Below are 113,438 nucleotides of genomic sequence, written 5' to 3'. Positions count from 1 at the left end.
TGGGGGAAGGCATGGAGGAAATGGGCGAGAAGATGCAGGAGGCCACAGAAGACGCGCAGTACTGATCTCTCGCCTCCGGGGCATAAAGGTAAAGAAAAGGCCGGGCATGTTGCCCGGCCTTTTGCGTCACGGTCTGATGCTCAGTGACGAAGGCGCCGCTGCTCATCGGGGGAAGGAAACAAGAAAGAGTCGGAAGCGCCCATACTAATGGCTATGCTGGTCTGCCACGACATCCAAGCATGATAACCAAGCACGACAACCCAGAACGGAGGTACGCCGATGCGCCTGTCGAGAGAGAAGAGCCTGATGCTGATCGTCGACCTGCAGGCCGGCCTGGTGCCGGTGATCGAGCACGGTGAGCAGGCGGTGACCGAGGCGGCCTGGCTGGGGGAACTGGCCACCTCCCTGGAGGTGCCGGTCTGGGTGACCGAGCAGTATCCACAGGGACTGGGGCACAGCGAGCCCCGGTTGCTGGAGGCGCTGCCGGGACATCGTGTCTGGCAGAAGCTGCATTTCGGCGCACATGACGAGCCGGCCTTCGCCGAGGCGCTGGCGGAGACCGGAAAGCGTCAGGTGGTGCTTTGCGGTACCGAGGCGCATATCTGCGTGATGCAGACGGGCCTTGGCCTGCTCGAGGCGGGCTACGAGGTATACTGGCTGGTCGAGGCGACGGCCAGCCGGCGGGAGGCCGAGGCGCGCCTGGCCAGGGAGCGGATGACCCATGCCGGCGCGGTGGCGGTGAGTTGCGACATGGTGGCCTACGAGTGGCTGCACCGCTGCGACGACGAGGGCTTCAAGCAGGCCCATCGCCGTTTCCTGAAGGAGCGCTCGGGGCGCTCCCTCGTCTTTTCTTGAGCGACCTCAGGCGGCCCCCTCGGGGCGAGTGAACACCAGGGTGTCTCCCTCGGAGAGGGCAGCATTGAAGGCGTAGCCGGCCACGTCGAAGTGCTTCAGGCCCTCGGGGTCGTCCAGGCGCTGGCGGATCATCCAGGCCGCCATCAGTCCACGGGCCTTCTTGGCATAGAAGCTGATGATCTTCAGCTTGCCGTTCTTCTCGTCCTTGAACACCGGGGTGATCACCCGTGACGTGAGCCGCTTCGTGTCGATCGCCTTGAAGTACTCGTTGGAGGCCAGGTTGACCAACACCGGGCTGCCGCTGGCGGCCAAGGCGCGATCGAGCTCTGCGGTCAGCGTCGCCTTCCAGAAGGCATAGAGGTCCTTTCCTGCCGGGTTCTCGAGCCGGGTGCCCATCTCCAGGCGGTAGGGCTGGATCAGGTCGAGGGGGCGCAGCAGGCCGTAGAGGCCGGAGAGGATGCGCAGGTGCTCCTGGGCGAAGGCGTTGTCGTCGTCATCGAAGGTGCCAGCCTCGAGCCCCACATAGACATCCCCCTGGAAGGCCTGGGCGGCGGGCTTGGCGTTCTCCGGTGAGAAGGGGGTGTGCCACTCGGCGAAGCGAGCGGCATTGAGCCCCGCGAGCTTGTCGCTGATGCCCATCAGCTCGCTGAGCCGCTGGGGCGAGTAGTCCCTCAGGATCTCGATCAGTTCCCGACTGCGGTCGAGGTGATCCGGCTGTGTGTGCCGGGTCGTGGTGGCGGGGGTCTCGAAGTCCAGCGTCTTGGCGGGCGAGATCACGCTCAGCATGGGGCGCTCCTGTACCTGAAGGGGTGGCCTGACGGTCGTTCCGGCCAGTATACCAAGCCGCCCGAGGGCCATGGACTATCGGGCAGATAGCCCATGGCCAGGGCCGCTTCAGGGCGCTGGGTTGGGGATGCGCTGGTGGACCGCCTCGATGGCCTCCAGCACCTCCCGGTCGAGCCTCAGGGATTCGCTTGCGAGGTTGCTTTCCAGCTGCTCCATGGTGGTGGCGCCGATGATATTGCTGGTCAGGAAACTCCTCGAATTGACGTAGGCCAGCGCCATCTGTGCCGGGTCCAGGTCGTGCTCGCGTGCGATCCGCACATAGGCGGCGGTCGCCTCCTCGGCCAGCGGCGCGGTGTAGCGCTGAAAACGCTCGAACAACGTCAGGCGGGCACCGGCCGGCCGGGCACCATCGAGGTACTTGCCGGAAAGGGCGCCAAAGGCCAGCGGGGAGTAGGCCAGCAGGCCGACCCGCTCGCGATGACTGATCTCGGCCAGGCCCACCTCGAAGCTACGATTGAGCAGGCTGTAGGGATTCTGGATGCTCGCCACTCGCGGCAGGCCCAGAGCCTCGGCCAGGTGAAGGGCGCGCATCACCCCCCAGGGGGTGTCGTTGGACAGTCCGATGGCCCGCACCTTGCCGGCGTCCACCAGTTCCTTGAGTGCCGCGAGGGTCTCCTCCAGTGCGGTGGCATCCTCTTTTTCGTCATGAACATAGCCGAGCTTGCCGAAGAAGTTGGCCTTCCGGTCCGGCCAGTGCAGCTGGTAGAGGTCGACATGGTCGGTCTGCAGGCGTGCGAGGCTATCGTCGATGGCCTGGTGGAGGTGGGCGCGAGTCAATCGCGGGCCACCACGGAGGTAGTCCAGCCCCGGGCCGGCTGCCTTGGTGGCAATGACCAGGTCATCGCGGCTGCCGCGACGCTTCAGCCAGTTGCCGATGTAGGCCTCGGTGCGCCCCTGAGTCTCGGCCTTCGGGGGCACCGGATACATCTCGGCGGTATCGATGAAGTTGATACCGAAAGCCGTGGCACGGTCTAGCTGCTCGTGGGCCTCGGCTTCACTGTTCTGCTCGCCGAAGGTCATGGTGCCCAGGCAGAGGCGGCTGACCTCGATGCCGGTATCGCCTAGCGGTCGCATCTGCATCCGTCGCTCCTTGCAGGGTGGCTGATGGGAGGTGATCCGGCATGTTAGCGAGGCTCCGGCGGGGCGGCAAATTACGGGGGTTGAGTCACTGACGGGGGGCGCGTATGCTTGCCAACCCATAGCCCCGGCGGAGTCCGCAGGGCCACCGTTTACTAGAGGGAGGGGTGCCGGACACAGGGCGTGGCCGGCATCCCTTCCGCTCAATTGGACGCAGGGTAGTTGCCATGCCAGAGGCATCCTCACTGTTCACCCGGCTCGAATACCGGCTTGCGCAGCAGTTGTTTCATACTCGCTGGCTGCCTCGTTCGCCGCGCACTCAGCGCCTGACCATGCGCCTCTTTCAGCGCTGTGCCGATGCCGGGCACCGGGCTGCGTTGTCGCAGTATGGGCACATGCTCTTCCACCGTGGCGTCAGTCCTCAGGACAAGGCCCGCGGGGCACGCTATGTGCTCGAGGCCGCGCACGCCGGTGATGCCAAGGCCCAGCACCAGGCAGGCCAGATCTACGAGTACGGTTGCGCCCAGTATCCGCGGCGCGACGACCATGCCGTGACCTGGTATGCACGCGCCGGCGAGGCAGGCCATCCCTTGGCGGCTACCCGCCTGGCTCGGGCCTACCGCCACGGCGAGCTGAGCCTGTCGGTGGATGCCGAGAAGGCCAGGCACTGGCAGGCCCTGGCCGACGGCCTGGCAGGGTTTTCCGGTTCGCTTGAGGCGGGTTCGCCGGGCTCTGGTTCCCCGGGCCCTGACTTACTGGACAGGACCGAAGGCGAGACAAGACACTAGGCCTTCGATGCGACGGCATCGGCTATTTCGACCAAGGACTCCCCCGCCCGTGACGCTACCCACACTGCTGGATATCGAGGCGTCCGGCTTCGGGCGCGGCAGCTACCCTATCGAGGTGGGCCTGGCCCGCCCCGATGGGAGTACCTGCTCCTTCCTCATCCAGCCGCTGGACGAGTGGACGCACTGGGACCCCAAGGCAGAGCTGCTGCACGGTATCAGCCGTGGGCGACTGGAGCGCGAGGGCTATCCGGTTCGCCAGGTGGCGCGCTGGCTCAACGATGAGCTGGGGGACGTCGGCATCGCCTACAGCGACAGCTGGGGCTATGACAACACCTGGCTGTCGCTGCTCTTTCATCATGCCGGCATGTTGCCGGCCTTCCGGCTGGAGGCCTTGCGCATCTTGCTGAGCGAGCAGCAGCAGGCTCTGTGGAGCCGCACCAAGGAAGCGTTGATCCGCGAGCAGGGCATCCATCGGCATCGCGCCGGAGAAGATGCCCGCCTGCTTCAGCTGACCTACCAGCGCACCCTCGAGCTCACCGCCGACGCCTGAACCGGCATGCTCCCGTCAGGAGCGCACGTCTTCTCCTCAGTCCTCGCCGCTGGCCAGTCGAGCCTCCAGGGCATCCAGCAGGTCGGCGGGCTCGGCGACATCGATCAGCTCGGCCCGGGTGCGGCCATCGAGGAAGCCTTGTTCCACCGTGTTGTCGAGGAAGCTCAGCAGCGGGGCATAGAACCCGGCGGTATCGAGCACGCCGATGGGCTTGTCGTGGATACCCAGGTAGTGCCATGTCCAGGCCTCGAAGAACTCCTCCAGGGTCCCGATGCCTCCGGGCAGCACGATGAAGGCATCGGCATGGGCGGCCATGCTGGCCTTGCGCTCGTGCATGTTGCGGACCCGGACCAGCTCGGTCAGGCCCTGATGGGCCTGCTCGCGCTCGACCAGGTGGTCGGGCATCACGCCGATGGCCTCTCCGCCGGCGGCCATCACGGCATCGGCCAGTCGGCCCATCAGGCCGACGCGGGCGCCGCCATAGACCAGCCCATGGCCACGCCGGGCCAGTTCGTCCCCGAGTCGTTGCGCGGCCTCGAGGAAGTGCGGGTCACGGCCCTCCCGGGACCCCAGGTAGACGCAGAATCTCGACATGCTTTCCTCCTTGGCAGGCCCTCATCCTAGCGGCTCGGGCCAAGGTGCCGGAAGTCCCAACCCGAAAACGCGAAGGGCGCCCCGAGGGCGCCCTTCGCGGTCGTGATGGCCGGCTCAGCGAGTGCCTGGCCATCACATGGGTATCCAGGTAGATCCAGGGAACTCCTTATGTTGTCGGGATTAGTGTCGGGATATGATGCTGAGATCACGGCAGGCAATCGGCGACCCCGTAGTGCTCGTCGAGCCACTGGCCGATGACGTTCTCGCCGCACAGGTGGTGGGCATACTGGGTATGCAGGCAGCGGACCTGGTCACGGTTGGCGATGCCGCCGATGCCGCGTGCGGTGAGCACCCCCTCGTACCCGAGTTGGGTGACCTCCGTCCTCTGGGCCTCGCTCATGTAGCCCCAGCGAGCCGCCACGTAGGCGTCGTGGCTGCGGTGATAGGCGGCCAGGAAGTCGGCGTCTTCCTGCAGAAGGGTCTCCAACTGCTTGATCACCCCGGCGGCCTCGATGTGCGAGATCTCGATCTTGAGACGCTCCGAGCAGAGCCAGTAGAGCGTCGGGAAGGGCTTGCCGTCGACGATGGGGGCCATGCGCAGCACCAGCGGGGTGCCCTCGCCGTCGGTGGCGGCCAGGGCCTCGATGCCGCGGGGCGCGCGGCCGAGCTGCTCGGCGATGATGGCCAGCTGGTGCTCGTCAGGGGCCTGATCGGTTCGGATCACCATCGTCGTCGTCCCGTACAAACTTGGTCGAGTGCCCCACGGCCAGGAAGAAGGCGCGGTTGAGCTGCTCGGGAGTGGGCACGTAGCGCCATTCCCGCTCGCAGTACTCGCCGGCCCTTGCCATCAGCACGTCATGGAGGCGATTGAACGGCGCATCATAATCGTAAGGGTCGGCGCCGAACAAGCGGATGTGCGGATAGTCGGCGAAGCGCTCGAGGAAGTAGCGCTTCAGGTCAGCCTCGACGGCACGGTGCCGGGGGATGTCGTCCGGATCCAGCCAGAGGGTATAGCGGATGGCCATGGGGGCTCCCGTCGGTGAGGACTGTCCTGCTGGGACAGCGTTGTGCTGGGTTCGGCTCAGGGCTGACTCGAGTGGGGCTCAGCGGCGAAGCGGGGCCTCGCGTGCGCCGATGAGCCGGGCCAGGTCGCCCGGGGCGAGGCGGATCTCCAGCCCCCGCCGGCCGCCGCTGACGTGGATCGCCTCGAGGCTCAGGGCGCTGGCATCGAGGAAGGTGGGCAGGCGCTTTCGCTGGCCCAGCGGGCTGATGCCGCCCACCACGTAGCCGGTGGTTCGCTCGGCGTCGGCGGGGTCAGCCAGGCTGGCCCTGCGGGCCCCGGCGGCTCGGGCCAGAGCCTTGAGGTCGAGCTGGCCGGAGACCGGTACGATGGCCACCACCAGGCGGCCATCGTCCAGCCGGGCGAGCAGGGTCTTGTACACCTCGTCGGCCGAGAGGCCCAGGGCCCGGGCGGCCTCCTCGCCGAAGGCGGGGGTGCGCGGGTCGTGCTCGTAGCTTTCCAGGTGGAAGGCCACGCCGGCCTTCTCAAGTACCTTCACTGCCGGGGTCATGCGTCTGCCGGCTCCTCCTGGCGGTGGGCCTCCAGGGCCTCGCGCAATTCGCCCTCGATGGGGATGGCCTGCTTGGTCTCGTGGTCGAAATGCACCATCACGGCGTGACCGAGGTTGGTCAGCTTCCCATCCTGGCGAGCCTCCTGGCTTACCGTGAAGGAGCTGTTGCCGAGCCGCGAGACATAGGTACGGATCTCGATCTCGCGCCCATACTGCAGCTCGGCCCGATAGTCGACCTCCATGCGTGCCATGATCAGTCGCCACTTGCGCGGGTCCAGGTCAGGCGTGAAGAGGCGGAAGAGGTCATTGCGGGCCAGCTCGAACCAGGCCGGCAGCCGGGTGTTGTTGACGTGGCCCAGGGCATCGGTGTCGTAGAAGGCGGGCTCGACGGTGCATACGAACATCGGCGGGTTCCTAGTGGTCGTCTCTGGAGGGACAGCTTTGCCCCGAGCAAGCGCTCGGTCAAGTGCCTGGTCACGGGCTCCCGGCCAGACGTCGGGTCCGCCATGCCTGCAGGCGGGTCCAGGCCAGCAGCCAGGCGGTGGCAACGACGAAGCCGGCCAGGGTGCCGATCAGCAGCCCGAGGCGCTCATAGGTGAGCGAGATGCTCAGGGCATAGCAGAGCAGGGCGCCGAGCCCGGCCGGGTAGTGCTTGATCACCGTGGCCACCGGCGCCGCGCCGTGGGTCAGGTGCAGTATCACCAGGAAGGGGTACATGGTCACCGGGAAGGCGGCCATGACCCCGGCCCAGGCGGCCGGCATCACGTGGGCGAGTCCGGTGATCAGGAAGATGATGCCGGCGGCCAGGGCGGCTCGAAGGCCCAGCGCGGCCCAACTGAAGCCGCCCCTTGGGCCGGCCACGGTATCCGGTACCCGCCGATAGAGCCGCAGGAAGACGATGATGGCTGCCAGGGTGGTAAGGGTGCCGGTCAGCCTTGTGAACTCCAGCTGGGTCAACAACAGGCTCACCGCCAGCCAGGCGATGAAGCCGCCCGCGCTACCGGCGAGCACGCCGGTCAGGCCGTCGCGGCGGGCGCACAGCAGGTATCCGCCGCCCAGCGCCAGGGTGGCGCTGAAGCCTGCCAGGGTGTGCACGGCGCTCTCGGTGGCGAAGGTCGGGGATATCTCCAGGCCGATGAAGAACAGCGCGATGGCGGTGCCCAGGGGGTAGCCGGAGAGCAGGCCGGCTACGCGCGGGTTGACCCGCTCGGCGATCATCGAGAGGCCGAGCACCGCGGCGATGGAGACCAGCAGCTTGGCCAGCTGCCAGCTCAGGGGAACATCCATGCTGTTTGCCTTATCCTTATCGGGTTCTTCGCAGACTGGCGTGAAGGCATCGACTGTACCCTTTCAGTCCAGTTTGCCCGTGTAATGGGCGCCGGGAGGCCTGGTGACTAGACCAGGCGCAGACCCTTGAGGTCGGTCCAGGCGGCCCTCAGTGCGACGGCCAGCGGCTCGCGCAGGTGCTCTGGCAGCGCCTGCTCGGCGGCGCCGACGCCATCGAATTCGCGATTGCGCAGCCAGCAGTAGGCCCAGGCGCAGGCCTCGTCATCGCTGGCCGGCAGGGGGCGGGCGGGCATCTGCACCAGCAGGAAGGTGGCGGTGCGCGCCGCCCACAGCGGCGGTTCCTCGCCACCGGCTTCGCTCCAGGCGACGAGGCTCTCGCCGTCCGGGGTCTCCTCCGGGAGGCCGATTCGGGTCACCCGGGCGGTCTCGGCGAGCAGCAGCGCCAGGCGGTCTGGATCGCCCTGGCCCAGGGTGAGCCACTGCCCGACCAGGTCGGGCAGGCCGCGGCGCACCTTGGCATAGAAGCCGTCATGGGGCATGGTCTCTGTCATCTTGCTGGCCTTCTGAAAGCGGGAACTACACATGGAATTCGATTTTGCCACGCCCGTCGAGCGTCGCCACCCGTCGGGCGGCCCTTGGCCCTCGCAGAAGTGGCATCGCTATGGGGAGGAGGTGCTGCCGCTGTGGGTCGCCGACATGGACTTCGCATCGCCGCCGGCGGTCATCGAGGCGCTGCAGGCGCGGGTCGCGCACGGCGTCTTCGGCTACGGCCTGGTCCCCGACTCGCTGCGCGAGACCCTCTGCGCCTGGAGTGTCGAGCATTATGGCTGGACCATCGACCCGGGCTGGCAGGTGTGGCTGCCGGGGGTGGTGCCGGCCCTGCACCTGGCCTGCCTGGCGCTCACCGAGCCGGGAGACGGTGTGCTGACAGTCACGCCGATCTATCCGCCCTTCCTGCGCGTCGCCGAGCGCACCGGGCGCCTTGCCCAGCAGGCAGCCCTGAAGGCCCCGGCCTCCCCAGAGGACCCTTGGCGGCTCGACCTGGACGCCCTGGAGGCGGCGATCACCCCGGCAACCCGGCTGCTGCTCTGGTGCCAGCCCCACAATCCCACCGGACGGGTCTGGACGCGGGAAGAAATGGCGGGGCTGGCCGAACTGGTGCAGCGCCACGACCTGCTGGTGGTCTCCGATGAGCTTCACTGCGACCTTCTGCTCGACGAGGGCGCCCGCCACGTGCCGCTGGCCGTCGCCTTTCCCGAGCTTGCCTCGCGCACCCTGACCCTCTGGGCGCCCTCCAAGACCTTCAACCTGGCGGGGCTCACCACGGCCTGCGCGTTGATTCCCGATGCGGGCTTGCGACGGCGCTTCGCCGCGATGGCAAAGGGCCTTCAGCCGGACGGCAACATACTCGGGCTGGTGGCCGCAGAAGCGGCCCATACCCATGGCGAACCCTGGCGGCAGGCGCTTCTGGAGGTGCTGCGTGGCCATCGTCGGACCCTGGTGGACCGGGTGGCTGGCTGGCCGGGTGTGGCAATGAGCTACCCCGAATCCACCTACCTGACCTGGCTGGACCTTCGTGAGGCGCCTGCCCTCCAGGGCCTGGAGGGGTCTCCTCAGCGCCAGCTGCTGGAACGGACGGGGGTCGCGCTCTCCGACGGGGCCGACTTCGGCTGGCCGGGTTTTGCTCGCCTCAACTTCGGTACCACGGCGATCCAGCTGGATGCCGCCCTGGCCCGGCTGGACGGCATACTGCGAGGCTGAACCCCACGCATGAAGCCCCGTGCCTCAGGCAGCGACCGCCCTTGGCGGCGGCCGTCTGTGGCTGGGGGAAGGTCATGGGTCGTGGCTCAGTAGAGCAGGGCGAAGAGCTTTCGGCGATAGGTGACCGTCAGCGGGTGACCAGCCCCCAGGGCGTCGAAGGCCTGCAGCAGGGTGCGGCGGGCGGCATCGTCGCCGTAGGTCCGGTCGCGCTTCATCAGACCGAGCAGGGCCTCCAGGCCGGCCTCGTAGTGGCCATCGGCCAGCTGACGAAGGGCGCGCTTGAACTGGGCCTCGCTATCGTCGCGGTCGCCCAGGGCGGCCAGTTCCTCGGGGGAGGGAGCCTGCTCGCCGAACTCTATGCTGGCGCGCACGCCGCGGGCCGGGGCGGCATCCCGATCTTCCGGGGGCAGGTTGTCGAGCATTTCGCGGGCCTGCTCGGCCTCGCCTTCGGCCACCAGGGCGCGAGCCAGTTCCACCTGATAGGGGATGTGCTGTGGATACTGCTGCACCAGCTCCTGATAGAGGGTCCGGGCGGTGGCGGCGTCCCCGGCGGCCAGGGCCTCGGCGGCCTGATCCTCGGGCGTCTGCGGTGCCTCCTCCGGGGCCGGGAAATAGCGGCCCAGCCATTCTCGGATCTGCTTCTCCGGCAGGGCGCCCTGGAAGTGGTCGACCAGTCCACCCTGGCTGATCAGCTTGACGTCCGGTCCCGAGCGCACGCCTAGCTGTCCGGCGATCTCCTGGTTCTCGTCGATGTTGAGACGGCCCAGCAGGAAGGTACCGTTGTATTCCCGCGCCAGCTTTTCCAGCACCTGGCTGAGCTGCTGGCTCGCCTCATCGGTCGGACTTCGGCAGTCGAGCAGTACCGGGATCTGCATCGAGGTCTCGAGCAACTGCTGAATGTTGCCGGCATCGACGTCGATGATCATCTCGGCGCTCTGGTTACCGGCAGGTGCGGCATGGGGCTCGCCGGCGGGGATGTCGTCGGTGAGCGGTTCACCGGTGCGTGGGTCGACGATGGGCATGATCGGTAGCCTTGCGTGAAGATGAATTTGCTGTACAGATGCGGGTGATCGTCCGTGACTTCAAGGGGAGCCTGCCTGTGGTGCGACGAATTTTGCGTGTTATCTCTGGATTGGCGGTGGTGATCGCCCTGCTGCTGGCCGGCCCGGTGTGGATGCTGGCCACCGAGAGAGTGGAAGGCCATGACCACTGGTCCACGGCCGATCGCACCTCGGTCGGCCTGGCTCCGAGCCCCGCGGAGGCACCCGAGGCGATGGTTCATGTCTATGCGGCAAGGGCCTGGGGGTGGCGAGGGGCCTTCGGGGTGCATACCTGGATCGCGACCCGGGAGGCCGGGGCCGAGGCCTGGCGCATGCACCATGTGCTGAGCTGGCGACGCCCGTCCCTGGTGTCCCAGTCGACCACCACGCCGGATCGGGCCTGGTACGGCAGCGAGCCCGTGCTGCTTGCCGACTACCGCGGCGAAGCGGCGGCGGCGATGATCGGCGCGGTAGAGACGGCGGTGGCGGTCTATCCGGCTCCCTCGGCCTATCGTGCCTGGCCGGGCCCTAACAGCAACACCTTCACTGCCTGGCTGGTCCGTGAGGTGGATGGGCTCGAGGCGACGCTGCCGGTGACGGCGGTGGGCAAGGACTATCTGCTCGATGGTCCGCTGGCTCAGGCGCCGGGTGGGCTCGGCTTTACCGCTTCTCTGGGCGGCCTGCTGGGTCTGACCCTAGGTCGCGATGAGGGGCTCGAGCTCAACCTGCTGGGCCTCTCACTGGGAATCGACCCGCGGCGCCCGGCCCTCAAGCTGCCGGGTATCGGCAGGCTGGGCATGGCCCAGGACATCAAGGGGCGTGGGAAGGGATGAAGGAGACGAGCCCGATGGGCTGTTCAGCGATGCCCAAGCATGACATGAACAGGCATGAAAAAGGCCAGAATCATTCGATCCTGGCCTTCTTGGGTATTTGGTAGCGGGGACCGCTGAATCTGAAACGAGGGGGAACCGATGACCTTCGCGGAGGCATGAAAAAGGCCAGAATCATTCGATCCTGGCCTTCTTCGGTATTTGGTAGCGGGGACCGCTGAATCTGAAACGAGGGGGAACCGATGACCTTCGCGGGGGCATGAAAAAGGCCAGAATCATTCGATCCTGGCCTTCTTCTGTATTTGGTAGCGGGGACCGGATTTGAACCGATGACCTTCGGGTTATGAGCCCGACGAGCTACCAGACTGCTCCACCCCGCATCAACGTGGGGCGCATTCTACAGCGCCTTCTCCTTTAGTCAAGGATCGATTTCAAACGCTCGTCCCCAGGCCATTTTCTGGTCCATACTCATTCGTGCATCATCAAGATGACAGCCCAACAACTCATAATGGTCATGCTGGTGTTGGCCTAGCTGGTCGCACCAGAGAAGAAGTCATGCACGTCACGGAGATAGTCAATGACAACTCAAGCACCCGTCGCCTGGGTCACCGGTGGCACCGGAGGTATCGGCAGTGCCATCTGCCGTTCGCTGGCCTCGCAGGGCTACATGGTGGTCGCCGGGTATCATAATCCGGAAAAAGCGAAGACCTGGCTGGAGACTCAGAAGGCCGAGGGCTATGACAACATCGACATCATCGGGGTCGACCTGGTCGATTACGATGCCTGCGCGAAAGGGGTCAAGGAGATCGAGGAGAAGCATGGTCCGGTTGCCGTTCTGGTCAACTGTGCCGGGATCACTCGGGACGGCACCCTGAAGAAGATGTCGCCGGACCAGTGGAGCGAGGTCATCGACACCAACCTCAACAGCGTCTTCAACACCTGTCGCAGCGTGATCGAGAGCATGCTCGACAAGGGCTACGGCCGGATCATCAACATCTCCTCCATCAACGGCCGCAAGGGCCAGTTTGGCCAGGTCAACTACGCGGCGGCCAAGGCGGGCATGCACGGCCTGACCATGTCGCTGGCCCAGGAAACCGCCACCAAGGGCATTACCGTGAACACGGTTTCTCCCGGTTACATCGCCACCGACATGATCATGAATATTCCCGAGAAGGTGCGCGAGGCCATCCGTGAGACCATTCCGGTCAAGCGCTACGGCACCCCGGAAGAGATCGGTCGCCTGGTCACTTTCCTGGCGGACAAGGAGCAGGGCTTCATCACCGGCGCCAACATCGACATCAATGGTGGCCAGTTCATGGGCTGATCGCTCGACTGCCGCAGTACGCTTGCCGCCGGTCTCCCCGGCGGCAGACACGACCGCGCGAGGCCTCGGCCTCGCGCGTTCGTGTCTGGAGGTGATCTGAACTCACAGGCCTTTCAGGGCGGTGGCAGTTCGGCCAGGGTCTCGAGCATGCGGTCGAGTTCGCCGACCTCACGCTGCCATAGCCCTTCGGGCATCGGACCGTTGGCGAGCAGTTCGCCGAGTATCTGGTGGAGCTCTTCGGTGCGGCTGATCTCCTGGCCCATGTTCTCGTTGAGGCGCTCGACCTGGATCGCCAGGCGCAGCGGATCGTCACGATGATGGACGTGGCCGCCGGCCAGCAGGGAGAGGTGGGCCCGCAGGCGGGCGAGCTTCTCTTCCGCCTCGCCCGTCGTTCCGGAATGGCGGACGGCATTGCGGGCTTCATGGGCGTGACGCAGTTCGGGTGGCAGGTTGAGGCCCGGGGGCAGGGGGACCTCCTGCGCGGGAGTCCCGGCCAGCCGCTGGGCATCCGCCTCCAGATGCGCGTTGAGCAGGGGTCGGATGGCCTGCCAGCGATTGGCTTCCTCGGCAAGTGCCAGGCGGTCCAGACGCTCCCGGCGAGCCCGCACGATGCCGTTCCAGCGCCGACGCATGCCCTCAGTGCGCCGACCGGAAGGCAGGGGCTCCAGCGCCGAGGCCTCGCGGATGGCCTCGTCCAGAACGTCGTTCTCGCGGCTCCGGGAGGGGTGCCAGGCGTCCACTCGCTCGATCAGTGCCTGCATGGCCTCCAGCCGCGCGCGGTTGCGCTGGGCCTGATCATCACGGGCGGCTTCGCGGCGGGCGAAGATGTCGTCGCACAGGGCGCGGAACTCCCGCCACAGGGCCTGCTCTTCGCCCTTCGGCGCGCGCCCCAGGGCCCGCCAGCGATGCTGCAGGGACTTGGCCTGGTCGGCCTGCTTGCCGGGCGGCAGGTCGCGATCCCGCAGCTCGCGGGTCTGCTCGATCAACTCGCGCTTGGCCTCGGCGATTTCCAGGGCCCGCCGATCGATCAGCGCCTGCAGCTCATGGCGAATGCGCCCGAAGCGCCGGCCGATGGCCTCGGACTGCTCGCGGGGCACGGGGGCGAAGCCTCGCCATTGCTCCCGCGAGCGGTCGCGGATCTCGCGCAGTGCATCTGGGTCGGCCTCATGGGCGGGCTGTTCTAGCAGCGTCTCGAGCTGCTCGCAGAGTGCCTCCCGGGCCTCCAGGTTGCGCTGTCGCTCGGCCTGCTGGCGTTCTCGCCAGGGGGCCAGGCGCGCCTTGATGCGGTCGGAGGCGGCGCGGAATCGAGCGGACTGCTCACGGTTGACGGCAGCGTCCCCCAGCGTCTTCCACTCCTTGACCAGCTGGCGGTGACGGCGGTCGAGTTCGGCCTCGGTCAAGGCGGTACTCTCGGCCAGCTCCTCGATGGCCTGGCATAGCTGGTCGCGCTTGGGTCCGGCGACGAAGCCGCGCCAGTCACGGAGTTCGGCAAGCCGCGCCGCCAGGCGCTTGAGTCGGGCCTGATCGGCATGCGAAGGAGACCCTAACTGTCCGGCCTCCTGACGCAGGCGCTGGTGGAGCCGACTGGCTCCCTTGAAGGCGCCGTTATCCAGCAGGCCTTCCAGCTCGTCCAGCTCCTCGACGAAACGCGCAAGCCTGGCGTCCAAGTCCCCGTCGTCCCGGGTAGTCTCCGGGGTCAGCTGCTGCCGGGCACGCTCAAGAAGTGGCGCCGGTGCCAGTCGCTCCGGCCATGCACAGGCTTCGATAAGGGCCGTCAGGCGATCATCATCGCCCTCTGCCAGGGCCCGCTCGATGGCGCCTTCGCGTTCATCCAGTCGCTCTCTGGCCTGGACGATCCGTTCGTATTCGGCGAGTGCCTCGTCATAGCGGCCTCGTAACGCCTCATCGGCCAGGTGATGGTCGGAGAGCGCCTGCCAGCGGCTGGCCAGAAGTCGCTTCTGGGCGCGCAGGCTGTCGATGTCCTGGTCGGTGAGCTGCCTGTCCTGGTGCAGGGCATCGAGGCTTTCCTCCAGCGCTTCCACGAGGGATTCCCGGGTCTGGTCGGCATTCTCGCGGCGACGATGGTCGGCATCTCGGGCATGTTCCTGGGCCTCGTGGTCGCCGATGACCTTGCGGCAGCGCTGGCAGGCATCCTGGTAGCGCCGTTCCTGCCGGGCATCCGCCAGGTCCCGGAGCCTGGCCCATTCTCGCGTCAGGTGGCGGAACCGGCCGGCATAGAGTGGCTCCCAGGGGCCATTGGCATGTTGCTCGAGCTTTTCGAGAAGCTCCTCGCGCTCCGCCTGGCTCGCCGCCAGAGAGGCGGCGTCGGCGCGCAGTCGGTTGAGTCGTTCCCGCGCTCCACGGGCCACCTGGCGGTCACGGCGGGACTCATGGGCCAGCCGGGAGAGTCCCGCCTCGCTCTCGACCCGGGCAGCGGCGGCATGGCGCACGGCGGCGATGCCGTTGTCACAGGCCTGGTGGATCAGGTCTTCCTCCGCCTGGAGGCGTGCCAGGGCCGCCAGGCGCAGTTGCTGGTTGTCACCCTGCAGGGCCAGCTCGTTCAGCAGTTTTCGGTCCTCGATCCGTTCCACCAGCGCGATGCGCGCCGGCAGATCGTGATGGCCGCGGCGGCCGGACAGAAGGGCGATCAGGTGCCGTTCGAGTTCGGGATAAGAGTTTCCTTCTCGGCACAGCGTCAGCAGGCGTTCGGGATCCTCCATGGTCGCCAGCGCAGCCTCGCGGACACCGTGGTCGGGATCCAGGGCAAGCTGCTCAAGGATGTGGCGCTGGTCATCCATGGACGGGTCGAGACGTGATACAGCCTGGCGGCGAACCTCGGGATCCGAGTGCTTCCAGCGCGGGGCGAACAGGCGACGAAGGAGTCCTGACATGGTGCATCCTGACGAGAAGAGCGCTCCCGAGCGGGGCGCAAGAAGATCATTCTTATAGGTAAAGGCGGCGCGAAGCCTAGGCCAATAGTATCTAAGCACGTGACGCGCCAGCAGAAAAGTCCGGACGGGAGCAGGGCGTGGCCGCATGGAGACACTGACAATGCGCCTCAATGACCTTATGATCAGTTGCAGGGTTGCAGTCACTCGCTTAGCTTTGATGCAGTACCCTCACCATAACCCGACGTGGAGTTCGGCAATGAGTCTCAATGTGGACAGGGACGGTATGGCCTTCACCTTCAAGGGTGGGATGCTGCCGATGACGGTCATGGAACTGACCAGTGCCGACCCAGAGCGCATCCGCGAGCAATTGGCGGGCAAGCTCAGCCAGTCGCCGGCCTTCTTCCAGCATACCCCGGTCGTTCTCAACGTAGAGAAACTCGATGAGCCGCATCTGGCCCTCGAGCGGATCTGTGCGGTCTGCCGTGCCCACAAGCTGTTACCCGTGGCGGTGCGTGGCGGGCCGGATCCGGTCAAGCAGTCGGCCTGGGCCCTGGGGCTGGGCTGGTTCCCCCCTCAGGAGGCCTCTCGTCCGCGCCCCCTGGAAAGCGTTGCCGAGGATGCCGAGGTGGCCGAGCCGTTGGAGGCCCAAGCGTCTCCCGGCGCCCTTCCCGGCACTACGACGGGTGGGCGCATCTACCGTGGCACGGTGCGTTCCGGCCAGCAGGTGACTGCCCCCGAAGGCGACCTGGTGGTGGTGGGGGCGGTCAACGCCGGGGCCGAAGTGCTCGCCGCCGGCAACGTGCATGTCTACGGCGCCCTGCGCGGGCGGGCCCTGGCCGGCATCCATGGTGACGACAAGGCCGGTATCTTCTGCCGCGAATTGCATGCCGAGCTGCTTTCGGTGGCCGGCAACTACAAGCGTCTCGAGGACATCGACCCGCGCCTGCTGGGCACTACCGTTCAGGTTCAATTGTTCGACGGCCAGCTGGGCATCAAGCCGCTGGATTGATGCCGGCCAACCAGAGTGGCGGCAGCGTTCACGCCACCATTCCTTTTCATCATGACAAGACAGGATGTGACACTTGGCCAAGATCATCGTTGTGACCTCCGGCAAGGGCGGGGTCGGCAAGACAACCAGTGCAGCAGCCATCTCCACGGGACTGGCGCTGCGCGGCAAGAAGACCGTGGTCATCGATTTCGACGTGGGGCTGCGCAACCTCGACCTGATCATGGGGTGCGAGCGCCGAGTGGTCTATGACCTGGTCAACGTGATCCAGGGCGAGGCGGGACTGAACCAGGCCCTGATTCGTGACAAGCGGGTCGACAACCTGCATATCCTGCCGGCCTCCCAGACCCGCGACAAGGATGCCCTGACCCAGGAAGGCGTCGAGAAGGTGCTCGAGACCCTGGGCAAGGACTTCGATTTCATCATCTGTGACTCCCCGGCTGGCATCGAGCGAGGCGCTCAGCTGGCCATGTACTTCGCCGACGAGGCGATCGTGGTCACCAATCCCGAGGTCTCCTCGGTGCGCGACTCCGACCGCATGCTCGGTCTGCTGGCGTCCAAGACCCGGCGTGCCGAACGCGGTGAGGACGCGATCCGGGAGCACCTGCTGATCACCCGCTACAACCCGGGGCGTGTCGACCTGGGGGACATGCTGAACCTGGAGGACATCCGGGAGATCCTGGCCATCGACCTGCTCGGCCTGATTCCCGAGTCCGAGGCGGTGCTGCGGGCCTCCAACCAGGGGGTGCCGGTGACCCACGATGACGACAGCGATGCCGGCCAGGCCTATGCCGATACGGTGGCACGCTTGCTGGGCGAAGATATCCCGCTGCGCTTCCACGAGTACCAGAAGAAGGGCCTGTTGAGCCGCATGTTTGGAGGAACCCGCCGGTGAAGTTGCTCGATTTCCTCAAGCGAGAGCGCAAGAATTCTGCGTCGGTCGCCAAGGAGCGGCTGCAGATCATCGTGGCCCATCAGCGCACCCAGCGGGGACAGCCCGACTATATGCCGCTGCTGGAAAGGGAACTGCTGGAGGTGATCCGCCGCTACGTGCAGATCGATGACGACGCGATCAACATCACCCTCGACAGCGAGGACAACTGCTCGGTGCTGGAACTCAACGTGACCCTGCCCAAGGCCTGAGCGGACAGCCTTGAGCGGCTGCCTGGTAGACAGCCCTGAGCGGGTCTCTGGTAGAGCGAGTCATCGTCGAAAGCCCAGCGGCTGAGCCGCCCGAAGGGCTGTGGTAGGCTGGGCCCGTCAACCCACGCCCTTCGGAGAGCTCCCGCCCATGGCGCAGTCGAAAGCCGCCCCGCAGACCTTTCTGTGGCACGACTACGAGACCTTCGGTGCCGACCCTCGTCGCGACCGTCCCTCTCAGTTCGCGGCCATCCGTACCGATGCCGAGTTCAACGAGATCGGCGAGCCGCTCGAGCTTTTCTGCAAGCCCGCCGATGACTTCCTTCCCCATCCCCAGGCCTGCCTGATTACCGGGATCACGCCGCAGCAGGCCCGCCGCCGCGGGCTGCCGGAAGCCGAATTCGCCGGCCGGATCGAGGCCGCCATGGGCGAGCAGGGCACCTGTGCCCTGGGCTACAACAGCCTGCGCTTCGACGATGAGGTGAGCCGTCACCTCTTCTACCGCAATCTGCTCGACCCCTACGCCCGGGAGTGGCAGAACGGCAACTCGCGGTGGGACATGATCGATGTCGTTCGCGCCTTTCACGCCTTGCGCCCCGACGGCATCGTGTGGCCGACGCGGGATGACGGTTCGCCGAGTTTCAAGCTGGAGCACCTGACCGCTGCCAATGGTATCGCCCATGCCGGGGCCCACGATGCCCTGGCAGACGTCCGCGCCACCATTGCCCTGGCGCGCCTGCTGCGTGACTGCAACGCCAAGCTGTTCGACTACCTGCTGGGCCTGCGCGGCAAGCGTGCCGTCTCGCGGCAGCTGGACCTCCCCGGCCGCAAGCCGGTGCTGCACATCTCGCGGCGCTACCCGGCCAGCCGAGGCTGCAGCGCCCTGGTGATGCCGCTTGCCGAGCACCCCTCCAACCCCAATGGGGTGATCGTCTTCGACCTCTCGATGGACCCCACACCCCTGATGGAGCTGACCCCGGCAGAGATCCGCGAGCGGGTCTTCGTCAGCAACGATGACCTCGCCGAGGGCGCCGAGCGCATTCCGCTCAAGGTCATCCATATCAACAAGTGCCCGGTGCTCTTCCCGGCCAGCGCGCTCAAGGATGTCACCGGGCCCCGCCAGGGTGACTATGGCGAGATCGTCGAGCGCCTGGGGCTCGACCTGGCCGCGTGCCGCGAACACTGGAAGCAGCTCGCCGCCCGCCCCGATGTGGCCTCCCGGGTCGCTGAGGTATTCGCCGCGTCGCACCCCGAGCCGCCCCATGACCCGGACCTGATGCTCTATTCCGGTGGCTTCTTCTCGCCGGCGGACCGCCAGCAGATGCAGCGGGTGCGCGACATCGACCCCTGGGATCTGGTGGGAGCTCACTTCGCCTTCCAGGATCCACGCCTCGAGGAGATGCTGTTCCGCTATCGGGCTCGCAGCTATCCGGAAACCCTTGAGAGCGAAGAACAGGCGCGCTGGGAGACCTTCCGCTGGGAGCGGATGAACGATCCGGCCATCGCTAGCCTCACGCTTAAGGATTTCGCCCGGGAGATCGAGCGGCTCAACGCCGTCTCGCTGTCCGACCGTGACCGGCAGATCCTCGAGGAACTGGTCATGCATGTCGAGGCGATGATGCCGCCCCAGGCCTTCGGCTGACAGGCAAGAGCCTCCCGATCCTGTCTGCCAACGACAGCGCCCGGCCATATCGGCCGGGCGCTGTCGTGTCGGGGGCTGTGTGGGGACGGGAGCCCGTTCAGCTTTCATCCCTGGGCAGCGGCGTCAGATGCCGGCTCAGGGCCAGCACGTCGCTGGGCTCGTCGCCCGGGTCGAAGCTGACCCGGGCAACGGCCGTGTCGCGCAGTGCCGGCCAGGTCTCGCGCAGCTCATCGGCCGTCACCGCCAGGGCGCGTTTGGCGAGGCGACGATGGCGGTCGAAGTCGGTGTCGCCATAGGCAAGCGCACGCCACAGGCGGTTGGTGCGTCCGGAGAGACTGGTATCGCGCTGCATCAGCGCGTCATGCACGGCCTGGCGGTAGGGTGCCAGGTCATCATCGCCGAGCGCCGCGAGTCGTTGTCTGAAGTCATCCAGGAAGGTGTCGATGCGGGCCTGGATCGCCTCGCTTGGCGTGTCGGGGGACTGCACCAGCAGGCTGATGCCGGGGGCGTCCAGCATGGGCGAGTAGCCGGCGTTGACCACGTAGCCCAACTGCGCCTCGGTGCGCAGCCGCTGGTAGAAGGGGGTTTCCAGCAGTTGGCCCAGCACCGCCAGGCGGGCCTGGCTTGCCAGCGAGCGATCCGGTCCCTGCAGGTAGCGCAGCGCCAGCGAGTCCTCCCGAGTGGTTGAAGGGGTGAGATCTGGGAGGTCATTCGCCTGCAGCGGGGTGAGCTCCGCAATGGCCTCGGTGGTGAGAGCCGGGGAGAGTGCATCGGCCACCTGCCGAGCCTCGCGCTCGGCGAGTTCGGTCCCCAGGTTCCCTACCGCCATGGCCTCCAGGTGAAGGTCGGCGAGGAAACGCTCGCGGAAGTCGCGTAGATCCTCGACGCCAAGGTCACGGCTAGCCTCAAGCAGGGCGTCGGTGGGCCACACCGGGCGCACCAGCGCCTCGGACAGGGTGCGACTGGCCTGAAGGTAGAGGGCATCCTGGGGCGCATTGCGCCACTCGCGCTGCAGGCCGTAGTGAACCCGGTCGAAGGTCGCCGCGTCGATCTTCCCCTCCTGCAACTGCGTGATGACCCGTCCAATCAGCCGGTCCTGGCGGTCCCGCCAGCCCGAGAACGACAGGGTGATGCCACGGGCGTGGGCATAGGCCTCGAAGTGGTGGCCAGCCAGGCGCGCCGGATAGAGGGTCTCGTTGAGGCTGTCGACGAGCCAGCCGGCGAGCAGCCGTGAGAGCGCCGCCTCGCGGGCCTCGCGGCTGGCGGCGGGGTGCTGGAGGCTGAAGCGCCACTCCGCCTTGGGCGTGTTGAAGGTGGCGTCCGCCATGTGCCAGAACTCGAATCCCTTCTCGTCGATGCGCAGACCGGGAGCCTCGTCCTGGTGGTCGAGCAGTTCGAGATTCGAGGCAATGTAGTGGTTGGGGGCGGGCAGGGCGATGCCGGCAAGCGGCTCGGCATCACTTGCCGCTGTGACCTCACGCCAGGGGGCATCGAACCAGGGCGAGACCGCATCGCCCTCGACTTCCGGGCCGCTGTAGAGGCGCAGCAGCCTGTCGGGGCGAAGGCCGTCGAGCCAGTGCCCGATCAACTCGCGGTCGAAGCCATCCATGCGGTAGGGCGCATAGTTGACGTCCTCCAGGGGGTAACGCGACAGGTTCATGGCCAGGCGTATGGCGTCGCTCTGCGGCGAGCCGTGTTGCTGGAAGCGGAACTGCTGTTCGGCCAGGCGGGCCTCCTCGTCATGGCGCCACTCCTGGAGGCCCGATTCGCGGATCCGGTCGATGTTGGCGAACAGGCTGGCCTGGATGCGCTCCAGTTGTTCGGCTCCCTCCGGGGTCAGGCTGATGTCCACGGCGAACAGCGCCTGGTGGCCGTCACCACGGGTCACCCCGGCGGAGAGGCCATCGGCCCATCCCGCCTTTCGCAGCACCGCAAGCAGGCTGCCCTCGCCCTCGTGACCGAGCAGGTGTGCCAGGTAGTCGGCCGGCTTGTGGGGATAGGCGGTCTCCGGGTCGGGTACCGGGAACAGGAAACTGACCCGTTGGCTATCTCGCACCGACTGCATCCGCGCTCCGCGCGGCAGACTCTGTTCCTCGATCAGCGGGACCTTGATGGTTGGTCGGGAAAGGCCGCGGTCGGGGACCTCGTCGAAGCGCTCGGTGACTAGGGCCTCCAGTTCGTCGAGGGGCTGAGGGGCGACCACGGCCAGGTGCATGACGTTGGCATCGTAGTGCGACTCGTAGAAGTCGATCACGCGCTCTCTCAGGCTCGGTTCCCCCTCCGGCCGGTCGGCGAGGGTCTCGCGACTGCCCACCGAGAAACCGGTAGCGGGGTGGGCGGGATTGAGCAACTGGTCGAGCACATCATTGGAGCGGCGACCATCGTCCTGGATACGGGCCTGATACTCCGAGTGGACCACGTTGCGCTCGCTCTCCAGACGGTCGGCATTGAACAGCGGGGCGACGAAGAAGCGGCTGAATCGATCCAGGGTGCCGGCCAGGGCGTCGGGCTCGATGTCGAAGAAGTAGTTGGTGTCCAGTGGCGCGGTGAAGGCGTTGTGGTTGCCCCCATGGCGGGTCAGATAGCCCTGGTAGGCATCTGACTCGGGATAGGTATCGGTGCCCAGGAACAGCATGTGCTCGAGGAAATGGGCGAGGCCGGCGAGGTCTTCAGGGTCATGGGCGCTTCCTACGTCCACGTTCAGCGAGGCGGCGGCCTTGTCTGCCTCAGGGTCGCTGACCAACAGCACGCTCAGGCCGTTGTCGAGGGTCAGGGCGCGGTAGTCGCGGTCATCATGGGGACTGACCCGCGGCGAGACGACCTCATCGACGGTTACTGCCGGCTCGGGCGTCTCGGCCCGGGCGGTCAGGCCCGTCAGCAGGGCCGCGGCGACGACCAGCCAGGCAAGCAGGTGGCCTGGCTGGCGGCAAGGGGCAGGCAAGGGCTTGGTCATCATCGCTCCTGTGGAAGATGCTGGCGCAGCATGGGGCCGGTGGGGTGGGCGCAGGTCGGATCCTGATTGGCGGGATCATTGACCCCCCTTGATACCGTAAAAGCGCCCAGGAGTTCCCCGGGGGCGGGGGCGAGCAGGGCCTGAGCCTCGGCAATCGGCGTCTGCGGATCGAGCCAGCGTGTGGCCTCCCGGGGCTCGATTACCGCCGGCAGGCGGTCGGTGAGTGGCGCCATCAGGTTATTGGTGGGCACCGTGATCAGTGCCATGGAATCGTTGTACTCACTCAGACCGGTATGGAAGCGACACCAGAGCCCCGCCAGCAGCAGCGGGCCGCGATCGACGCGGGTGACCAGGAAGGGTTGCTTGAAGCGCGGCTGAGGCTTCCATGCGTAGACGCCGGTGACCGGAACCAGGCATCGCCGGGCGCCGAAGGCCTCGCGGAACATGGGGCGAGTCTGGAGTGCCTCGGCCCGGGCGCAGTGGGGGGCATGATCGAGCACCTTGAGCCAGGGGGGGGTCAGCCCCCAGAAGGCCGTCGCAAGCCTGGGCCTGCCCGCCTCCAGGCGGACGATCGACAGGGGGCGGCGTGGAGCCAGGTTGGTGCCGGTGATCAGCTCTGTCTCGGCGACAAGGTCGGGAAGCAGGCGCTCGAGGTCAATGGGGGCGATATGCAGTCGGCCGGCCATGGGGTCTCCGGGTAGGTGGAGCGTCAGGGTAACCAAGTCGACCTGCGGAGAAAAGCCGCGAACGCGCCGCGATCCTGCCGATGACTTGCATCATCACCGGTGTCGGATATCCTGTCGAAAACAGTGTTCGATGAGCGTATGCTTGTTGCCCGACTCGCGATGGCCGCCACTACCCTGTGAGGAACCCGATGGCTCGTCCCAGACAGCATGCCCCCGAGGCACTCCATGCCCATGTCATGGACGCCTGTGATGCCTGGTTGCAGCAGCATCCAGCTCACACGCTGTCGCTGCGAGCCCTGGCGCGCGAGGTGGGCTGCGCGCCCAGCACGCTGCTCAAGCTCTATGGCAGCTTCAGCAACCTGCTGCAGCACGTCAATGTCGAGACCCTGGCGCAACTTCGCGGGGTGATCGAACCTCTGCTCGCCGATGCCACACCCGAGGAGCGCCTCAAGGCACTGGCCCGGGCCTACTGGCAGTTCGCCCGCCAGGATGCCCACCGCTGGCAGCTGCTCTTCGATTACCCCCTGGCCCAGGAGGGTGAGCTGGACCAGCGCCAGAACGAGATGATCGAGGGCCTGTTCCTGAGGGTGGGGGCGACCCTCAAGGAATACCAGCCGGCACTGGACGACCTGGAGGCCTGGCGACTGAGCCGCACGCTTTGGGGCAGTGTCCACGGCCTTGTCCAGTTGGGCCTCAACGAGCGCCTTGGTTACTGGCAGGGCGAACCGCTGGAAGTGGGCGAACTGCTCGATCAGCTGCTCTCGACCATCCTGGCCGGCCTCAGGCAGGCGCCTGACGCACCGTGATGACCCCGCTGATGTGGGCGACAACGGGGCTGGCGATGGCAGCGGGAGGGTGGCAGCTGGCCAGTGCTCCGCGGCCCCTCCTGCGGCGGCTGCTCTTCCTGATGCTCCATCTTATTTATCGGCTGCGCTTCCGCGGCCGTCTGCACATTCCCCCGCGCGGCCCGGCCATCATCGTCTGCAACCATGTCAGCTTCATGGATGCCCTGGTGGTGGGTGTGGCAAGCCCCCGGCCGCTGCGCTTCCTGATGGACAAGCCTATCTATGACTCGCCCTGGCTCAACTGGCTGTTCCGCCGAGTGGGGGCCATCCCCGTGGATGCCGACCGGCGTGATCCGGGGAGCGTGCGCCAGGCGCTTGCCGAGGTCAGCCGTGCGTTGCGCCAGGGGGAGGTGGTGATGGTGTTTCCCGAGGGCCGCCTGACGCCGGACGGCGAGGTACAGCCCTTTCGCCGCGGCCTCGAGCTGATCCTGGCCAGGGATGCCGTGCCGGTGATCCCCGCCGGGCTGGCCGGTCTCTGGGGATCCTGGACCTCGCACCATGGCGGCAAGGCACTGACCAAGCGGCCCCGGCGTTTCCGGGCGCGGGTAGCGCTCTATTTCGGTGAAGTGATGCCGCCCGCCGAGGCCAGCCGGAGCAGGGTCGCGGCCCGGGTGCACGCACTCAAGGCCGAGGCCGATGGCTGGGCAGGTGCCGGTCGCCGCCGAGAGTAGGCCTCAGTTGCGAAGCGGAGCGCGTCGTATCGGCTGCCAGCAGCGTGCCGCCGTGATAAGGTTATCCCGCACCTCGAGGATCTCCATGCGCACGCTGTCGATCTGCAGGCAGGCCGGGCCGTCGGGGAAGGACTCCAGGTGCTCCAGGATCACGCCGTTGAGGGTCTTCGGGCCATCCGTGGGCAGCTGCCAGCCTAGCGCCTTGTTGATGTCGCGGATGTTGGCGGTGCCGTCGATCACGTGGCTACCGTCGTCCTGCAGGTGGATCTCCTGGTCGAGCCCCGCCACATCGGTGGTGAACTCGCCGACGATCTCCTCGAGGATGTCCTCCAGGGTCACCAGACCCTCCACGTCACCATACTCGTCCACCACGATCCCGATGCGTCGTTTCTGCTTTTGGAAGTTGAGCAGTTGGGTATGCAGAGGGGTGGACTCGGGAATGAAGTAGGGCTCCCGGGCCTCCTGGACGATGGCGGCCTTGGTCACTTCGCCGCGCGAGAGGAAACGCGCGGCGTTGCGCAGGTGGAGCATGCCGATGATGTTGTTGATGTCGCCCTTGTAGACCGGAACCCTGGTGTGCTGGCTGGTGCGGATCTGCGCCAGGATATCCTCCAGGTCGTCGTCCAGGTCGAGGCCCACCACCTCATGGCGCGGCACCATGATGTCGTTCACGGTGACGTTCTCCAGGTCGAGGATCGACAGCAGCATCGACTGGTGGCGACGGGGGATCAGTGTGCCGGCCTCGTGCACCACGGTGCGCAGCTCGTCACGGGTCAGGTTGTCGGCGCCGCCGTCGATGCTCTTCACGCCCAGCAGGCGCAGCAGGCCGTTCGAGATGGCATTGACCAGCCATACCAGCGGATAGAGCAGCTTGAGCAGCGGCTCCAGGGCCAGTGAGGCGGGGTAGGCGATGCGCTCGGGCTTGATCGCCGCATAGGTCTTGGGCGTGACCTCGGCGAAGATCAGGATGGTGATGGTCAGCAGTGCCGTGGCGACGGCCGGGCCAGTGACGTCGCCGAAGAAGTGGATGGCGATGATGGTGGCGATGGATGCCGCCAGGTTGTTGACGAAGTTGTTGCCGATCAGGATGACGCCGATCAGACGGTCCGGCCGCGACAGCAGGCGCAGGACCCGCTGGGCGCGCGAATCGCCGCTGCTCGCCTGATGGCTCAGGCGGTAGCGGTTGATCGACATCATCCCGGTCTCGGAGCTGGAGAAGAGGGCGGAAAGGCAGACGAGCAGGAACAGCAGGCCGAACAGCAGTCCCAGCGGGAAGTCGTCACTCAAGGTCGAAGGATCCTCAAAGGCGTGTCAGGCTCGAGTTGTAGGGGCTCGGTCATCCAGTGTCAAGGCGGGTGCCGGCCTCAGGCTCGGTTGAGCAGGATCTCCAGCACGAACTTGCTGCCGAAGTAGGCCAGCAGCAGCACGAGGCAGCCGCCGAGGGTCCAGCGAACCGCCCGCATGCCCCGCCAGCCCAGCCGGTGGTGGCTGAACAGCAGCGTGGCGAAGATCACCCAGGCGGCCAGCGAAAGGATCGACTTGTGGGCCAGATGCTGGGCAAACATGTTGTCGAGGAACAGGAAACCGCTGGCAATCGACAGGGTCAGCAGGATCATGCCGGCCCAGATCAGCTCGAACAGGATTCGCTCCATGGTGGTCAGCGGTGGCAGTGACTGGACCACGCCGCGGATGTGATGGTGGCGCAGTGCCTGGTTCTGGATGCCCAGCAGCACCGCCTGGATGGCGGCGATCGCCAGCAGGGCGAAGGCCAGCGCGCTGCTCAGGGCGTGGAGGGCGATGCCTGGCGTCATGCCGGCGCCGCGTTCTGGGCTCGGCAGGCCGGTCGCCAGCAGCAGGGTCAGGCCGGCCAAGGGCAGCAGCCCGGTGGCGATGTTGAGCACCGGCTTGAAGAGGCTGACCAGCAGCAGCAGCAGGACGGCCAGTGCGCTGACCAGCACCGCACTGGTGGAGAGGCCGGGCAGCAGGGAGTCGCCCCGGGCCAGCAGCGTGGCGGCCAGAGGCACGTGGCCGAACAGCCCGAACAGGACCAGGGCGCGCACCAACATGTCGCGCGGAGGTGCCCGACGGGCCAGGGCCAGGCCCTGCCAGGAGGCGGCCCCCATGTAAAACAGGAAGGCCATGACGGCAAGTGATAGCGGCTGCATCGATCGCTGTCCGTGCGCCTTCGCCAGCGCCTGAGCTTGTGGAATGAAGGCGCCACTATACCGAATCCGTGCGGCGGCGCACAGCACGGCGGCGAACCCCTCGAGATAGCGAATGCCCGTCATGCATGGAGACTGACGGCCACTGCGCGTATAATTTCCGACCATTGCAGGGAGCCCCTGGCCGATGTCGGGCCGGTCTCCCCGGCCATCGTGATTGGAGAGGCCCATGTTCCAGAATCTCAGCGAGCGTCTGTCCCAGACGCTCAAGTCCGTCAAGGGTCAGGCACGCCTGACCGAGGACAACGTCAAGGACACTCTGCGCGAGGTGCGTCGGGCATTGCTCGAGGCGGACGTTGCGCTGCCGGTGGTCAAGGAATTCATCGACCGTGTGCGCGAACGTGCCGTGGGGCAGGAGGTCTCCCAGAGCCTTTCCCCAGGGCAGCAGTTTGTCAAGATCGTCCAGCAGGAGCTCGAGGCGATCATGGGCGAGGCCAACGAGGGGCTGATCCTCAAGGGCTCGCCCGCGGTGGTGCTGATGGCGGGCCTGCAGGGCGCGGGCAAGACCACCTCGGTGGCCAAGCTGGCGCGCTACCTGCGCGAGCGCGAGAAGAAGAAGGTGCTGGTGGTCTCTGCCGACGTCTACCGGCCGGCGGCCATCGACCAGCTCGAGACCCTGGCCCGCGAGGTAGAGGTCGACTTCTTCCCGTCGCGTTCCGACCAGCAGCCGGTGGCCATCGCCGAGGCGGCCATCAAGCACGCGAAGATCCAGTTCCATGACGTGGTGCTCATCGATACCGCCGGTCGCCTGGCCATCGACGAGGCGATGATGGCGGAGATCCAGGCGCTGCATAAGGCGGTGGTGCCTGACGAGACGCTGTTCGTCGTCGATGCCATGACGGGCCAGGATGCTGCCAACACGGCCAAGGCCTTCCACGAAGCGCTGCCGCTGACCGGGGTGATCCTGACCAAGGCCGACGGCGATGCCCGCGGTGGCGCGGCGCTCTCGGTGCGCCATATCACTGGCCAGCCGATCAAGTTCATGGGCGTGGGCGAGAAGGTCGACGCCCTGGAGCCCTTCCACCCGGACCGGGTGGCCTCGCGCATCCTCGGCATGGGCGATGTGCTCTCGCTGATCGAGGAAGCCGAGAGAACGGTCGACAAGAAGAAGGCCGATCAGCTGGCCAAGAAGGTCAAGAAGGGCCAGGGGTTCGACCTTGAGGACTTCCGTGACCAGCTTCAGCAGCTCAAGAAGATGGGCGGCATGGGCGGCCTGATGGGCAAGCTGCCGGGCATGGGCCAGATGGCCGAGATGGCCCAGGGGCCCGGCCCCGAGAAGGAGATGGGCAAGCTCGAGGCGCTGATCAACTCCATGACGCCCCAGGAGCGTCGCAAGCCCGAGATCATCAACGGCTCGCGCAAGCGCCGCATCGCCGCCGGGGCCGGCCTGCAGGTGCCCGACCTCAATCGCCTGCTCAAGCAGCACAAGCAGATGCAGAAGATGATGAAGAAGGCGGGCCAGAAGGGCGGCATGCAGAAGATGATGCGCGGCATGTCCGGCATGATGGGTGGCGGTGGCCCGGGCGGGCCCGGCGGCATGGGCGGCCCCGGCGGGATGCCGTGGCGCTGAGCCGGGCCGCGGCAGGCCGGCATCCGCAAAAAGGTTTCCAAGTCGGGCGGTTTTCCGTAGAATGTCGCGTCTTCACAGGCAGGACCGCGAACAGCGCGGTCATCGTCGTGACCGAATGACCCGAAGCCGGGCCGTCGGCCCGCTTCCCTGAGCAGATTGTCGAGGGCCAGCAGGGTATCGGCGCCTCGGCCGAAACATCCGCAACTTCAACCGAAGGATAGTCAACGCATGGTTACCATTCGTCTGGCACGTGGTGGCGCCAAGAAGCGTCCCTTCTACCACCTCACCGTGACCGATTCCCGCAAGTCCCGTGATGGCCGCTTCATCGAGCGCCTGGGTTTCTTCAACCCCGTGGCGCGTGGCCAGGAAGAACGCCTGCGCGTCGACCTGGAGCGCATCACCCACTGGCAGAGCCAGGGTGCCCAGCTCTCCGACCGCGTCGCCGAGCTGGTCAAGGAAGCCCGCAAGCAGGCCTGAAGGGTCTGACTTGCCTGCTGCAAGAGGCCAGGGGTCGTCGATGAGCGAACACGCGCAAGCGCAGCCAGCCGACGATCATGTGGTGCTGGGTAAGCTGACCAGCCCTTACGGCGTCAAGGGTTGGTTGAAGGTGTATTCGTACACCAGCCCCATGGAAGGCATCCTCGACTACGAGACGTGGGTGCTGCGCCAGGGGTCCCGGCTGACCCGGATGGGCCTCGCCCAAGGGCGACGCCAGGGCAAGGGCCTTGTGGCGAGTCTCGAGGGTGTCGACAGTCGCGAGGCGGCCGAGGCCCTGGCGGGTGCCGAGGTCCTGCTGCCCAAGGCTGAACTGCCCGAGCTCGACGGGGATGACTACTACTGGTATCAGTTGGAAGGGCTGAAGGTGGTGACCCGTGAGGGCGTGGCGCTGGGGCACGTCGATCACCTCTTCGAGACCGGCGCCAACGACGTCATGGTCGTGAAGGGCGAAGTTGACGAGGGCATCGAGGCCCGGGAGCGGCTGTTGCCCTTCCTGCCCGGCGAGGTCGTACTGGAAGTAGATCTCGAGGGTGGCGTGATGACCGTCGACTGGGATCCCGAATTTTGAGTTCCGGTATGACCCCGGAGTTGCCGTCCATGTGGATCGGGGTGGTGTCGCTGTTTCCCGAGATGTTCGAGGCGATCACACGCCACGGCGTCACGGGGAGGGCGGTGGAGAAGGGGCGCATTGCGCTCGAGTTCTGGAACCCCCGGGACTACGCCACCGACCGGCATCGCACCGTGGATGACCGCCCCTATGGCGGCGGCCCGGGCATGCTGATGAAGGTCGATACCCTGCGCGCGGCCATCCATGCCTCGCGTGAGCGTGCAGAGGCTGCCACCGGCGAGCGGGCGAAGGTGATCTACCTTTCCCCCCAGGGTCGGCGCCTGGATCAGCATGGCGTGCAGGAACTGGCGTCGGGCCCTCCCCTGGTGGTGGTGGCTGGACGCTATGAAGGCATCGATGAACGGGTGGTGGAAGCCGACATCGATGAGGAGTGGTCGATCGGCGACTATGTGCTCAGCGGCGGAGAGCTGCCGGCCATGGTGTTGATCGACGCCGCGGCCAGGCTGGTGCCCGGGGTGCTGGGCCATCAGGATTCCGCGGTCGAGGACTCCTTCAACGACGGGCTGCTGGACTGTCCGCACTTTACGCGCCCCGAGGAAATCGACGGGCGTCGAGTGCCGGAGGTCCTGCTCAGCGGCCACCATGGCGCCATCCGGCGCTGGCGGCTGAAGCAGTCCCTGGGGCGAACCTGGCTCAGGCGTCCCGACCTGCTGGAAGGTAGGGCGTTGAGTGCCGAGCAGCATGAGCTGCTCGAGGAGTTCATCGAGGACTACGCGCTGTCCACTAGATAGGCCCGCTGGACGGGCCTGCTAGATGGGTCAGGGCGGAGGTGCAGGACGTCACGAGCCCCTGAGCGGGCATGGCGGACCTGTGTCACCAACGGGATTCCCGCGCCCTCGAGCCCGACTCGAGCGCCGGGATCACGACCCGCCGGCAACGAACCGCATCCGGCGCGTCACGAGACATTATCGAGGAGTTGTTGTCATGAGTAGCAAGAACAAGGTGATCCAGGCGCTTGAGACCGAGCAGATGAGCAAGGAAGTCCCGGCCTTCGCCCCCGGCGATACCGTGGTCGTCCAGGTCAAGGTCAAGGAAGGCAGCCGCGAGCGCCTCCAGGCCTTCGAAGGCGTCGTCATCGGCAAGCGCAACCGCGGCCTGAACTCCGCCTTCACCGTGCGCAAGATCTCTCACGGTGTCGGCGTCGAGCGTACCTTCCAGACCTACAGCCCGCTGGTCGATTCCATCGAGGTCAAGCGTCGCGGCGATGTGCGTCAGGCCAAGCTGTACTATCTCCGCGAGCGCAGCGGCCGCTCTGCCCGCATCAAGGAAAAGCTGGCCTGAGGCGACCGCCTCTGTCCGCGCGAGGTGTCGGGGCCCCAGGCCTCGCACCCGCTTTCGAAACCCCGTCACCGCTGCCGCGGGGCGGGGTTTCGTTCTGATGGGACATGTCCGGGAGCCGTATGGGAACCAACATGGAGGCCGCTGAGCTGGTCGATGCCTTCCTCGACGGCCTCTGGCTGGAGCAGGGTGCGAGCGACAATACCCTGACCGCCTATCGCCATGATCTGACCCGCTGGCAGGCACGCCTGGAGAATGCCGGCGAATCGCTGCTGTCACCGGCGAGCGGGATCCTTCCGACCTGGCTCGACGAGCGTCGCGAGGCCGGCTACAGCCTGCGCAGCAATGCCAGGCTGCTCGCGAGCCTCAGAAGCTTCTATCGCTGGGCCCTGGGCGAGCGGCTCATCGACCACGACCCGCTGGTCGAGGTGCGCCTGCCCAGGGTGCGCCCCTCGCTCCCCGACACTCTGGAGGAGGACGAGGTGGAGCGCCTGCTCGCGGCGCCGGACCTCGCCACCGATCTGGGCGTGCGCGACCGGGCCATGCTGGAGGTGCTCTACGGGGCCGGGCTGCGGGTCACCGAGCTGGTGGGGTTGACCACCGATGCGGTCAATCTTCGCCAGGGCGTGGTCAGGGTGCGCGGCAAGGGCGACAAGGATCGCCTGGTGCCGCTGGGTGAGGAGGCCGTGGCCTGGCTCGAACGCTACCTGCGCAGTGCCCGTGGCGCCCTGATGGCCGACATCACCCGGCCGGCCCTGTTTCCCGGGCGTGCTGACCGATGCCTGACGCGTCAGGCCTTCTGGTACCGTATCAAGGCTCATGCGCGGGCCGCCGGAATCGATCGGCCGCTTTCGCCCCATACCCTTCGCCACGCCTTTGCGACCCACCTGTTGAATCATGGGGCCAATCTGCGTGTCGTACAGCTGCTGCTCGGTCACAGCGATCTCTCGACCACGCAGATCTATACCCATGTGGCGCAGGTACGACTGGAAGTCCTGCACGCCAACCATCACCCTCGAGGCTGAATCATGAGATTATCGATCCTTACCTTCGGCGGCGGCGGCCTGCTTGCCGCCTCCCTGGCCCTGATGCCCGTTGCCCAGGCGGGCCCGGCCGAGCAGCTGGCCGAGACCCTGTCGGTCAACGGCCAGTCGATGCCGGTGGAGCACGTTCGCGAGACGCCGCTGGACGGCTTCTTTGAAGTGAAGCTGGAGAGCGGCGAGACCTTCTACAGCAACGCCGCGGGTAGCCACTTCCTGGTGGGCGACCTCTTCGAGAACGCCGAGGATGGCCTGGTCAACCTCACCGAACAGAGGCGCAACGCGGAACGCCGTGACCGCCTCACCGCGGTGCCTGAGAGTGAGCAGGTGGTCTTCCGCGGCCCCGGCGAGAGTCGCGCCGAGCTGATGGTCTTCACCGACACCACCTGCCCGTATTGTCGCCAGCTCCACCAGGAGGTGCCGCGTCTCAACAAGATGGGCATCGAGGTCCACTACCTGGCCTTCCCGCGCAGCGGCATGGGCTCGCCGGGAGGACGACAGCTGCAGCAGGTGTGGTGTGCCGACAATCCGGCCGAGGCCCTGTCGGCGGCCAAGCGCGAGGAGACGCTGATGGGGGCTGCCGACTGCGACAATCCGGTCGAGGAACAGTATCATCTGGGCATGGAGCTCGGCGTGCAGGGCACGCCGGCGATCGTGCTGCCCGACGGCCGCCTGGTGCCCGGCTATGTGCCGGCGGAGCGTCTGGCCGCCATGCTCGGCCTGACCGAATGATGAACGAGTGATGACCGACGTCGACGAACGTCGGCACAAGGGCCCGGAATGGCCCCATACATGCTGAGACACACGCCAGAACAAGGGGAAAGACATTGAAACCGGTGAGAGTGGGAATCTGTGGCCTGGGGACCGTCGGTGGCGGAACCTTCAACGTGCTGACACGCAATGCTGACGACATCGCCCGGCGGGCGGGTCGTCCGATCGTCATCGAGCAGGTCGCCTTCCGCAGCCTCAATCCCGAGTGTGACACCACCGGCATCCGGACCACCTCGGACGTCTTCGAGGTGGCCACCAACCCCGACATCGACGTGATGGTAGAGCTGATTGGCGGCTATGACTTGGCGCGCGAACTGGTGCTGACGGCCATCGAGAATGGCAAGCATGTGGTCACCGCCAACAAGGCGCTGATCGCCGTGCATGGCAACGAGATCTTCAAGGCCGCCCACGAGAAGGGCGTGATCGTCGCCTTCGAGGCCGCGGTGGCCGGGGGCATCCCGGTGATCAAGTCGCTGCGTGAGGGGCTCGGCGCCAACCGCATCGAGTGGGTGGCCGGCATCATCAACGGCACCGGCAACTACATCCTTACCCACATGCGTGACGAGGGGCGCGCCTTCGAGGACGTGCTCGCCGAGGCGCAGGCGCTGGGCTATGCCGAGGCCGACCCGACCTTCGATGTCGAGGGCATCGACGCCGCTCACAAGCTGACCATCCTCGCCTCCATCGCCTACGGCGTGCCGCTGCAGTTCGACAGGGCCTTCACCGAGGGGATCTCGCGCATCACCGCCGAGGACGTGGAGCAGGCCGACAACCTGGGCTACGTGATCAAGCACCTGGGGATCTCCAAGCGCACCGAGGCGGGGCTCGAGCTGCGCGTGCACCCGACCCTGATCCCCAAGGAGCGTCTTCTCGCCAACGTCCACGGGGTCAAGAATGCCATCGCCGTGATGGGAGACGCCGTGGGGCCGACCCTCTACTACGGGGCCGGTGCCGGCGCCGAGCCCACCGCCTCGGCCGTGGTCGCGGACCTGCTGGATGTTGCCCGCGATATCTCCACCGCCCACCGCTATCGAGTGCCCTACCTGGCCTTCAGCGGCATCGGCGACGACGTCAACAAGCTGCCGATCATGCCCATGGAGGACATCATCACCGCCTATTACCTGAGGCTGCTGGCGGTGGACCGCCCCGGCGTGCTGGCCCGGGTAGCGACCATCCTCTCCGAGCAGGGCATCTCCATCGAGGCGCTGATCCAGAAGGAGGCCACCGAGGGCGAACTGGTGCCAATCATCCTGCTGACCCACCGCACCCGCGAGAAGCAGATGAACGAGGCCATCCGCCTGATCGAGTCACTGGCCGACATCGCCGGCCCGGTGACGCGGATCCGCGTCGAGTCGCTGGACGAGCAGGAGTAAGCCATGCGCTACATCAGCACCCGCGGGCAGGCGCCCGCGCTTTCCTTCGAGGAAGTCGTGCTCACCGGCATGGCCAGCGACGGCGGGCTCTACGTGCCCGAGACGATCCCCGCCCTTGGCCATGACGACCTGGTCGCCATGGCCGGGCTCTCCTATGCGGAGATCGCCTTCCGGGTCATGAAGCCCTACGTCAACGGCGAGATCGACGACGCGACCTTCCGCGGCATCGTGGAGGAGGCCTATGCCACCTTCAGCCACGATGCCGTTGTGCCGCTCAACCAGCTCGACGCCAACCACTTCCTGCTCGAGCTCTTCCATGGCCCGACGCTGGCCTTCAAGGACGTGGCGCTGCAGCTGCTCGGCCGGATCCTTGACCATTTCCTGAAGAAGCGCGGCGAGCGGGCGGTGATCATGGGGGCGACCTCCGGGGACACCGGCTCCGCCGCCATCGAGGGTTGCCGGCACTGCGACAACCTCGACATCTTCATCCTCCATCCCTACCAGCGGGTCTCGGAGGTGCAGCGCCGCCAGATGACCACGGTGCTGGCCGACAACGTCTTCAATGTCGCCATCGAGGGCAACTTCGACGACGCCCAGGCCATGGTCAAGGCGAGCTTCGCGGACCAGTCGTTCCTCGACGGCACCCGGCTGGTGGCGGTGAACTCCATCAACTGGGCGCGCATCATGGCCCAGGTCGTCTACTACGTTGCCTCCGCCGTGGCCCTCGGCGCCCCCCATCGGGCGGTGAGCTTCTGCGTGCCCTCGGCCAACTTCGGTAACGTCTTCGCAGGTTACATCGCCAAGCGTATGGGGCTGCCGGTGAAGCAGTTCATCATCGCCACCAATGCCAACGACATCCTGCACCGGACGCTTTCCGACAACGACTTCTCCAGGCAGGAACTCAAGGCCACCCTGGCCCCGTCCATGGACATCGTCGTGTCGTCCAACTTCGAGCGCCTGCTGTTCGAGGCTTACGGCCGCGACGGGGCCGCGGTGAAGGCCCTGCTCGAGCGCTTCCAGGCCGAGCCCACGGCGCTGGCCGATGCGCCCCTGGCCCGACTGCGCGAGAGCTTCGCCAGCCACAGTGTGGACGACGCCACCATCCTGGAGGTGATCCGCGAGGCGCATCATCGCACCCAGGAGATCCTCGACCCGCACACCGCCACCGGCTACCGGGCGGCCGAGCGGGCGCGCGCCGACGCCGAGACCCCGGTGATCACCCTGGCCACGGCCCATCCGGCCAAGTTTGCCGAGGCGGTGGTCAAGGCCGGCTTCCCCGGCGTGCCGCTGCCGCCGCACATGGACGACCTGCTCGAACGTGAGGAGCGCTACACCGTGCTGCCCGCGGAGCTCTCGGCCGTGCAGCGGTTCGTGGTCGAGAACCGTCGGTAGCCTTTCCCCTTGGGGCTGACCCGGCGACAGGCCCGCGAGGAGGCGCTGTAACCCCATCGCTGGGCGTTACCGATGCCATCCCTGGCATAGGACCTCCTCTTCGGCCTGTCCCCGGCGCCTCAGCTTGGGCATGGCGGTCATGCATCGCCGTGCCGGTGAGCGCGAATCACAGGAGCCTGGTTTGGACGCCGTTACCGATCCCATCGACCTGAATGAACGGCTGCGCCCACGCATCGAGCCGCGCCCCCGCGACGAGGCGCTCTATGCCCGTGCCCGCGAGGAGGGGCTGACCGAGCTACAGGCGCGGGTGCTGGCCGGGCGGATCAAGGGCTACGACGGGGAACTCGCGCCGCTGGTCTCGCCGAGCCTGCGCCACCTGGCCCACCCCGAGCGGCTCAAGGATGCACGGCGGGCCGCTGAGCGCATCGCCCAGGCGGTGGTGGACGGAGAGCACATCGGCATCCTCACCGACTACGACGTGGACGGCATCACCTCCCATGTGGTGATCCGGCGCACCCTGGTGGAGCTGTTCGGTGTGCCCGAGGCACACCTGCACAGCCTGATCGGCCACCGCATCCATGACGGCTATGGCATCAGCCTGCCGCTGGTGGAGCGCACCCTCTCACTCTCCCCGCGGCCGAGCCTGGTGATCACCGCCGACTGCGGCAGCTCTGATGAGCCGCGGATCGCGCGACTCAAGGCCGCCGGCGTCGAGGTGGTGGTCAGCGACCACCATGCGCTGCCCCTTGAGGGGCCGCCGGCCTCGGCCTACGCCACCGTGAATCCGACCCGCGAGGACTGCGACTACCCGGATCCGACCATCGCCGGCTGCATGGTGGCCTGGCTCGTGATGTCGCTGGCCCGGCAGGTGCTGGTCGAGTGGGGCGTGCTGGCGCCGGCCACCCCGAAGCTGTCGTCCTGGCTCTCCTACGTGGCACTGGGCACCGTGGCCGACTGCGTGTCACTGGGCGACAGCGCGGCCAACCGCGCCGTGGTCACCCACGGCCTCAGCCTGATCAACCGGATGGAGGCGGCCTGCTGGCGCGCCATGGCGGCCCGGTTAGGGGCCGACAGCGTGCCCTTCGACGCCGAGACCCTGGGTTTCCAGATGGGGCCACGCATCAATGCCCGCTCGCGGCTCGACGATCCCTATGCGGCCCTGCACTTCATGCTCGCCGCGGACGATTCGGTGGCCCAGCGGCACCTCGAGACGCTGGACCAGGACAACCAGTCCCGCAAGGCGATCGAGGCCGAGATGGCCCAGCAGGCCAAGGCCCTGGCCCTGCCGGCCCTGACCGCCGACGAACCCGCCATCGTGGTCTTTCTGGAGGACGGCCACCCCGGGGTGCAGGGCATCGTGGCCTCCCGGCTGGTCCAGGCCTTCGGCCGGCCCGCCCTGGTCCTGACACCGGCGGCGGCGCCCGGCATGCTGACCGGCTCCGGGCGCTCCATCGAGGGACTGCACCTGCGCGATGCCCTGCAGCGTACCTTCGAGGTGGCACCTGAGACGCTTCCGCGCTTCGGCGGCCACCGCGGCGCCGCCGGGGTGGGGGTGCCGGCCGAGCATCTGGACGCCTTCCGTGCCGCCTTCCTGCAGGCCGTGGGCGAGCAGTTGGGCGATACCGAGCTTGGTCCGCGGATATTCACCGATGGAGAACTTGCGCCCCGCCAGCTCAGCCTCGCCACCCTGTACGAGCTCGAGTGGCTTGGACCCTATGGCCGCGAGTTCGATGCCCCGCTCTTCGAGGGCGAGTTTCTGGTCGAGGCGCTGCGCCCGGTGGGTGCCGACGGCAGCCACCTGATGCTCGAGCTCTCGGCCGGGCCCGCGAGCCTGAAGGCGATCTGGTTCCGTGCCCTCACCCCCGGCGAGGTGCCGGCCTTCGGCGTTGGCGCCACGCTTCACTGCGCGTTCAAGCTCAACCGCAATCGCTGGCGAGGGCGCGAGTCCCTGCAGCTGATGCTCGAGCACGCCGAGCCTCGATAAGGAAGGAAAGATGGAACCCCAGGACCTGCCCACAGACCCCCATCACCTACACGAAGACGTGATGGCCATGCTGGTGGGCACGCTCTTCGTCGCCCTCGGCGTCAGCTTCTACACCCAGGCCATGCTGCTTACCGGCAGTACCGCCGGCCTGGCCTTCCTGCTGCAGTACGCCACCGGCTGGCGCTTCGGGGTCGGGTTCTTCCTGATCAACCTGCCGTTCTATTGGCTGGCGATCAGGCGCATGGGCTGGAGCTTCACCCTGCGCACCTTCGTGGCCATCGCCCTGGTCTCGGTATTCTCGGAGCTGACCGCTGGCTGGATCCGCATCGAGTGGATGCAGCCGCTCTACGCCTCGCTGATGGGCGGAAGCCTGATCGGCATCGGCATGCTGGTGCTCTTCCGTCACCGCACGAGCCTCGGGGGCATCAACATCCTCTCGCTCTTCCTCCAGGACCGCTACGGCTGGCGCGCAGGCTACGTGCAGCTGGGCATTGACGGGCTGATCATGCTGGGCGCCCTGCTGATGCTGCCGCTGGAGCGGGTGGGGCTCTCCGTGCTGGGCGCCGTGGCGCTCAACCTGATCATCGCCCTGAACCACAAGCCGGGCCGCTACATGGGCGTCAGCTGAGGCCTGGCGCCTCAGCGGTCGGGTGCCCCCTAGGCGGGCCCCCAGAACCACCAGGCAATCAGGGCGATCAATGCCAGGCCGGCGAGATTGACGATCCAGCTCATCGTTCGTCCTCCCTTTTCTGGTGGCTGGCCGTGTCATTGCCCCCGGTCTCGCCGGAGGGGCGGAACAGGCGCAGCCGGTTGGCGTTGCTCACCACGGTGATCGAGGAGAGCGACATGGCGGCGCCGGCGATCATCGGCGAGAGCAGGGTGCCGGTGACGGGGTAGAGAACCCCGGCGGCGATGGGGATGCCCAGGATGTTGTAGCCGAAGGCGCCCACCAGGTTCTGCTTGATGTTGGTGAGGGTGGCCCGGCTGATCTCGATGGCGGCAGCCACGCCGTGCAGCGAGCCGCGCACCAGGGTGATACCAGCGCTCTCGATGGCCACGTCGGTGCCCTGGCCGATGGCGAACCCCACGTCGGCCCGGGCGAGTGCCGGGGCGTCGTTGATGCCGTCGCCCACCATGCCGACCACCTCGCCTTCGCCCTGCAGCCGCTCGATCTCGGCGTGCTTGTCCTCGGGCAGCAGTCCGGCGTGGAAGTCGTCGATGCCGACCTCCCGGGCGATGGCGGCGGCGGTGTGTTCGTTGTCGCCGGTCAGCATCACGACCCTGAGGCCGTCGGCCTGCAGGCGCTTCACGGCGGCGATGGTGTCATGTCGCAGTGGGTCGCTGATCCCGAACAGGGCGGTCAGTCGTCCATCCACGGCGAGGTACACCACGGTACGTGCCTTCTCTTCCAGTCCGGCGGCGACCTCGCGGCCGCTGGCCAGGTCGACGCCGGCCTCCTCCAGCAGGCGAGCATTGCCCAGCAGCAGCGCTCGGCCGTCGGCGCTCGTCGCCTTGACCCCGCCGCCGGTGACGGTGTCGAAGTCTCGAATCTCGCCGGGCTCGGCATGATGTGCCTCTGCGTGGGCCATCAGTGCGGCCGCAATAGGATGCTCGGAGCCACGCTCCAGGGCCGAAACCAGGCCCAGCACTGCCTGTTCTTCGTCCTGGAGTACCTTCGCCTCGGTGACCCGGGGCCTGCCCTCGGTGAGGGTGCCGGTCTTGTCCACCACCAGGGTGGAGAGCTTGCTGGCGGTCTGCAGGGCGTCGCCATTGCGGACCAGCACGCCGTGTTCGGCGGCCTTGCCGACCCCGATCATGGTGGAGATCGGCGTGGCCAGACCCAGGGCGCACGGGCAAGCGATGATCAGTACCGTGGTGGCGGTGACCAGCATATGGATCATCCGCGGCTCGGCGCCGATGTTGAACCAGACCAGTGCGGTGATCACGGCGATGATCATCACCGACGGCACGAAGATGCTCGACACTCGATCGGCCAGAGCCCCGATAGGAGGGCGGGAATTCTGGGCGCTGGCCACCTGCTCGGTGATCTGGCCCAGGCGAGTGTTCGCCCCGACGCGTGTGGCGCGGTAGACGAGGCCCCCCTTGCCGTTGACGGTGCCGGCGCTCACCTCGTCGCCCAGGCCCTTGGACACGGGGACAGGCTCGCCGGTGAGCATCGACTCGTCGATATGGCTCGTGCCTTCCGTCACCTCTCCGTCTACCGGCAGGCGCTCGCCGGGGCGTACGCGGATGTGGTCACCCTCACGCACCTCGTCGATGTCGACCTCGCGCTCCTCGCCGTCGCGGATCACCCGGGCGGTGCGGCTCTGCAGGTCCAGCAGCCGCTTCAGGGCCTCGCTGGTCCTGCCTCGGGCGCGCAGCTCCAGTGCATTGCCCAGCAGCACCAGACCGATGACCATCGCCGAGGCCTCGAAGTAGATGCCTCGAGCCACCTCGGGCAGCCAGGGACCCAAGGCCACCACCGCCATGGAGTAGAGCCAGGCGGTGCCGGTGCCCATGGCGATGAGGGTGTCCATGTTGGCCTGGTGGTGGCGGAAATTCTTCCAGGCGCTGACGAAGAAGTGGCGGCCCGGGAACACCATCACCGCGAGCGTGAGCAGGCCGATCACCAGCCAGTAGAGGCGACCCCCACCCACCGGCTGGGGGTGGTAGACGAACATGCTGGCCATCAACGGCACGGCGAGCGCGAGCGACAGCAGGCTCCCCCTGAGGCGCTCGCGATAGGTCTGCTCGTCCTTGCGCGTCCGGGTCTCTTCCGCCTCGCGCATGTCGACGATGGGTTCGGCACCATAGCCCACATCCTGGACGGCGCGGACCAGAGCGTCCGGGTCGGCGCTGCCGCGCACCTGGGCGGTGTGGGTGCCGAAGTTGACCTCCGCGCTGACCACACCGGGCGTGCGTTCCAGAGCCTGCTGGACGCTCTTCACGCAGCTGGCGCAGGTCATGCCGTCGATGGAGAGGCGTCGAGCGTTGGCGCGCGCTTCCGGCTCTTGCGTCTTCCGTGCTTCCGTCTTCGCGTCATGGCCCTGGTCATCAGCCTGTGCGGACGCCGCCTCCACGGTGGGGCGCTCGGGGGCCGGCTCGGTCGGTGCCTCTGCGCCGGCGGTGTCCTTGGGCTGAGCGGCTGGGTAGCCTGCCTGTTCCAGCAGCCGGTCCAGGGTGGTGACTCCCAGGATAGTGTCCACCTCGAGGCGCTTCTCGTCCGGGGAACCGATCACCTCGGCCTCCGCGTCCTCGGCCTGGATCGCCTTGCGCATCTTGGTCACACAGCCCTGGCAGTTCATGCCCGTCACGGTGCGCTCGTAGCGCTGTCGACTGGCTGCCGGATAACCGGCCCCGGCGAGAACCTCATCCAGGTCGTCATCGACCAGGGTGGTGGTGACCTCCAGGCGTTTCTCGGCCGGGGTGCCGGTGACCCTGGCCTGTTCGTCCCGGGCCTGGATGGCCTTGCGCATCGTGGCCACGCAGCCCTGGCAGTTCATGCCGGGGACCTGGCGCTCGAGGGTGAGTCTGGCGTTCATCGTGTCTCCTTGCCGGCGTCAACTTCGGCATTGAGCGGTTCGGGAAAACTCTCGATCAGGCGGCAGAGGCTGTGGCCGTCGGGAGTGCCGTCGGGCATCTTTTCCCAGGCGGTCAGGGCCTGTTCCATGCGTGAGGCCAGCGACTCCAGTTCGACGATCCGGGCACGAATCTGTGGCAGACGACTGGCCAGCAGGTCGCGCACCATCGGGCAGGGCGAGTCGCCATGGTCGGCATGGTCGAGGATGTCGCGTATCTCGGCCACGCCGAACCCCAGGGTGCGGGCGCGCTGGATGAAGCGCAGCCGGTCCAGATCGCCTTGCCCGTACAGCTGGTAGCCGTTCTCGGGATGGCGCTCGGGATGCAGCAGTCCCTCGCGGGTATAGTGGCGCACGGTCTCCGCGGTGACGCCGGCCAGGCGGGCCAGTTCGCTGACCTTCATCGCAAATCCTCCAAGTATGTCATGGCGACAGTGTAAAACCCTTGGGTTACCCATAGGTCAAGGAGCGACGGGGATGCGTCTGCCTCGGTGAGTGGATGTTGTCTAACTCCATGAAAAATGAATAAATGAAACGGTCGTGCGACCAAAGTATCAGCATTTTTCGGTTTCAAACGGTCGTTTGTACTTGATCCCGGGTGGGGGATTCGCAAACACTGGCCGTTACCTGACCGCTCTGCGGCAAGAACGACAACAATTCTCCACCAGGTAAGGGATGTCACGCCATATGCCCAACACGTTCGACAAGCTGACCGTTGCCATCGCTCTCGCCTCCACGGCGCTGATCGCGAGCCAGGCCGCCGCCTCCGGCTTCCAGGTCCGCGAGCAGAGCGCCAAGACCCTGGCCAACGCCCTGTCCAACGCCGCCGCCGGTGCCGAGGACGCCAGCTTCATGGCCTACAATCCGGCCGCCATCGGCAACATCCACGGCAGCCAGGTGGCCGGTGGGGTGGCCTACATCGATGCCAGTTTCGACCTGCAGGATGCCGAGGCCACCAGTCTGGGCGGTGCCGATTATGATCGGGGCGGTTCACGGCAAGGCGGCGAGGCGGCCCTGGTGCCGAGCTTCGCCGCCAAGGCCCGGCTCAATGAACAGTTCGACCTCGGCCTGGCCATCTACGCGCCCTACGGGCTCTCTACCAAGTACGACGAGGACTGGATCGGCCGCTACCACGCCGTCGAGACCGAGCTGAAGACGATCGACTTCCAGCCGACCCTCAACTACCGGGCCACCGAGCGCCTCAACCTGGCCGTCGGCTTGCGGGCCCAATACGCGGATGCGACCCTCTCCAACCGTGTGGACCTCGGCGCCCTGGGCGCACAGCAGGAGCTCTTGCCGGCCAGTGCGATCGGCAATGCGGACGGCTTTGCCGAGGTCACCGGCGATGACTGGGGCTATGGCTATACGCTGGGCGCACTCTTCCAGGCCACCGAGCAAACGCGTCTCGGCGTCAGCTATCGCTCCGAGATCGACCTGACCCTGGAAGGGGATGTGGACTTCAGCTCCGACAACACCACAGGACAGACGGTGCTCGCGGAGGCTCAGGACTCCAATACGTTCACGAATGGCGGGGGATCCGCCGAGCTGACGACACCGGCCAATCTGAACCTGGGCGTCTATCACCAGCTGAACGATCGGCTGGCGCTGATGGCCAATGCCGAGTGGACCGAGTGGAGCAGCTTCGACGAGCTGACCGTCGAGTTCGAGGACAATACTCTTGACAGCACCACTACCGAGAACTGGGACGATACCTGGGCCTTCTCTGTTGGCGCCAATTATGCGCTGGCGCCCCAGTGGCTGCTGCGCGCGGGCCTCGGCCTCGACGAGAGCCCGGTGCCCAGCGCCGAGTACCGCACCCCGCGGGTACCGGATGCCGACCGCCAGTGGGCGACCCTGGGCGCCACCTGGATGCCCACGACCGAACTCGGCATCACCGCTGGCTACATGCACGTCTTCGCCGACGATGGCGATATCGACCAGCAAGCGACCAGTGATAACGAGAACGCCAGCAAGGGCAATCTCTCCGGGACCTACGAGGTCTCGGCGGATGTCTTCGCCCTCTCGATGGACTACCGCTTCTGACGCCTGTCCACCCGGCAGACCCTCGAGACCCGGCTTCGGCCGGGTCTCGTCGTTTCTAGGCTGCGGCCCCGGGAGGTCTTGATGGATGCGATGAGGAGGCTCTTTCGCTACAATAGCCGCCTTTTCCGTGCCGCCGGGGCCCTGGCGTCGAGCCAGCGCCCAGGCGGCCATCGTTCCACTGCAGATTCAGGCGAGTGAGCCCATGCTGGAAACCAATCCCATCCACACCCTCATCAAGGACCTGTCCGAACGGACAGACGTCCTGAGGGGGTATCTTTGACTATGCCGAGAAGAAGGATCGGCTAGAGGAAGTCACCCGCGAGCTGGAGGACCCGGACGTCTGGAGCGATCCGGACTATGCCCAGAAACTCGGCAAGGAGCGGGCGACGCTGGAGACGATCGTCTCCACCATCGACGAGCTCGACCAGGGCCTGGGCGACAGCCGGGATCTGCTGGAGCTGGCCGAGATGGAGGAGGACGAGGGCACCGTCGCCGAGGTCCAGAAGGAACTCGACGGCATGCACGCGAGCCTCGAGAAGCTCGAGTTTCGGCGGATGTTTTCCGGTGAGATGGACGAGAACAACGCCTACCTCGACATCCAGGCAGGCTCCGGCGGTACCGAGGCCCAGGACTGGGCCAACATGCTGCTGCGCATGTACCTGCGCTGGGCCGAGCACCACGGCTTCAAGGCCGAGATCATCGAGGTCTCCGCCGGCGAGGTGGCGGGCATCAAGTCGGCCTCGGTGCATATCCAGGGCGATCATGCCTTCGGCTGGCTGCGGACCGAGACCGGGGTGCACCGCCTGGTGCGCAAGAGTCCCTTCGACTCCGGCGGTCGCCGCCATACCTCGTTCGCCTCGGTGTTCCTGTCGCCGGAGGTGGATGACAGCTTCGAGGTCGAGATCAATCCCTCGGACCTGCGCACCGACACATACCGCTCCAGCGGGGCCGGCGGTCAGCACGTCAACACCACCGACTCCGCCGTGCGCATCACCCACGAGCCCACCGGTATCGTGGTGGCCTGCCAGAGCCAGCGCAGCCAACATGCCAACCGCGACTTCGCCATGAAACAGCTCAAGGCGAAACTGTGGGAGCACGAGATGCAGAAGCGCAATGCGGCCAAGCAGGAGGCCGAGGATTCCAAGGCCGATATCGGCTGGGGCAGCCAGATCCGTTCCTACGTGCTGGATGATCAGCGCATCAAGGACCTGCGCACCGGCGTGCAGTCGAGCAACTGCGACAAGGTGCTGGACGGCGATCTGGACCAGTTCATCGAAGCCAGCCTGAAACAGGGCCTTTGACCCCTTGCCTTGTCGTGCACCGGGCGAACATTGTCCGGTGCACGGCTCGACGCCAACTCTTTCACAGGTAGCGACATGGCCAACCAGGACTCACCCCCGAACGACGAGAACCGCCTGATCGCCGAGCGCCGTGCCAAGCTGGCGGCGCGCCGCGAGCGCGCCGCCAGCAACGGCGAGAGCGCCTTCCCCAACGATTTTCGCCGCGACAGCCTGGCGGCCGCCTTGATCGACGAGCTCGGCGACAAGGACAAGGCCGATCTGGAGGCGCTGGGGCGCCCGGCCGCCGTGTCCGGACGCATCATGCGCAAGCGCGGGCCCTTCATCGTCATCCAGGATCCCTCCGGCACGATCCAGCTCTACGTCGACAAGAAGGGGCTGCCGGCCGAGGTGCTGGACGACGTCAAGGGCTGGGATATCGGCGACATCGTGGCCGGCAGTGGTCCGGTGCACAAGTCGGGCAAGGGCGATCTCTACGTGATGATGGAGGCGGCCAGGCTGCTCACCAAGAGCCTGCGTCCGCTGCCCGACAAGTTCCACGGCCTGACCGACATGGAGGCGCGCTATCGCCAGCGCTATGTCGATCTGATCATGAACCCCGACTCGCGTCGGGTCTTCGAGGCCCGGGCCGGGGTGATCAGTGCCATGCGTCGCTTCTTCGAGGATCGCGGCTTCATGGAGGTCGAGACGCCCATGCTCCAGCCGATTCCCGGCGGCGCCACGGCCCGGCCCTTCGTCACCCACCACAATGCGCTGGACATCGACATGTACCTGCGCATCGCGCCGGAGCTCTATCTCAAGCGCCTGGTGGTGGGCGGCTTCGAGCGGGTCTTCGAGATCAACCGCAACTTCCGCAACGAGGGGCTCTCCACCCGGCATAACCCCGAGTTCACCATGATCGAGTTCTATCAGGCTCATGCCAACCACCATGACCTGATGGACCTCACCGAGGAGATGCTGCGCAACGTGGCCGCGAAGGTGCTGGGCAGCACCACGGTGGTCAATACCGTGCGCAATGCCGAGGGCGAGGTGCTGGAGACCTTCGAGTACGACTTCGGCCAGTCGCTGCGCCGCATCACCGTGTTCGATGCCATCCTCGAGTTCAATCCGGACATCCATGCCGAGGCCCTGGCCGACGAGGCGGCCGCCCGCCAGATCGCCGAGCGCCTGGACATCGACGTCAAGGATGGCTGGGGCCTGGGCAAGATCCAGATCGAGATCTTCGAGAAGACCGTCGAGCATCGCCTCCAGCAGCCGACCTTCATCACCGAGTATCCCACCGAGGTGAGCCCCCTGGCCCGGCGCAAGGACAGCGATCCCTTCGTCACCGAGCGCTTCGAGTTCTTCGTCGGCGGCCGCGAGATCGCCAACGGCTTCTCGGAGCTCAACGACGCCGAGGACCAGGCCGAGCGCTTCCGGGCCCAGGCCGCGGAGAAGGAGGCCGGCGACCTGGAGGCGATGTACTTTGATGCCGACTACGTTCGCGCCCTGGAGTTCGGGCTGCCGCCCACCGCCGGGGAGGGCATCGGCATCGACCGGCTGGTGATGCTGTTCACCGACAGCGCCTCGATCCGCGACGTCCTGCTGTTCCCGGCCATGCGCCCCGAGGTCGATTGACCGACGATGACTCGGCGGGCGCCTGGGGCCTGCCGCCGGCTCCGGCCTGCCCTGTCGTCTCCATGACGGGAAGTGTTGGTAACCAAGGCGGCCAGCGCCCATAATGATCGTCGTTTCGATGTCGAGGAGACCGTGATGAAACTGCTCAACCGCTCCGCCCTGAGCGTCAGGCCGACCCGGCATTTCGTGGACTGGATCAATGCCCTGGAACCCACCATGGAAGGGGACGACCTGACCCTGGACGACGTCGAACGCGAAAGCACCGTCTACCTGATCCCGGAGATGGATTCGCCGGAGGCCCTGGAGGCCTTCGTGCGCGAGCGCTACCTCGAGATCCTCGAGACCGAGCTTCGTGCCTGGGAGGAGGATGAGGAGCAGTGGCCCGAGGCTCCGGACTGGGCGCTATTTCAGCGCTTCCTGCAGGTCGAGCACAGCTACCTGGCCATCGATCTGGACAACGAGGCGGCGCTGGAGATCTCCGAGGTAGACGACGCCCTGCTCCTGGAGGCCGACCAGGACTGACCTTCCCGCCTCGCAGTGACCTCGAGAAACCGGCTTCGGCCGGTTTCCTCTTTGGGAACCCCCGCAGTGATGGAAACAGGATGAGTCGACTCTTCGCGACCCGCCCCGGTGACGATGGCCTGCCGGGACCGGAGCGGCGCCTGGCCGTGCTGGCGCTGATCCTCGGCACCCTGATGGCGGTGGTGGACACCACCATGGTCAACATCGCGCTGCCGACGATCGCCGCTGACCTCGAGGCCTCTCCCTCCCGGGTGGTCTGGGTCACCAACCTCTTCCAGGTCGTCTGTGCCGCCTTCCTGCTGGTCTTCGCCGCCCTGAGCGAGCGGGTCGGCCGCTACCGTCTCTATACGGCCGGGGTGGGGCTGTTCACCCTGGCGGCCCTGGGCAGTGCCCTGTCGCCCGACCTGGAGACCCTGCTGCTGTTCCGCGCCCTGCAGGGGCTCGGGGCGGCGGCCACTCTGTCCATCGGACCGGCGCTGTATCGCTCGATCTTTCCTTCGCGGCTGCTCGGCAGTGCGCTGGGGCTCTCCGCCCTGGTGGTGGCCGGCGGTTACGCGGCCGGACCGACCATCGGTGGCCTGGTGCTGTCCGTGGCCAACTGGCCATGGCTCTTCGCCCTGCACGTCCCGCTGGGACTCTGTGCCGCCAGCCTGGCCTGGCGGGCGCTGCCCCGGGAGGCCGGGCGCCGGGAGGACTTCGACTGGCGTGGGGCGCTCTTTTCGGTGGCCATGCTGACGGGCCTCTTCGTGGGTCTCGATGCTGCCGGTCATGGGGTGCCTGCGTGGCAGGTGGTCGCCTGGCTGGGAGGGAGCGTCGTCAGTGCCATGTTCTTCCTGCGTCGCCAGCGGCGGGCACGGCATCCCCTGTTGCCGCTCACGCTGTTCGCGGAACGTCGCTTCTCGCTGGCGGTGTCCGCCTCGGGGCTCGCCTTCGTCGGCCAGGGGCTGGCCTTCGTGGCCCTCTCCTTCCTCTACCAGCAGGAGATGGGATTCACGCCGCTCCAGACCGCCTGGATGTTCACCCCCTGGCCGCTGGCGATCATGGTGGTGGGGCCGCTGGCGGGCCGGCTGGCGGACCGGGTCAATCCCAGCCTGCTCTCCAGTGCCGGCCTGGTGTTGCTGCTGCTGGGCCTGGCCGCACTGGCCGGGCTGGATGCCGAGGCCGAGGTGGCGGACAGCCTGTGGCGCACGGCGCTCTGCGGGCTGGGCTTCGGCCTCTTCCAGCCACCGAACAATCGCGAGATGATGGCCAGCGTGCCCCTCGAGCGCAGTGCCCGCGCGTCCGGCGTGATGAGCACCACCCGGACGGTGGGGCAGTCTCTGGGGGTTGCCCTGGTCGGCGCCTTCCTGGCGGCCGGCGCTCCCGTTCAGGCGACGCTCTGGGCGGGAGCCGGGGCCTGCGTGCTGTCGCTCGCGGCGAGCCTCGGGCGGGTCGGCCTCGCCGGACGGGCGCAGCGCGAGGCGCGTCGTGCCCAGTCGCGGTGAACGTCGTCGGACCCGGGCGGAAGGCGTACAATGGCCCCATCACTCACCCATCACCCACCCATCATCGAGACGTCGACATGAGCACCCAGGACACCATCGAAGACAAGCTCAAGGCCCTCGAGCCCGACTTCCTGGCGGTGGAGAACGAGAGCCACCGGCACAACGTGCCGCCGAACTCCGAGACGCACTTCAAGGTCACCCTGGCCGCGCGCCGCTTCGAGGGCCTGATGCCGGTCAAGCGCCACCAGCAGATCTATGCGCTGCTGGCCGATGAGCTGGCAGGCCCGGTCCACGCCCTGGCCCTGCACCTCTTCACGCCCGAGGAGTGGGAGGCCAGCGGCCGGTCGCGTCCCGATTCCCCCGACTGCCGAGGCGGCGGCGCGTCGTGACCCCGGAGCCCCAGCGCCTGCAGTACCTGGAGGCCATGGGCCTGACGGCCTGGGTCTCCCGCTACCGCCTGCCCAATGCCCTGGCCACCCCGGCCTGCGAGTGGGAGCAGCCCGAACCGCAGGACGCGGCGCACCAGGCCCCGGGCGAGAGACTGCACGCCCTGCTCGACGAGGCCGCGGAGGCCCGGGTCGCGGCCCCCGCTGTGCCCCCTGCCGAACCGGAGCCGCGACAGCGCCCGCCGGCCGGCCCCGGGAAGGCTCGCGCCCTGCTGGGTGACATGGTGCCTGCCGCCGAGACGGTATCCTCCTCTGAACAGGCCTCCTCGCGGCCGGCGCAGGCCCCCGGAGAGGCGCTGCGGTTCACCCTGCAGGTGGCGTGCCTGGATGGGCGCTGGCTGATCCTGCTGCCCCAGGAGGCGCCGCCCGTGCCAGCGGAGGTGGACTTGCTGCGCCATCTGCTGCTGGCCTCCGGCGTGTTGCCCGAGCAGATGGCGGCCTTCGAGGCCTTTCGCTGGCCCCAGCTAGAAGGCCTGCCGGTGGAGGCGCCCCTCGAGGAGGCCCGGGAAGGCCTCCAGGCCTTCCTGGCCGGTCGGCGGCGGCGGGGCTGGGTGCCGGAAAGGCTGCTGGTGTTCGGGGAAGACGCGGTGCTCGACGACCTGCTGGCACTGACCGAGGCCCACTGCCCGCTGCTGGCGCTGCCGGCCTGGCAGGGACCTTCGCTGGGAGAGCTTTGCGGCAGTGCCGCGGCCAAACGCTCGCTCTGGCCGCGGATGTCCGGCTGGCGGCAGGCCTGGCAGGAAGGCGTGGCTGAAGACCATGACCCTGGCTGAGGGGGCGCTGCGCCGACTGGTGGCGGATGACCTGCCGGCGCTGTCGGCCCTGGAGCAGGCAGGCCAGGCCTACCCCTGGACGCCAGCTCAGTTGGAAGCGGTGCTGGTCGACCCCGATAGCGTGGTCGTCGGCGTCCAACGGGACGCGCGGTTGGTGGGGCACGCGGTGCTGGTGAGGCAGCCCTTCGATGCGGAGCTGCAGGCCATCCTGGTGGCCAGAGAGTGCCGTCGCCAGGGTCTGGCGGACCGGTTGCTCGGGGTGGTGATCGAGACGGCGAAGGCGTGGCGGGTCGAGCGCCTGCTACTGGAGGTCAGGGCGGGAAACGGGCCGGCCGTTGCCCTCTATCGACGGGCGGGGTTCAATGAGGACGGCCGGCGACGTGGTTATTATCCGCCGCGTGCCGGCCATCCGCGGGAGGATGCGCTGCTGATGTCCCTCCCGTTGGCCTGACCCTCTCTCAAACGCTCAACTGCTGGTGGTCTCGACCTCTTCGAACTTGCCCAGCAGGGCGGAAAGCCGACGTTCCCACTCCTGGCGTTCCTGCTTCAGGCGAGCGTTTTCCTCGCGCAGCTCCTCGGCTTCCATCTTCATCAATTCCAGGGCCTCGACGGCGCTGGTGACCTTCTGATCGAGCTGGTTGAAGAGTTCGATGCTCATCCTGTTCTCCTGACAACATCCTGCTGATCGGGCCTTGCCCGGTGGGGTTTCCTTCAGCGGGCAGCGTAACGCCGCGGCCGGGACTCAGCAATCCCCGGCGAGCGACTGGTCCATGCCGTGCCGGCAGTGGAAGAGCCGCCCGGTGCTGTCGCCGGCCCGCACCTCGCGGTGCAACTGCCAACTTGCCGGTACCTCGGGGTCGAGCGACGACTCGGTTTCCAGGTAGACGAGGGCGTCATCGGCTAGCCAGCCTGCCTCCAGGGCGGTGCAGCAGGCTGCTGCCAGGCCCTGGCGGAAGGGCGGATCGAGGAAGGCCAGCGAGAAGGGAGTGGGGGTGCCGGTCAGGAAGGCCTGGGCATCCGCGGTCACCAGCCGGCCTCGGTCGGTGGCTCCCAGGGTGTCGAGGTTGTCGGCCAGTTGTCGCGCCACTCGTGGGTCTCGCTCGACGAACACCGCCTCCCGGGCGCCCCGTGACAGGGCCTCCAGGCCGAGCGCCCCCGTGCCCGCGAAGAGGTCGAGGACCCGGGCCCCGGGGGTGGCGGTGGTGAGCCAGTTGAACAGGGTTTCGCGCACCCGGTCGGGGGTGGGGCGCAGGCCGGGATGGTCCAGCACGGGGAGCTGGCGGCGGCGGTAGTCGCCGCCGATCAGGCGCAGCCGTCCGGGGGGCCGGCGGCCGGCGCCCTTATCAGGGGAGCCGCCGGAGGCCGGACGGCGGGACTTGCGGGGTGGGGGGCGGCGGCGTGTCATGGGCCGGATTGTAACCGCCGGCTTGTCCACAGTCATGGTGCGCGATGGTAGGATGAGACGATTCGTTCATCCGTGAGGCGTGATCCCCCCATGTTCGGTTTTCTCAAGCGCAACAAGCAGCAGGAAGAGCAGCAGGCGACGCCGGAACAGGAGGCCGAACGCCGGTCGCAAGAGGATGCGGTGGAATCCGCGTCCACCGACGAGGTGACCCCCGAGCCCGAGCCACGACTCGAGGAAAAGGGCGAACCGGCCACCGCTTCCGAACCTGCACGGCAGTCTGGGTCGGCCACCGAGCCGGAGGAAGACGTTGTCCCCGGACTCGCTTCCGAGCCGGAACCGGCGTCGGCACCCGCCCGGGCTGCCCTGCAGGAGAAGCCGGTCAGCGAGAAGAAGGGCTGGTTCGCCCGCATCCGCGCCGGGCTCGGCAAGACCCGCGCCAACCTCACCGACGGCCTGGCCGACCTCTTCATGGGCCGCAAGCAGATCGATGACGACCTGATGGAGGAGCTCGAGACCCACTTGCTGATGGCGGACGTGGGCATCGAGGCGACCACCGATATCATCGACCGGCTCGCCGACCGGGTCTCGCGCAAGGAACTCAAGGATCCCCAGGCGCTCTACCGTGCCCTGCAGGAGGAGCTGGCGGCGATGCTCGAGCCCGTGACCCGGCCCATGGCCCTGCCGCCGAAGGGAGAGGGTCCCTTCGTGATCCTGGTGGTCGGCGTCAACGGCGTGGGCAAGACCACCACCATCGGTAAGCTGACCCAGCGCTTCCAGCGTGACGGCCGCAGCGTGATGCTGGCCGCCGGTGACACCTTCCGGGCGGCCGCCGTGGAACAGCTCAAGGTGTGGGGTGAGCGTAACGACGTCCCGGTGATCGCCCAGCACACCGGCGCCGACAGCGCCTCGGTGATCTTCGACGCGCTCTCGGCGGCCAAGGCTCGTGGGGTGGACGTGCTGATCGCCGACACCGCCGGACGCCTGCACAACAAGGCCCACCTGATGGAGGAGCTCAAGAAGGTCCACCGAGTGATGGGCAAGGTCGACGCCAGTGCCCCCCACGAGGTGATGCTGGTACTCGATGCCGGGACCGGGCAGAACGCCCTCTCTCAGGCCTCGACCTTCAACGAGGCGGTCCCGATCACCGGCGTGACCCTGACCAAGCTCGACGGCACGGCAAAGGGCGGCATCATCTTCGCCCTGGCGCGTCAGCTCGGCACCCCGATCCGTTTCATCGGTGTCGGCGAGTCCCTGGATGACCTGCGCCCCTTCGTGGCGAGCGAGTTCGTCGATGCGCTGTTCGACCGTGAGCCGGACTCGCCCGCGCCATGATCGCCTTCGAGCACGTCGGCAAGCGCTACGGAGGGCGCTTCGAGGCGCTCGCCAATATCGACTTCCGCGTGCGCCGTGGCGAGATGGTCTTCCTGACCGGTCACTCCGGGGCGGGCAAGAGTTCTCTGCTGCGGCTGATCATGCGCCTGGAGCGACCCAGTCGTGGTCGTGTACGGGTGGCGGGCCATGATATCGATCGCCTGCACCACAGCCAGATTCCCTTCTACCGTCGCCAGATCGGCGTGGTCTTCCAGGACCACCAGTTGCTCTTCGATCGTTCGATCTACCACAACGTGGCGCTGCCCCTTGAGATCCAGGGTGTCGAGCATCGAGAGGCTGCCCGTCGGGTGAGGGCGGCGCTGGACAAGGTGGGGCTGCTGCATCGCGAAGCGGCCTTGCCCATCGAACTTTCCGGCGGTGAGCAGCAGCGGGTCGGCATCGCCCGAGCAGTGGTCAACAAGCCAGCGCTGCTGCTGGCCGACGAGCCCACCGGCAATCTCGATCCCCAGCTCTCCGCCGATATCATGGCGTTGTTCGAGGACTTCAATCGCATCGGCACCACGGTCATGGTCGCCAGCCATGACCTGGCACTGATCGCCCGGTTGCGTCACCGCACCCTGCGGCTGAGCGATGGCCGCCTGGTGGCCGACGAGGAGGTCGCATGAGCCGCCCCGACGCCTCCCCCCGCGGTGCCCGCACGCATCGACCGGTCAGCGTCGTTCGCTGGCGCTCCTGGGGCCGACACCACCGGGCCATGGCCGTCGACAGCGCCCGCCGGCTTCTGCGTCGGCCCCTGGGCAGCCTGATGACCATGCTGGCCATTGCCATCGCCCTGGTGCTGCCGGCCGGCCTCTGGCTGGCCCTCGACAGCGCCCGCCTGCTCGATGCCGAGCTGGAGGAGAGCGCCACGCTCACCGCCTATCTGGACGCACGCGTCGGGGAGGCCGAGGCCGGACGCATCGATGAGGCCCTGGCCGCCCAGGCGGGCGTGGCCGACACCCGCCTGATCACCGCCGCCGAGGGCATGGCCGAGTTCCAGCAGGCGCTGGGGCTGAAGGACGCCCTGGCGCGACTCGAGACTAACCCCCTGCCGGCCAGTGTGGTGGTCCACCCCGCGGATCCCGATCCCGAGGCGGTGCGCCGTCTTGCCGACGCCCTCGAGTCCATCCCCGGCGTCGACGAGGTCCGCCTGGACCTCGCCTGGCTGGAGCGTCTCAGATACCTGGCCGAGCTGGGTCAGCGCGTTACCCTGGCGCTGGGCGTGCTGTTCGCGCTGGGGGTTCTGCTGGTGGTCGGCAACACCATCCGGTTGGCCGTGGAGAGCCGTCGCCAGGAGATCGAGGTAGTCACCTTGATCGGTGCCACCCATGCCTTCGTGCGCCGCCCCTTCCTCTACAGCGGCGCCTGGTTCGGCCTGGGTGGCGGCCTGTTGGCCTGGGGCCTGCTGACCCTGGGCAGTGACTGGCTTTCGGCACCGGTCTCTGCGCTGGCCGCCAGCTACGGGGCCAGCTTCCACTTGCCGCAGCTGGGGGCCGAAGGGTCTACAATTCTGCTGGCCTGTAGTACACTTCTCGGCTGGCTGGGAGCCTGGATCGCCGTGAATCGTCACCTTGCGGAGATCCGGCCTCGTTAAGTCGAGTTGCCGGTCGATTTTTCGGTTTCTCCGGCAAGAGCCGGAACTTTCAACGGTCTTGACCGTCTTATTCAGCAGTCTCGCATAGCACTTGGCAAACAGCATTTCACGCACAGCTCTTTGGGCTTCGAAGGAGACAACCTGCACATGAGCACCAGTCTTCTGCCGGTGGGTCAACTCTCCCCGGGTCATGACCTGAACGGATATATCCAGGCGGTCAACGGCATTCCCATGCTGACCGTCGATGAGGAACGCGATCTGGCTTTCCGCCTGCATGACGAGGGGGACCTCGAGGCTGCTCGTCGCCTGGTGCTGTCGCATCTGCGCTTCGTCGTCTATATCGCCCGCAGCTACTCCGGCTATGGCCTGCCCCAGGCCGACCTGATCCAGGAAGGGAACGTCGGCCTGATGAAAGCCGTCAAGCGTTTCGATCCCAACCAGGGGGTGCGGTTGGTTTCCTTCGCCGTGCACTGGATCAAGGCCGAGATCCATGAGTTCGTGCTGCGCAACTGGCGCATCGTCAAGATCGCCACGACCAAGGCACAGCGGAAGCTGTTCTTCAACCTGCGCGGCGCCAAGAAGCGCCTGGCCTGGCTGAACAGCGACGAAGTGGAGGCCATCGCCAACGATCTGGACGTCAAGCCCGAGGTGGTGCGTGAGATGGAAGGGCGCCTGTCGGCTCATGATGCCGGCTTCGATGCCGCGCCGGGGGAGGACGACGAGTCCGCCTACCAGGCGCCGGTGCACTTCCTCGACGATGCCAGCGCCGATCCGGCCACCCAGGTCGAGGACAGCGACTGGGAGCAGGACGCCACCCATCGCCTGCAGCAGGCCCTCGAGACCCTCGATGAGCGCTCCAGGGACATCCTGCAGCGCCGCTGGCTCGGGGACGGCAAGGCAACCCTGCACGAGCTGGCCGATGTCTATGGCGTCTCTGCCGAGCGCATCCGGCAGCTCGAGAAGAACGCCATGAAGAAGATCCGCCAGCAGATCGGTGACGCCCTGGCGGCGTGAAAGCACTGAGCTGAAAGCGCCCAGCCGTTCATCGACGGGCGGCAGGTGTAAGCAGAAACGAGAACCCCCGCTGGAGCTGATCCGGCGGGGGTTCTTCGTTGCGGATGAGACCGGCGTGGGCATCAACCTGTCCGGCGCCAGGCGGCCCTATGCCAGCTGCGGATTCTCGCGCAGCAGCTGCGCCGAGAGCAGCGCCCACTGGTCGTCCCAGTGCTCGGTGGGGCGATGGCGAAAGTCGCTGCGCACGTAGCGCGAGATCTGACCCTCGATATGGGCCAGCATCAGGTTGGCGGCGGATGAGACCGGCAGGGTGGGGCGGCGCCCTTCGTGCAGTTCGGCCTCGCGAAGCACTTGCTTGAGCTGGGTCTCCAGGCGTTCGAAGAGCTGGTGGATGCGAAGGCGCAGCCTGGCCGTCTCGCCGGTCAGGGCATCGCCTCCCAGCAGTCGCGAGAGACCCGGGTTCTTCTCGGCGAAGGCCAGCACCAGGGTGAGGATCTGGCCGCAGCGCGGTATCGCCTCCGGCACCTCGTCGAGGATCCGGCCGATGCGCTCGAAGAGGCTCTCTTCGATGAACTCGATCAGACCCTCGAACATTCGTGCCTTGCTGGGGAAGTGGCGATAGAGCGCTGCCTCCGAGACGCCGACCTGGCGGGCCAGGGCGGCCACGGTGATGCGCTTGCCGCTATCTTCCTCCAGCATCAGCGCCAGGCCCTGCAGGATCTGCTCTCGGCGGCTGGGGGTGGGGATTTCCTGCGTCATGTCGTTATGTTCTTGTCGGTCGGGTGGATCGGACTGGCCCCTAGGGGCTCAGCTTGCGTTCGGTTCCTGCGGGATATCGGTGATCAGGGTGCCCACCCCGGCGTTGGTGAAGATCTCCAGCAGCGTGGCGTGGGGCACCCGGCCGTCGATGATGTGGGCGCTCTTGACGCCTCCCTTCACGGCGTCGAGGGCGCATCGGATCTTCGGCAGCATGCCGCCATGGATGGTGCCGTCACTGATCAGGGCGTCCACCTGGGCGGTGGACAGCCCAGTGAGCACCTCGCCCTCGGCGTTCATCAGGCCGGCCACGTTGGTCAGCAGCATGAGCTTCTCGGCATCCAGGGCCTCCGCCACCTTGCCGGCCACCAGGTCGGCGTTGATGTTGTAGCTTTTGCCCTTCTCATCCACCCCGATGGGGGCGATCACCGGGATGAAGTCCCGGGCGGCAAGCATCTCGATCAGGTCGGTGGAGATATGCTCCACCTCGCCCACGTGGCCGATGTCGATGATCTCCGGCGCGGTCATCTCCGGGCTCTGGTGCTCCACCTTGAGCTGTCGGGCACGGATCTGGGCACCGTCCTTGCCGGTCAGGCCGATGGCCTTGCCGCCGCTCTGGTTGATCAGGTTGACGATCCCCTTGTTGACCAGCCCGCCCAGCACCATTTCTACCACGTCCATGGTCTCGGCGTCGGTGACCCTCATGCCGTTGACGAAGCGCGACTCGATGTTGAGCTTGGCCAGCAGGTCACCGATCTGAGGGCCCCCGCCATGCACCACCACCGGATTGATGCCGACTTCCTTCATCAGCACCATGTCGCGGGCGAAGGAGTCGATCAGTGTGTCCTCGGTCATGGCGTTGCCACCGTACTTCACCACCACGGTCTTGCCGGAGAAGCGCTGTATGTAGGGCAGCGCCTCCGATAGCACCTCCACCACCAGGCGCGGGTCGCGGGTCTGTTCGGTCATGTCGTGTTCCGTATCCTGTGTTCGTGTGGCGAGCCGCCACTCAGAGCGGCAGTTCGAGCTCGGGCGATACCTGGGTGAGGGCATCGGCGAAACGGGCGCGGATGCGGGTCAGCGCCGTTTCGTCCTTGCCCTCGAAGCGCAGCACCAGCACCGGCGTGGTGTTGGAGGCGCGACACAGGCCCCAGCCGTCCGGGTAGTCGACGCGGATGCCGTCCAGGGTGGTCTTGATGCCCTCGTCGCCGAAGTCCCCCTCCCGGGCGAGCCGGCCCACCAGGTCGAACTTGGTCTCGTCGGTCACGGTGATGTTGATCTCCGGGGTGCTGAGGTCCTGAGGATAGCGGGCGAAGAAGGCGTCAGCGTCCAGGCCTGTCGTGGAGCGTTGCTTCGAGAGGATCTCCAGCAGCCGCGCCGCGGCGTAGAGGCCATCGTCGAAGCCATACCAGCGCTCCTGGAAGAAGATATGACCGCTCATCTCGCCGGCAAGCTGAGCGCCGGTCTCCTTCATGCGCGCCTTGATCAGCGAGTGGCCGGTGCGCCACATCTCGGGCGTGCCGCCCGCTTCCTCGATCACCCGGGTCAGGTTGCCGGTGCACTTGACGTCGAAGATCACGCGGGCGCCTGGGTTGCGCTCGAGCATGTCCTCGGCGAAGGCCATCAGCAGGTGGTCGGGATAGATCAGCTTGCCGCTCGGGGTGATCACGCCCAGGCGGTCGCCGTCGCCGTCGAAGGCCAGGCCGATGTCGGCGCCGGTTTCCTGCACGGTGCGGATCAGGTCCTTCAGGTTCTCGGGCTTGCCCGGGTCCGGGTGGTGGTTGGGGAAGGTGCCGTCGATCTCGGCGAACAGCGGGATCATCTCGGCCCCGAGGCGCTCGACCAGCCGGGGGCCGAGTTCACCGGCCACGCCGTTGCCGCAGTCGACCACGGCCTTGAGCGGGCGAGAAAGCGTCACGTCGCCGAGGATGCGCTCCAGGTAGGCGTCACGCACGTCTTCCTCACGTGTGCTGCCCTGCCCCTCGGTGAGGTCTCTCGTCGCGATACGGGTGTGAAGCGCGGTGATGGCCTCGCCCGAGAGCGTCTCGCCGCCCAGCACGATCTTGAAGCCGTTGTAGTCCGGGGGGTTGTGGCTGCCGGTGACCATGACGCCTGAGTCGGTGCCCTCGAGCACGTGGGTGGCATAGTAGAGTACCGGGGTGGGGACCATGCCGATGTCGACGACATCGCACCCTGTTGATGTCAGGCCGCGGGTCAGGGCCGCCAGTAGCCGCGGGCCCGAAAGGCGCCCGTCGCGGGCGACGACCACGGTGGATTCGCCGCGGGAGCGGGCCTCGCTGCCGATGGCGAGGCCGATCTGCTCGACACTGGCTTCGGTCAAGGTGTCATCGACGATGCCGCGGATATCGTAGGCGCGGAAGATGGAGGCGGGTACGGTCTCTGTGGTCATGGGGTCGGTCCGTTGTGGGGTATCGAGTGGCTCAGTGCCGGCCCGAGCTGCCGAAGCCGCCGGCGCCTCGAAGGCTGGTGTCGAAGTCGTCGACGATCTCGAGCTCGGCCTGCACCACCGGGACAAGCACATACTGGGCCAGCCGCTCGAAGGGCTCGATGGTGAAGGCCGCATCGCCACGGTTCCATGTGGAGATCATCAGCTCGCCCTGGTAGTCGGAATCGATGAGGCCCACCAGGTTGCCCAACACGATGCCGTGTTTATGGCCCAGTCCCGATCGGGGCAGGATCATCCCGGCGAGGCCCGGATCGGCGATATGGATGGCGAGCCCGGTGCGGACCAGCTCGCACTGCCCCGGCGCCAGGGTCAGCGGGGCGTCGAGCAGGGCGCGCAGGTCCATGCCGGCGGAACCGTCGGTGGCGTAGTGGGGCATCACGTCACGCAGGCGCTCATCGAGCAGCTTGACGGCGAGGCGCGGGCGTTCGGGGGCGAGAGACATCGGGGCTCCTTGGGGTGAGGTGTCAGGGGGCGCGGCGTGACGGCAGGCAGGCCAGGGCGCGGCGCATTACCGCCAGGGCGAGCTCGGTCTTGGGCTGGGGCGCCAGGCTCTCGCTGCTCTCGGTGTCGCCGTCCCGCCACAGCATCAGGGCGGCATTGTGATCGGTGCCGAAACCGATCTCGGGGCTCGAGACGTCGTTGGCGACGATCATGTCCAGCCCCTTGCGGGTCAGCTTGTCCCGAGCATAAGTCTCCAGGTCGCGGGTCTCGGCCGCGAACCCCATCACGAAGGGACCCTCCGCCAGGGCCGCCACCGCGGCGATGATATCGGGATTCTTCACCAGGCGCAGGGTGAGTCCCTCCTCGCCCTCGACCTTCTTGATCTTGTGCGCGGCGGGCTCCTCGGCGCGGTAGTCGGCCACGGCGGCGCAGCCGATGAAGAGGTCGCTGTCACGGGCCAGCCGCTGGGCGACCTCGTGCATCTCCCCGGCCGTCTGTACGTCGATGCGCTCGACGCCCTGGGGAGTGGGCAGCGACACCGGACCACTGATGAGGCGTACTCGGGCCCCGAGCGATGCGGCGGCGGCGGCCAGGGCATAGCCCATCTTGCCGGAGCTGTGATTGGAGAGGTAGCGCACCGGGTCCAGCGGCTCACGGGTGGGGCCGGCGGTGATGGTCACGGTCAGGCCGTCGGCCTCACGCGCCGCAGGCGACAGGGCCGGCGTGTCGTGAGACGCCGTGGAAAGCAGCGCCTCAAGGATCGCCTCTGGCTCCAGCATGCGACCCGGCCCCACGTCGCCGCAGGCCTGGTCTCCGCTGGCCGGTCCCAGCAGCTGCCAGCCGTCCTGAACGAGTTGGCCGGCATTGCGCCGGGTGGCGGGATGGCGCCACATGGCCTGGTTCATGGCCGGGGCCATCACCTTCTCGGCGTCGCTCGCCAGGCACAGGGTGGTCAGCAGGTCGTCCGCGAGGCCCTGGGCGAGGCGAGCCATCAGGTCGGCGGTGGCCGGGGCGATCAGGATGGTGTCGGCCCAGCGGGCCAGCTCGATATGGCCCATGCCGGCCTCGGCCTCGGGATCCAGCAGCGAGGTTCGAACGGGCTCGCCGGTCAGCGCCTGCAGCGTCAGCGGCGTGATGAAGGCCTGAGCGCCCTCGGTCATGACCACGCGCACCTCGCAGCCGGCCTGCTTGAGCAGGCGGGCGAGCTGGGCGCTCTTGTAGGCGGCGATGCCGGCACTGATGCCGAGCAGAATCCGGCGGCCGCTGCTCCGTGTGCCGGGCAGTGAAGACATGGCGGTATCCGAGCGGAAATCGGGGTCTCTACCTTACCACCGGCGTCCGACCTTGCGTAGCCGCCGGGCCGACTACACTGACACTCACGGAAGGCGGGCAGGGAGGCAGGGATGTCGATTCGCGACTGGCCGGAAGGGGAGCGACCCAGGGAGAAGCTGCTGGCCCTCGGCGTGGAGGCCCTCTCCGATGCGGAGCTGCTGGCGATCTTCCTCCGCGTGGGCGTGGCGGGACGCTCGGCGGTGGACCTGGCGCGGGACCTGCTCTCGGCCTTCGGCGGGCTGCGTCCGCTGCTCGAGGCCGACCAGGCGCGCTTCTGCGCCGAGCGGGGCATGGGCATGGCCACCTACGTGCAGCTCCAGGCCACCCTGGAGCTGTCGCGACGCCACCTCGCCAGCCAGCTGGAACGCGGGGATGCGCTGACCTCACCCTCGCTGGTGCGCACCTATCTTGCCGCGAAGCTTCGCCACCTCGGCCACGAGGAGTTCGCCGCCCTCTTCCTCGACAGCCAGCACCGGGTGATCCGCTACGAGTCGCTGTTCCGCGGCACCCTGGACAGTGCCTCGGTCTATCCCCGCGAGGTGGCCCGGCGCGCCCTGGCGCTGGGCGCCGGGGCGATGATCTTCGCCCATAACCATCCTTCTGGCGTCGCCGAACCGAGCGATGCCGACCGCCGCATCACCGACCGGTTGCGCGAGGCGCTCTCGCTCTTCGAGATACGGGTGCTGGACCATTTCGTGGTGGGAGACGGCGAGGTGGTCTCCTTCGCCGAGAGAGGATGGCTGTAGATCAGGCTGGCCACGATTTTCCTGACAGAGCGCAATGCAAGGACCCGGTTTGCCAGGGGCGAAAGACGCTCCCGTGAACAAGATGGGATAAACTGTGAGGAGATAAGAGACTGACATCCCTTTATCCGAGATTAGCCCATGCCGTCATCGAACACTGATTCCCCTGCGGACGCCCTACCGGTCGTCGGTATCGGGGGATCGGCCGGATCTCTTCAGCCCCTCAAGTCCTTTCTGGCCAACCTGCCTGCCGATACGGGAGCTGCGTATGTCATCGTCACCCACCATCCCAGTGGCGAGCGCAGTCTTTTGCCTGAAATCCTCGGTCCACAAACGGCCATGCCCGTCCAGATGGTCGCGGAGGGAGAAACCCTCTTGCCGAATCGAGTCTATGTAGCGCTGCCGGACGACGGCTGGATCTTTTGCCGGGGCCAACTGGTTCGGTCTCGGAAGGCCCGAGAACATCCAGTGACCCCCTTGCCGGCGGGGGAGCGGCGGCGGCCCGGCCCACCTCACTCCATCGACGCCTTTTTTCGCACCCTGGCGGAGGAGGCTGGGCACCGGGCCCTCGCGATTGTCCTGTCCGGAACGGGCAGCGATGGCACCTTGGGGATCCAGGTCGTCAAGTCCCTTTCCGGCATGGTCATGGCTCAGGACCCGGATACCGCCGAGTTCGGGGATATGCCGGCTAATGCGATTGCAACCGGCCAGGTGGACTACGTGCTGCCACCGGCGGATATGCCGGCCACCTTGACCGGCTATCTCCGCTCACAGATCCATCGCCAGACGGCCCTGTCGGGTCATCAGCCGGCGATCCCGCAGGGTCTGATGAGCCAGATCCTGAACCGGGTGAAGCTTCGTACCGGCCACGATTTCTCGGGTTACAAGTCCAGCACGCTGACTCGGCGCCTGGAGCGGCGCATGGACCTGCGGCAACTCCCCGATCCCCAGGCGTATCTGGACTATCTGCAGTCCCATCCCGAGGAAGTCAATCTCCTGTTCCAGGAGTTCCTTATCAGTGTCACCAACTTCTTCCGGGACCCTCCAGTCTGGGCCGCGCTAGGCAAGACGCTGCCGGCGATGCTGCAAGAGGCGGCCCGGACGGGACAGGAGTTCCGAGCCTGGGTAGTGGGCTGTGCCACCGGTGAGGAGGCCTTCACCCTGGCCATCCTTATCCGGGAATGCCTGATTGACTGGGAGGAGGTTCCGGAGGTCAGAATTTTCGCTACCGATGTGGATCAGGCAGCCATCGAAACGGCGCGAAGGGGGCGCTATCCGGCCGGCATCGCTCAGGATCTGTCCGAGTCTCACCTGCGGCGGCATTTCTCCGCCGAAAACGACACCTATCGGATCAGCCGGGAGGTGCGGGACATGGTGGTGTTCGCCGAGCATAACGCCCTTCAGGACCCGCCATTCACCGGCCTGGACCTCGTTACCTGTCGCAACCTGCTGATCTATCTGGAACGGGACCGTCAGGAGCGCCTCCTGGCGGTATTCCGCTACGCCCTGCGCAGTCACGGGCTGCTGCTGCTGGGACCCTCAGAGAGCATGGACCACCAGAGTGAGGCCTTCTCCGTGGTGGATAAGGATGCCCGGATCTACCGGGTGGCCGAGAGCTCCTTGACCATTCGCCTGCCCACGATGCCGAACCCCAGCCGTTTTCGCAGACTGCCCCACCAGGCGCCCACCGAGAGCTCGGCAACGGCGTCGGTCGACAACCTCTCCCACAGCGTGGAGCGCCTTATCGCGCTGCAGTTTGCTCCGCCGGCGGTAGTCGTCAACGACTGCGGCGAGGTGGTATATGTCCACGGACGAATCGGCAAGTTCCTGGAACCTGCCAGTGGTCCCACTCGGAATCGGCTGCTGGAGATGGCACGGCCGGGGCTGCGATCGCCGCTGAGTCTGGCGCTGCAGCGGGCGTCGGGCGGTGATGACGATCACGTCAGCCGGGAGGTTCAGGTACAGACCAATGGTGATACTGAACCGGTTCGACTGGAGGTCCACCGGATTCGGACGCCCACCGCATTGAAGGGCTTCTACCTGGTGGCCTTTCATCCAGTCCCTGACACAGGCCCGGCGAGCGGGTCCATCGAGGCACGCGACCCAGCCCCCCATCGTGAGAGCATGGGCAGCGGCGACGGCGATGCCGAGGCGCGTCTGACGCGTGAGCTGGAGGCGCTGCGTCAGGACAAGCAGCTGGCGGTGGAAGAGATGCATGCTGCCAACGAGGAGCTCCAGTCGATGAATGAAGAGCTCCAGTCGATGAACGAGGAGCACCAGAGCAGCAACGAGGAGCTGGAGGCTGCGAAGGAGGAAGTCGAATCCCTCAATCAGGAGCTGCGCAGCGTCAACGCGGAGCTCGGAAATCGCGTTGATACTCTCACCGAGGTCAATGATGATCTCAAGAACCTTCTGGACAGCACCCACCTCGCCACCCTCTTTCTCGACGATGCCCTCAATATCAAGCGGTTCACCCCGGCGATTCAGGATCTGATTGCCGTGCGCCCGACCGACATCGGCCGGCCGCTGAGTGAGCTGACCACCCGGTTGCGCTACGCCACTCTGCTGGCGGACGCCGAGGCGGTGCTGGACACCCTGGTCCCCAAAGAGGTGAAAGTGCAGACGCAGAACGGCCACTGGTATCTGCTGCGCATCCAGCCCTATCGCAGCACACGCAATGTGATCCGGGGGATCGTCTGCACCTTCCAGGACATACAGGCCGCCCAGGGCGTGGCGCACGGTGAGGCGTTTTTCCGGGCGGTCGTGGACACCGTGCGCGAGCCCCTGCTGGTGCTCGATCCTGATCTGCGGGTGGTGTCTGCCAACGATGGCTTCTATCGCACCTTTGCTCTGCGCCCGGAGGCGGTGGAGGGCAAGCGTCTGTTCGATCTGGCTGATGGGCAGTGGGATGATCCGGAATTGAGGGCCCGCCTCCTGGAGGTCTTGCCGCGTCAGCAGGCTTTCTGTGATTTCGAGCTGAGCGTGGCTGTCGGGGAATCGGCGCCGGCGCAATTGTGGTTAAACGCCCGCCGCCTAGAATTGGAAGAGGGCACCGCCATGATTCTGCTCGCCATGGATAGGCAAAGGCCGGCGACCGAGCCCGAGGAGCGCGTCGTAAAGAGTACCGAACATGGACAGTAACGATTTTAAGCCTCTGTCACCGCGGGCCTTGCGCGAGCTGGCTCGTCGTCGCTTGCGTAAAGGCTTGACGAGTGTTGCCAGCTATAACGAGACGTATACCCAGTCCCTGGTATCCGAGCTGGAGCTGCATCAGGAAGAGCTGCGAATCCAGAACGAGGAGCTGAAGCAGGCGCTAGACCGGGTGGAAATCGCTCGGGAAATTGCCCAGAGCCGCTACCGCGATCTGTTCGAGCATGCGCCGATGGGCTATCTCCTCCTGGATGCCAAAGGGGGCATCCATGAGGCCAATCGGGCCGCCAGCTCCCTGCTCGCGCCGGGAACCGATCTGGTGGGCCATGACCTGTCCGCTTTCGTGGCCGCCGAATCCCAGGATGCGCTTCACCTCCACCGCCGCGCACTCGCCGTCGAGGAGACGCCTCAGGCCGTCGATCTGGCCCTGGCAGGGGATGAAAGTGCCCTGCGCATGGTGCGGATGGAGAGCGTGGCAGAGCCCGCCGAGGAGTCTGGTGCCGCTCGCTTCCGCTGTGCCCTGATGGATGTCACGGAACGCCGACGGGTGGAGGATCAACTCAGAATCGCTGCCCGAGTGTACAAGGATGCCGGGGATGCCATCGTCGTGATGGACCCTGCCGGTCGTATCCAGTCCGTCAACAGGGCCTACACCCGGATTACCGGCGATATTGAAAACGATGTGCTGGGGAAGAGCCTGAACAGTCTGGTCAAGACGGATCACCACGGCCAAGTCACATACATGGAGATCTGGGAGACGCTCAACAAGCGGGGTTTCTGGCAGGGAGAGATATGGGGCCGCCGCAAGAGCGGCGAGGTATTCCCGGCGTGGCTGACCCTCAATCGCCTCGACAATGATCGAGGGAAGCCCCGCAATATTGTCGCTGTCTTCTCGGATATCAGTAAAATCAAGGACTCCCAGCGCAAGATCGAGTACCTCGCCAGCCACGATGTGCTGACCGGACTGCCCAACCGCAGTCTGTTCCAGGATCGAGCTCAGCAGGCCCTTGCCCAGGCCCGGCGCAGCGGAAGTCACATGGCCCTCATGTTCCTGGATCTGGACCATTTCAAGGACATCAATGACGCCCTCGGCCACGAGATGGGAGATGCACTGCTGGTACAAGTAGCCGCCAAGCTTCGAGAGTGGGTGCGAGATGTGGACACGGTGGCGCGAATAGGCGGTGACGAATTCACGGTGGTATTCACCGACTGTGATGCCCAAAAGACAGGGTTGATCGCCGAGCACCTGGTGGATAGCCTCGCCGGCACTTTCGAGGTCAGAGGCAGGCACCTGAGCATCAGCGCCAGCGCCGGCCTGGCCTTCTATCCCGGCGACGGCGATGACGTGGACACCCTGTGCCAAGCGGCCGACATGGCCATGTATCGCGCCAAGGAGAGTGGTCGCAATCGGTTGCGATTATATGAGCTAGGGCTGCATGAGCGAATCCTTCAAGACCGAGCGCTCGAGGAGGCGCTGCGCCGGGCCCTCACTCGCCAAGAGCTGCGCCTGATGTATCAGCCCCAGTTCGACGCACGCGACCCCGAGCGGCTCGTGGGGGCCGAGGCCCTGCTGCGCTGGGAGGATCCCGAGAAGGGGACGATCAGCCCGGTGCGGTTTATCCCGATCGCCGAGAGATCCGGTCTGATCACGGAGCTGGGCCAGCGGGTGGTGGCGCTACTGTGCGAGCAGGTGGGCGCCTGGCGGGCCGCTGGACTCGTGCCGCCCCCTATCTCCTTCAATGTCTCGCCCACGGACTTTCGAGGCGGGCAATTCGCCTCGGAGCTGTTCGAGGCCATGGCCCGGCACGGCGTCATGGCGGACCAGCTTCAGGTCGAAGTCACGGAGAGCGCGCTCACCGAGCACTCCGATATCGTCAACCAGGAGATCCATCGGCTTCATACGAAGGGAATCGCACTGGCCATTGACGATTTCGGGACAGGCTACTCCTCGCTGGCCAATCTCAAGCGGCTTCCCCTGGCCGAACTCAAAATCGATAAATCCTTCGTGGACGGCCTGGGTGACAACGAGTACGACGAAGCCATCGGCCGAGCCAGCCTCGCCATGGCCCAGGCCTTCGGGCTGCGGGTCGTGGCCGAGGGCGTCGAGAGCCAAGCGCAGTTGGCCTGGCTGCAGGCGCATGCCTGTGACCGCATCCAGGGGCGCCTTCTCTCCTGTCCCCTGGAAGCCAGCGCCTTTGAGGCCATGCTTTTGACATCCTAATGCGACACGGGGGACAGGCCTGACGATCGATGGGCAGTTCTCCCCCATGAATGAGACGGGTAATAGGGAGACGGGTAGAGGGTTCTGGCACTTTATCGGACGCTTCGCTACACTATGCGCCCGGCTGCGCTCGGCTCCCTTGGGTAAAGGTCCCGGGATCCAGGGTCGCAAGCATGCTTTTCACAATCGGTCGGCCACGTGCGCCGCGCCCCGTTGCGGCGCCACCCGATGCCCCTGCTGGATCCCCGTTCCGTGCTTGCCCGGCGTGGCGGTCTCTGGTATAAAGTGCAGCCTTTGAATTCCCTTGGGTCAAATGCGGCGGGAACTTCCGGTTCGCGGTTTACCCGATAGGTTTGAACACTCAGGCTCAGGTATCGAATATCTGGCCAGCGGTTGGAGGCTCCAATGTCCAAAGTATGTCAGGTTACCGGCAAGCGCCCGGTGACCGGTAACAACGTTTCACACTCCCAGCGCAAGACTCGCCGTCGTTTTGTGCCCAATCTGCATTCCCACCGTTTCTGGGTGGAGTCCGAGAAGCGCTTCGTCAAGCTGCGCGTCTCCTCCAAGGGCATGCGCATCATCGACAAGAAGGGCATCGAGGCGGTGCTCGGCGACATTCGCAAGCGCGGCGACGCGGTCTAAGCGTTCCATCAGGGGAGATACGTCATGCGTGACAAGATCAGAATGATTTCCAGTGCCGGTACCGGCCACTTCTACACCACCGACAAGAACAAGCGGAACACCCCGGACAAGCTCGAGATGAAGAAGTTTGATCCGACGATCCGCAAGCACGTGATGTACAAGGAAGGCAAGATCAAGTAAGCCTTGGTTGCTTCCGCCGCGGGCACAAGCCTGTCCGCCTGAACCCGGCCCGATGGTCGGGTTCTTGCGTATTGTCGTATCGCCGGACGAAACCATGCCCGAGCTGCCCGAAGTCGAGACCACCCGCCGCGGGATCGCCCCCCATGTGGAAGGTCGTGAGATCACCGAGGTGATCGTCCGGCAGGCCCGCCTTCGCGTGCCGGTACCTGCGGATCTCGTCGAGCGTCTCGTCGGGGCGAGGATCGGCGCCCTCTCGCGCCGCGCCAAGTACCTGTTGGTGCCCCTGACGGCACCGGAGCGAGGCGGCTCGGTGGGCACCCTGCTCTGGCATCTGGGCATGTCCGGCAGTCTCCGGCTCGCCCGCCTGGGCGAGCTGCCGAAGAAGCACGACCATGTCGACCTGGTGCTCGACGACGGTGGCATCCTGCGTTACCACGACCCGCGCCGCTTCGGCTTCGTCGACTGGCTCGTCGATGGCATCGAGCAGGATCCGCGCCTGGCTCGGTTGGGGCCGGAGCCGCTGTCCGACGCCTTCGATGGCGCTCGACTCTTCGCCCTGTCCCGAGGTCGGCGCCTCTCGGTGAAGCCCTTCCTGATGGACAATGCCGTGGTGGTGGGGGTGGGCAACATCTACGCCGCCGAGGCACTGTTCCTGGCCGGCATCGACCCGCGTCGAGCCGCCGGGCGCATCTCCCTGGAGCGTTACGACCGGCTCGCGGCGGCGATTCGCGAGGTGCTCGCGGCCGCCATTACCCAGGGCGGTACCACCCTGCGTGACTTCGTCGGCGGCACCGGGGAGCCCGGTTACTTCAAGCAGCGGCTCAATGTCTACGGCCGCGATGGAAAGCCCTGTCGGCGCTGCGGGGCCGAGTTGCGCCTGGTGACGCTGGGCCAGCGGGCCAGCGTGTTCTGCGGCCATTGCCAGACCTGATACCTACTCTTTTCCTTGCGAGATCCCCCATGACCCAGCACACCCTGCGCCTGAAGAAGCATGCCGACCGTCGACTCAAGACCGGCCACCTGTGGCTCTACTCCAACGAGATCGATATCCAGGCCACGCCGATCAAGGACATCGCGCCCGGCGCGCAGGTGGTGGTCGAGGCGGCCAACGGCAAGGCCATGGGGGTAGCCTATGTCAATCCGCACTCGCTGATCTGCGCGCGGGTGGTCTCCCGCGACCCCAAGCAGGGGCTCGACCGCTCGCTGCTGGTCCATCGCCTGAACCAGGCCCTGGCCCTGCGCCAGCGGCTCTTCGACAAGCCCTTCTACCGCCTGGTGCACGGCGAGGGCGACTTGCTGCCGGGGCTGGTCATCGACCGCTTTGGTGACGTCATCGTGGTCCAGCTCAATACCGCCGGCATGCAGGCCGTGGCCGAGGAACTGTTGGATGCCCTGGACAAGGTGCTCTCGCCCGCGGCCGTGGTCTTCCGCAACGACACCAGCGGCCGTCGCCAGGAAGGCCTCGAGGCGAGCGTCGAGGTGGTCAAGGGTGAGCTGCCCGACCAGGTGCTGCTGGAGGAGAACGGCGTACGCTTCGTCGCGCCGGTGCTCGATGGTCAGAAGACCGGCTGGTTCTACGACCACCGGGTCAATCGCACCTGGCTCAACGGCCTGGTGGCCGGCAAGCGGGTGCTGGACCTGTTCAGCTATGTCGGGGGCTGGGGCGTGCAGGCCGCCGCCAGCGGTGCCAGCGAGGTGCTCTGTGTGGATTCCTCCGGCGCGGCACTGGAGCGGGTCGCCGAGAACGCCATCCTCAACGGGCTGCACGAGCAGGTGGCGGTGGGCGAGGGCGACGCCTTCGAGGTGCTCGCCGCCCTCAAGGCCGAGGGTGAGGAGTTCGATGTGGTGATCCTCGACCCGCCGGCCTTCATTCGCAAGCGCAAGGACATCCCCAACGGCGAGCGGGCCTACGGCAAGCTAAACCGCGAGGCGATGCGCCTGCTCGGCCGCGATGGCCTGCTGCTCTCGGCCTCGTGCTCCATGCACCTGGCCCCGGAACGCCTGGTGGACGTGGTGCGCGGCGCGGTTCGCCATCAGGACCGTCAGGGCCAGATCCTCTTCCAGGGCCATCAGGGCCCGGATCATCCGGTACATCCGGCGATTCCCGAGACCTCCTACCTGAAGGCCCTGGGCGTTCGTGTCTTCCGGGACTAGGTCGTGATGGTGCCCGATCATGTCCGTGCCTTCGCCCATTCCAATGCGCTGCTGGTCAGCCATGTGCATAACGTGCTGACCGCGGCCGGGATACCGGCGGAACTGCGCAACATCACCCTGGGCGGCGGCGCCGGTGAGCTGCCGCTGGGCGATTGCGAGCCGGAGGTCTGGGTGGCGCCCCACAATCGCGAGCGGGCCGAGGCGCTGATCCGCCAGGCCCTGGAGGGGGGAAGCGACCGCCCGGCCTGGACCTGCCCCGGGTGCGGCGAGCGCCTCGAGGGCGCCTTCGACACCTGCTGGAGCTGCGGCGCCTCGCGCGAGACGTGACACGGCAGGGTTTCCTGTGGAGGCATTTCTCCACAGAAGATCTTATGGTCAAAAATCCCGTATTTATCGATATTTCTTGTTCTTGCTCGTGAGCCCTTCGTGGAACGACTGCCTGTGCTGTAATGGGGAGGAAACCTACCCAGCCACCTTCACAGGAGGATCCCATGCAGATCGCCGTGCCCAAGGAGATCAAGAACCACGAGTACCGCGTCGCCCTGACCCCCACCGGGGCCAGAGAACTGGTCGGCCGCGGACACCGGGTCACCATCCAGGCCGGGGCCGGCGAGGGTGCCGGCTTCCATGACGCCGCCTATGAGGCCGCCGGTGCCCACCTCGAGGCCGATGTGGCGAAGGTCTGGAGCGAGGCCGAGCTGATCCTCAAGGTCAAGGAGCCCCAGGCCGAGGAGGTCGCCCGCCTGTCGGCCGGCCAGACGCTCTTCACCTACCTGCACCTGGCCGCCGAACAGACCCTGACCCGTGGCCTGATGAAGAGCGGCGCCACCTGCATCGCCTACGAGACCGTCACGGATCGCCAGGGCGGGTTGCCGCTGCTGGCGCCGATGAGCACCGTGGCCGGCCGCATGGCCGTGCAGGCGGGGGCCCACAGCCTGGAGAAGGCCCAGGGCGGGGCCGGCGTGCTGCTGCCCGGCGTGCCCGGCGTGGCTCCAGCGAAGGTGGCCGTCATCGGTGGCGGCGTGGTGGGCGAGAATGCCGCCCGCATGGCGCTGGGCCTGGGGGCCGAAGTCACGGTACTCGACACGTCCATCCCGCGCCTCGAGACCCTGGATGACCGCTACCAGGGGCGCATGAAGACGGTCTTCTCCACCGCCGACGCCATCGACGAGGCGGTGCGCGAGTGTGACCTGATCGTCGGCGCCGTGCTGATCCCCGGGGCGGCGGCGCCCAAGCTGATCACCCGCGAGATGCTCGCCGAGATGAAACCGGGCAGCGTGCTGGTGGACGTGGCCATCGACCAGGGCGGCTGCTTCGAGACCAGCCGGGCCACGACCCATACCGACCCGACCTACCTCGTCGACGGGATCGTGCACTACTGCGTGGCCAACATGCCCGGCGCCGTGGCGCGCACCTCTACCCAGGCGCTGACCAACGCCACCATGCCCTTCGTCGCCGCCCTGGCCGACAAGGGCTGGAAGCAGGCCCTCGCCGATGACCCACACTTCGCGGCCGGCCTCAACATCCACGATGGCCGGGTGACCTACCAGGCGGTGGCGGACGCCTTCGGCCTGGAGAGCGTCGATCCCGCCAGCTTGGTGAAATAAGACAGCCTCGTTGGCTGGAGGCTCTGCGGCGCCGCCGACAGTGCGAATCGGAGGTCCTTTTCCAGGGATGGAAAAGGTAGCGCCCAGGGAAGGGTTCACAGCGCCTCCGCGATGGTCCGGCACCCCGGGCCCTGTCGCCGGTAAAGCCGCGGACAGGGAGGCCTTGCTCGCTCCGGTCGCCTTGGCCGGGGCCTCGCGTTACCATAGCGGCCATTTCCGACAGCAGAGTCCGCTTTCCATGAGTGCAGCTTCCGAGAAGACACGCGTTCTCACCGGCATCACCACCACCGGCACGCCCCACCTGGGCAACTACGTGGGGGCGATCAAGCCCGCCATCGCCGCGAGCCAGGACCCGTCCGTCCAGTCCTACTACTTCCTCGCCGACCTGCATGCGCTGATCAAGTGTCAGGACCCGCAGCGAGTGCAGGACTCGCGGCTGGAGATCGCCGCCACCTGGCTGGCGCTGGGGCTGGATACCGACAACGCCATCTTCTATCGCCAGTCGGATGTGCCGGAGATCCCGGAGCTGACCTGGATGCTCTCCTGCGTCTGCGCCAAGGGCCTGATGAACCGGGCCCACGCCTACAAGGCGGCGGTGGCCGAGAACGAGGCCGCCGGCAACCAGGACCCGGACAAGGGTGTCACCATGGGGCTGTTCGGCTACCCGGTGCTCATGGCGGCCGACATCCTGATGTTCAATGCCCACAAGGTGCCGGTGGGACGCGACCAGATCCAGCACATCGAGATGGCGCGCGACATCGCCGGACGCTTCAACCACCTCTACAAGGGCCAGTACTTCACCCAGCCCGATGCGGTGGTGGACGAGCGGGTGGAGGTGCTGGGCGGCCTCGATGGACGCAAGATGTCCAAGAGCTACAACAACACCATCCCGCTGTTCGTCTCGGAGAAGAAGCTCCAGAAGCTGGTCCGCAAGATCAAGACCAACTCCCTGGAGCCCGGTGAGCCCAAGGATCCATCGAGCTGCACGCTCTTCCAGATCTTTTCTGCCTTCGCGACACCCGACGAGACCGAGGCCATGCGCAGCGATTATGCCAACGGCATCGGCTGGGGCGAGGCCAAGAACCGCGTCTTCGAGCTCCTCAACGGGCAGCTGCGCGAGCCCCGTGAGCGCTACCAGGCGCTGATGGAGGACCCCGGCCATATCGAGCAGGTGCTGCTCAAGGGCGCCGAGCGGGCCCGCGCCGAGGCGGCCCCTTTCATGGACCGCCTGCGCCAGGCGGCGGGCCTCGGGCGCTTCGTCTAAGCGTCATCTGAGCGACGGCCATGGCCTCGGGCTGGCCCCCTGAGGGGTCGGCCCTTTTTTATGCCCGGATCGAATGAAAACCGTCCATTAGATGATTTCACGTTCTTCTCGGGATTCGTTAGTCTGCTCGTCTTCCCCGGGGCTCCCGGCCCAGATGATCCTGAAGGATTCGCCATGAGTGACTTTGCGCTGACCAGACGTCCCCGTCTTGCCCTGCCCGCCATCGCCGCCACTGGCCTGCTGCTCGGCGCCCTGGTGGTGGGGTCCGCCTTCGGCGTGCGCCTCGGGGCGCTGATGGCGGTGGGTGGTCTGCTCGGCATGGTGCTCTACCATGCCGCCTTCGGTTTCACCGCCGCCTGGCGGGTCTTCATCACCGAGCGTCGCGGCCGTGGCCTGCGCGCCCAGATGGTGATGCTGGCCATCGCCGTGGTGCTGTTCTTTCCGGCGCTCTCGGCCGGCAGCCTGTTCGGCCAGTCCGTCTACGGTTTCGTGGCGCCTATCGGTGTGTCGGTGGTCGTCGGTGCCTTCCTCTTCGGGCTCGGCATGCAGCTTGGCGGTGGCTGTGCTTCGGGCACCCTTTTCACGGCCGGTGGCGGAAATGCCCGCATGCTGGTCACTCTGCTGTTCTTCGTGGTCGGCTCGGTGATAGGCACCGCTCACTTCACCTGGTGGCAGAGCCTGCCGGCCTTCCAGCCGGTCTCGCTGGTGAAGAGCCTGGGCGCCACGGGCGGCATCGTGGTCAGCCTGGTGCTGTTCGCCGCCATCGCGGGGCTCACCGTGGTGATGGAGCGGCGTCGCCACGGCGGGCTGGAGCAGGTGTCCCGGATCGATGCCGGCAACCGGCGCTGGCTCACCGGGCCCTGGCCACTGCTGTTCGGCGCCGTGGCGCTGGCGCTGCTCAACTTCGCTACCTTGTCCCTGGCCGGTCGCCCCTGGGGCGTGACCTCTGCCTTCGCGCTCTGGGGCGCCAAGGGCTTCGAGTTCCTGGGAGGTGATGTCAGCCAGTGGGGCTACTGGCAATTCTCATGGAATGCGAACGCCCTCGAGGCCAGCGTGTGGGGAGATATCACCACGGTGATGAACGTCGGCATCATGGTCGGTGCCTTTATCGCGGCCTCCCTGGCCGGCAAGTTCGCCCCCAACCTGCGCATCCCGGCGAGGTCCCTGCTGGCCGCCGTGATCGGCGGCGTCCTGCTGGGCTATGGCGCCCGCCTGGCGTTTGGCTGCAATATCGGCGCCTACTTCGGGGGCATCGCCTCGGGCAGCCTGCATGGCTGGGTGTGGCTGGTGGCGGCCTTTGCCGGCAACATGCTCGGGGTGAAGCTCAGGCCCTTCTTCTTCGAGGGACAAGCCGCGCGGCTGCCAGCGGCGAAGGGCTGCTGAGCCTTTTGTCGCCAGCATCGCAGACGCCCCGGCCCAAGGCCGGGGCGTCCTCGTTTTCGGCGTGGTAGAGTACCTGTGATGGCGCCGACAGAGCGCCAACGGCACGTTCCTGTCACCGTATCGAGGCGAGATATGACCATCGAACAAAAGCGCCCCCTATTCATTCCCTATGCCGGTCCACCGTTGCTCGAGATGCCGCTGCTCAACAAGGGCAGTGCCTTCAGTCGTGAGGAGCGCCTGGAGTTCAACCTGATCGGCCTGTTGCCACAGAACGTGGAGACCATCGAGGAACAGGCGGAACGGGCCTATCGCCAGTACAGCCAGTGCCAGAACGATCTGGACAAGCACATCTACCTGCGTGCGATACAGGACGACAACGAGACCCTCTACTACCGGCTGGTCATCGAGCACCTCGAGGAGATGCTGCCGATCATCTACACCCCCACCGTCGGCAAGGCGTGCGAGGAGTTCTCCAACATCTACCGCAATCACCGCGGTCTCTTCATTGCCTACCCCGACCGCGATCGCATGGACGACATCCTGCACAGTTCCACCAAGGACAAGGTGAAGGTGATCGTGGTCACCGACGGCGAGCGCATCCTGGGGCTCGGCGATCAGGGGATCGGGGGCATGGGCATCCCCATCGGCAAGCTGGCGCTCTATACCGCCTGCGGAGGCATCAGCCCGGCTTACACCCAGCCGATCATGCTCGATGTGGGCACCAACAATCAGGCGCTGCTCGACGATCCCATGTACATGGGTTGGCGTCACCGTCGGGTCTCCCAGGAGGAATACGACGCCTTCATGGCGGAATTCATCGTCGCGGTGAAGCGTCGCTGGCCGGGCGTGCTGCTGCAGTTCGAGGACTTTGCCCAGGCCAATGCGCTGCCGCTGCTGGAACGCTATCGCGACGAGCTGTGCTGCTTCAACGATGACGTCCAGGGGACGGCCTCCGTCGTTGTGGGAACCCTGATGGCGGCCTGTCAGGCTCGTGACGAGGGGATCGGCCGACAGCGGGTGGTGTTCGTGGGCGCCGGCTCGGCCGGCTGCGGCATCGCCGAGCAGGTGGTGGTGACCATGCAGGCCGAGGGCTTGACCGAGAAGGAGGCGCGCTCCCGCGTCTACATGGTCGATCGCGAGGGGCTGGTCACCTCCGAGCAGGCCTGGCTTCGCGACTTCCAGGCCCGCCTGGCCCATGCCCCGGAGGAAGTGGCCGACTGGGATGGCCAATCGTTGCTCGAGGTGGTTCGCCGTATCGAGCCCACGGTGCTGATCGGGGTCTGCGGAATGCCGGGCATCTTCACCGAGGAGGTGGTCCGGGCCATGCACGCCAACTGCGAGATGCCGCTGATCATGCCGCTCTCCAACCCGACATCCCGGGCCGAGGCGGTGCCCGAGGACGTGATCCGCTGGACCGATGGTCAGGCCCTGGTGGCCACCGGTAGCCCCTTCCCGCCGGTGGAACACGACGGCCGCAGCATCCCCATCGCCCAGTGCAACAATGCCTACATCTTCCCGGGCATCGGCCTCGGCGTGGTGGCGGCCGGGGCAAAGCGTGTCACCGATGCCATGCTGATGGCCTCGTCACGTGCGCTGGCCCGCGAGGCGCCGCTAGTCAAGGAAGGGGTGGGCGCGCTGCTGCCGCCGCTCTCTCAAATCCGTGAGCTCTCTCAGATCATCGCCTTCGACGTGGCCGCCCAGGCTCAGGGAGAAGGCGTGGCATTGAAGACCAACGGCATCAAGCTGCGCGAGTCCATCGAGCGCAGCAGCTGGACGCCGGAGTATCGGGGTTATCGCCGCCGCTCCTACTGAATCGGAGTCGGGAACGGGCATGAAAAAGGCCCCGCCGGGCAACCGGCGGGGCCTATTTGCTGCTGTCGTGACGCTGCCTTCCGGTCAGGCCGACCCGATCATCTTGCGCAGCACGTAGTGCAGGATGCCGCCATGGCGGTAGTACTCCAGTTCATTGGCGGTATCTATGCGGCACAGCGCATCGAGCTTCTTCTCGCCCTTGTCGGAGGCGATGGTCACCTTGACCCGGCCGCCCGGGCTGAGCTCGGAGAGTCCCTCGATGGAGACCGTCTCGTCGCCGGTCAGGCCCAGGGTCTTGCGGCTCTCGCCCTCCGGGAACTGCAGCGGCACCACGCCCATGCCGATCAGGTTGGAGCGGTGGATGCGCTCGTAGGACTCGGCCAGTACCGCGCGGACCCCGAGCAGGCGGGTACCCTTAGCGGCCCAGTCGCGGCTGGAGCCGGTGCCGTACTCCTTGCCGGCGATCACGACCAGCGGCGTGCCTTCCTGCTGGTATTGCATGGCAGCATCGTAGATGGCCATCTGTTTGCCGGAGGGTACGTGACGCGTCTCGCCGCCGACCACGCCGTCGAGCATCTCGTTCTGGATGCGCACGTTGGCGAAGGTGCCGCGCATCATGACCTCGTGGTTGCCGCGCCGCGAGCCATAGGAGTTGAAGTCCACCGGCTTGACGCCGCGCTCCTGCAGGTAGCGCCCTGCGGGGCTGTCGGGCTTGATGGAGCCGGCCGGGGAGATGTGGTCGGTGGTCACCGAGTCACCCAGCATGGCGAGCATCCTGGCGTCCTTGACGTCCTCGATGGCGTCAGGGGTGCGGCCCATGCCCTCGAAGAAGGGCGGGTGCTGGATGTAGGTGGACGCATCGGACCACTCGTAGACCTCACTCTGCGGCACGTCGATGGACTTCCAGACGTCGTCGCCGTCGAAGACCTCGGCGTACTCCTTGCGATACATCTCGGTCTTGACCTGCTCCACCGCCTTGGCGATCTCGGCCTGCGAGGGCCAGATGTCGGAGAGATAGACCGGCTGGCCGTCGCTGCCGGTGCCCAGCGGCTCCGTGGAGAGATCCGTGCGCACGTTGCCGGCCAGGGCATAGGCCACCACCAGGGGCGGCGAGGCGAGCCAGTTGGTCTTGACCAGCGGATGCACGCGGCCCTCGAAGTTTCGGTTGCCCGAGAGCACCGAGGCGACGGTCATGTCGCCGTCGTTGATGGCCTTCTCGATGGGGTCGGCCAGCGGCCCGGAGTTACCGATGCAGGTGGTGCAGCCATAGCCGACCAGGTTGAAACCCAGCGCATCCAGGTCATCATCGACGCCGCCGGCGGCCAGGTAGTCGGTGACGACCTTGGAGCCGGGCGCCAGCGAGGTCTTGACCCAGGGCTGGGTCTTCAGGCCCTTGGCGAGGGCGTTACGCGCCAGCAGGCCGGCGGCCATCATCACGCTGGGGTTGGAGGTGTTGGTGCAGGACGTGATGGCGGCAATCACCACGGCCCCCGGGTCGAGCCTGAAGCTCTTGCCGTCGAGGTCGACGTCCTGGCTGGTGGGGTGCTCGTAGCTGTTCTCGACGCCCACGGCGGTCTGGCCGCCCTCGGATTGCCACTTGCCCTGATCTTCCTCCGAGGCCTTGTTGTCGCCGTCGCCCAGCAGCGTCTCGAAGGTGGTCTTCATGTCCTTCAGGGCGACCCGGTCCTGAGGGCGCTTGGGGCCGGCCAGGCTGGCCTCGACCTCACCCATGTCCAGTGCCAGGGTGTCGGTGAAGATCGGCTCGTCGCCGGTCTCGCGCCACAGGCCCTGAGCCTTGCTGTAGGCCTCGACCAGTGAGACCTGGTCGTCGTCGCGACCGGTGAGGCGCAGGTAGTTGAGGGTCTCGTCGTCGACCGGGAAGAAGCCGCAGGTGGCACCGTATTCGGGCGCCATGTTGGCGATGGTGGCCCGGTCGGCGAGCGGCAGGTCATCCAGGCCGTCACCGTAGAACTCGACGAACTTGCCGACCACGCCGCGCTTGCGCAGCATCTGTGTGACGGTCAGCACCAGGTCGGTGGCGGTGATGCCTTCCTTGAGCTTGCCGGTCAGCTTGAAGCCGACCACCTCGGGAATCAGCATCGACACCGGCTGGCCGAGCATCGCCGCTTCGGCCTCGATGCCGCCCACGCCCCAGCCCAGCACGCCCAGGCCGTTGATCATGGTGGTGTGGGAGTCGGTGCCCACCAGGGTGTCCGGATAGGCGAAGGTCTTGCCGTCCTCTTCCTTGGTCCACACGGTCTTGCCCAGGTACTCCAGGTTGACCTGGTGGCAGATGCCGGTGCCAGGCGGCACCACGCGGAAGTTGTCGAAGGCCTGCTGACCCCAGCGCAGGAACTCGTAGCGCTCGTGGTTGCGCTCCATCTCGATGGCGACGTTGTCCTTGAACGCAGCGGGGTTGCCGAACTTGTCGACCATCACCGAGTGGTCGATGACCAGGTCGACGGGCGACAGCGGATTGATGCGCTCGGGATCCTCGCCGAGCTTGGCCACCGCGGCGCGCATCGAGGCTAGGTCGACCACCCCCGGCACGCCTGTGAAGTCCTGCATCAGCACGCGTGCTGGACGATAGCCAATCTCCCGGGTGGAACGGGCCTCCTGCTGCCAGTCCACCAGCGCCTGCATGTCCTCTCGGGCGACGCTCTCGTCATCGGCGAAACGCAACTGGTTCTCCAGCAGTGTCTTCAGCGTCTTGGGCAGTCGTCCAATGTCGCCGAGCGCCTCGGCGGCCTTGGGCAGGCTGTGGAAGTGGTAGGTCTTACCGCCGGCATCCAGTGTCTGCAGGGTATCCGGTATGGGCTCGTTGCTCATGCTGTCAGTCCTCCTGTCGCATCGCGGGGAGTGAGGTTCACCGTCCTGGTACCTCCTTGGTATTTGGTCATGATAGAAGGCGTTTTCAAGCACCGCCCCTGGCCGTCGGTCGCGGGGCGCCCTTGAAATGGCGGGCCCGTCACTCCATATTGCGGCAACACGGCAGGCTGGCGGCGGAAGATCGAATGAACGAGGAAGACCTCGAATCCCATGGGGTGAATTGCCCCTACTGCGACACCCCATTTGACCTGCTGGTCGATCTTTCCCAGGGCAGCCACGCCACCTGGGAGGACTGCCCGCGGTGCTGCGCCCCGATCCAGCTGCGCATCGAGGTGTCGCCGGTCAGCGGCGAACTCAGCTCGCTCGCGCTGGGGCGCGACGACGACGTGCTCTAGCCAGCGCTTGTCGTGCCGGCGATGCTCTACGGGCTGGCCCGACGGGCCGGCAGGGGGCACCATGGACACCGTCCAGCGGCCTGCGCCATGTCGGCATGTGTCGGCATCGCCCAGTCCACTGTGCCATTCCCGACTCCACGAGGTCATCTCATGAGCGAAGCGCGTCACGAACGCCTGATCATCCTGGGCTCCGGTCCCGCCGGCTACACGGCTGCCGTCTATGCGGCCCGTGCCAACCTCAAGCCCCTGCTGATCACCGGCATCCAGGCCGGGGGCCAGCTGACCACCACCACCGACGTCGACAACTGGCCAGGGGACGATGCCGGTGTCCAGGGCCCCGAGCTCATGGAGCGCATGAAGCGCCATGCCGAGCGCTTCGATACCGAGGTGCTCTTCGACCATGTCCACGAGGTGGAGCTGCGGGACCGGCCCATCACCCTCAAGGGTGACAACGGCACCTACACCTGCGACGCCCTGATCATCGCCACCGGCGCCAGTGCCCGCTACCTGGGGCTCGACTCGGAGCAGGCGTTCATGGGGCAGGGGGTCTCGGCCTGTGCCACCTGCGATGGCTTCTTCTACCGCAAGCAGGAGGTCGTGGTGGTGGGCGGGGGCAACACCGCCGTGGAAGAGGCGCTCTACCTCTCCAATATCGCCTCGAAGGTGACCCTGGTGCATCGCCGCGACGGCCTGCGGGCCGAGAAGATCCTCCAGGACAAGCTGTACGAGAAGGCGGAGAACGGCAACGTGGTGCTCGAGTGGAATCAGACCCTCGACGAGGTGCTGGGCGACAACAGCGGCGTGACTGGCGTTCGGCTTCGCTCCACCGAGACCGGCGAGACGAAGGAGCTGTTGGCGCCGGGAGTCTTCATCGCCATCGGCCACAGCCCCAACACCGGCATCTTCGAGGGGCAGCTCGAGATGGCCGGCGGCTACATCACCGTCAAGTCAGGACTCGAGGGCAACGCCACCGCCACCAGCGTGCCGGGCGTGTTCGCCGCCGGCGACGTCATGGACCATGTCTATCGCCAGGCCGTGACCTCCGCCGGCACCGGTTGCATGGCGGCGCTGGACGCCGAGCGCTACCTGGACGAGCTGTAAGCGCGAACCCCAGGCCTGTTGCGGCGTATTCGGCGACAGGCCCCGGGGTGCCGGCCCATGGAGGAGGCACTGTGAACCCGTCCCTGGGCTATCTGTCACTGGGCTAACTACTCATGGTGCGGCGGCAGTTAATAGTGCGGCGGCAGTTCGTCCTTGGGGCGAGGAGTCGCCGTGTCGCTGTCCTGCAGCGCCTGTCGCTGGTCGCGCAGCCGCTCCTGCATCAGCGCATTGATCCGCTCGAGCCGTGTCATGCGTTTTTCCTGGTCGGCAATGGCCGCGTCCAGAGTGTCGAGCCAGTGCTCCTGGTAGGCGATCCGGCTTTCCAGGGCCTCCTGGCGGCGTGCCAGTTCCTCAGGCGTCGTCTCATCGCTCATGATAGAATCCTTGCGCTGCGTGTCACCATTCAACGTGACACCCTCATGCATGATGGTCCCTTTCTTCCTTTCACCACTATCAGAGAGTTTTACAGGTCCATGAATAGAAAGGTCGTGTTTCGTTGCAGTCTCATCAGTCTGTTGCTGGCCGCGCCGGCCCCGTTGCTGATTGCCCTGTTCGTCTACCTCACCGGCGGCCTGCTGTCCCGTGAGCTGTTTACCAGCCTCGAGGTCGGCGGCGTGGCCGTGGTCTATTTCGCCGCCGTGGTGGCGGTCTTCCTGCTGCTGCTGATCGCCACCCTGTCGGTCAATGCGCTGACGCCGCAGCTGGTCAACCTGGCCGAGGTCGAGGACGACGATCGCGAGATCGGCGAGGTCAAGTGGTTCAACGTCAACAAGGGCTACGGCTTCATCACCCGGGACGATGGCGAGGATGTCTTCGTGCACTTCCGTGCCATCCGCGGGCGTGGGCATCGTACCCTGGCCGAGGGCCAGAAGGTGCGCTACCACATCATCCAGAACGAGCGGGGGCTGCAAGCCGACGACGTCACGGTGATTACCTGAGTCGAAGCGCCTGGGCCATCGCTCGGCAGCTTCTGGCTTGGAAACACCTCTGGATGCAAGCCTTTAGACGCATCGCCCCGCTTCGGCGGGGCGATGTCGTTTCTGGGCCTCACTGCCCGGAATCGGGCCAGTCGATGGCCTGCTCGGTGCCATCGGGCAGTACCTGCAGGAAGCGGTCCGGGTCGTCTCCAGGCTGCCAGCCTCCCAGCGAGCAGCGGACCTCGCAGCCCAGGCGCGGGGCGGCCTCCCGGGCGCACTCCGTGTCTGTGGCCCAAGGCGTATGCGGGCTGTCGAGCCACAGGCTGGCGAAGCCGTCGGCGGCCTTCTCCATCAGCAGCACCGGCACCTCCGCCTCGCCCCGCCGTCCGCGGGTGCGCCACTGCCGCTTGCCGGCGGGCGCCAGTGGTTCGGCCCCGATGGCCTGGTGCAGCCAGGCATCCAGGCGCTCGATGTCGCCGCGGGCCAGATAGATCTCGATATCGGGATAGGATTCCATGGGCGCCTCAGGGTCGTGTCGTGCCGTCGACGAACAGCCTGGCGAGGACCGCCTCGTAGACCCGGCTGAGGTCGTCGAGATCGGCGGCCAGCACCCGCTCGTTGACCTGGTGGATGGTGGCATTGCAGGGGCCGAGCTCGACCACCTGGCTGCCAAGGGTGGCGATGAAGCGTCCGTCGGAGGTGCCCCCCGAGGTGGAGAGTGTCGGTTGATACCCCATGGCATCCTCCACGCCGGCCACCGCGGCCTCCACCAGTTCCCCTTCGGCGGTCAGGAAGGGTTCGCCGTTGAGCGTCCAGTCCAGCTGGTAGTGCAGGCCATGGGCATCGAGCATCGCCTCGGTGCGAACCTTGAGCTGCTCGTGGGTCACCTCGGTGGAGAAGCGGAAGTTGAACACCACCTCCACATCGCCGGGGATGACATTGGTGGCACCGGTGCCCGAGCGGAGGTTGGAGATCTGGAAGCTGGTGGCGGGAAAGAAGGCGTTGCCGGCGTCCCAGTGCTCACGGGCCAGGGCGTCGAGTGCTGGCATCGCCTGGTGGATTGGGTTGCGCGCCAGGTGGGGGTAGGCCACATGCCCCTGGACCCCCCGGACGTGCAGCACGCCGCCCAGGGAGCCACGCCGGCCGTTCTTGATCACGTCGCCGAGACGGTCGGTGGAGGAGGGCTCGCCGACGATGCAGTAGTCGAGGCGGTCGTGGGTCTCGCGCAGGTGCTCGACCACGGCGCGGGTGCCGTCGATGGCCGGGCCCTCCTCATCGGAGGTGATCAGGAAGCCGATTCGCCCGTGGTGGTCCGGATGAGCCGACACGAAGCGCTCCACCGCGGTGATCATCGCCGCCAGGCTGCCCTTCATGTCGGCGGCACCGCGCCCCCTCAGCATGCCCTCGTCATCGATGCAGGGCTCGAAGGGTGGGAAGTCCCAGCGGGTGTGAGGGCCGCTGGGGACCACGTCGGTGTGGCCCGCGAAGGCCAGCAGCGGGCCATGGTGGCCACGGGTCGCCCAGAAGTTCTCCACGTCCCCGAAGGGCAGGCGCTCGACATGGAAGCCGAGCGCCTCCAGGCGCTCGATCATCAGCGCCTGGCAGCCCAGGTCATCCGGCGTTACCGAGGGGCGGCGGATCAGCTCGAAGGCGAGCGCCAGGGTCGGCGAGAGCCCTTGCGCCTCAGTTGTTGGCATGCAACGCCTCGTTCAGTGCGATGGCGCTCTTGTTGGTGAGGCACTCGATGCGCCCGTTCTGGGAGTTGCGACGCAGCAGCAGGTCGTCCTGGCCGGCGAGGTCGCGGGCGGCCACAGTGTCGGCGACCTGGCCCTGGTCGTCGAGCACGGTGACCTTGGCCCCGGCGGTGATGTAGAGGCCGGCCTCCACGGTGCAGCGATCCCCCAGCGGGATGCCGATACCGGCATTGGCGCCGATCAGGCAGCCCTCGCCGACCTTGATGACGATGTTGCCGCCTCCGGAGAGGGTGCCCATGGTGGAGCAGCCGCCGCCGAGGTCCGAGCCCTTGCCGACCATCACGCCGGCGGAGATGCGACCCTCGATCATGCCCGGCCCCTCGGTGCCGGCGTTGAAGTTGACGAAGCCCTCGTGCATCACCGTGGTGCCCTCGCCGAGGTAGGCCCCCAGGCGCACCCGGGCGGTGTCGCCGATGCGTACGCCACTGGGCACCACGTAGTCGGTCATCTTGGGGAACTTGTCGACGCAGTCCACGGAGAGCGGGCGACCCTCCAGGCGGGCCTTGAGGCGGCGGGCCGGGAGCTCCTCGATGTCGATTGCCCCCTCGCTGGACCAGGCGATGTTGCGCAGCAGGCCGAACATGCCGGTGAGGTCCAGGCCGTGGGGCTTGACCAGGCGATGGGACAGCAGGTGCAGCTTGAGGTAGACCTCCGGGGCGCTCTGGGGCGGGGTGTCCACGTCGAGGAATATCGCCACCAGCGGCCGCTGGCTGGCCGCCAGGGCGTCTGCCAGCTCGGCCTGTTCCGGGTGGCCGGCGGCCTTGAGCGCAGCGGCCAGTTCGCCGCAGTGCTCGGGCAGGAAGCTGACCGCGGCATTGCCGTCGGGGGCGTCGAGCACCTTGGCGGCGGCGGCCACCAGGCTCTCATCCGGGTCGAGCAGCGGCGCCGGATAGTAGATCTCCAGCCAGTCGCCCTGGGTGTTCTGGGTGCCGATTCCGAGTGCAAAGCTCAGCATGGGAAGGTGTCCTTTGAAAGCGTGGGGGAGGGGCCTTAGCCCCTAGAGTGAGTCGTAGTCGCCGTCGCGGTAGCCGACGCGGATCTCGCCGCCGGTGTCGAGCAGCGGTCGCTTGAGCAGGGTGGGGTGCGAGAGCAGTAGCTCGCGGGCCGTGTTGGCATCGAGGTCTGCCTTGTCGGCATCACTCAGCTGTCGCCAGGTGGTGCTGCGCTTGTTGAGCGCCTCCATGATCGGCACCCGGTGCAGGATGTGTTCCAGCAGCGGTGCCGAGAGGCCATCCTCGCGCAGGTCATGGACCTGGTAGGGAGTGCCCTTACCCTCCAGGGCCTTGCGGGCACGGCGGCAAGTGTCGCAGTTCTTGATCACGTAGAGCGTCAGCATCGGGGACTCCTCTCGATGAAGCGGCGGATCCGGCGCGCGGCCTCGGCGGTGGCCTCCACCTCGGCCACCAGGGCCAGGCGCAGGCGCCCGGCGCCGGGATTCACGCCATGGCGTCCCGGGCGTCCCATGTAGCTGCCTGGCAGCACGCCGACGTTCTCCTCGGCGTAGAGGGCACGGGTGAAGGCCTCATCATCACCGCCGGGCACCGCCGGCCACAGGTAGAAGCTCGCCTCGGGGGTGGGGAAGTCCAGCACCGGGGCGAGGATCTCGGTGACCACGGCGAACTTCTCGCGGTAGGCGTCGCGGTTGGCCCGCACGTGGGCCTCATCGCTCCAGGCGGTGATCGAGGCGTGCTGCAGCGGCAGCGACATGGCGCAGCCGTGATAGGTTCGAAAGCGCTTGAAGGGCGCGATCAGGCTGGCGTCACCGGCCACGAAGCCCGAACGAAGTCCCGGCAGATTGGAGCGTTTGGAAAGCGAGTGGAACACCAGGCAGCGCCGGTAGTCGTGGCGACCCAGGCGCGCACAGGCCTCGAGGAGCCCCGGGGGTGGTGTTGCCTCGTCGAGATAGAGCTCGGAGTAGCACTCGTCCGAGGCGATGATGAAGTCATGCTCGTCGGCGAGCTCGATCAGCCGTTCGAATTCCGCCAGCGGCGTCACCGCACCGGTCGGGTTGCCCGGCGAGCAGAGGAACACCAACTGGACGTCGCGCCAGGTCTCGGCCGGCACCGCATCAAGATCCGGGCGGAAGTCTGTCTCTGCGCCGCAGTCCAGATAGAGCGGCTGGCCGCCGGCGAGCAGGGTCGCCCCCTCGTAGATCTGGTAGAAAGGATTGGGCATGGCCACCCGGGCGGGGCGAGTGCGGTCCAGTGCCGCCTGCACGAAGGCGAAGAGTGCCTCCCGGGTGCCGTTCACCGGCAGCACCTGGTGCTCGGCGTCGAGGCCCGCCAGCCCGAAGCGCAGGGTCGCCCAGTCGGTGATGGCGCGGCGCAACTCGGGGATGCCGGCCGTGGCCGGGTAGCGGGCGAAGGCCTGCTGGTGGGCATGGAGCGTCTCGAGCGCGGCGGCGTAGGGCGCATGCTGTGGCTCGCCGATGGTCAGCGGGATGGGCGATAGCCCTGCGGGCGGCGTCACGCCGGCCTTGAGGGCCGTGAGCTTCTCGAAGGGGTAGGGCTTGAGGGCGTCGAGATCGGGGTTCATGGCGGCGTCGTTATCCGTTATGACCCTCGTGCGGGGTGAGGCACGAGGGCAGGGAGGGCGTAGATTATAGGGAACCCCCGGTGTGGCCTCAAACGCCGGGCGTCCCGGAGCCTCACTCGGGGACGGACAGGACCTCGATGAGGCGCTCGCGCAGCTGCTGCTGGCGCCCCGGATCGGTGAGCGGTGCGCCGGCCTTGTCGGTGATGAAGAAGACGTCCTCGACCCGCTCGCCGAGGGTGGCGATCTTGGCCGCCGACAGCGCGATGTCCTGCTCCATGAAGATGCGCCCCACCCGGGCCAGCAGGCCGGGGCGGTCGGGAGCGACGAGCTCGAGCAGGGTGCGGTCATTGGCCGGGTCCTGCTCGATGCTGACCTCGGTGGGCACACGGAAGTGCTTGAGCTGGCGCGGCGTGTGCCGGGTGACGATCTGCGGGTAGTCGTCCGGGTCGTCGAGCTCCTCCACCAGGTGGCGGCGGATCGTCTCGATGCGGTCGCGCTCGCGGATCGCCTGACCATGATCGTCCAGCACGATGAAGGTGTTCAGCGTCCAGTCGTTGCTGGACGTGGCGATGCGGGCATCGTGGATCGACAGCCCCAACTGGTCCATAGCGGCGGCGGTGGCGGCGAAGAGGTCGTCCACGGAGCGGGTGTGGATGAAGACCTTGGTGCCGCCCTCGGCCATGTCGTTGGTGGGGGCGTTGATCAGGATCAGCGGCTGCTGACTGTCTCCGTGATCGAGTATGCCCTGAGTCTGCCAGGCGATCTCGCTGGGCGCGTACTGCAGGAAGAAGTCCTCTCCCAGTGACTCCCAGAGCTGGTCGACCCGCGTCATGTCGGCGCCCACCGTGGCCAGCAGCGAGTGGGCCTCGCTGCGAGTCTCCTGCACCCAGTCGTTGCGTTCCAGCGGGTTCTCCAGACCGCGGCGCAGGGCCCGCTTGGTCTCACCGTGCAGCTGGCGCAGCAACGAGGCTCGCCAGCCGTTCCACAGGGTCGGGTTGGTAGCATTGATGTCGGCCACCGTCAGCACGTAGAGGTAGTCGAGGCGGGTCTCGTCGCCCACCAGGCGGGCGAACTCGGCGATCACGTCCGGGTCGGAGATGTCACGCTTCTGGGCCACCATGGACATCATCAGGTGATGTTCCACCAGCCAGCTGACCAGGCGGGTGTCGCGGCTTGAGAGCCCGTGGCGCTCGCAGAACTGCTCGGCATCCCGGGCGCCCAGGGTCGAATGGTCCCCTCCGCGGCCCTTGCCGATATCGTGGTAGAGCCCGGCGATCCAGAGAAGCTCCAGTTTGGGCAGCTGGTGGATCAGGTTGGCGGCCACCGGGAACTCCTCCCGGGCCTCGGGCTTGCGAAAGCCGTGGATGCACTTGAGCAGTCGCAGGGTGTGGGCGTCCACGGTGTAGATATGGAAGAGGTCGTGCTGCATCAACCCCACGGCCTGGCCGAACTCGGGCAGGTACTTGCCGAGCAGGCCGTAACGGTTCATGCGTCGCAGCTGGCGGGCGACGTTTCCGCCGGAGCGCAGCAGGGCCATGAACAGGCTCTGGTGGCGGAGGTCGTCGCGATAGAGGTCGTCGATCTGGTGGCGGTTGTCACGGATCAGGCGGATGGTGGCGGCGCGCACCCCTTCGATCTCCGGGTGCTCGGCCATCAGTAGGAAGAGCTCGAGCAGCGCCGAGGGACGCCTGTGGAAGACGTTGCGTGAGCGGGCCTGGATGTAGCCCCCCTTGATCTCGAAGCGCTCATTGAGCGTCACCGTGGGGAGCGCCTGGCCAGCATGCAGGATGGCCTCGTCGAAGTGCTGCAGCAGCATGTCGTTCAGCCCGGCCAGTGCCGTGACATGGCGGTAGTAGCGCTTCATGAACTGCTCGACGGCCAGTCGCTCTGGGGTGTCGCGGAAGCCGAACAGCTCGGCGATGGTGCGCTGATGGTCGAACAGCAGTCGGTCCTCGGGCCGGTCGGTGAGGGTGTGCAGGGCATAGCGTACCTGCCAGAGAAAGGCCTGGCCCTGGCTGAGGATGCGCAGTTCGGCGTCGTTCATGAAGCCGCCGGCGACCAGATCCTCGTAACGTTGAGTGCCGAAATGGCGCTTGGCCACCCAGCCGATCATCTGGATGTCGCGCAGTCCGCCGGGCGAGCTCTTGATGTTGGGCTCGAGGTGGTACTCGGAGTTGTTGTAGCGGTAGTGGCGGCTGATCTGCTCCTGCCACTTGGCCTCGAAGAAGCGGTCCGCCGGCCACAGCCGGTCGGTGGCGAGTCGAGCGTGCATCGCCTCGCGCAGCTTCTCGGGGCCTGCCAGGGTGCGAGTCTCGAGCAGGTTGGTGATCACCGTCACGTCGGCGTCGGCCTCGCGTTCGCAGTCGGCGAGCGAACGCACGCTGTGGCCGATCTCCAGGCCGATGTCCCACAGAAAGGTGATGAAGGCGGTCAGCGGCTCCCGGTAGGGGGCATCATCCTCATGCTCGAGCAGCAACAGCAGGTCGACGTCGGAATGGGGGTGCAACTCGCCGCGGCCATAGCCCCCCACGGCGAGCAGTGCCACACCGTCATCGGGCCAGTCGTGCTGCTCCCAGGCGATGGCCAGCAGACGGTCCAGGCACCAGGCTCGGCCGTGCACCAGATCGCGGATATCGGCGCCGGCGCGGAAGCGTTCGTCGAGGCGGGCCTGGATGCCGCGCAGTGCCGACTTGAAGGGGGCGATGGGGGAGCGGTCGCCGGTGAGCTCGGCCCGGAAGGCCTCGACATCGAAGAGACTGTCGTCGGGGACGAAGCGATAATGGTGCAGCAGCATGGCGTCGACTCAGTGGTCGAGGAAGGAAAGGTCTTCGCCGTGGCGGGCGGTGAGCACCTCCACCCCCGTCGCGGTGACCAGCAGCGTGTGCTCCCACTGGGCGGTGAGGCCCTTGTCCTTGGTCACGGCCGTCCAGCCGTCGCGCAGCACCTTGGTACGATAGTCCCCGACGTTGATCATTGGCTCGATGGTGAAGCACATGCCTTCCTCCAGAGCGATGTCGGCCTCGGGGGCATAGCCGTCGTAGTGCAGGATCTGGGGGTCCTCGTGAAACCCCGCGCCGATGCCGTGGCCGCAGAAGTCACGCACCACCGAGTAGCCGTTGGCCTCGGCGTGGGACTGGATGGCCCGGGCCAGTTCGGACAGGTGCACGCCCGGACGGACCAGCGCGATGCTGTGGTAGAGGCACTCCTGGGTGACCCGGCAGAGGCGCTCCCCCTGGATGCTCTCGCCGATGATGAACATCATGCTGGTGTCGCCGTGATAACCGTCGGCGGTCTTCACGGTGATGTCGATGTTCATGATGTCGCCCTTCTTGAGCTTCTTGGCGTCATCCGGGATGCCGTGGCAGACCACGTGGTTGATCGAGGTACAGATCGACTTGGGGAAGCCGTGGTAGTCCAGCGGCGCGGGAGTGGAGCCCAGTTCGTCGACGATGTAGGCGTGGCAGAGCCGATCCAGCTCGCCGGTGCTCACGCCGGCCTTCACATGCGGGATGATCATCTCGAACACGCTGGCGGCCTGGCGGCCCGCCTCGCGCATCTTCTCGATCTCGTCGGGCGTCTTGATGGTTACGTTCATGGAATCTCGAATCAGGGGTAGTGGTGCCCGGACATCGGCAGGGGCAGGCAACGGGCGACTTCATCTCTGAAGCCATCTATGGTATAAAGCTGCGCGCTTTCCTGCAATCGCGGAGCCCCGTCGATCATTCGGCATCTCGGCGAGGCTCGGGAAGGCGCGTCAATCAATGCAATGCCTTGAAAACACACATGCACCGTCACATGGTCCCGGGTGCTGTCGGTTCACCCCGGCGGTCGGATCCATGGGGTGCGTGGAGGCCTAACCCGATTTTCCAGGAGTCATCCATGGCACACGTCAATATGCGTGACCTGCTGAAGGCAGGTGCTCACTTCGGTCACCAGACCAAGTACTGGAATCCGAAGATGAGCAAGTACATCTTCGGCGCCCGTAACAAGATCCACATCATCAACCTCGAGCACACTCTGCCGGCCCTCAATGAGGCCATCGATGTGGTCGAGAAGATGGCAGCGTCCAACAACAAGATCATGTTCGTCGGCACCAAGCGCAGCGCGAGCAAGATCATCAAGGAAGAGGCGAACCGCGTCGGTCAGCCGTTCGTCAACCACCGCTGGCTCGGCGGCATGCTGACCAACTACAAGACCATCCGCGTTTCCATCAAGCGCCTGCGCGAACTCGAGGCCATGCACGAGGACGGCACCTTCGAGAAGCTGACCAAGAAGGAAGTGCTGATGGCGACCCGCGAGCAGGACAAGCTCGAGCGGTCCGTGGGTGGTATCAAGGAAATGGGCGGCCTGCCCGATGCCCTCTTCGTGATCGACGTCGATCACGAGCGCATCGCCATCAACGAGGCGAACAAGCTGGGCATCCCGGTCATCGGTGTGGTGGACACCAACTCCGATCCCGATGGCGTCGATTACGTCATCCCGGGCAACGATGACTCCATCCGCGCCATCCAGATTTACGTCAGGTCCGTCGCCGACGCCTGCGCCCGTGCGAAGGAAGGTCGTCCCGACGAGTTCGTCGAGGTCACCGAGGCCGAAGCCGCAGCCGAAGAGACCCAGGACGACGCCGCCGCCGAGTGATCGTCGGCCCGCCTGGGCCGGCCCGTATGCCGCCACCCAGGTGGCGGCTCGCCGGACAGGCGAAAGGGGGCCCAGGCCCCCTTTTCTCTCTTTTTTCCGCGTTTTATCCAGGTCGAACCATTTCAGAGGACACTACCATGGCAGCTATCAGCGCCTCCCAGGTCAAGGAACTGCGCGAGCGTACCGGGCTCGGCATGATGGAGTGCAAGAAGGCACTCACCGAGACCGATGGTGACATTGAGCAGGCCATCGAGAACCTGCGCAAGAATTCCGGCCTCAAGGCCGCCAAGAAGGCCGGCCGCACCGCCGCCGAAGGCGCCGTGGTCACCCGTGTGGCCGAGGACGGCAGTTACGGCGTGATGGTCGAGATCAACTCCGAGACCGACTTCGTCGCACGTGACGACAACTTCAAGGCATTCACCGACAAGATCGCCGACGCCTTCTTCAGCGCCAAGAGCGAGGACGTGGCCGCCGTGATGGAAGGCGACCTCGAGACCGCTCGCGAGCAACTGGTGCAGAAGATCGGCGAGAACATCGGCGTGCGTCGCTGCGTCGTCGTCGAGGCCGGCGAGGGCAATCTGGTGGGCGAGTACGTCCACGGTGGCCGCATCGGCGTGCTGACCACCCTGAAGGGCGGCAATGCCCAGGCGGCCAAGGACGTCGCGATGCACGTCGCCGCCATTAACCCGGCCGTGGCGCTTCCCGAGGATATGCCCCAGGAGCAGCTGGACGCCGAGAAGGCGATCATCCTGGCCCAGCCGGACATGGCCGGCAAGCCGGAGCAGATCGCCGAGAAGATGGTCCAGGGCCGCCTGAAGAAGTACCTGGCCGAGAACAGCCTGACCGAGCAGCCCTTCGTCAAGAACCCCGACCAGTCCGTGGCCGAGTTCGTCAAGGCCGCCGGCGGCGAGGTGATCGGCTTCACCCGCTTCGAGGTGGGCGAGGGCATCGAGAAGGAAGAGGTCGACTTCGCCAAGGAAGTGATGGAACAGGCCAAGCGCAGCTGAGGTCTCAAGTTCCAGTGTGAAGAAGGCGTGCGCGCGAGCGCACGCCTTCGCGTGTCCGGCCGGTGCATCCGGCCACCCATCAGGTCCCATGCGTCGAGAATCCCGGAGACACCCCATGACCAGTGCCGCCCAACCTGCCCCCAGCAAGCCCGAGAAGTCTCGCACCGAGGTATCCAAGTACAAGCGCATCCTGCTCAAGCTCTCCGGTGAGGCCCTGACCGGAGATGCCGAGTTCGGCATCGATCCCAAGGTGCTGGATCGCCTGGCGCTGGAGATCGGCCAGTTGGTGGGTATCGGCGTCCAGGTCGGTATCGTGGTCGGTGGCGGCAACCTGTTCCGCGGTGCGGCCCTGCACGAGGCGGGCATGGACCGGGTCACCGGTGATCACATGGGCATGCTGGCCACGGTGATGAACGCCCTGGCCATGCGCGACGCCCTGGAGCGCTCCAACATCCGTTCGCGGGTGATGTCGGCGATTCCCATGAGCGGCGTGGTGGAACATTACGACCGCCGTACCGCCATACGCTACCTGACGTCCGGCGACGTGGTACTGTTCTCGGCCGGCACGGGAAACCCGTTCTTCACCACCGATTCCGCGGCCTGCCTGCGCGGCATCGAGATCGATGCCGACGTGGTGGTCAAGGCCACCAAGGTGGATGGGGTCTACGACAAGGATCCGGTCAAGCACGCCGATGCGGTCAAGTACGAGCAGCTGTCCTATGATGATGCGCTTGAACAGAAGCTCGGGGTGATGGATTTGACCGCCATCTGCCTGGTGCGTGACCATGACATGCCGGTGCGGGTCTTCAACATGAACAAGCCTGGCGCCCTGCTGAACCTGGTGGTGGGCGGCAAGGAAGGCACGCTGATTGACAGAGGGTGAGACAGTGATTGACGACATCAAGAAGGATGCGGAAAGCCGCATGAAGAAGAGCCTTGAGGGCCTTCACTCCAATTTCAACAAGATCCGCACCGGCCGGGCGCACCCCAGTATTCTGGATGCGGTGACCGTCGAGTACTACGGTGGACAGGTGCCGCTCAACCAGGTGGCCTCGATCAATGTCGAGGATGCCCGGACCCTGGCCGTGGTGCCCTGGGAGCAACAGATGGTTCCCAAGATCGAGAAGGCCATCATGACCTCCGATCTGGGGCTCAACCCGGCGAGCGCCGGCAACGTGATCCGCGTGCCGATGCCGATGCTCACCGAGGAGACCCGCAAGGGGTACATCAAGCAGGCCCGTCAGGAAGCCGAGCATGCCCGTGTGGCGGTGCGCAACGTGCGCCGCGATGCCAACGGCGATTTCAAGTCTCTGCTCAAGGAGAAGGAGATCACCGAGGATGAGCAGCACGGGGCCGAGGATGCCATCCAGAAGCTTACCGACAGCATCGTCGCCGAGATCGACAAGGCGCTGGAGTCCAAGGAACATGACCTGATGCAGGTCTGAGGACGGCGGGCGGCACCGGCAAGCGGTGCCGCCGGATCGTCCCTCGATGAGTCGCGGGCACTCGGCCCGTGGCTCGTCGGCCTTCATGCTCTTACCCCGCCATGCGAGACATCATGACGTCACCGCAGTCTCCCCGTCCCGCGGCACCCCCCGATCACGGGCCCACTTTCGCCGAGGCCCCGCTGCCGCGCCATGTCGCCATCATCATGGACGGCAACAATCGCTGGGCGAAGGCTCGCGGCCTCTCCGGCATCCGCGGCCATCATGCCGGCGTCGAGGCGGTGCGTGCCGTGATCCGTCGCGCCGCTGAACGCGGCATCGAGACCCTCACGCTGTTCGCCTTCTCCAGCGAGAACTGGAAGCGTCCCGCCAGCGAGGTCAATGCCCTGATGGAACTCTTCCTCATGGCGCTCCAGCGCGAAGTGAAGAAGCTGCACCGGCACGGCATTCGACTCTCGGTGATCGGTGACCGCAGCGGCTTCTCATCCTCGATCCAGAAGCACATCGACAGCGCCGAGGCGCTGACCCGGGATAACACGGGCCTTCACCTGGTGATCGCGGCGAACTACGGTGGTCGCTGGGACATCGCCGGTGCCGCTCGCCGGCTGGCAGAGCGGGTCGCCGCAGGCCAGCTCGACCCCGAGTCGATCGACGAGCAGTCCATGGACGAGGAGGTCAGCCTGTCCGGTGATGCGCCGGTGGACTTTTGCATCCGTACCAGCGGCGAGCAGCGGATCTCCAACTTCCTGCTCTGGCAGATGGCCTATGCCGAGCTCCATTTCACGCCAGTGCTGTGGCCCGACTTCGACGGCGAGGCCTTCGACCGCGCCCTGTCCGACTTTCAGGGTCGTCAGCGTCGCTTCGGCATGACCGACGAACAGCTCGAGGCGCAGCAGGGTGGTTAGCAACGTGCTGAGACAACGAATCATCACCGCGGCCTGGCTGGCGCCCCTGGCCCTGTTCGGCCTGTTCGGCCTTCAGGGCACGGGCTTCGGACTGTTCACCGCGGCCATCGTGCTGCTGGGGGCCTGGGAGTGGGCCAACCTCGCCGGTATCGCCTCTCCGGCCCGTCGTCTGCTGCCGGTGGCCGGCCTGGCCTTGCTGATGGCGCTGTGCTGGTCCACCGGCGTCGCCTGGGCCGCCTGGCCGCTATGGCTGGGAGCGCTGGGCTGGCTGGCCAACCTCTACTGGGTGACCGGTTATCCCGAACGCCTCGAGCAGTGGCAGTCGACCACCATGCGCCTGGCCATGGGGCTCTGGGTACTGCTGCCGACCTGGGTGGGTTTCAACGTCCTGCATGACAGCGGTGCCGCCTGGTTGCTCTTCGTGCTGCTGCTGGTGTGGGGAGCCGATATCGGCGCCTACTTCGTCGGCCGAGCCCTCGGCCGACACAAGCTGGCTCCCAGTGTCAGCCCCGGCAAGACGTGGGAGGGCGTCGCCGGTGGCCTCGCCGTCACCGCCGTGCTGGCGGTCGTCTTCGCGACCTGGCTGGAACTCGGTCTCGCCGGGGGCCTCGCGCTGCTGGCGGCGACCCTGGTGGTGACCCTGGCCTCGGTGCTGGGGGATCTGCTGGAAAGCATGCTCAAGCGCCACCGTGGCATCAAGGATTCCAGCCGGCTGCTGCCGGGCCATGGCGGGGTACTCGACCGGGTCGACAGCCTGACGGCCGCAGTCCCGCTGTTCGCCCTGCTGCACGGGGGCCTGCTGTGACCCTTCGTCACGTGACCGTGCTGGGCGCGACCGGCTCCATCGGCACCAGTACCCTGGAGGTGCTCGCCCTTCACCCGACTCGCTACCGGGTGCATGCGTTGACCGCCCATCGCTCCCGGGAGGCGCTGTTGGCCCAGTGCCGGGTCCACCGGCCGGCGGTGGCCGTGCTCGACGGTGAGGGCGATGCCGCCTGGCTGCGCGAGCGCCTCGCCGAGGCGGGGCTCGCGACCGAAGTTCGCGCCGGGACCGAGGCCCTCGTCGAGGTGGCCGAGGCCGCCGAGGTGGACACCGTGATGGCGGCCATCGTCGGTGCCGCCGGCCTGCTGCCGACGCTCGCCGCCGTGCGCGCCGGCAAGCGGATATTACTGGCCAACAAGGAGGCCCTGGTGATGTCCGGGGCGCTGTTCATGGACGCGGTGGCACGCCATGACGCCACCCTGCTGCCTATCGATTCCGAACATAATGCCATCTATCAGTGTCTACCCGTCGAGCATCGCGGCGGCCTGGCGCAACACGGGGTGACACAGCTGCTGCTGACCGCCTCCGGTGGCCCCTTCCGCGGCTGGACGCATGCCGACCTCGCTGCCGTGACCCCCGACCAGGCCTGTGCCCATCCCAACTGGTCCATGGGGCGAAAGATCTCGGTGGATAGCGCCACCCTGATGAACAAGGGGCTCGAGCTGATCGAGGCGTGCTGGCTCTTCGATGCCCGCCCCGACCAGATTCAGGTGGTGGTGCATCCGCAGAGCGTGATCCACTCGATGGCGGCCTACAGCGATGGTTCGGTGATTGCGCAGTTGGGCAACCCGGACATGCGCACTCCCATCGCCTATGGGCTGTCCTGGCCGGAGCGCATCGAGGCCGGGGTTGAGCCACTGGACCTCTTCCAGATCGCACGGCTCGACTTCGAGCCCGCCGACGAGCCCGCCTTTCCCTGCCTGCGTCTGGCCCGTGAGGCCATGGCGGCGGGGGGAACGGCACCGGCGGTACTCAATGCCGCCAACGAGGTGGCAGTGGATGCGTTTCTCGCCGGCCGCCTCGGTTTCACCGGCATCGGCGACCTGGTGGCTAGGGTGCTCGATGCGCGCCCGGTCGAGTCCGCCGGGGATCTCGAGACCATCCTCGACGCCGATTCCCTCGCCCGGCAAGAGGCGCTTGCCGGGTTGGCGCGGCAATGACGCTCGCGCTTCGATGCTGTTGACTGCAAGGAGACTGTCGTGGGCCTGATCCAGAACGTGTTGGCCGTCATCGTGGTGCTCGGCCTGTTGATCACCTTCCACGAGTTCGGCCACTTCTGGGTGGCACGGCGCTGTGGCGTGAAGGTGCTGCGCTTCTCGGTGGGCTTCGGCAAGCCGCTGTGGTCGTGCCGGGATCGCCACGGCACAGAGTTCGCGGTGGCTGCCATCCCGCTGGGGGGCTACGTCAAGATGCTCGACGAGCGCGAGGGCCCCGTCGACCCTTCCGAACGGCACCTTGCCTTCAACAACAAGACGGTCTGGCAGCGCATCGCCGTCGTCTCCGCCGGGCCCCTGGCCAACTTCCTGCTGGCCATTGTCGCCTACTGGGCGCTGTTCGTGGCAGGCACCACCACGGTGGCACCGGTGATCGGTAGCGTGGCGCCGGATTCTCCGGCCAGCCGCGGCGGTCTCGCGGCGGGACAGGAGATCACCGCGGTGCAGGGCGCGGCAGTTCGCTCCTGGGACGATATCAATCTCAAGCTGGTGGCGGCCATCGGCGCCAGTGGTGAGCTCGAGGTGGAGGCGCGCGACGATGTCACCGCTGTCCCGCAGACCTATCGACTGCCGGTGGAGGAGTGGCTGGTGCGCCAGGATCCACCGCGTCCGCTGACGACCCTGGGGGTGGCCCCCTGGCGGCCCGAGATCCCTGCGGTGCTGGGCCAGGTGGTCGAGGGCGAGGCCGCCGCCGAGGCAGGCCTGCAGGCCGGTGACGAGGTGGTGGCGATAGATGGCGAGCCGGTGGCGGACTGGTCGGCCTTCGTCGACCACATCCGCGCCAGTCCCGGTGAGCTCCTCGAGGTCGCGGTGCTGCGTGACGGCGAACGGCGCTCATTCCCTCTCATGCCCCGTCGCAACGAACTGGAGGCGGGCGTGACCGTCGGCTACATCGGCGTCGGCGTCGAAGCCGTCTCCTGGCCCGACGAATATCGCCGTGAGATCCGCTACGGTCCCCTGGCCGCCGTCGGGCAGTCATTGTCGCGGACCGGTGAGATGACGGTGCTGACCCTGGGGGCCATTCGCAAGATGGTGGTGGGGCTGATTTCGCCGAGCAACCTCTCCGGCCCCATCACCATCGCCCGGATTGCAGGCGATTCCGCGCGCAGTGGCCTCGAGAGCTTCGTCAGCTTCCTGGCCTACCTCTCGATCAGCCTGGGGGTGCTGAACCTGCTGCCGATCCCGGTGCTCGATGGCGGCCACCTGCTTTATTACCTGGTGGAGGTGGTCCGGGGCCGCCCGGTATCCGAACAGGCCCAGGCGGTGGGCTTGCGCATCGGCCTGGCCCTCGTCGGCACCCTGATGCTGATGGCCCTCTATTTCGACCTGATGCGGCTCTGGTAGCCGGGCGTCGGCTTGTCAGTGGCCAGTACAAATGTATATGGTGCCAGTCTGGACAGGACGGCAGATCAACGCGAGCGAATCGACTGCATGAATATCAAGACCATCGGATTGGCGGCATTCCTGCTCGCTGGTGCCCAGGCGGCACTGGCGGAATCTTTCGACGTTTCCGACATAAGGGTTGAGGGACTTCAGCGGGTCTCTCCCGCCTCCGTTTTCAATGCCTTCCCTGTCAGTGCTCGCGACCGGGTCGATGAGCGAGACCTGGCCGAGGCGGCCCGTGAGCTCTTCGCCACGGGCCTTTTCGAGGACGTCAGCCTGGCCCGTGAGGGTGACGTGCTGATCATCCAGGTGGTCGAGCGGCCGACCATCGCGCGACTCGACATCGAGGGCAACAGCCAGATCCCCGACGAGGACCTGCGCGACGGCCTCAAGCAGGCCGGCCTGGACGAGGGGCAGGTCCTGCAGCTCTCCACTCTCGAGGAGATCCAGCGTGAACTGGAAGGCGTCTACCAGGCCCAGGGTCGCTACAGTGCGCGCATCGACACCTCCGTCGAGGAAGTGGGCGCGGGCCAGGTTCAGGTCAACATCGACATAGACGAAGGGGCGGTCGCCAAGATTCGTCAGATTAACATCGTCGGCAACCGTGATTTCGACGACGAGGATCTTAAGGAAGTCTTCGAGCTCGAGGACACCCCGGGCTGGTTCTTCGGCTGGTTCTCGAGCGATGAGTATTCCCGTGAGGCGCTGGCCGGCGACCTGGAAAGGCTGCGCTCCTTCTATCTGGATCGCGGCTACGTGAACTTCAACATCGAGTCTTCACAGGTCTCGATCAGCCCTGACAAGTCTCGGATCTTCGTCACCGTGAACATCGACGAGGGCAACCAGTATCGCCTCGGGGACATCCGTTTCTCCGGTGATCTGAGGATCGCCGAGCGCGAGGCCCGTCAGCTGCTGGAAGTGGAGAGTGGCGAGATCTTCTCGCGCAGCGACGTCACCGCCTCATCGGAAGCACTGCGCTCGCGACTCGGCGCCGAGGGCTTCGCCTTCGCCAATGTCGACGGCATTCCCGAGGTCGCCACGTCAGGCGATACCGTGGACCTGACCTTCCGGGTCGAGCCCGGCCGGCGCGCCTATGTGCGACGCATCGAGTTTACCGGCAACACCACCACCCAGGACGAGGTGCTGCGGCGCGAGATGATCCAGATGGAGGGGGCACCGGCCTCCACCGAGTCGATCAGCCGCTCGCGCCAGCGCCTGGAGCGCCTGGGCTTCTTCAAGCAGGTCGACGTGGAGACGCGTCCCGTGGCCGGCCAGCCCGACAAGCTCGATGTCACCTACACGGTGGAGGAGCAGCCTTCGGGCTCGATCTCCGCCAGCATCGGCTTCTCCCAGAGCGCCGGGGTCATCTATGGTGCCTCGCTGTCCCAGAACAACTTCCTGGGCACGGGGAACCGGGTCAACGTCGGCGCCCAGCGCAGCGACACCTTCACCAGCCTCAACTTCGGCTTCACCGATCCCTACTGGACCCTGGACGGCATCTCCCGCGGCTACAACCTCTTCTACCGCGAGACCGACTACGAGGATTCCGACATCTCGACCTACTCCACCGACGCCTACGGTGGAGGCATCAACTTCGGCTACCCGGTCAACGAGCTGACCCGGATGAACTTCGGGGCCAGTGTCGAGGACCTGTCCATCGAGACCTATCGTGACACCGCCTCCGAGATCCAGCGTTATGTCGATGAGCAGGGGAGCGACGCCCAGAGCCTGAAGCTGACCGCCAGCTGGACCCGCAACAACCTCAACCGCGGCATCATGCCAACCGCCGGTAATTATCAGCGCCTGTCGCTGGAAACTGCGGTGCCGGGCAGTGATGCCGAGTACTACAAGCTGCGGGCTCGAGCCCGCCAGTTATTCCCGTTCAACGAGGAGCAGACCTGGGGCCTGAAGTTCAGCGGCGAGCTGGGCTATGCCGACACCGTCGGCAACGACCCCTATCCGTTCTACGAGAACTTCTTCTCCGGCGGTCTTGGCTCGGTGCGCGGCTTCACTGGCAACACCCTGGGCACGCCCACCACGTCCCAGAGAGAGGCGGGCGGCGAGGATCGCACCCTGGGCGGCAATATTCTGGTGGAGGGCAGCGCCGAGGTACTCTTCCCGATGCCCTTCGTCGAGGACCAGCGCTCCCTCCAGGCCTCGCTGTTTCTGGATGCCGGCAACACCTTCCTCACCTCTTGCTATCCGGTGCTCGAGGATGATGCCGACCGCCAGCAGTGTGAATCCGGGGTGGACCTGGGCGAGCTGCGCTACAGCGCGGGGATCGGGCTCTCCTGGCTGACGCCGGTGGGCCCGCTGACCTTCAGCGTCGCCGAGCCGCTCAACGACAAGGAGGGTGACGACACCCAGTTCTTCCAGTTCTCGCTGGGTCAGACCTTCTGATCCGGTCCTTCCTCGAGGAGTCCCCTAGCATGCGCACGCTGTTCGCCGCCCTTTGTCTCGGTCTTCTGGCCGTCGTCACCCTGCCGGCCCAGGCCGCCGAGGTGGCCGTGCTAGACTGGCGTGCCGCGCTGATGGAGACCGACGCCGCCCAGCGTTCCATGAACCAGCTGCGCAACCGGCTCGTCGGCCAGCAGCGGGAGGCCGAGGCCCTGGGCGAGGAACTCCAGCGGATGCAGCAGCGCCTTCAGCAGCCGGGCGAGAGCATGACCGAGACCGATCGGCGCACCATCCTCCAGGAGTTTCAGCGTAAGGGTCAGCGCTTCGAGCAGCTGCGTCGGGAGATCGGCCAGGCACGACAGCAGGCCGAGCAGGCGTTCCTCCAGGAGGCAGAACCGCGGCTGGACCAGGCGGTACAGCAGGTCATCGATCGGCATGGCGTCGAGGTGCTGGTGGACCCGGAGGGGGTGCTGCATGCCGAGGAGGACCTGCAGAACCTGACCGCGGAAGTCACCGAGATCCTCAATAGCCTCTACTAAGCCGGCCGTCCGCCCCTACGACAGCGAGTCTCCATGAACCAAGACGCCCGAATCCTGACACTGGCCGAGATCGCCGAGCGCCTGGGAGCTCGCCTGAAGGGTGACGGCGAGCGGCGGGTAAGCGGCCTGGCCACGCTGCGGGATGCCGAGCCGGATCAGGTAGCCTTCCTCGCCAACCGAGCCTACCTCAAGGATCTGCCGGAGACGCGGGCTGCAGCGGTGCTGCTGGCCCCGGAGCATGGGGGGTCCTGCCCGGTGGCATGCCTGGAGCTGGATAATCCTTACCTGGGCTATGCCGAGCTCTCACTCCTCTTCGACCCCCTGGCCGGGCGCACCCCGGCCGGCATTCATCCCACGGCGGTGGTCGCCGATGACGTTCGCCTCGGCGATAACGTGGCCATCGGCCCCCAGGCGGTGGTCGAGGCCGGGGTCGAGCTGGGTGACGAGGTGGTCGTCGGCCCGGGCTGCGTGGTGGGTGCGGATTCTCGCATCGGCCCCGGATCGCGCCTGCATGCCAATGTCACCGTCTGCCATGGGGTGGTGATCGGTCACCGGGCCATCCTGCACAGCGGCTGCGTAATCGGCGGTGATGGTTTCGGCTTCGCCCATGATGGCGGGCGCTGGCACAAGATAGCCCAGCTGGGTGGCGTGGTGCTGGGCGATGACGTCGAGGTGGGCAGCTGCTCGAGCATCGATCGCGGTGCCCTCGGCGACACCGTTATCGGCGATGACGTCAAGATCGACAGTCAGGTGCAGATCGCCCACAACGTGCAGATCGGTGACCACAGTGCCCTGGCAGGCTGCGTGGGCATCGCCGGCTCTACCCGGGTGGGCAAGCACTGCATGCTGGGGGGCGGCGTCGGTCTCTCCGGTCACCTGACCATCACCGATGGGGTGCAGGTCACCGGCATGAGCCTGGTAACCAATTCGATCCTCGAACCCGGCATCTACTCGTCGGGCACCGGCGCCATGGACAACGCCCAGTGGCGTCGCAATGCGGTGCGCTTCAAGCAGCTCGATGACATCGCCCGGCGACTGTTACGGCTCGAGAAGGCCGGTCGCAGCGGTTGAGGCCCCATCACAGAGCGGTATAATCCACTGCCTGTCTTCGCCGGCGCCAGAGTGCCGGCCTTGCCCCTCCGAGGGAAGGGTATTCTGTCATTTCAGAGGTCGCTACGATGGTAATGGACATCAACGAGATTCGTGAATATCTGCCCCACCGCTACCCCTTCCTGCTGGTGGATCGGGTCACGGAGATCACGCTGGGGGAATCCATCGTTGCCTACAAGAATGTCAGCATCAACGAGCCCTTCTTCAACGGCCACTTCCCGCACCATCCGATCATGCCCGGCGTGCTGGTGGTCGAGGCCCTGGCCCAGGCCTGTGGCATACTCGGCTTCAAGACCGTCAACAAGTTGCCCGCTGACGGCTATGTCTACTACCTCGTCGCCAGCGACAACGTGCGCTTCAAGCGACCGGTGATGCCCGGCGACCAGCTGGTGCTGGAGGCCAGGGTCGAGCGAACCAAGAGAGGCATCTGGAAGTTCGCCTGTCGGGCCACCGTCGGCGGCGAGCTGGCCTGCGAGGCCGATATCACCTGTGCCGAGAGGAAGGTCGCTTGATACACCCCACCGCCCTCATCGATCCCGCGGCGCGGCTGGCCGATGATGTCGAGGTCGGCCCCTTCACGGTGGTCGGGCCCGATGTCGAGATCGGGGCCGGCAGCCGGATCGGCCCCCATGTCGTGATCAAGGGGCCCACCGTGCTGGGCGCGCGCACCCGCATCTTCCAGTTCGCCTCGGTGGGTGAGGATTGTCAGGACAAGAAGTATGCCGGCGAGCCGACTCGCCTGGTGATGGGCGACGACAATGTCATCCGCGAAGGCGCCACCCTGCATCGCGGCACCGTCCAGGACCGTGGCGAGACTTCCATCGGGTCGCGCAACCTCTTCATGGCCTACGTGCACGTGGGCCATGACTGCGTGATCGGCGACGACTGCATCCTCGCCAACCAGGTGACGCTCGCCGGTCACGTGAAGATGGGGGATTTCGTGATCATCGGCGGCCTCTCGGCGATCCACCAATTCTGCCACTTCGGTGACCACGCCATGGCGGGTGGTGGCTCGATCATCACCAAGGATACCCCGGCCTGTGTGATGATCAACGGCAACCCGGCACAGGTCCACGGCCTCAACCTGGTGGGGCTCAAGCGCCGCGGCTTCTCGAAGGAGGCCATCCGGGCCCTGAGCGAGAGCTACAAGCTGGTCTACCGCCAGGGTCTGACCACGGAGCAGGCGCTGGGCCAGATTCGTGCGCGCTTCGCGCTGCCCGAGACCGAGGCCTTCGCCGCCTCCATCGAGGTCTCGACCCGCGGCATCATCCGCTGAGTGGAGCGCGGTCATGACGATCCGTCGCGTCTATCTCGTCGCCGGCGAGCTCTCGGGGGACCTGCTGGGAGCCGGCCTGATGCGTGCACTCAAGGCGCGCCATCCGGACATCGACTTCCGCGGCATCGGCGGCCCGCGCATGATCGCGGAGGGCATCGACAGTCGCTTTCCCCTCGAGACTCTCTCGGTGATGGGCCTCGTGGAGGTCCTCAAGCACCTGCCAGGGCTGGTGAGGGTGCGCCGCGCACTCAGGCGCGATGCCCTGGCCTGGCAGCCGGACATCATGGTCGGCATCGATGCCCCGGACTTCAACCTGGGCCTCGAGCGGCAGCTGCGCGAGGCCGGCCTTACCACCGCTCACTACGTCAGCCCCTCTGTCTGGGCCTGGCGGCAGGGGCGCGTCAAGGGCATCAGTCGAGCCGTCGATGCCATGCTCACCTTCCTGCCCTTCGAGGCCGCCTTCTATGCTCGCCACCGAGTCCCCGTGGCCTTCGTCGGCCATCCCTTGGCCGATGAGCTGCCACTGGAAAATGACCGTGAGGCGGCCAGGCGAGAGCTCGGGTTGGCGGGGCATCAAGAAGGAGAGACTGCTCCACTGCTGGCCGTGCTGCCGGGCTCGCGAGCCAATGAGATCCGCTTCCTGGGAGGGGCCTTCCTCGATGCCGTCGAGCGCCTCTGCCGGGAGCGTCCCGCGCTGAAAGTGGTGATCCCCGCTGCCACCCCGGCGCGCCGGGACGAACTCGAGACATTGCTGGAGGCCCATCCGGCACTGCAGGGGCGAGTCATCCTGCTCGACGGGCGGTCGCGAGAGGCCATGGTGGCAAGCGATGCGGTGCTGCTCGCCTCCGGCACCGCGGCCCTGGAGGCGATGCTCTGCCACCGCGCCATGCTGGTGGCCTATCGCATGGCACCGGCGACCCACTGGCTGGCGAAACGGCTGGTCAGGACCGAGTGGATCTCGTTGCCCAACCTGATCGCCAGGGAGACCCTGGTGCCGGAGCTGATCCAGGAGGCGGCGAGTCCGGAGGCCATCGCCGCCCGGCTCGGCGAGATACTCGATGATGACGCAGGCCGGATGGCGCTGGAGGAGCGTTTCGCCGCGATCCATGCCGGCCTGCAGCGTGATGCCAGTCGCCGTGCCTGCGAGGCCATCGAGGCGCTGGTGGCGGGGCAGGCCCTGCCGGCGAGCGTCGCCCCCGAGGCGGGCGAGGTCGCCTCCGGCGAGGGCCGGTGATGAAGGCTCTCCAAGAGGGTCCCGTCATGAAGGTCCGGACATGAAGGGCCGGCCATGAACAGAAAGGCGCTGCCGCCGCTGGTGATCGACTATGCGGGGAATCGCCTGGCCGGGGTCGACGAGGTCGGCCGGGGCCCCCTGATCGGCCCGGTGGTCGCCGCGGCGGTGATCCTGGATCCCGAACGGCCTATCGAGGGTCTCGATGACTCCAAGGCGCTCACGGCCCGTCGACGCGAGGCGCTATGTGGCGAGATCCGCGAGAGGGCGCTGGCCTTCGCCCTGGCCGAGGCCAGCGCCGCCGAGATCGATGCGCTCAACATCTATCATGCTACCCATCTCGCCATGCGCCGGGCCATCGACGCCCTGGTCCCGGGGCCGGAGTACCTGCTGGTGGACGGCAATCGCCTGCCCGGGCATCATGTCCCCGGCCAGGCGGTGGTCAAGGGCGATGCCCGCCATCCCGCCATCGCCGCCGCCTCGATACTCGCCAAGGTGGAGCGCGACGCGGGCATGGTGGCCCTGGACGCCCGGCATCCCGAGTACGGTTTCGCCCGCCACAAGGGCTACCCGACCCGCGAGCACCTGGCCGCCCTGGAGCGCCTGGGAGCGCTGCCCGAGCATCGTCGATCCTTCGCGCCCGTCAAGCGCCAGCTGGCGCTACTCTGAAGGTTGGTCAGTGAAGATCGATTAGTGTTGGCCAAGAGAGGCCCGGCATCCCGGGGCCTGACTCCCACCAGCTTTGCGTTACTACCGTGTCGACGATTTCTTTCTCCGTGTTGACCCACAACCGCTATGCCTGAGTTCGCCATGACTGCACCCTTCGTTCATCTTCGCGTACACAGCGAGTTCTCCCTTGTCGACGGCCTGGTGCGTCTCAAGCCACTGGTCCAGGCCGCCGTGGATCAGGGCCTGCCGGCCCTGACGCTGACTGACGAGACGAACCTCTTCGGTCTGGTCAAGTTCTACAAGGGTGCCCAGGGCGCGGGGCTCAAGCCGATCATCGGCAGCGACCTTTGGTTGGCCAATCCCCATGACGAGGAGCACCCCTATCGCCTGACCCTGCTGGCCATGGACGAGACCGGCTACCGCAACCTCACCGAGCTGATCTCCCGCGGGTGGATGCACGGTCAGCGCCAAGGCCAGGCCCTGCTCGACAAGGCCTGGGTGCTTGAGCAGAGCGAGGGACTGATTGCGCTCTCCGGCGGTCGGGAAGGCGAGGTCGGCCGACACCTGCTCAGCGACCACCATGACGAGGCCAACCTCCTGCTCGAGGAGTGGAATGCCGCCTTCCCGGGGCGATTCTACCTGGAACTGACTCGCACCGGCCGTCCCCTGGAAGAGGAGTGTGTGCATCTCTCTGTGGACCTGGCCATCGAGACCGGCACCCCGGTGGTGGCCACCAACGACGTTCGCTTTCTCGCCAGGGAGGATTTCTGGGCCCACGAGACCCGGGTGGCCATCGGCGAGGGCAAGGCGCTGGACGACAAGCGTCGCGAGCGGCGCTACACCGAAGAGCAGTACCTCAAGAGCCCCGAGGAGATGGCCGAGCTGTTCTCCGATATTCCCGAGGCGCTCGAGAACAGCGTGATGATCGCGGCACGCTGCAATGTGGAAGTGCGCCTGGGCGAGATCTTTCTGCCCGAGTTCGAGATCCCCGAGGGGCTGACCCAGGACGAGTTCTTCCGCAAGATCTCCCACGACGGCCTTACCGAGCGCCTGGACGTTCTCTTCCCGGCCGAGCGCTATCCGCGGAACGGGGCCGAGTATGCCGAGATCGATGTCCGCTATCGTAAGCGCCTCGACTTCGAGCTCGACATCATCATCCAGATGGGCTTTCCCGGCTACTTCCTGATCGTGATGGACTTCATCCAGTGGGCCAAGGACAACGACGTCCCGGTGGGGCCGGGGCGCGGCTCCGGTGCCGGCTCGCTGGTGGCCTACGCCCAGAAGATCACCGATCTCGACCCCATCGGCTACGACCTGCTGTTCGAGCGTTTCCTCAACCCCGAGCGGGTCTCGATGCCCGACTTCGACGTCGACTTCTGCATGGAGAAGCGTGACCGGGTCATCGACTATGTGGCCGACCGTTACGGCCGGGACGCCGTCTCGCAGATCGTCACCTTCGGAACCATGGCCGCCAAGGCGGTGGTGCGCGACGTGGCCCGCGCCCAGGGCAGGCCCTATTCGCTGGGCGACAAGCTCTCCAAGCTGATCCCCTTCGAGGTGGGCATGACCCTGGCCAAGGCCATCGAGGCCGAGCCGGCGCTCAAGGAGTTCATCGAGGCCGACGACGAGGCCGCCGAAATTTGGGAGATGGCGCTCAAGCTCGAGGGCATCACCCGGGGCACCGGCAAGCACGCGGGCGGGGTGGTGATAGCGCCCACCAAGCTCACTGACTTCTCGCCGCTCTTGTGCGACGAGGAGGGCAACGGCCTGGTGGTACAGTTCGACAAGAACGATATCGAGGACGCCGGCCTGGTCAAGTTCGACTTCCTGGGCCTGCGCACCCTGACCATCATCGACTGGGCGCTGGAGATGGTCGACAAGGTGCGGGCCACCGAGGACAAGGGGTCGCTGGACATCGACACCATCCCGCTGGATGACGCGCCCACCTTCGAGATGCTCAAGAAGGCCGAGACCACGGCGGTCTTCCAGCTCGAGTCCCGCGGCATGAAGGAACTCATCAAGCGCCTGCTGCCCGATTCCCTGGAGGACATGATCGCCTTGGTGGCGCTGTTCCGTCCGGGGCCCCTGCAGTCGGGGATGGTGGACGACTTCATCAACCGCAAGCACGGTCGGGCGGAGATTTCCTATCCCCACCCGGACTACCAGCACGAGTTACTCAAGCCGGTGCTCGGCCCCACCTACGGCATCATCCTCTACCAGGAGCAGGTGATGCAGATCGCCCAGGTGATGGCCGGCTACAGCCTGGGCCAGGCCGACATGCTGCGCCGGGCCATGGGCAAGAAGAAGCCCGAGGAGATGGCCAAGCAGCGCGCGGGCTTCATGGAGGGCTGCGCGGCCAACGGCATCGACAAGGATCTGGCCGGCAACATCTTCGACCTGGTGGAGAAGTTTGCGGGCTATGGCTTCAACAAGTCCCACTCGGCGGCCTATGCGCTGGTCTCCTACCAGACCGCCTGGCTCAAGGCGCACTATCCCGGGCCCTTCATGGCCGCGGTGATGTCCACCGAGATGGACAACCTCGACAAGGTGGTGCCGTTGATCGAGGAGTGCCGCCACCAGGGGCTCACGGTGACGCCCCCCGACGTCAACGTCGGTGGCTACCGCTTCACCGTCGACGACCAGGCCAGGGTGGTGTACGGCCTGGGCGCGATTCGTGGGGTCGGCGAGGGTCCGATCGGTGCCATCGTCGAGGCTCGGGAGTCGGAGGGCCCCTTCGAGGACCTCTTCGACTTCTGTCGCCGGGTCGACCCGAAGCGCATGAACAAGCGCACCCTGGAGGCGCTGATCCGCGCAGGCGCCCTGGACACCCTGGGGCCGAGCCGCGCGGTGCTTGCCGCGGCGCTGGAGGATGCCCTGAAGGCCGCGGCCCAGAACCAGTCCAACCAGAACCTGGGCATGGTGGACATGTTCGGCGAGGCCTTCGCCGCACCGGACGATGCCGAGAAGGATGCCTACGGCGACTATCGCCGGGCCCGAGAGTGGACCGACAAGGAGCGCCTGGCCGGCGAGAAGGAGACCCTGGGGCTCTACCTGACGGGTCACCCCATCGACGAGTACGAGCAGGAGCTCGCGCGCTTCGTCTCGACCCGCATCGTCGACCTCAAACCGTCCCGGGAGCCCCAGCGGGTGGCCGGGCTGGTGGTCGCGGTGCGGACCATGAAATCCAAACGCGGCGACACCATGGCCTTCGTCACGCTGGACGACAGGACCGGGCGCATCGAGGCTTCGCTGTTCGGCGAGCTATACGACCAGCTGCGGGGGCGCATCGAGGCCGATCAGGTGATGATCGTCGAGGGCGAGGTCGCAAGCGACGACTATTCCGGTGGCCTGCGCATGCGTGGCAAGGAGGTCACCCCCATGGTCGAGGCGCGCAGCCGCTTTGGACAGGCGGTGGAGCTCTCCCTGGATGGCGCTCGTCTCAATGGCCGCCTGGTGGACAGCCTGCGTGCGAGCCTCTCGCCCTTCCGCGACGGGGCAGGCCTGCCGGTGCGCCTCAAGTACCGCAACGCCGAGGCCTCGGGATGGATGGAGCTCGCCGAGGAGTGGCGGGTCACGCCCTCCGACGAGCTGCTCACGGTGCTGCGCGAGGTGCAGGGGCAGGATGGTGTGCGCCTCAAGTACCGCTGAGCATGAGCGGGAACGACCTGCGTCACCGCGCTTTGAGGTGCCGGGGGAGGCCGGCAAGGAGGTCCTGCGCCAGGGATGGCGCCGGTAGCGTACAGGGAGGTATTTACGGCGCCTCCTTGAGGCCTGCCGCCGGCGCCGTCTCGCGGCACGGCAAATCGCTGCGGCCGAGTCGCCTTGCGCCTTGCGTTGAGGGTGCGATAATGCCTGCCATGCTAATCCTTCGCGCTACCCTCTCGATCTCGGGACGGGTAGTGAAACACGACAAGGCGTCTGGCCAATGAATCCCAACTATCTTGACTTCGAACAGCCCATCGCCGAGCTCCAGGCCAAGATCGAGGAGCTGCGGCTGGTCGGCAACGACAGCCAGGTCAATCTCAGTGACGAGATCGGTCGCCTCGAGGAGAAGAGCCGCAAGCTCACCGAGTCCATCTTCAAGGACCTGACCCCCTGGCAGGTCTCCCAGCTCTCGCGTCATCCCCGGCGGCCTTACACCCTGGATTACCTGGAGCACCTCTTCAGCGATTTCGACGAGCTCCATGGCGACCGCCACTTCGCCGACGATCCAGCCATCGTCGGAGGGGTCGCCCGACTCGACGACAGGCCGGTGATGGTGATCGGCCACCAGAAGGGTCGCGACGTGAAGGAGAAGGTGCGCCGCAACTTCGGCATGCCGCGCCCCGAGGGATATCGCAAGGCGTGCCGGCTGATGGAGATGGCCGAGCGTTTCAAGATGCCGGTACTGACCTTCATCGATACCCCCGGCGCTTACCCCGGCATCGACGCCGAGGAACGGGGCCAGTCCGAGGCCATCGCCCATAACCTGGCGGTGATGTCGCGGCTCAGGACCCCCATCCTGGCCACGGTGGTGGGCGAGGGCGGCTCGGGCGGCGCGCTCGCCATCGGCGTCTGCGACGAGCTGGCCATGTTGCAGTATTCCACCTATTCGGTGATCTCCCCCGAGGGCTGTGCCTCCATCCTGTGGAAGAGCGCCGAGAAGGCGCCTGATGCGGCCCAGGCCATGGGCATCACCGCCGAGCGCCTCAAGGAACTGGGCCTGGTCGACACCCTGATCCCTGAGCCGCTGGGTGGCGCACACCTGCACCCGGTGACCACCGCCGAGCGTGTCAAGTCATCGCTGCTGGCGAGCCTCGATCGCCTGGAGTCGATGGACATGGAGCAACTGATGGAGCGTCGTTACGAACGCCTGATGAGCTACGGCGCGCCGGTGTAAGCCCTCGTGCGCGATGCAGACGCGCTACAGCCCTTGATCGATGACGCCCTGGCCCTGACCCCGCCGGGGCGTTGCGTCTGGGTCGCCCTGTCGGGCGGCCTGGACTCCTCCCTGCTGCTGACCCTGGCGGCACAGGCCTGCCGGCGCCATCCGCGCCCCCTGCGGGCCCTTCACGTCCATCATGGCCTGCAGGCCGCCGCCGATGGCTTCGAGCGCCACTGCCGGCGGCTGGCTTCACGGCTCGGCGTGCCCCTCTCCATCGAGCGCATCGCGGTCGACCTGGCCGCCGGGCAGGGGCTCGAGGGCGCGGCCCGCGAGGCGCGTTACGCGGCCTTCGCCCGCTGCATGGCGCCGGGCGAGACTCTCTGGCTGGCCCAGCATGGTGACGACCAGGCCGAGACCTTCCTGCTGGCCGCCCTGCGTGGCAGCGGGGTGCGTGGCCTGGCGGGCATGCCGCCAGGCCGTGACTGGCGGGGGCGTCGCCTCGAGCGCCCGTTGCTGGGCGTGTCGCGGACCACGCTCGAGGCCGAGGCGAGGCGCCGCGGGTTGGCCTGGGTGGAGGACCCCTCAAACGAGGACGAGAGCCTGGATCGCAACTTTCTGCGCCTGAGCGTGCTGCCGTTGCTCGAGACCCGCTGGCCCGGTGCCGTCCGAGCCCTGGCCCGCAGTGCGGCGCTGGCCGGGGAGGCCGATGGCCTGCTCGACGAGCTCGCCGGGCTGGATCTCGAACGTCTCGGCGCCGATACCCGACGATTGCCCATGGAAGGACTGGAGACGCTATCCGCTCCGCGCCGACGGCTGCTGATCCGCCATGCCTGCCAGCGTCAGGGCCTGCCGACGCCGCCCGCACGGCGGCTCGAGGCCCTGCTCGCCCAGCTCGATGCCCGTGCGGATGCCGAGGTGAAGGTGTCCTGGCCCCGGGCCGAGGCGCGGGTATGGCGGGGGTATCTCTACCTGCTGAATGCCCCTGTCGCCGCCTTGGCGTCCGATTGGCGGGGCGAATGGGACGGGCAGGCGCCGCTGGTTACGCCCCAGGGGGAGCTGCGGGTCGTGCTGGGCCGGGATGACGGCGCTCCGGTCCGACTGAGAGTGATGCCGCGTCAGGGTAGTGAGCGTCTGCGGTTGGCCGGCCGCGGTCGGCGAGACCTCAAGCGGCTGCTGCAGGAACTTGGAATGCCGCCCTGGGAGCGTGAGCGGCTGCTGGTGGTTCATCAGGGCGAGGAGGCGGTGGCGGTGCTGGAACCCCCTGGTCGCTGGTGGGTCGTGGCCGAGGGCTGGTCAGGCGCGTGACGGCGTCAGGGAGAAGCCGGCACTCGCCTGGTAGGCGGCCTCCTGCTCCAGGTCGTTGATCAGCAGGGCCGGGTCATCCTCGCCGGCGAGAGTCAGGTGCAGCGCCTCGCCGTCGGCCGCGAGTCGCGGCGTGGCCGGCGGCTGTTCGGGGCGAGAGTGGTTGATCAGGACGGCCAGGCGCAGCAGGCGGGCCAGTCGGGCGTGCGGACGCCGTTCGGTGGCGGGCAGTGCCTGCCACTCCTTGACCGGGAACTTGCGCCGGTGAGCGCGGACCAGGAAGGCCAGCAAACGCTGCTCCGGGCGCGAGAACCCGGCCAGGTCCGAGTGTTCCAGCAGGTAGGCGCCGTGGCGGTGGAACTGGCTGTGGGAGATGGCCAGCCCCACCTCGTGTAGCCGACTCCCCCAGTCGAGGAAGCGAGCCTGATCGTCGTCCAGCTTCCAGGCCTCGCGCACCTGATCGAACAATCCGAGAGCCGTGGTGGCCACGTTGTCCGCCTGGCGGCCATCCACTCGGTAGTTGCGGGCCAGGCCGTCCAGGGTCTTGAGACGCGAATCCTCGGGGCTGTTGCGTCCCACCATGTCATAGAGCACACCCTCGCGCAGTGCGCCGTCGGCAAAGCGCATCTGCTGGAGGTCGAAGGCTTCGAAGACGGCAACCAGGATCGCCACGCCCGCCGGGAAGACCCGGGAGCGGTCGGCCTTGAGTCCGGCCATGGCGACCTTGTCCAGGTGCTTGAACTTGATCAGTTGCCTGCGCAGGTCCATCAATTCCTGGCGGGTGATGATCCCCTCGGGCCCCTTGCCTGCCGCCGCGATCACTGCGGCAGACGCCTTGATGGTGCCGCTGGAACCCACCGGGTCGCTCCAGCCAAGTTGCAGGTAGGGACGCCGGATGTTGGCCAGCTCCGAGAGGGCCGCCAGCTCGGCGCGTCGCATGCGCTTCTCGCTGACCTCGCCGGTGTCGAAGAAGCGCTGGGTGAAGGTCACGCAGCCCATCCGCAGGCTCTCAAGTGCCAGCGGCTCGAAGCGTTCGCCGATGATGAACTCGGTGGAACCGCCGCCGATGTCGATGATCAGCCGGCGCCCATTCTCGGCCACCGCATGGGCCGCTCCCAGGTAGATCAGGCGAGCCTCCTCACGTCCGGCGATGATCTCGAGGCGGCTACCCAGCAGCGCCTCGGCGCGCTCGATCAGGACCTGGCTGTTGCGCGCATCGCGCAGGGCATTGGTGCCGACCACACGCAGGTCGCCGCGGCGGATGCCCTCGAGGAAGGGGGCGAAGCGGGCCAGGCAGTCGAGTGCCCGGCTCATGGCTTCCTCGCCGAGGAAGCCGTCCTCGTCGAGTCCGGCGGCCAGCTGCACCTTCTCGCCGAGCCGGGCGACCACCTGCAGTCGGTCGTCCTGATAGTTGGCGACCAGCAGGTGGAAGCTGTTGGAGCCCAGGTCGATGGCGGCAAGGCGGCGGGGTTCGGTGGCGGTCGCGGGTTCGCTGGCGGCGGCGAACCGATCCGGTGGCGCTGTCATGGCGAGTCCTAATAGGCTATGGGCAACGAGGTTGCGGGCGGCATCCGGTCTTGTCAATTGCCCAACGAGGGGCCCTGCGGCAGGGCTTGCGTTTGTCGCCGGCCTTGACTAATATCGGGGCGTTCGCTTGTTCCGAATGTACCCCGACCGTTTCACGGCGATCCCGTCGCGGTCAGTTCCAAGTCGTCAGACAGCCCACTGCATCAGCCTGCGATCCCGGCCACATGCCCGGAACCGCTGATCAGTTTAAGACGAACCTGCTTCCTCGCTCCGATATCGGCCCGGCAACCCCCAGTTTGCGGTCGCCCGCCCATGGCCATTCGATGCATCATGACGAGAGGTAGCCTGTCAGGGCTCTGAACGCATCCACAGGGCGTCTCTCGCCTCCTGTCTTTCCTCACGGCGCACTGCCGCCCGGCTTCCACGAGCAAATTCTGAACACACCGATGAATCTTACCGAACTCAAGCAAAAGCCAGTTCCGGAGCTTCTGGAGCTTGCCCGCGAGATGGGCATCGACAACCTGGCGCGTTCCCGCAAGCAGGACATCATCTTCGCCATCCTCAAGAAGCATGCCAAGAGCGGTGAGCCGATCTTCGGTGATGGCGTGCTGGAGATCCTTCAGGATGGATTCGGCTTCCTGCGCAGTGCCGACAGTTCCTATCTGGCCGGCCCCGACGACATCTATGTCTCTCCCTCGCAGATCCGTCGCTTCAACTTGCGCAAGGGTGATTCCATTTCCGGCAAGATTCGTCCGCCGAAGGAAGGGGAGCGTTACTTCGCGCTGCTCAAGGTCAGCGAGATCAACTTCGACAAGCCGGAGAATGCCAAGCACAAGATCCTCTTCGAGAACCTCACGCCGCTGTTCCCCCAGGAGCGGCTGCGCATGGAGATCGGCAACGGCTCCACGGAGGACCTCACCGCCCGAATCATCGATCTCACCGCGCCCATCGGCAAGGGCCAGCGCGGCCTGCTGGTCTCCCCGCCCAAGGCGGGCAAGACCCTGATGCTGCAGAACATCGCCACCTCCATCACTCGCAACGACCCGGACTGCCATCTGATCGTGCTGCTGATCGACGAGCGCCCGGAAGAGGTGACGGAGATGTCGCGCACCGTGCGCGGCGAGGTGGTGGCCTCGACCTTCGACGAGCCGCCGGCCCGTCACGTCCAGGTGGCCGAGATGGTCATCGAGAAGGCCAAGCGCCTGGTCGAGCACAAGAAGGACGTGGTGATCCTGCTCGACTCCATCACCCGCCTGGCCCGTGCCTACAACACCGTGGTGCCGAGCTCAGGCAAGGTGCTTACCGGCGGTGTCGACGCCCACGCCCTGGAGAAGCCCAAGCGCTTCTTCGGTGCGGCGCGTAACATCGAGGAGGGCGGCAGCCTGACCATCATCGCCACGGCCCTGGTCGATACCGGCTCCAAGATGGATGAGGTGATCTTCGAGGAGTTCAAGGGCACCGGCAACATGGAGGCCCATCTCGACCGCAAGCTGGCCGAGCGTCGTGTCTATCCGGCGATCAACATCCGCCGATCCGGCACTAGACGCGAGGACCTGCTGGCCTCCGAAGAGGAGATGCAGCGCATGTGGATCCTGCGCAAGCTGCTGAACCCCATGGACGATACGGCGGCCACCGAGTTCCTGATCGACCGCCTGAAGGATACCAAGACTAACCTCGAGTTCTTCGAGGCCATGAAGCGGCGCTAAAGCGCGCCCGCGCGGCAACGGCGTAGAAAAGCTGTGCAAACGTTGTACGAGGAATAAGGGGGGTAGCATGCTATGCTGCCCCTTTCGTCGTCTGGAGTCGGGAAATCCGAATGAAGTACCACGACCTGCGCGAGTTCATTGCGGTGCTCGAGGCCCAGGGCGAGCTCAAGCGCATCACCGCCGAGGTGGACCCCTACCTCGAGATCACCGAGATCTGTGACCGCACCCTGCGCGCCGGCGGGCCGGCACTGCTGTTCGAGAACGTCAAGGGTCATACCATGCCCCTGCTCGGTAACCTGTTCGGCACGCCGAGGCGGGTGGCCATGGGCATGGGCCAGGACTCGGTGGCCGCCCTGCGCGAGGTGGGCGAGCTGCTGGCCTTCCTCAAGGAGCCGGAGCCTCCCAAGGGTTTCCGCGATGCCTGGAGCAAGCTGCCGATCTTCAAGCAGGTGATGAGCATGGGCCCGAAGATGGTGCGCTCGGCCCCGGTCCAGGCGCTCGTCTATGAGGGCGACGAGGTCGACCTCGATCGCCTGCCGATCCAGCACTGCTGGCCGGGGGATGTCGCGCCGCTGGTCACCTGGCCGCTGGTGATCACCCGCGGGCCCCACAAGACCCGCCAGAATCTCGGTATCTACCGCCAGCAGAAGCTCGGGAAGAATCGCTTGATCATGCGCTGGCTCTCCCACCGCGGCGGGGCCCTGGACTTCCAGGAGTTTCGCAAGGCCCATCCCGGGGAGCCCTTCCCTGTGGCGGTGGCGCTGGGGGCCGACCCGGCCACCATCCTGGGGGCCGTGACGCCGGTGCCGGACAGCCTCTCCGAGTATGCCTTCGCGGGACTCCTGCGCGGCTCGCGCACGGAGCTCGTCAAGTGCGGCCATGCCGACCTCCAGGTGCCGGCGTCGGCCGAGATCATACTCGAGGGCTTCATCTACCCTGACGACACGGCGCCCGAGGGCCCCTATGGCGACCATACCGGTTACTACAACGAGGTCGAGCAGTTCCCGGTATTCACCGTGACGCGCATGACCATGCGCGAGAACGCCATCTATCACTCCACCTATACCGGCCGGCCGCCCGACGAGCCGGCGATCCTGGGGCTGGCGCTCAACGAGGTATTCGTGCCGATCCTGCGCCGCCAGTTCCCCGAGATCGTGGACTTCTACCTGCCGCCCGAGGGCTGCTCCTACCGCATGGCGGTGGTGACCATGAAGAAGCAGTACCCGGGGCATGCCAAGCGCGTGATGATGGGCGTGTGGAGCTTTCTGCGCCAGTTCATGTACACCAAGTTCGTGGTGGTCCTCGACGACGACGTCGACGCCCGCGACTGGAAGGACGTGATCTGGGCCATCACCACCCGCATGGATCCCGCCCGGGACACCGTGATGGTGGAGAACACGCCCATCGACTATCTGGACTTCGCTTCCCCCGTGGCCGGGCTGGGCTCCAAGATGGGCCTGG

The 113,438-nt window shown here is 66.7% G+C and carries 105 protein-coding genes and 1 tRNA gene (2 of these 106 only partly in view); 71 read left to right on the top strand and 35 right to left on the bottom strand.

Features of this window, described 5'->3' with window-relative positions; all coding sequences use genetic code 11:
- Positions 1-65, top strand: partial view of a hypothetical protein gene (locus ABE960_RS14100; RefSeq protein ID WP_349762937.1) — the 3' portion only. Its footprint begins 133 nt before the window's first position; only the last 65 of its 198 coding nucleotides appear in the window; the start codon falls outside the window, past its left edge; its stop codon occupies positions 63-65.
- A gap of 214 nt (positions 66-279) precedes the next feature.
- Entirely contained in the window at positions 280-855 is a 576-nt protein-coding gene (locus ABE960_RS14095; protein WP_349762936.1) for an isochorismatase family protein, read from the top strand.
- 6 nt (positions 856-861) lie between these two features.
- Here ABE960_RS14095 and yaaA read toward each other — a convergent pair whose 3' ends face one another.
- Positions 862-1,641 (bottom strand): peroxide stress protein YaaA, encoded by a 780-nt coding sequence (yaaA, locus tag ABE960_RS14090; RefSeq protein WP_349762935.1) that lies wholly within the window; start codon positions 1,639-1,641, stop codon positions 862-864.
- A 108-nt stretch (positions 1,642-1,749) separates the two neighbouring features.
- Complete coding sequence (locus ABE960_RS14085) at positions 1,750-2,781, bottom strand: NADP(H)-dependent aldo-keto reductase (protein ID WP_349762934.1); 1,032 nt, start codon at positions 2,779-2,781, stop codon at positions 1,750-1,752.
- A 224-nt stretch (positions 2,782-3,005) separates the two neighbouring features.
- On the opposite strand from ABE960_RS14085, the gene ABE960_RS14080 reads away from it, so the two are divergent.
- Complete coding sequence (locus tag ABE960_RS14080; protein ID WP_349762933.1) at positions 3,006-3,566, top strand: tetratricopeptide repeat protein; 561 nt, start codon at positions 3,006-3,008, stop codon at positions 3,564-3,566.
- Positions 3,567-3,615: 49 nt separating this feature from the next.
- Positions 3,616-4,116 (top strand): hypothetical protein, encoded by a 501-nt coding sequence (locus ABE960_RS14075; RefSeq protein ID WP_349762932.1) that lies wholly within the window; start codon positions 3,616-3,618, stop codon positions 4,114-4,116.
- A gap of 36 nt (positions 4,117-4,152) precedes the next feature.
- Here ABE960_RS14075 and ABE960_RS14070 read toward each other — a convergent pair whose 3' ends face one another.
- The 7 genes from ABE960_RS14070 to ABE960_RS14040 all read right to left on the bottom strand — a co-directional run bounded on the left by ABE960_RS14070 (position 4,153) and on the right by ABE960_RS14040 (position 8,107).
- Positions 4,153-4,710, bottom strand: a complete 558-nt coding sequence (locus ABE960_RS14070) for an LOG family protein (RefSeq protein WP_349762931.1) — start codon at positions 4,708-4,710, stop codon at positions 4,153-4,155.
- A 205-nt stretch (positions 4,711-4,915) separates the two neighbouring features.
- Positions 4,916-5,437 carry a DUF501 domain-containing protein gene (locus ABE960_RS14065; protein ID WP_349762930.1) on the bottom strand — a complete coding sequence of 174 codons (522 nt, stop codon included), beginning with the start codon at positions 5,435-5,437 and terminating at the stop codon, positions 4,916-4,918.
- On the bottom strand, positions 5,409-5,735 hold the full coding sequence (locus ABE960_RS14060) for a hypothetical protein (protein ID WP_349762929.1): 327 nt from the start codon (positions 5,733-5,735) through the stop codon (positions 5,409-5,411). The genes ABE960_RS14065 and ABE960_RS14060 overlap by 29 nt, the downstream gene beginning before the upstream one ends.
- Before the next feature lie 78 nt (positions 5,736-5,813).
- A complete protein-coding gene (gene ybaK / locus ABE960_RS14055) occupies positions 5,814-6,281 on the bottom strand; it encodes a Cys-tRNA(Pro) deacylase (RefSeq protein ID WP_349762928.1) in 468 nt (155 codons plus the stop codon).
- The gene (locus tag ABE960_RS14050; RefSeq protein WP_349762927.1) at positions 6,278-6,685 is read right to left on the bottom strand and encodes an acyl-CoA thioesterase; all 408 of its coding nucleotides are present in this window, start codon (positions 6,683-6,685) and stop codon (positions 6,278-6,280) included. Before ABE960_RS14050 ends, ybaK begins: the two co-directional genes overlap by 4 nt.
- Before the next feature lie 70 nt (positions 6,686-6,755).
- Positions 6,756-7,568, bottom strand: a complete 813-nt coding sequence (locus ABE960_RS14045; RefSeq protein ID WP_349762926.1) for a hypothetical protein — start codon at positions 7,566-7,568, stop codon at positions 6,756-6,758.
- Positions 7,569-7,675: 107 nt separating this feature from the next.
- Positions 7,676-8,107, bottom strand: a complete 432-nt coding sequence (locus tag ABE960_RS14040; protein ID WP_349762940.1) for a hypothetical protein — start codon at positions 8,105-8,107, stop codon at positions 7,676-7,678.
- Between the two features lie 43 nt (positions 8,108-8,150).
- Between ABE960_RS14040 and ABE960_RS14035 the strand changes: the two genes are divergently transcribed.
- Positions 8,151-9,329 carry a MalY/PatB family protein gene (locus ABE960_RS14035; protein WP_349762925.1) on the top strand — a complete coding sequence of 393 codons (1,179 nt, stop codon included), beginning with the start codon at positions 8,151-8,153 and terminating at the stop codon, positions 9,327-9,329.
- An 86-nt stretch (positions 9,330-9,415) separates the two neighbouring features.
- On the opposite strand, the gene ABE960_RS14030 is transcribed toward ABE960_RS14035, so the two are convergent.
- A complete protein-coding gene (locus ABE960_RS14030) occupies positions 9,416-10,351 on the bottom strand; it encodes a tetratricopeptide repeat protein (RefSeq protein WP_349762923.1) in 936 nt (311 codons plus the stop codon).
- Between the two features lie 11 nt (positions 10,352-10,362).
- Between ABE960_RS14030 and ABE960_RS14025 the strand changes: the two genes are divergently transcribed.
- Positions 10,363-11,202 (top strand): DUF3750 domain-containing protein, encoded by an 840-nt coding sequence (locus tag ABE960_RS14025; protein WP_349762922.1) that lies wholly within the window; start codon positions 10,363-10,365, stop codon positions 11,200-11,202.
- Positions 11,203-11,502: 300 nt separating this feature from the next.
- On the opposite strand, the gene ABE960_RS14020 is transcribed toward ABE960_RS14025, so the two are convergent.
- A tRNA-Met gene (locus ABE960_RS14020) sits at positions 11,503-11,579 on the bottom strand.
- Between the two features lie 197 nt (positions 11,580-11,776).
- Between ABE960_RS14020 and phbB the strand changes: the two genes are divergently transcribed.
- On the top strand, positions 11,777-12,523 hold the full coding sequence (gene phbB, locus ABE960_RS14015; RefSeq protein ID WP_349762921.1) for an acetoacetyl-CoA reductase: 747 nt from the start codon (positions 11,777-11,779) through the stop codon (positions 12,521-12,523).
- A gap of 113 nt (positions 12,524-12,636) precedes the next feature.
- On the opposite strand, the gene ABE960_RS14010 is transcribed toward phbB, so the two are convergent.
- Positions 12,637-15,414 (bottom strand): DUF349 domain-containing protein, encoded by a 2,778-nt coding sequence (locus ABE960_RS14010; RefSeq protein ID WP_349762920.1) that lies wholly within the window; start codon positions 15,412-15,414, stop codon positions 12,637-12,639.
- A gap of 256 nt (positions 15,415-15,670) precedes the next feature.
- Between ABE960_RS14010 and minC the strand changes: the two genes are divergently transcribed.
- The 4 genes from minC (at position 15,671) to sbcB (ending at position 19,202) form a co-directional block, all read left to right on the top strand.
- Positions 15,671-16,423 carry a septum site-determining protein MinC gene (gene minC, locus ABE960_RS14005; protein WP_349762919.1) on the top strand — a complete coding sequence of 251 codons (753 nt, stop codon included), beginning with the start codon at positions 15,671-15,673 and terminating at the stop codon, positions 16,421-16,423.
- Positions 16,424-16,496: 73 nt separating this feature from the next.
- On the top strand, positions 16,497-17,315 hold the full coding sequence (minD, locus tag ABE960_RS14000) for a septum site-determining protein MinD (RefSeq protein WP_349762918.1): 819 nt from the start codon (positions 16,497-16,499) through the stop codon (positions 17,313-17,315).
- Positions 17,312-17,563 carry a cell division topological specificity factor MinE gene (gene minE, locus ABE960_RS13995; RefSeq protein WP_349762917.1) on the top strand — a complete coding sequence of 84 codons (252 nt, stop codon included), beginning with the start codon at positions 17,312-17,314 and terminating at the stop codon, positions 17,561-17,563. The genes minD and minE overlap by 4 nt, the downstream gene beginning before the upstream one ends.
- 148 nt (positions 17,564-17,711) lie before the next feature.
- The gene (gene sbcB, locus ABE960_RS13990; RefSeq protein ID WP_349762916.1) at positions 17,712-19,202 is read left to right on the top strand and encodes an exodeoxyribonuclease I; all 1,491 of its coding nucleotides are present in this window, start codon (positions 17,712-17,714) and stop codon (positions 19,200-19,202) included.
- Positions 19,203-19,299: 97 nt separating this feature from the next.
- Here sbcB and ABE960_RS13985 read toward each other — a convergent pair whose 3' ends face one another.
- On the bottom strand, positions 19,300-22,158 hold the full coding sequence (locus tag ABE960_RS13985) for an insulinase family protein (protein WP_432765377.1): 2,859 nt from the start codon (positions 22,156-22,158) through the stop codon (positions 19,300-19,302).
- Positions 22,155-22,841 (bottom strand): SOS response-associated peptidase, encoded by a 687-nt coding sequence (locus ABE960_RS13980; RefSeq protein WP_349762914.1) that lies wholly within the window; start codon positions 22,839-22,841, stop codon positions 22,155-22,157. The genes ABE960_RS13985 and ABE960_RS13980 overlap by 4 nt, the downstream gene beginning before the upstream one ends.
- Positions 22,842-23,029: 188 nt before the next feature.
- On the opposite strand from ABE960_RS13980, the gene ABE960_RS13975 reads away from it, so the two are divergent.
- Together ABE960_RS13975 and ABE960_RS13970 are read left to right on the top strand one after the other, a co-directional pair.
- Positions 23,030-23,647 (top strand): TetR/AcrR family transcriptional regulator, encoded by a 618-nt coding sequence (locus ABE960_RS13975; protein ID WP_349762913.1) that lies wholly within the window; start codon positions 23,030-23,032, stop codon positions 23,645-23,647.
- Positions 23,647-24,357 (top strand): 1-acyl-sn-glycerol-3-phosphate acyltransferase, encoded by a 711-nt coding sequence (locus ABE960_RS13970; RefSeq protein ID WP_349762912.1) that lies wholly within the window; start codon positions 23,647-23,649, stop codon positions 24,355-24,357. Before ABE960_RS13975 ends, ABE960_RS13970 begins: the two co-directional genes overlap by 1 nt.
- Before the next feature lie 3 nt (positions 24,358-24,360).
- Here the strand turns inward: ABE960_RS13970 and ABE960_RS13965 are convergent, their stop codons facing one another.
- Together ABE960_RS13965 and ABE960_RS13960 are read right to left on the bottom strand one after the other, a co-directional pair.
- A complete protein-coding gene (locus ABE960_RS13965; protein WP_349762911.1) occupies positions 24,361-25,644 on the bottom strand; it encodes an HlyC/CorC family transporter in 1,284 nt (427 codons plus the stop codon).
- 77 nt (positions 25,645-25,721) lie between these two features.
- Complete coding sequence (locus tag ABE960_RS13960; protein ID WP_349762910.1) at positions 25,722-26,522, bottom strand: cytochrome C assembly family protein; 801 nt, start codon at positions 26,520-26,522, stop codon at positions 25,722-25,724.
- A gap of 226 nt (positions 26,523-26,748) precedes the next feature.
- On the opposite strand from ABE960_RS13960, the gene ffh reads away from it, so the two are divergent.
- The 11 genes from ffh (at position 26,749) to ABE960_RS13905 (ending at position 37,741) form a co-directional block, all read left to right on the top strand.
- On the top strand, positions 26,749-28,149 hold the full coding sequence (gene ffh, locus ABE960_RS13955) for a signal recognition particle protein (protein ID WP_349762909.1): 1,401 nt from the start codon (positions 26,749-26,751) through the stop codon (positions 28,147-28,149).
- A gap of 228 nt (positions 28,150-28,377) precedes the next feature.
- Positions 28,378-28,626 carry a 30S ribosomal protein S16 gene (gene rpsP / locus ABE960_RS13950; RefSeq protein WP_071944078.1) on the top strand — a complete coding sequence of 83 codons (249 nt, stop codon included), beginning with the start codon at positions 28,378-28,380 and terminating at the stop codon, positions 28,624-28,626.
- A 40-nt stretch (positions 28,627-28,666) separates the two neighbouring features.
- Positions 28,667-29,215, top strand: coding sequence for a ribosome maturation factor RimM (gene rimM / locus ABE960_RS13945; RefSeq protein ID WP_349762908.1), 549 nt, complete (start codon positions 28,667-28,669; stop codon positions 29,213-29,215).
- A gap of 29 nt (positions 29,216-29,244) precedes the next feature.
- Positions 29,245-30,006 (top strand): tRNA (guanosine(37)-N1)-methyltransferase TrmD, encoded by a 762-nt coding sequence (gene trmD / locus ABE960_RS13940; RefSeq protein WP_349762939.1) that lies wholly within the window; start codon positions 29,245-29,247, stop codon positions 30,004-30,006.
- 193 nt (positions 30,007-30,199) lie between these two features.
- Positions 30,200-30,556 carry a 50S ribosomal protein L19 gene (gene rplS, locus ABE960_RS13935; protein ID WP_349762907.1) on the top strand — a complete coding sequence of 119 codons (357 nt, stop codon included), beginning with the start codon at positions 30,200-30,202 and terminating at the stop codon, positions 30,554-30,556.
- Positions 30,557-30,675: 119 nt separating this feature from the next.
- Complete coding sequence (gene xerD, locus ABE960_RS13930; protein WP_349762906.1) at positions 30,676-31,578, top strand: site-specific tyrosine recombinase XerD; 903 nt, start codon at positions 30,676-30,678, stop codon at positions 31,576-31,578.
- 3 nt (positions 31,579-31,581) lie between these two features.
- Entirely contained in the window at positions 31,582-32,325 is a 744-nt protein-coding gene (locus ABE960_RS13925) for a DsbC family protein (protein ID WP_349762905.1), read from the top strand.
- A 95-nt stretch (positions 32,326-32,420) separates the two neighbouring features.
- Positions 32,421-33,737: a homoserine dehydrogenase gene (locus tag ABE960_RS13920; RefSeq protein ID WP_349762904.1), complete on the top strand. Its 1,317-nt coding sequence runs from the start codon at positions 32,421-32,423 to the stop codon at positions 33,735-33,737.
- 3 nt (positions 33,738-33,740) lie between these two features.
- Positions 33,741-35,129, top strand: coding sequence for a threonine synthase (gene thrC, locus ABE960_RS13915; protein WP_349762903.1), 1,389 nt, complete (start codon positions 33,741-33,743; stop codon positions 35,127-35,129).
- A 181-nt stretch (positions 35,130-35,310) separates the two neighbouring features.
- On the top strand, positions 35,311-37,113 hold the full coding sequence (locus tag ABE960_RS13910; protein ID WP_349762902.1) for a single-stranded-DNA-specific exonuclease RecJ: 1,803 nt from the start codon (positions 35,311-35,313) through the stop codon (positions 37,111-37,113).
- 10 nt (positions 37,114-37,123) lie between these two features.
- A complete protein-coding gene (locus ABE960_RS13905) occupies positions 37,124-37,741 on the top strand; it encodes a YitT family protein (RefSeq protein ID WP_349762901.1) in 618 nt (205 codons plus the stop codon).
- Positions 37,742-37,841: 100 nt separating this feature from the next.
- Here ABE960_RS13905 and ABE960_RS13900 read toward each other — a convergent pair whose 3' ends face one another.
- Together ABE960_RS13900 and ABE960_RS13895 are read right to left on the bottom strand one after the other, a co-directional pair.
- Entirely contained in the window at positions 37,842-40,418 is a 2,577-nt protein-coding gene (locus tag ABE960_RS13900; protein ID WP_490424178.1) for a heavy metal translocating P-type ATPase, read from the bottom strand.
- A 233-nt stretch (positions 40,419-40,651) separates the two neighbouring features.
- Complete coding sequence (locus tag ABE960_RS13895) at positions 40,652-41,095, bottom strand: MerR family transcriptional regulator (protein WP_349762899.1); 444 nt, start codon at positions 41,093-41,095, stop codon at positions 40,652-40,654.
- A 283-nt stretch (positions 41,096-41,378) separates the two neighbouring features.
- On the opposite strand from ABE960_RS13895, the gene ABE960_RS13890 reads away from it, so the two are divergent.
- The 8 genes from ABE960_RS13890 (at position 41,379) to rimI (ending at position 49,325) form a co-directional block, all read left to right on the top strand.
- Positions 41,379-42,734 (top strand): OmpP1/FadL family transporter, encoded by a 1,356-nt coding sequence (locus ABE960_RS13890; protein WP_349762898.1) that lies wholly within the window; start codon positions 41,379-41,381, stop codon positions 42,732-42,734.
- A gap of 202 nt (positions 42,735-42,936) precedes the next feature.
- Positions 42,937-44,035 (top strand): peptide chain release factor 2 gene (prfB, locus tag ABE960_RS13885; protein WP_349762897.1). Its coding sequence is split into 2 segments (ribosomal slippage): positions 42,937-43,011 and positions 43,013-44,035, totalling 1,098 coding nucleotides; the frame shifts between segments, so codons are not numbered across the junction.
- Positions 44,036-44,110: 75 nt separating this feature from the next.
- Entirely contained in the window at positions 44,111-45,649 is a 1,539-nt protein-coding gene (gene lysS / locus ABE960_RS13880; RefSeq protein WP_349762896.1) for a lysine--tRNA ligase, read from the top strand.
- Between the two features lie 135 nt (positions 45,650-45,784).
- Positions 45,785-46,171, top strand: coding sequence for a hypothetical protein (locus ABE960_RS13875; protein ID WP_349762895.1), 387 nt, complete (start codon positions 45,785-45,787; stop codon positions 46,169-46,171).
- A gap of 80 nt (positions 46,172-46,251) precedes the next feature.
- Complete coding sequence (locus ABE960_RS13870; protein ID WP_349762894.1) at positions 46,252-47,655, top strand: MFS transporter; 1,404 nt, start codon at positions 46,252-46,254, stop codon at positions 47,653-47,655.
- 77 nt (positions 47,656-47,732) lie between these two features.
- Positions 47,733-48,044, top strand: a complete 312-nt coding sequence (locus tag ABE960_RS13865; RefSeq protein WP_349762893.1) for a BolA family protein — start codon at positions 47,733-47,735, stop codon at positions 48,042-48,044.
- Complete coding sequence (locus ABE960_RS13860) at positions 48,041-48,874, top strand: hypothetical protein (protein ID WP_349762892.1); 834 nt, start codon at positions 48,041-48,043, stop codon at positions 48,872-48,874. Before ABE960_RS13865 ends, ABE960_RS13860 begins: the two co-directional genes overlap by 4 nt.
- The gene (rimI, locus tag ABE960_RS13855; protein ID WP_349762891.1) at positions 48,861-49,325 is read left to right on the top strand and encodes a ribosomal protein S18-alanine N-acetyltransferase; all 465 of its coding nucleotides are present in this window, start codon (positions 48,861-48,863) and stop codon (positions 49,323-49,325) included. Before ABE960_RS13860 ends, rimI begins: the two co-directional genes overlap by 14 nt.
- Positions 49,326-49,340: 15 nt before the next feature.
- Here the strand turns inward: rimI and ABE960_RS13850 are convergent, their stop codons facing one another.
- Positions 49,341-49,532 (bottom strand): cell division protein ZapB, encoded by a 192-nt coding sequence (locus ABE960_RS13850; protein WP_349762890.1) that lies wholly within the window; start codon positions 49,530-49,532, stop codon positions 49,341-49,343.
- 84 nt (positions 49,533-49,616) lie between these two features.
- Entirely contained in the window at positions 49,617-50,279 is a 663-nt protein-coding gene (rsmD, locus tag ABE960_RS13845; RefSeq protein WP_349762888.1) for a 16S rRNA (guanine(966)-N(2))-methyltransferase RsmD, read from the bottom strand.
- Between the two features lie 90 nt (positions 50,280-50,369).
- Here rsmD and ftsY point away from each other — a divergent pair, with 90 nt between their 5' ends.
- The 4 genes from ftsY to rpoH all read left to right on the top strand — a co-directional run bounded on the left by ftsY (position 50,370) and on the right by rpoH (position 54,258).
- Positions 50,370-51,611 carry a signal recognition particle-docking protein FtsY gene (gene ftsY, locus ABE960_RS13840; RefSeq protein WP_349762887.1) on the top strand — a complete coding sequence of 414 codons (1,242 nt, stop codon included), beginning with the start codon at positions 50,370-50,372 and terminating at the stop codon, positions 51,609-51,611.
- Positions 51,608-52,276 carry a cell division ATP-binding protein FtsE gene (gene ftsE, locus ABE960_RS13835; protein ID WP_349762886.1) on the top strand — a complete coding sequence of 223 codons (669 nt, stop codon included), beginning with the start codon at positions 51,608-51,610 and terminating at the stop codon, positions 52,274-52,276. Before ftsY ends, ftsE begins: the two co-directional genes overlap by 4 nt.
- Positions 52,273-53,244 carry a permease-like cell division protein FtsX gene (gene ftsX / locus ABE960_RS13830; RefSeq protein ID WP_349762885.1) on the top strand — a complete coding sequence of 324 codons (972 nt, stop codon included), beginning with the start codon at positions 52,273-52,275 and terminating at the stop codon, positions 53,242-53,244. Before ftsE ends, ftsX begins: the two co-directional genes overlap by 4 nt.
- Positions 53,245-53,391: 147 nt before the next feature.
- Positions 53,392-54,258, top strand: coding sequence for an RNA polymerase sigma factor RpoH (gene rpoH / locus ABE960_RS13825; RefSeq protein WP_349762884.1), 867 nt, complete (start codon positions 53,392-53,394; stop codon positions 54,256-54,258).
- A 147-nt stretch (positions 54,259-54,405) separates the two neighbouring features.
- On the opposite strand, the gene slmA is transcribed toward rpoH, so the two are convergent.
- From slmA to coaBC, 5 genes are read right to left on the bottom strand one after another with little or no spacing between them, the layout of a single operon-like run.
- The gene (slmA, locus tag ABE960_RS13820; protein ID WP_349762883.1) at positions 54,406-55,017 is read right to left on the bottom strand and encodes a nucleoid occlusion factor SlmA; all 612 of its coding nucleotides are present in this window, start codon (positions 55,015-55,017) and stop codon (positions 54,406-54,408) included.
- 48 nt (positions 55,018-55,065) lie between these two features.
- Positions 55,066-55,983, bottom strand: coding sequence for an acetylglutamate kinase (argB, locus tag ABE960_RS13815; RefSeq protein WP_349762882.1), 918 nt, complete (start codon positions 55,981-55,983; stop codon positions 55,066-55,068).
- Positions 55,984-56,023: 40 nt separating this feature from the next.
- A complete protein-coding gene (locus ABE960_RS13810; protein WP_349762881.1) occupies positions 56,024-57,424 on the bottom strand; it encodes a phosphomannomutase/phosphoglucomutase in 1,401 nt (466 codons plus the stop codon).
- Between the two features lie 31 nt (positions 57,425-57,455).
- Positions 57,456-57,923 carry a dUTP diphosphatase gene (gene dut / locus ABE960_RS13805; protein ID WP_349762880.1) on the bottom strand — a complete coding sequence of 156 codons (468 nt, stop codon included), beginning with the start codon at positions 57,921-57,923 and terminating at the stop codon, positions 57,456-57,458.
- A gap of 22 nt (positions 57,924-57,945) precedes the next feature.
- Positions 57,946-59,214, bottom strand: a complete 1,269-nt coding sequence (coaBC, locus tag ABE960_RS13800) for a bifunctional phosphopantothenoylcysteine decarboxylase/phosphopantothenate--cysteine ligase CoaBC (protein WP_349762879.1) — start codon at positions 59,212-59,214, stop codon at positions 57,946-57,948.
- Positions 59,215-59,325: 111 nt separating this feature from the next.
- Here coaBC and radC point away from each other — a divergent pair, with 111 nt between their 5' ends.
- From radC to ABE960_RS13740, 12 genes are all read left to right on the top strand, one after another.
- Entirely contained in the window at positions 59,326-60,000 is a 675-nt protein-coding gene (gene radC, locus ABE960_RS13795) for a RadC family protein (protein WP_349762878.1), read from the top strand.
- 138 nt (positions 60,001-60,138) lie between these two features.
- Complete coding sequence (locus tag ABE960_RS13790; RefSeq protein ID WP_349762877.1) at positions 60,139-63,138, top strand: CheR family methyltransferase; 3,000 nt, start codon at positions 60,139-60,141, stop codon at positions 63,136-63,138.
- Positions 63,139-63,202: 64 nt separating this feature from the next.
- Positions 63,203-65,368 (top strand): putative bifunctional diguanylate cyclase/phosphodiesterase, encoded by a 2,166-nt coding sequence (locus ABE960_RS13785; RefSeq protein ID WP_349762876.1) that lies wholly within the window; start codon positions 63,203-63,205, stop codon positions 65,366-65,368.
- 405 nt (positions 65,369-65,773) lie between these two features.
- Positions 65,774-66,010: a 50S ribosomal protein L28 gene (gene rpmB, locus ABE960_RS13780; RefSeq protein WP_071944134.1), complete on the top strand. Its 237-nt coding sequence runs from the start codon at positions 65,774-65,776 to the stop codon at positions 66,008-66,010.
- 24 nt (positions 66,011-66,034) lie between these two features.
- The gene (gene rpmG, locus ABE960_RS13775) at positions 66,035-66,190 is read left to right on the top strand and encodes a 50S ribosomal protein L33 (RefSeq protein ID WP_089794646.1); all 156 of its coding nucleotides are present in this window, start codon (positions 66,035-66,037) and stop codon (positions 66,188-66,190) included.
- Positions 66,191-66,284: 94 nt separating this feature from the next.
- The gene (mutM, locus tag ABE960_RS13770; RefSeq protein WP_349762875.1) at positions 66,285-67,121 is read left to right on the top strand and encodes a bifunctional DNA-formamidopyrimidine glycosylase/DNA-(apurinic or apyrimidinic site) lyase; all 837 of its coding nucleotides are present in this window, start codon (positions 66,285-66,287) and stop codon (positions 67,119-67,121) included.
- Between the two features lie 29 nt (positions 67,122-67,150).
- Positions 67,151-68,344: a class I SAM-dependent rRNA methyltransferase gene (locus tag ABE960_RS13765; protein WP_349762874.1), complete on the top strand. Its 1,194-nt coding sequence runs from the start codon at positions 67,151-67,153 to the stop codon at positions 68,342-68,344.
- A 6-nt stretch (positions 68,345-68,350) separates the two neighbouring features.
- Entirely contained in the window at positions 68,351-68,671 is a 321-nt protein-coding gene (locus ABE960_RS13760) for a putative signal transducing protein (RefSeq protein WP_349762938.1), read from the top strand.
- 164 nt (positions 68,672-68,835) lie between these two features.
- Entirely contained in the window at positions 68,836-69,951 is a 1,116-nt protein-coding gene (ald, locus tag ABE960_RS13755; RefSeq protein WP_349762873.1) for an alanine dehydrogenase, read from the top strand.
- Between the two features lie 238 nt (positions 69,952-70,189).
- Complete coding sequence (gene trpS / locus ABE960_RS13750; protein ID WP_349762872.1) at positions 70,190-71,215, top strand: tryptophan--tRNA ligase; 1,026 nt, start codon at positions 70,190-70,192, stop codon at positions 71,213-71,215.
- Between the two features lie 174 nt (positions 71,216-71,389).
- Positions 71,390-72,598 carry a YeeE/YedE family protein gene (locus tag ABE960_RS13745; RefSeq protein ID WP_349762871.1) on the top strand — a complete coding sequence of 403 codons (1,209 nt, stop codon included), beginning with the start codon at positions 71,390-71,392 and terminating at the stop codon, positions 72,596-72,598.
- A 132-nt stretch (positions 72,599-72,730) separates the two neighbouring features.
- Complete coding sequence (locus ABE960_RS13740) at positions 72,731-74,410, top strand: NAD-dependent malic enzyme (RefSeq protein ID WP_349762870.1); 1,680 nt, start codon at positions 72,731-72,733, stop codon at positions 74,408-74,410.
- Between the two features lie 84 nt (positions 74,411-74,494).
- Here ABE960_RS13740 and acnA read toward each other — a convergent pair whose 3' ends face one another.
- Entirely contained in the window at positions 74,495-77,239 is a 2,745-nt protein-coding gene (acnA, locus tag ABE960_RS13735) for an aconitate hydratase AcnA (RefSeq protein WP_349762869.1), read from the bottom strand.
- Positions 77,240-77,424: 185 nt separating this feature from the next.
- Here acnA and ABE960_RS13730 point away from each other — a divergent pair, with 185 nt between their 5' ends.
- Together ABE960_RS13730 and trxB are read left to right on the top strand one after the other, a co-directional pair.
- Entirely contained in the window at positions 77,425-77,634 is a 210-nt protein-coding gene (locus ABE960_RS13730; RefSeq protein ID WP_349762868.1) for a zinc ribbon domain-containing protein, read from the top strand.
- Positions 77,635-77,784: 150 nt separating this feature from the next.
- Positions 77,785-78,735, top strand: a complete 951-nt coding sequence (gene trxB, locus ABE960_RS13725; protein WP_349762867.1) for a thioredoxin-disulfide reductase — start codon at positions 77,785-77,787, stop codon at positions 78,733-78,735.
- Between the two features lie 128 nt (positions 78,736-78,863).
- On the opposite strand, the gene ABE960_RS13720 is transcribed toward trxB, so the two are convergent.
- A complete protein-coding gene (locus ABE960_RS13720; protein WP_349762866.1) occupies positions 78,864-79,109 on the bottom strand; it encodes a SlyX family protein in 246 nt (81 codons plus the stop codon).
- 99 nt (positions 79,110-79,208) lie between these two features.
- Here ABE960_RS13720 and ABE960_RS13715 point away from each other — a divergent pair, with 99 nt between their 5' ends.
- A complete protein-coding gene (locus ABE960_RS13715) occupies positions 79,209-79,673 on the top strand; it encodes a cold-shock protein (RefSeq protein ID WP_349762865.1) in 465 nt (154 codons plus the stop codon).
- A 109-nt stretch (positions 79,674-79,782) separates the two neighbouring features.
- On the opposite strand, the gene ABE960_RS13710 is transcribed toward ABE960_RS13715, so the two are convergent.
- From ABE960_RS13710 to map, 7 genes are all read right to left on the bottom strand, one after another.
- Complete coding sequence (locus ABE960_RS13710; RefSeq protein ID WP_349762864.1) at positions 79,783-80,169, bottom strand: hypothetical protein; 387 nt, start codon at positions 80,167-80,169, stop codon at positions 79,783-79,785.
- A 7-nt stretch (positions 80,170-80,176) separates the two neighbouring features.
- Positions 80,177-81,349 (bottom strand): succinyl-diaminopimelate desuccinylase, encoded by a 1,173-nt coding sequence (gene dapE / locus ABE960_RS13705; RefSeq protein WP_349762863.1) that lies wholly within the window; start codon positions 81,347-81,349, stop codon positions 80,177-80,179.
- Positions 81,336-82,361 carry a 2,3,4,5-tetrahydropyridine-2,6-dicarboxylate N-succinyltransferase gene (dapD, locus tag ABE960_RS13700; RefSeq protein WP_349762862.1) on the bottom strand — a complete coding sequence of 342 codons (1,026 nt, stop codon included), beginning with the start codon at positions 82,359-82,361 and terminating at the stop codon, positions 81,336-81,338. The genes dapE and dapD overlap by 14 nt, the downstream gene beginning before the upstream one ends.
- Before the next feature lie 42 nt (positions 82,362-82,403).
- A complete protein-coding gene (locus tag ABE960_RS13695) occupies positions 82,404-82,742 on the bottom strand; it encodes a Spx/MgsR family RNA polymerase-binding regulatory protein (RefSeq protein ID WP_349762861.1) in 339 nt (112 codons plus the stop codon).
- Positions 82,736-83,941, bottom strand: coding sequence for a succinyldiaminopimelate transaminase (dapC, locus tag ABE960_RS13690; protein WP_349762860.1), 1,206 nt, complete (start codon positions 83,939-83,941; stop codon positions 82,736-82,738). The genes ABE960_RS13695 and dapC overlap by 7 nt, the downstream gene beginning before the upstream one ends.
- Before the next feature lie 112 nt (positions 83,942-84,053).
- Positions 84,054-86,735, bottom strand: coding sequence for a [protein-PII] uridylyltransferase (locus tag ABE960_RS13685; RefSeq protein ID WP_349762859.1), 2,682 nt, complete (start codon positions 86,733-86,735; stop codon positions 84,054-84,056).
- A gap of 9 nt (positions 86,736-86,744) precedes the next feature.
- Positions 86,745-87,536: a type I methionyl aminopeptidase gene (map, locus tag ABE960_RS13680; RefSeq protein WP_349762858.1), complete on the bottom strand. Its 792-nt coding sequence runs from the start codon at positions 87,534-87,536 to the stop codon at positions 86,745-86,747.
- A 284-nt stretch (positions 87,537-87,820) separates the two neighbouring features.
- On the opposite strand from map, the gene rpsB reads away from it, so the two are divergent.
- From rpsB to tilS, 18 genes are all read left to right on the top strand, one after another.
- Entirely contained in the window at positions 87,821-88,579 is a 759-nt protein-coding gene (gene rpsB / locus ABE960_RS13675; RefSeq protein WP_349762857.1) for a 30S ribosomal protein S2, read from the top strand.
- A gap of 137 nt (positions 88,580-88,716) precedes the next feature.
- On the top strand, positions 88,717-89,586 hold the full coding sequence (gene tsf / locus ABE960_RS13670; RefSeq protein WP_349762856.1) for a translation elongation factor Ts: 870 nt from the start codon (positions 88,717-88,719) through the stop codon (positions 89,584-89,586).
- A gap of 115 nt (positions 89,587-89,701) precedes the next feature.
- The gene (gene pyrH, locus ABE960_RS13665; RefSeq protein WP_349762855.1) at positions 89,702-90,469 is read left to right on the top strand and encodes a UMP kinase; all 768 of its coding nucleotides are present in this window, start codon (positions 89,702-89,704) and stop codon (positions 90,467-90,469) included.
- Positions 90,470-90,473: 4 nt separating this feature from the next.
- Positions 90,474-91,031, top strand: coding sequence for a ribosome recycling factor (gene frr, locus ABE960_RS13660; RefSeq protein ID WP_349762854.1), 558 nt, complete (start codon positions 90,474-90,476; stop codon positions 91,029-91,031).
- A gap of 113 nt (positions 91,032-91,144) precedes the next feature.
- Positions 91,145-91,936 carry a polyprenyl diphosphate synthase gene (uppS, locus tag ABE960_RS13655; RefSeq protein WP_349762853.1) on the top strand — a complete coding sequence of 264 codons (792 nt, stop codon included), beginning with the start codon at positions 91,145-91,147 and terminating at the stop codon, positions 91,934-91,936.
- Between the two features lie 4 nt (positions 91,937-91,940).
- Complete coding sequence (locus ABE960_RS13650) at positions 91,941-92,741, top strand: phosphatidate cytidylyltransferase (protein WP_349762852.1); 801 nt, start codon at positions 91,941-91,943, stop codon at positions 92,739-92,741.
- The gene (ispC, locus tag ABE960_RS13645; RefSeq protein ID WP_349762850.1) at positions 92,738-93,919 is read left to right on the top strand and encodes a 1-deoxy-D-xylulose-5-phosphate reductoisomerase; all 1,182 of its coding nucleotides are present in this window, start codon (positions 92,738-92,740) and stop codon (positions 93,917-93,919) included. The genes ABE960_RS13650 and ispC overlap by 4 nt, the downstream gene beginning before the upstream one ends.
- A gap of 39 nt (positions 93,920-93,958) precedes the next feature.
- The gene (gene rseP, locus ABE960_RS13640) at positions 93,959-95,317 is read left to right on the top strand and encodes an RIP metalloprotease RseP (RefSeq protein WP_349762848.1); all 1,359 of its coding nucleotides are present in this window, start codon (positions 93,959-93,961) and stop codon (positions 95,315-95,317) included.
- Between the two features lie 87 nt (positions 95,318-95,404).
- The gene (gene bamA / locus ABE960_RS13635) at positions 95,405-97,756 is read left to right on the top strand and encodes an outer membrane protein assembly factor BamA (RefSeq protein ID WP_349762847.1); all 2,352 of its coding nucleotides are present in this window, start codon (positions 95,405-95,407) and stop codon (positions 97,754-97,756) included.
- A gap of 29 nt (positions 97,757-97,785) precedes the next feature.
- Positions 97,786-98,292 carry an OmpH/Skp family outer membrane protein gene (locus ABE960_RS13630; protein ID WP_349762846.1) on the top strand — a complete coding sequence of 169 codons (507 nt, stop codon included), beginning with the start codon at positions 97,786-97,788 and terminating at the stop codon, positions 98,290-98,292.
- A gap of 33 nt (positions 98,293-98,325) precedes the next feature.
- Positions 98,326-99,363 (top strand): UDP-3-O-(3-hydroxymyristoyl)glucosamine N-acyltransferase, encoded by a 1,038-nt coding sequence (lpxD, locus tag ABE960_RS13625; RefSeq protein WP_349762845.1) that lies wholly within the window; start codon positions 98,326-98,328, stop codon positions 99,361-99,363.
- A gap of 107 nt (positions 99,364-99,470) precedes the next feature.
- Positions 99,471-99,914, top strand: coding sequence for a 3-hydroxyacyl-ACP dehydratase FabZ (gene fabZ, locus ABE960_RS13620; RefSeq protein ID WP_349762844.1), 444 nt, complete (start codon positions 99,471-99,473; stop codon positions 99,912-99,914).
- Positions 99,911-100,678, top strand: a complete 768-nt coding sequence (lpxA, locus tag ABE960_RS13615; RefSeq protein WP_349762843.1) for an acyl-ACP--UDP-N-acetylglucosamine O-acyltransferase — start codon at positions 99,911-99,913, stop codon at positions 100,676-100,678. Before fabZ ends, lpxA begins: the two co-directional genes overlap by 4 nt.
- A gap of 13 nt (positions 100,679-100,691) precedes the next feature.
- Positions 100,692-101,912 carry a lipid-A-disaccharide synthase gene (lpxB, locus tag ABE960_RS13610; RefSeq protein ID WP_349762842.1) on the top strand — a complete coding sequence of 407 codons (1,221 nt, stop codon included), beginning with the start codon at positions 100,692-100,694 and terminating at the stop codon, positions 101,910-101,912.
- A gap of 54 nt (positions 101,913-101,966) precedes the next feature.
- Positions 101,967-102,578, top strand: a complete 612-nt coding sequence (rnhB, locus tag ABE960_RS13605; protein WP_349762841.1) for a ribonuclease HII — start codon at positions 101,967-101,969, stop codon at positions 102,576-102,578.
- 141 nt (positions 102,579-102,719) lie between these two features.
- Positions 102,720-106,226 carry a DNA polymerase III subunit alpha gene (gene dnaE / locus ABE960_RS13600; RefSeq protein ID WP_349762840.1) on the top strand — a complete coding sequence of 1,169 codons (3,507 nt, stop codon included), beginning with the start codon at positions 102,720-102,722 and terminating at the stop codon, positions 106,224-106,226.
- A 277-nt stretch (positions 106,227-106,503) separates the two neighbouring features.
- Positions 106,504-107,457, top strand: a complete 954-nt coding sequence (gene accA, locus ABE960_RS13595) for an acetyl-CoA carboxylase carboxyl transferase subunit alpha (protein ID WP_349762839.1) — start codon at positions 106,504-106,506, stop codon at positions 107,455-107,457.
- Positions 107,458-107,463: 6 nt separating this feature from the next.
- Positions 107,464-108,747, top strand: coding sequence for a tRNA lysidine(34) synthetase TilS (gene tilS, locus ABE960_RS13590; protein WP_349762838.1), 1,284 nt, complete (start codon positions 107,464-107,466; stop codon positions 108,745-108,747).
- Here the strand turns inward: tilS and ABE960_RS13585 are convergent.
- On the bottom strand, positions 108,736-110,271 hold the full coding sequence (locus ABE960_RS13585) for a Ppx/GppA phosphatase family protein (protein ID WP_349762837.1): 1,536 nt from the start codon (positions 110,269-110,271) through the stop codon (positions 108,736-108,738). The two genes, tilS and ABE960_RS13585, sit on opposite strands and share 12 nt — an antisense overlap.
- Before the next feature lie 446 nt (positions 110,272-110,717).
- On the opposite strand from ABE960_RS13585, the gene rho reads away from it, so the two are divergent.
- Positions 110,718-111,977, top strand: coding sequence for a transcription termination factor Rho (gene rho, locus ABE960_RS13580; protein WP_349762835.1), 1,260 nt, complete (start codon positions 110,718-110,720; stop codon positions 111,975-111,977).
- Between the two features lie 110 nt (positions 111,978-112,087).
- Positions 112,088-113,438, top strand: the 5' portion of a protein-coding gene (gene ubiD / locus ABE960_RS13575) for a 4-hydroxy-3-polyprenylbenzoate decarboxylase (RefSeq protein ID WP_349762834.1). Its footprint extends 146 nt past the window's final position; 1,351 of the gene's 1,497 nt are visible here — the first part of the coding sequence; its start codon is at positions 112,088-112,090; its stop codon lies beyond the right edge, outside the window.

The organism is Halomonas aquatica, assembly GCF_040196335.1.
GTDB classification, from domain to species: domain Bacteria; phylum Pseudomonadota; class Gammaproteobacteria; order Pseudomonadales; family Halomonadaceae; genus Halomonas; species Halomonas aquatica.
The sequence above is the reverse complement of the archived record's forward strand: the minus strand, read 5'-3'. Positions and strand labels throughout refer to the sequence as shown.

Excerpts from the sequence above, each read along its gene's own strand:
- bamA (WP_349762847.1), top strand. The coding sequence starts at position 95,405 with ATGAATATCAAGACCATCGGATTGGCGGCATTCCTGCTCGCTGGTGCC.
- rnhB (WP_349762841.1), top strand. The coding sequence starts at position 101,967 with ATGAACAGAAAGGCGCTGCCGCCGCTGGTGATCGACTATGCGGGGAAT.
- trmD (WP_349762939.1), top strand. The coding sequence starts at position 29,245 with ATGTGGATCGGGGTGGTGTCGCTGTTTCCCGAGATGTTCGAGGCGATC.
- fabZ (WP_349762844.1), top strand. The coding sequence starts at position 99,471 with ATGGTAATGGACATCAACGAGATTCGTGAATATCTGCCCCACCGCTAC.
- ABE960_RS13865 (WP_349762893.1), top strand. The coding sequence starts at position 47,733 with ATGAGCACCCAGGACACCATCGAAGACAAGCTCAAGGCCCTCGAGCCC.
- ABE960_RS13925 (WP_349762905.1), top strand. The coding sequence starts at position 31,582 with ATGAGATTATCGATCCTTACCTTCGGCGGCGGCGGCCTGCTTGCCGCC.
- ABE960_RS13870 (WP_349762894.1), top strand. The coding sequence starts at position 46,252 with ATGAGTCGACTCTTCGCGACCCGCCCCGGTGACGATGGCCTGCCGGGA.
- ABE960_RS13730 (WP_349762868.1), top strand. The coding sequence starts at position 77,425 with ATGAACGAGGAAGACCTCGAATCCCATGGGGTGAATTGCCCCTACTGC.
- argB (WP_349762882.1), bottom strand. The coding sequence starts at position 55,983 with ATGACCGAACAGACCCGCGACCCGCGCCTGGTGGTGGAGGTGCTATCG.
- ABE960_RS14010 (WP_349762920.1), bottom strand. The coding sequence starts at position 15,414 with ATGTCAGGACTCCTTCGTCGCCTGTTCGCCCCGCGCTGGAAGCACTCG.
- ybaK (WP_349762928.1), bottom strand. The coding sequence starts at position 6,281 with ATGACCCCGGCAGTGAAGGTACTTGAGAAGGCCGGCGTGGCCTTCCAC.
- mutM (WP_349762875.1), top strand. The coding sequence starts at position 66,285 with ATGCCCGAGCTGCCCGAAGTCGAGACCACCCGCCGCGGGATCGCCCCC.
- ABE960_RS13740 (WP_349762870.1), top strand. The coding sequence starts at position 72,731 with ATGACCATCGAACAAAAGCGCCCCCTATTCATTCCCTATGCCGGTCCA.
- ABE960_RS13765 (WP_349762874.1), top strand. The coding sequence starts at position 67,151 with ATGACCCAGCACACCCTGCGCCTGAAGAAGCATGCCGACCGTCGACTC.
- ftsY (WP_349762887.1), top strand. The coding sequence starts at position 50,370 with ATGTTCGGTTTTCTCAAGCGCAACAAGCAGCAGGAAGAGCAGCAGGCG.
- ABE960_RS14030 (WP_349762923.1), bottom strand. The coding sequence starts at position 10,351 with ATGCCCATCGTCGACCCACGCACCGGTGAACCGCTCACCGACGACATC.
- rsmD (WP_349762888.1), bottom strand. The coding sequence starts at position 50,279 with ATGACACGCCGCCGCCCCCCACCCCGCAAGTCCCGCCGTCCGGCCTCC.
- lpxB (WP_349762842.1), top strand. The coding sequence starts at position 100,692 with ATGACGATCCGTCGCGTCTATCTCGTCGCCGGCGAGCTCTCGGGGGAC.
- slmA (WP_349762883.1), bottom strand. The coding sequence starts at position 55,017 with ATGACGCAGGAAATCCCCACCCCCAGCCGCCGAGAGCAGATCCTGCAG.
- ftsE (WP_349762886.1), top strand. The coding sequence starts at position 51,608 with ATGATCGCCTTCGAGCACGTCGGCAAGCGCTACGGAGGGCGCTTCGAG.
- ABE960_RS13895 (WP_349762899.1), bottom strand. The coding sequence starts at position 41,095 with ATGAAGGTCAGCGAACTGGCCCGCCTGGCCGGCGTCACCGCGGAGACC.
- rpsP (WP_071944078.1), top strand. The coding sequence starts at position 28,378 with ATGGTTACCATTCGTCTGGCACGTGGTGGCGCCAAGAAGCGTCCCTTC.
- coaBC (WP_349762879.1), bottom strand. The coding sequence starts at position 59,214 with ATGTCTTCACTGCCCGGCACACGGAGCAGCGGCCGCCGGATTCTGCTC.
- dapD (WP_349762862.1), bottom strand. The coding sequence starts at position 82,361 with ATGCTGAGCTTTGCACTCGGAATCGGCACCCAGAACACCCAGGGCGAC.
- ABE960_RS13850 (WP_349762890.1), bottom strand. The coding sequence starts at position 49,532 with ATGAGCATCGAACTCTTCAACCAGCTCGATCAGAAGGTCACCAGCGCC.
- dapE (WP_349762863.1), bottom strand. The coding sequence starts at position 81,349 with ATGCCAACAACTGAGGCGCAAGGGCTCTCGCCGACCCTGGCGCTCGCC.
- tsf (WP_349762856.1), top strand. The coding sequence starts at position 88,717 with ATGGCAGCTATCAGCGCCTCCCAGGTCAAGGAACTGCGCGAGCGTACC.
- ffh (WP_349762909.1), top strand. The coding sequence starts at position 26,749 with ATGTTCCAGAATCTCAGCGAGCGTCTGTCCCAGACGCTCAAGTCCGTC.
- lysS (WP_349762896.1), top strand. The coding sequence starts at position 44,111 with ATGGCCAACCAGGACTCACCCCCGAACGACGAGAACCGCCTGATCGCC.
- xerD (WP_349762906.1), top strand. The coding sequence starts at position 30,676 with ATGGGAACCAACATGGAGGCCGCTGAGCTGGTCGATGCCTTCCTCGAC.
- ABE960_RS13715 (WP_349762865.1), top strand. The coding sequence starts at position 79,209 with ATGAATAGAAAGGTCGTGTTTCGTTGCAGTCTCATCAGTCTGTTGCTG.
- rho (WP_349762835.1), top strand. The coding sequence starts at position 110,718 with ATGAATCTTACCGAACTCAAGCAAAAGCCAGTTCCGGAGCTTCTGGAG.
- ABE960_RS13960 (WP_349762910.1), bottom strand. The coding sequence starts at position 26,522 with ATGCAGCCGCTATCACTTGCCGTCATGGCCTTCCTGTTTTACATGGGG.
- ABE960_RS14085 (WP_349762934.1), bottom strand. The coding sequence starts at position 2,781 with ATGCAGATGCGACCGCTAGGCGATACCGGCATCGAGGTCAGCCGCCTC.
- ABE960_RS13585 (WP_349762837.1), bottom strand. The coding sequence starts at position 110,271 with ATGACAGCGCCACCGGATCGGTTCGCCGCCGCCAGCGAACCCGCGACC.
- ABE960_RS14040 (WP_349762940.1), bottom strand. The coding sequence starts at position 8,107 with ATGCCCCATGACGGCTTCTATGCCAAGGTGCGCCGCGGCCTGCCCGAC.
- ABE960_RS13720 (WP_349762866.1), bottom strand. The coding sequence starts at position 79,109 with ATGAGCGATGAGACGACGCCTGAGGAACTGGCACGCCGCCAGGAGGCC.
- ABE960_RS13630 (WP_349762846.1), top strand. The coding sequence starts at position 97,786 with ATGCGCACGCTGTTCGCCGCCCTTTGTCTCGGTCTTCTGGCCGTCGTC.
- dut (WP_349762880.1), bottom strand. The coding sequence starts at position 57,923 with ATGTCTCTCGCCCCCGAACGCCCGCGCCTCGCCGTCAAGCTGCTCGAT.
- uppS (WP_349762853.1), top strand. The coding sequence starts at position 91,145 with ATGACGTCACCGCAGTCTCCCCGTCCCGCGGCACCCCCCGATCACGGG.
- ABE960_RS13710 (WP_349762864.1), bottom strand. The coding sequence starts at position 80,169 with ATGGAATCCTATCCCGATATCGAGATCTATCTGGCCCGCGGCGACATC.
- ABE960_RS13745 (WP_349762871.1), top strand. The coding sequence starts at position 71,390 with ATGAGTGACTTTGCGCTGACCAGACGTCCCCGTCTTGCCCTGCCCGCC.
- ABE960_RS13695 (WP_349762861.1), bottom strand. The coding sequence starts at position 82,742 with ATGCTGACGCTCTACGTGATCAAGAACTGCGACACTTGCCGCCGTGCC.
- ABE960_RS13760 (WP_349762938.1), top strand. The coding sequence starts at position 68,351 with ATGGTGCCCGATCATGTCCGTGCCTTCGCCCATTCCAATGCGCTGCTG.
- ABE960_RS14035 (WP_349762925.1), top strand. The coding sequence starts at position 8,151 with ATGGAATTCGATTTTGCCACGCCCGTCGAGCGTCGCCACCCGTCGGGC.
- ftsX (WP_349762885.1), top strand. The coding sequence starts at position 52,273 with ATGAGCCGCCCCGACGCCTCCCCCCGCGGTGCCCGCACGCATCGACCG.
- ABE960_RS14045 (WP_349762926.1), bottom strand. The coding sequence starts at position 7,568 with ATGGATGTTCCCCTGAGCTGGCAGCTGGCCAAGCTGCTGGTCTCCATC.
- ABE960_RS13875 (WP_349762895.1), top strand. The coding sequence starts at position 45,785 with ATGAAACTGCTCAACCGCTCCGCCCTGAGCGTCAGGCCGACCCGGCAT.
- trpS (WP_349762872.1), top strand. The coding sequence starts at position 70,190 with ATGAGTGCAGCTTCCGAGAAGACACGCGTTCTCACCGGCATCACCACC.
- ABE960_RS13970 (WP_349762912.1), top strand. The coding sequence starts at position 23,647 with ATGACCCCGCTGATGTGGGCGACAACGGGGCTGGCGATGGCAGCGGGA.
- phbB (WP_349762921.1), top strand. The coding sequence starts at position 11,777 with ATGACAACTCAAGCACCCGTCGCCTGGGTCACCGGTGGCACCGGAGGT.
- ABE960_RS13900 (WP_490424178.1), bottom strand. The coding sequence starts at position 40,418 with ATGAACTGCCAGGGCTGTGTGACCAAGATGCGCAAGGCGATCCAGGCC.
- trxB (WP_349762867.1), top strand. The coding sequence starts at position 77,785 with ATGAGCGAAGCGCGTCACGAACGCCTGATCATCCTGGGCTCCGGTCCC.
- ABE960_RS13905 (WP_349762901.1), top strand. The coding sequence starts at position 37,124 with ATGGAACCCCAGGACCTGCCCACAGACCCCCATCACCTACACGAAGAC.
- rpmB (WP_071944134.1), top strand. The coding sequence starts at position 65,774 with ATGTCCAAAGTATGTCAGGTTACCGGCAAGCGCCCGGTGACCGGTAAC.
- ABE960_RS14080 (WP_349762933.1), top strand. The coding sequence starts at position 3,006 with ATGCCAGAGGCATCCTCACTGTTCACCCGGCTCGAATACCGGCTTGCG.
- rpmG (WP_089794646.1), top strand. The coding sequence starts at position 66,035 with ATGCGTGACAAGATCAGAATGATTTCCAGTGCCGGTACCGGCCACTTC.
- rimM (WP_349762908.1), top strand. The coding sequence starts at position 28,667 with ATGAGCGAACACGCGCAAGCGCAGCCAGCCGACGATCATGTGGTGCTG.
- rimI (WP_349762891.1), top strand. The coding sequence starts at position 48,861 with ATGACCCTGGCTGAGGGGGCGCTGCGCCGACTGGTGGCGGATGACCTG.
- ABE960_RS13985 (WP_432765377.1), bottom strand. The coding sequence starts at position 22,158 with ATGATGACCAAGCCCTTGCCTGCCCCTTGCCGCCAGCCAGGCCACCTG.
- radC (WP_349762878.1), top strand. The coding sequence starts at position 59,326 with ATGTCGATTCGCGACTGGCCGGAAGGGGAGCGACCCAGGGAGAAGCTG.
- sbcB (WP_349762916.1), top strand. The coding sequence starts at position 17,712 with ATGGCGCAGTCGAAAGCCGCCCCGCAGACCTTTCTGTGGCACGACTAC.
- map (WP_349762858.1), bottom strand. The coding sequence starts at position 87,536 with ATGAACGTAACCATCAAGACGCCCGACGAGATCGAGAAGATGCGCGAG.
- rplS (WP_349762907.1), top strand. The coding sequence starts at position 30,200 with ATGAGTAGCAAGAACAAGGTGATCCAGGCGCTTGAGACCGAGCAGATG.
- ABE960_RS14060 (WP_349762929.1), bottom strand. The coding sequence starts at position 5,735 with ATGGCCATCCGCTATACCCTCTGGCTGGATCCGGACGACATCCCCCGG.
- lpxD (WP_349762845.1), top strand. The coding sequence starts at position 98,326 with ATGAACCAAGACGCCCGAATCCTGACACTGGCCGAGATCGCCGAGCGC.
- ald (WP_349762873.1), top strand. The coding sequence starts at position 68,836 with ATGCAGATCGCCGTGCCCAAGGAGATCAAGAACCACGAGTACCGCGTC.
- dapC (WP_349762860.1), bottom strand. The coding sequence starts at position 83,941 with ATGAACCCCGATCTCGACGCCCTCAAGCCCTACCCCTTCGAGAAGCTC.
- ABE960_RS13890 (WP_349762898.1), top strand. The coding sequence starts at position 41,379 with ATGCCCAACACGTTCGACAAGCTGACCGTTGCCATCGCTCTCGCCTCC.
- accA (WP_349762839.1), top strand. The coding sequence starts at position 106,504 with ATGAATCCCAACTATCTTGACTTCGAACAGCCCATCGCCGAGCTCCAG.
- yaaA (WP_349762935.1), bottom strand. The coding sequence starts at position 1,641 with ATGCTGAGCGTGATCTCGCCCGCCAAGACGCTGGACTTCGAGACCCCC.
- ABE960_RS13980 (WP_349762914.1), bottom strand. The coding sequence starts at position 22,841 with ATGGCCGGCCGACTGCATATCGCCCCCATTGACCTCGAGCGCCTGCTT.
- acnA (WP_349762869.1), bottom strand. The coding sequence starts at position 77,239 with ATGAGCAACGAGCCCATACCGGATACCCTGCAGACACTGGATGCCGGC.
- rpsB (WP_349762857.1), top strand. The coding sequence starts at position 87,821 with ATGGCACACGTCAATATGCGTGACCTGCTGAAGGCAGGTGCTCACTTC.
- minC (WP_349762919.1), top strand. The coding sequence starts at position 15,671 with ATGAGTCTCAATGTGGACAGGGACGGTATGGCCTTCACCTTCAAGGGT.
- ABE960_RS14065 (WP_349762930.1), bottom strand. The coding sequence starts at position 5,437 with ATGGTGATCCGAACCGATCAGGCCCCTGACGAGCACCAGCTGGCCATC.
- ABE960_RS13810 (WP_349762881.1), bottom strand. The coding sequence starts at position 57,424 with ATGACCACAGAGACCGTACCCGCCTCCATCTTCCGCGCCTACGATATC.
- ABE960_RS13790 (WP_349762877.1), top strand. The coding sequence starts at position 60,139 with ATGCCGTCATCGAACACTGATTCCCCTGCGGACGCCCTACCGGTCGTC.
- dnaE (WP_349762840.1), top strand. The coding sequence starts at position 102,720 with ATGACTGCACCCTTCGTTCATCTTCGCGTACACAGCGAGTTCTCCCTT.
- ABE960_RS13975 (WP_349762913.1), top strand. The coding sequence starts at position 23,030 with ATGGCTCGTCCCAGACAGCATGCCCCCGAGGCACTCCATGCCCATGTC.
- ABE960_RS13685 (WP_349762859.1), bottom strand. The coding sequence starts at position 86,735 with ATGCTGCTGCACCATTATCGCTTCGTCCCCGACGACAGTCTCTTCGAT.
- thrC (WP_349762903.1), top strand. The coding sequence starts at position 33,741 with ATGCGCTACATCAGCACCCGCGGGCAGGCGCCCGCGCTTTCCTTCGAG.
- rpoH (WP_349762884.1), top strand. The coding sequence starts at position 53,392 with ATGAGCACCAGTCTTCTGCCGGTGGGTCAACTCTCCCCGGGTCATGAC.
- ABE960_RS14070 (WP_349762931.1), bottom strand. The coding sequence starts at position 4,710 with ATGTCGAGATTCTGCGTCTACCTGGGGTCCCGGGAGGGCCGTGACCCG.
- ABE960_RS14050 (WP_349762927.1), bottom strand. The coding sequence starts at position 6,685 with ATGTTCGTATGCACCGTCGAGCCCGCCTTCTACGACACCGATGCCCTG.
- ABE960_RS14095 (WP_349762936.1), top strand. The coding sequence starts at position 280 with ATGCGCCTGTCGAGAGAGAAGAGCCTGATGCTGATCGTCGACCTGCAG.
- pyrH (WP_349762855.1), top strand. The coding sequence starts at position 89,702 with ATGACCAGTGCCGCCCAACCTGCCCCCAGCAAGCCCGAGAAGTCTCGC.